The organism is Bifidobacterium longum subsp. longum JCM 1217, assembly GCF_000196555.1.
Classification (GTDB): Bacteria; Actinomycetota; Actinomycetes; order Actinomycetales; family Bifidobacteriaceae; genus Bifidobacterium; species Bifidobacterium longum.
On the sequence record NC_015067.1, the window covers coordinates 1,781,670 to 1,897,012 of the forward strand.

A 115,343-nucleotide genomic window follows, 5' to 3' on the forward strand; every position below is an offset into this window, starting at 1 on the left:
GCAGCGCACGGGCGATGCACAGGCGCTGGCGCTGTCCGCCGGACACATTGGTACCGCCCTGCTCGATGTACGTGTCGTACTTATCGGGGAATTCCTGAACGAATCCATCGGCCTGCGCGAGCTGCGCAGCATGGCGAATCTCTTCATCGGTGGCGTTCGGGTTGCCCCACCTGAGGTTTTCGGCAATAGTGCCGGAGAACAGCACGTTCTTCTGCAACACCATGGCCACCTGATCGCGCAGCGCCTCGAGATCGTAGTCGCGTACATCCACGCCGCCGACCTTCAGCGAACCGGAGCTCACGTCGTACAGTCGCGGCACGAGCTGTACCAGAGACGACTTTGCCGAACCAGTACCGCCGACAATGCCGACGGTCATGCCGGAGCGGATCTTCAGGTTGATGTCGTCAAGCACGGGCTTTTCGGAACTGTCGGAGTAGCGGAAGGTGACATGGTCGAATTCGATGGAGCCGTCGGCCATGTCAGTCACCGGCTGTGCCGGGTTCTGCACCGTGCTTTCCTCCTGCAGCACCTGGCAGATACGCTCGGCAGAAGCCTGAGAAATAATCACCATGACGAAGATCATGGACAGCATCATCATGGCCATAAGGATCTGCATGGCGTAGGTGACCAGTGCGGTCAGGTCGCCGGTGGTCAGGCCCACGGCGGGGTTGTTGCCGGAGGCGACGATCTGCTGCGCGCCCATCCATGCGATGAGGATCATCGAACCGTAGATGCAGATCATCATCAGCGGGCTGTTGAAGCTCATGATGCGCTCAGCCTTGGTGAAGTCCTTGAAGATGCGCTGGGAGATGCGGCCGAACTTGGAGACCTCGAAGGATTCGCGGTTATAGGACTTGACCACGCGGATGCCCTGCAGGTTCTCGTCGACCACGTTGTTCAACGCATCGTAGGTGTGAAACACGCGCTCGAACACCGGATGCACGAGCACGGCCAGACCGCACAGGCCGATGGCCAGAATCGGGATGCAGGCCAGGAACACCATGGAAATCGACGGGGAGATACGGAACGAGAACAGCCAGGATACGACCACCATAATCGGGGCACGCACGCCCAGACGAATGATCATCATGTAGGCGTTCTGCAGGTTCGTCACGTCGGTGGTCAGTCGGGTCACGATCGAACCGGTGGAGAACCGGTCAATATTGGTGAAGCTGAAGCCCTGCACCTTCTCGAACTGGTCCTTGCGCAGGTTCTTGGCGAAGCCCGCGCCGGCCACGGCCGCGTACTTTCCGGACAGGAAGCCGGCACCCAGCGAAACCATCGCGCACACCAGCAGAATCACGCCGAACTTGACGGTGGCCGGCATGCTGCCACCGGTGATACCCTCATCGATCAGCGAAGCCATGATGGTCGGAATCAGGATTTCCAGAATACCTTCGACCGCCACGAACACCGGAGCCAGGATGCTGGCTTTCTTGTATTCACGAATCGAATGGCCCAGCGTGCGCAGTACATGTTTGGGCTTGTCCGGTTCGACGGCTTTGCGCGCCTGCGCGATTGCCTCTGCGGTATCACTCATTCGTTCTCCTCCTTCGTGTTAGCAACCTCCGCTCCGTCTTGATCGGGAGCCATCACCACAGGTGACTGAGGGAGTGTTTGATGTTCAAATTCATGTTGTGCGCGGTCGATGTTCGCGCGCATGCGACTGACGTAGTCACGTAGGGCTGCTTTCTCGCTTTCGGAAAAGCCATCAACCAACAGACGTTCGACGCGTTCGCCGTTCGCTTTGAGATCGGCGACGATGGCGTCCGCCTTATCGGTCAGGACGATACGCTTGCAACGGGCATCATGCGCCACCGATTCGCGGGCAATAAGCCCTTTCTTTTCCATAAGCGCCAGCACGCGCGAAGCGGTGGAGCGGGTGATACAGAACTTCTGTTCGATGGTGTGCTGGTAGATTTCACGATTCCGGTTACGAGCCAGGAACATGATGATATGCGCGTTGCCGCCAGTGGTCTCCTTAGCGGAAAGCGGCATGCTCTCACCGAGATAGCGGTCGACGGCTTTGGTCACCGCTCGCATCTCAATGCTGAGAATATGCTGATCCATTGTCCTCCGTACCATGCGAGGCCATGCGCGTATGCGCCTTCACCCCACATTGTTGCATACGCAACAATTCATGATAAAGAGACCCATATACAACAGTTGCATATACAACAATCGGTGTGTTGCCTAGACAACGAATCCCACATATGCCCTATACACAAACTGGCTCCCTTCTCTGAATCTCAGAAAAGGGAGCTGGCAGTTTGCGTAGTATTACTTGCTCAGCTTGGCGTACTCGTCAACCATGAACTGGGCGATCTTCTTGCCGCCTTCGCCCAACAGGGTGGGCAGCGAGTTGATGGGCATGGAGTTGAGGAACATGCGCATCATCGCATTATCCGGAAGCTTCGGCAGCTCGCCGGCCTCGCCGGCGGCGGCCACGGCGGCCACGATCTTGGCGCCGAACGGATCGGCCTCCCACTCGCCGTAGGTGGACCATTCGGTGAGCGGCTGGGTCTTGCCATCGCCATCGAGGGCCACGGCAACGGTGTCGGCAATGTCGCGGGAGCTCACGCCCACTTCGATGGCATATTCGCCAGACTCCACATGCCAGTCGTTATACTTTTCGGACCAGTAGGCGAACGCGCGCTCGTCGAGGTCGATGGTCACGGTCTTGGACTCACCGGACTTGAGGAACACCTTGGTAAAGCCCTTAAGCTCGTGCTTCGGGCGAGCCACGTCAGCCTTGCCCGGTGCAACGTACACCTGCACGGTTTCGGAGGCATCCACATCGGAGGTGTTGGTCACGGTGGCGGTCACGGTGGCGGTGTTCGCGCCGGTCTTGGCAACGGCGACGTCAGCGATCTCGAACGTGGCATAGCTCAGGCCGTAGCCGAACGGGTAGTCCACAACCTTGCCGTAGGTGTCGTAGTAGCGGTAGCCGACGAACACGCCCTCGCCGTAGTCGACGTGGCCTTCCTCGCCCGGCCAGTTCAGCATGCTCGGGTCATCGTTGATGTCCAGCGGAATCGACTGGGCGAGCTTGCCGGACGGGCTGACCTGGCCGAAGATCACATCGGCGAGCGCCGGGCCACCGGACTGGCCGAGCAACCAGGATTCGAGGATGCCCTTGGCGTTCTTGGCCCACGGGGCCACGGAGACCACGGAGCCGTTGGACAGCACGACCACGACGTTCTGGTTCGCGGCGGCGACCTGTTCGAGCAGGGCGATCTGCTTGGCGGGCATGTCGAGGGTGTCGCGGTCGAAGCCCTCGGATTCCGCGGCTTCCGGCAGGCCCAGGAACATGAGGACAACGTCGGCGTTCTTGGCGGTTTCCACGGCCTCGGATTCGAGGGCCGGGTCGGCCGGTTCCAGATCGAGCGTGAAGCCGGGGGCGAAGTCGGCCTTGATGCCGCGCTCGGCGAGCGTGTCGAGGAAGCTGGTCATCTTGGTGGGGGTGATGTGGGAGGAGCCGCCGCCCTGGTAGCGCGGGGTGCGGGCGAATTCGCCGATAACGGCGATCTTCTGGGGCGTGGCGGACGGATTGGCGACTGGGTCGGCGTTCAGCGGCAGAATCGCATCGTCGTTCTTGAGCATCACAATGGATTCAATAGCGGCCTGATGGGCGACTTCATCGTGGGCGTCCACATCGAAACGGTAATTATCGATGCTCATTGCAGCGCGGGTCTTGTTTACCAAGTCAATCATGCCCTGAGCCATACGATCGAGCTGGGCGGGGATGATTAGGCCGTCGCGGACGGCGTAGACAATCTGGTCGTCGGTGTAGCTCGGCGGCATTTCCAGATTCAGGCCTGCATTCAGGGAGGCCCCACGGTCATGATCGGCGCCCCAGAGGACTCACTCGCTTAGGTGAGATTCTGCGTCCCCTAAGCAAATCCTCATAGAGCTTTCTAGGAGGAAGACGACATCGCTTGGAATCATCCAGATAATAATCCAAGCCACATAGATGAGCGAAATTTCCCGAGTCCCAAACAATGGCAAGAGTCAGATCATCTTCACAGTGATTTTTTATTGAACGGCCTTCAAGTCGCTCATGATACAGGAGAGCCGCAGCATGGGCTTGCGCCAATGCATACTCCTTTGTCTTCGTTATATTCACGGCTCCCCCTTTGCCGAAAAATAAGGGAGGGACATCTGAGCCAGATGTCCCTCCTGAGATGAAAAGCCATGTTTTACAGTCTTCTGCATGACTATCATCCACTACTTTCGAAGTGGAATCGGTAGTGGCTTCGGTTGGCCCAACCGTATCACCCAGCCACTGGGCTAGGCACCCTGCTTTCGCGGTATTCGTCCGCGCGGACGAATCAAGTGCCAGCGGCGGCTGACTTCTCATCTCGAACCCGCAACCCACCCCGCCGCAAAGGATAGGCCGGGTCACGAAGCTCACTCTCTACCTTACACAATTGGCTCGAATCATGCCACCAGAGAGCGATTTCGTTCTCATTACACCATCCAACCGGCGTGCCAGACGTGAGTGAGATCCCAAGGGTCGAGGCGTGACGTGTCGGATTGCGGGTCGATGGTAGGCAAGAAATCACGATTACCACGTAATTGGTAGCTCCAATAGATTTGCCCGGCGGACACGTTCCATGCCTTGCGTTGCATGGCGGCGATCTCGCGGTAAATAGAGCCTCTGATAGATGCACTGTGCATGGCGTTTTCCTTGGAGCGGCCACCATCGCCTGTACGCTTATCGACCACCCGATTTACCAGACCATTAGCCACGCACCACTCCCCTACAATCACCGGCGTATAGCGCGCGGCCCGGCGGATGCGGCGTTCGTTCCAGCGCACGAACAAGCGATACCAGCCCATCAGCCACCGATCCGGGATCAGACGGAACAGCGGGAATTGCTCGGCCATGACCAGATAGACATGCGTATCGAGCATGACGCCCCGCATGCCCTCGCGCACGAACCAGTCCCGCCAACGGCCCAGTCGGAAGCCGTCATGGAACACGATGACTTGATTCCCTGCCAGAATCGGGCGCAACCGGTGGTATGTCTCGCGGTAGAAACGCTTGAGGAACGCCATCGGAATAGGCCCGCTTCCTCGCGCTTCGGACCGGTCTTTCGCCTGCCTGCTCGATGGTGACATGGCATACGTCAGCCAGTCAATCGGCTCATTCAGCACTTCGATACCGAACAGCGCCGCGTGGTCGCGATACCGGCGAGCCAGACGGACCAGCACATCCAGCGCATAGGCGACCGCTCGCGGGCTACGATGCCAGCGCACCACGCCGGTGAGGCCGCCGTTATCGAATCCGTTCTGCGAGCCGGGCACCGTGTGCAGGTCGATAAGAATCTTGAGCCCGGTCCGCTCGGCCCAGTCGAACGCTCTGTCCAGATACTCGGTACAGCCCGGGTGACCGGGCACATCCCCGAACACGAAATACGGCACTGGAATACGCACCAGATTGCAGCCATGTGCGGCAATGTTCCGAAAATCGGCCTCGGTAATATACGTGTCGCGATGCCGCGTCAGCAAAGCCTCCAGCTCAGCCGACTTCGTAGCCCGATGCAGCCAGATCTCGTCCGCCTCGCCGCTGGCGGCAAAAATCCCCGGCTTCATCCACCGCTCCAGCACCAGCCAATTGCCGAGGTTCACCCCATTAATTCGTTCGCCAACACCCAGCGCGCCCGATGCCATACCTGTCACGCTAATCGTTCAATGCTTCACCGTAGCGAGCGACCAACCCCTGATTTGCACGCTCAAACTCGGGGATGTAATCAGCGATGATGGCGTCCACAAGACGCCGAGCTCGTTCTTCATCATAGATATGAGCAGAATCATTGCGATCGCGCAGCATGCGCAGCCACAACGATTCGTCCATGAAATCATAGTATTGAAAAGCGGTTTTGAGCACATCTCGCGGAGAGCCGGAAGCGGAAACAGGGTCTCCCTCATAAGCCAGCAGCGCCTTGAACAGTTTCCAACCAAGCTCGAACTGCAACCCGAACTTGTCAATAATGCCGCTCTGGATGAAATCATTGCCGAGATCCTGTTCGGGAGCCTTGCGCAGCGAATTCAATGCGGAAACGTAATTCTCATACTTTTTCATACAGCACCTTTCCGCTACGCTCAATCTCCGCCCTCAGCGATGAAGAAATCGGCTCATCCAGATTGATGACATCAACTTTAAGCAGTGACCACAGATTGTCCTGAAGGTTCTGCTCCAAGCGATTGAAATCGGGACAACCGGCCACGGCAAGATCGATATCGCTTTTAGGCCGGTTCACGCCCTTTGCGCGAGAACCGAACAGCACGACCTTGCGAGCGCCGGCATCAGCGGCAAACGCGCGAATCTGGTCGTACACGTGCTCGATAGGAACCATGACACCTCCCGCCGCATCCAACAGTCCCGGACCAATCCCGGACCACCCGCGCTTCCATCATACGGCCGCGGCCCACTCACCGCACGGAGCCCGAACCACCCGAACGCGGCGACGTAGTTGCGGGAGGCGGGCTGGCGCTGTAGGGTGTGCGGGAAGTTCCTGACGTCTACTTTTCAGGAGGTGAATCCTCATGTTCACCACGTTTTCTCTGGCCATCATTCTCGACTGCACCGTACGCATTGTGCTCGGCACGGCATTGGGCGCGCTGATAGGGCTCGAACGCCAGTTGCGCGCCCGAAGTGCTCGGCGTGCGCTGGGATGTGGAGCACATCACCACGTCCGACTGACGCTGACCAGCAACATCGCAACAGTACAACAAGCCAACAAGTGGGATGGGGCATCGAGCCTCATCCCACTTTGTTATTATCCGGCGATTGTCAGACTCACTCACGCCACGGTGAACGTGGTGCGCTTCAGGTCCTCACGGCGCGAGGAGTGGCCGATGAGCAGTTCGAATTCGCCGGGCTCGACGATGCGGTTGGCGTCCGGGTCCACGATCGTGCAGTTCGCCACCGGGATCTCGAAGATGACGGTCTTGGTCTCGCCGGGTTCCAGTGCGACGCGCTGGAACGCCTTCAATTCGCGGTCGGTCCAGCTGTAGGAGGTCACGATGTCGCCGATGTAGGCCTGCATGATCTCCACGCCGGCGCGCTCGCCGGTGTTGGTGAGGGTGATTTCGGCACGTACGGTGTCGGTTTCGGCGAATGTGCCGTCGGCGTTGCTTGCGCCGCCCGTAATGGTCGGTTCGCCGTATGCGAACGTCGTGTAGCTCAGGCCTTCGCCGAACGCGAACGCCGGATCCTGGGTGAGGTCGGCGTACCGGTCGCCGTGCTGGCCGCGAATCTGGTTGTAGTAGACCGGCAGCTGGCCCGCGTGGCGCGGGAAGGTGATCGGCAGTCGGCCCGACGGGCTGGTCAGGCCCAGGATTATTTCGGCGATGGCCTGACCGCCGCGCATGCCCGGGTTCGGCGCCCACAGGATGGAGCCGGTGCCGGTTTCAGGGTCGCTGACGCGCTTGGCGAATACACTGGACTCGCCCACGATGGAGGCGGGCAACACCTGCGGCTTGGAGCTGATGAGCACGGTGACCATCGGCTTGCCGGTTTCGCGCGAGACGGCGGCGAGCGCGTCGAGCAGGGCGTTCTGGCCACCGAGCAGTTCGAGCGTGGCGGTGGAGCAGGTTTCGCCGACCAGCTGGACCACGTCGCCGACCACGGCCACGATCAGATCGGACTGGCGGGCGTTGGCCACGGCTTCGTCGATCATTGCTCGATCGACGGCGGCGGAAACGCCGATTTTCGGGCGAGGCTGGCCGTCCGGGTAGAACTCGCCGGCAGGGTCAGGCACGAGGTCGATGACGTTCGCGCCGCGCGAGTAGACCACTTCGCAATCGTCGGAGGCGAGCTGGGTCAGGCCGTCGAGCACGGTGGTAATCATGCCTCGAGGCTGGCCATCCGGCATCCAGGAGACCTGACCGGAGTTGCCGGTCCAGTCGCCGAGCTGGTTCTGGGCGTCGTCGGCAAGCGGGCCTACCACAGCGATGCGCTTGGCCTTGTTTGCGGCGAACGGCAGGGCGCCGTCGTTGCGCAGCAGGGCGACGGATTCGCGGGCGAGTTCCAGGTTGGTCTGCTGGTGTTCGGCGGAGCCGATGACCGCCTTGATGCGTTCGGCATCCGGCAGGCGCGGGTCTTCGAACAGGCCGAGGCGGAATTTCAGGGCCAGGATGCGGGCTACCGCATCGTCAATCAGGGATTCGTCGAGCAGACCGGTTTTTACGGCTTCGATGGCTCCCTCATAGAACTGTGGGGTGGTCATGACCAGGTCGTTGCCGGCCTTGACCGCATCGGCTGCGGCGTGCACGTAATCGGGCTTGACATGCTGTTCCCATACCGAGCGGCCGACGTTGTCCCAGTCGGTGATCAGCGTGCCATTGTATTGCCATGCGCCGCGCAGCTTGTCGGTCAGCAGCCATTTGTTGAACGTGACCGGCACGCCTTCGATGGACTCGTAGCCGAGCATGAACGTGCCGCAGCCTTCCTTGGCCACGCGTTCGAACGGCGGCAGGAACCAGGATTCGAGCTTGCGGTGGGAGAGGTCGGCTTCGGAGGCGTCACGGCCGCCCTGGGTCTCGGAGTATCCGGCGAAGTGCTTGGCGCAGGCGAGGATCGCGTCCTTCGGCAGCGTCTCGCCGGCCTGGGCACCGCCCTGATAGCCCTTGACCATGGCGGAGGCCATCTCACCGATGAGCATGGGGTCCTCGCCGAAGGTCTCGTCCACGCGACCCCAGCGGGTGTCGCGCGCGATGCACAGCACCGGGGAGAACGTCCAGTGCACGCCGGTCGAGGAGACTTCTTCGGCGGTGGCACGGCCGGCCGCTTCGACGGCCTTCGGGTCCCAGCTCAACGCCATGCCGAGCTGGGAGGGGAAGATCGTGGCGCCGGGCCAGAAGGAGTAGCCGTGGATGCAGTCGTCGCCGATGACGAGTGGGATGCCGAGACGGGTCTTGGTGTTCACGGTTTCGACGGCGCGCGGCAGGTCCTCGGGGCTGGTGTGCAGGATGGAGCCGACGTGCTTGTTCACGATGAGCTCGTCGAGGTCGCCACCGCGGGCGTCGAGCTGCATCATCTGGCCGACCTTCTCTTCGAGGGTCATGCGGGAGAGCAGGTCGGCGATGCGCTCGGAGGCGGGCAGGTCGGGGTTCTTGTAGGGCAGCGTTTCGACTGTGGTTTCCGGTGTGGTCGCGGTCATGGTTGTGTTCGCCTTTCTGGGTTCCGTGCGGTCACTCGATGACGAAGGTGTTGAAGGAGCGCGGGGCGAGCGTGGCCTTGAAGCCACGGGAGGCGTCGGCCGGGTCGGCGAACTCGAACGGGCGTTCGTCCTCCAGCGCGTTCTGGGTCACGACCACGATGGTGCCGTCCGGGTTGCGGAAGGCGATGGCCATGGAGTTGAAGTGGCTGGTGGTGCCGAGCACCTTCGCGCCGGGGCGCACGTACTTGGAGAAGTGGCGCATCACGTAGTATTCGGGGTTGTGGCGCACCTCGTGCGTGTCGGCGGTGATGGTGAACAGGGAGTTCTGGCGCGACCCCGGCCAGCCGACCACCGACCGGGGTTTTCGTAATCCTAGACCAAACACACCCGGCACCTGGCAGGCCGCGGCCGGTACGACAAGGGCCAGAACGCCCGCCAGGACGCTCCGGCCCGAATCACGGCCGGCATGGAACCCGGTCAGCGCTGGAACACGTCGGGGTGCTTCGGATCTCCGGGAATATCGTCGAGCAGGCCCTCGAGGCCGAGGAACTCACGCCAGAAGTCGAGCGGCTGGCCATACGGGTTGGATTCGCGGCCGTGCGCCTGGATGTTCGCCTTGGCTTCGAACACGTCTTCCTCGGTGAGCCCGTCGAAGTAGCTTTCGAGACGGATGCGGTTGGACGGCACGTAGTACAGGGACGCGATGATCTCGGTGAGCCGTTCGACGCGTTCGATCGGCAGCGAATCCCAGTGGCGGAACTCGATGAAGTTCTTGAGACGCACGTCGTTGAAATGCGTGGAGATGATGTGGTTGATTTCGTACGCGTTGAGCTCGCGGTCCGGGTAGACCTCGCCAGCGTTCTCACGGAAGGCGGCGCGATGCAGCTCCTTGCGGCTCAGCCCCGATTCCACCGCTTCGGGCGTGTGCGTCAGGTCGGCGAACATCAGCGGCGTGGACAGCACGTCACGCGCGTAGTCCTCCCAGCCGAAACGCTGGTCGAACAGGCCGGGGGTCACGTTGGTGCGCTGGAAGTCGAGGTAGTCCCACATGCGCTGGCGCAGCAGCGGATACGGGTTGAGACGGCCCTCGAAGTAGGGGGTGTTGCGGAAGAACCATGCGAGAATCGGCCCGATGGCGGTGCCGACGCGCATCTTATCGATCGAATCCTTCTCGTCGACATAGTCGATGCTCACCTGGGTGGAGGCGGAGCAGCGCATCATGCACGGACCGAACTGGCCGACGCGGCCAAGGAAGTCGGTCATCGCGTCATAGCGGCCTTTCGGATTGACCGGCACGTCGACGAAACTCGACTTCGGCTGGTATCCGTAGTTGACGAAACGGAAGCCCAGCTCCTCGAGGATCGGGTCCGCCTCACACCGGAAGTCGGCGTACAGGCCGTTGAGGTCGCCCGGCTCATGAAGCACGCCGATGGAAGCCTCCACCTGGCCGCCCGGTTCGAGCGACACCGCAACGCCTTCGCGCGCGAGTCCGACCAGATGGCCGTTCTCCCAGTATTCCTTGCTTTCGTCATAATACGGAGCGAGCCGTTTGAGGAACGCTTCGATGCCGTTCGGCTCGTAGTAGCTTACGGCCGTGTCGTCGGCGTCATGCACCGGCAGATGCTCAATCTCGACACCTAAACCACCGGTGCCGCGCTTGGAGCGCCCCGCCTCGAAGAACTTCAGAAGGCTCTCGACATGCTTCGGGTTCGGCTCGGCGAGCAGGTGCGCATAGCTGATTCTGGGAGTGACCATGAACGGTATCGTAGGCGAGTCGCGCGACGCGCGTCGCCGCGCGCCCGCGAATCGGCTATATCTTTTTCCGATAACCGGCACGTCGCCGGACATCCGCCATATCACGCCGCAACGCCGCACCGCGCCGTCGCACCACACCGCGCCGCCACGCCCCCATCACCGCACGCCACGCCTCCGCAACGCCGCGCCACACCGTACGGCTTTGCCGTTATGCGCGATGTCGGATACACTCATTGATTTGTAAACCTTGTTTACAGAAACGTCCGGCAGAGAGGCCGGACCACACCATCAACCCACCATCAACCCACGGCGAACAGCCGGAATAAAAGAAAAACAACAGAAAACAACAGAACACGGAAAACAGCAACAACCCATACAAAACACCGGCAACCATAAGCACGTCGGAAGCACACCGGAACGCACACCGAAGCGCACCGGCGACCGCTCCGGTTCCACACCGAAACCACGCCGAAGGCCATACCGGAAACGGACCGAGGACATATCGGACACGCCCGGCACCCCACCGGCACGCCGGTGCGCCACAATCGAAAGGAAGGAAAGCGGCATGACATCCCGTCAGGGCAGACAAGCCATAGCCGCGACGGCCGCAATGGGCGTGGCCGTCGCGCTGGCGTTGCCGACCGCTGCGTTCGCGCAGTCAGCAACGCAAGGAAAGGAGACCGCTACGACCACGTCATCAGGCACCACCTACTACGTGTCGTCGGCACACGGCGACGACGCCAACGCGGGCACCAGCGAAAACGCGCCCTGGAAGTCCCTGACCAAGGTCAACGACATCGCCTCGGACCTCGGTCCGGGCGATTCGGTGCTGCTGGAATACGGCTCCGAATTCAACGACCAGTACCTGCACATCAAGGACACCGCCGGCAACGCCGACGCGCCGATCACGATCTCCGCCTACGGCGACGCCGACGAAGGCAAGCCGGTCATCGCGTCGAACGGCGTCAAAGGCAGCCAGTGGGAGCAGGACTACCGTGCCAACGTCGGCAACCACAAGAACAAGGGCACCGTCTCAACCACGCTGCTACTCAAGGACGTGTCGTACATCACCGTCTCCAACCTGGAGATCACCAACGACGACGCGGACGTCTACGATCCGATCGACACGTGGAAGTGGACCGACACCCCTGATTCCGACGGCACAAAACTCGACCGCAGCGCCTCGCGCATGGACCGCACCGGCGTGGCCGGCATCGCCGAGAACGGCGCGACGATGAGCAACGTGACGCTCGACAACCTTTACATCCACGACGTGGACGGCAACATCTACAACAAGCACATGGCCAACGGCGGCATCTACTTCATGGCCCACTACCCCATGGAGAACACGAGCGCCGAAACCGACGTCTGGCTCAGGGAGCACGTCTCACGCTTCGACCACGTCACCATCAGAAACAGCACCGTCAAGGACGTGGATCGTTGGGGCATCGCCGTCGGCTACACCGCCTACCTCAACTACATCGACGCGAACTACGGCGACGGCTCCATCGACGACGCCCTCATCGCGAAGTACGGTTCCACCAACGTGCGCATCGAGAACAACTACGTCAAGGGCGCCGGCGGCGACGCCATCACCCTGATGTACTGCGACCGCCCGGTCATCGAACACAATGTGGGCGACAGCGTCTCGAAGCACATCAACACGCAGGACTACACGCAGCCCGGCTCCTACGGCGGACGCGTGGCGGCCGGCATCTGGCCGTGGCGTTGCAAGGATCCAGTGTTCCAGTACAACGAGATGTACAACAACCTCAACGCCGAGCACGGCAACGGCGACGGCCAGGCGTGGGACGCCGACTACGGCGACGGCACGCTGTACCAGTACAACTACTCGTACGGCAACAGCTTCGCCTCGCTGATGATCTGCAACTGGTACGCGGTTAACACCACGTTCCGATACAATATCTCGCAGAACGACCGTCAGGGCGTGTTCGACCTGCCGTCGAACGGCCCCGGCAACCACATCTACAACAACACCGTCTACGTGGACGCCGACAGCCAGGTGCTGACTAAGCGTTCCAACTCGCAGTCCCTGTTCGAGAACAACATCTTCATCAACGCGACCAACACGAAGAAGACGGAGACCTGGAACCGCGGCAGCCAGAACGGCGGCCAGACGTACGACAACAACATGTACGTCAACTACGCGAACAAGCCCACCTCCGACGCCAACGCCATCGAGGCCGACGACGTGTCCGCAGTGCTTGCGGGCGCCGGTTCGGCTCCGACATCCGCCCTCAAGAGCGGCGCCGAGCATGCGCGCACCGGCGAGAAAGCCGCGTTCGACGGCTACCGTCCGGTCGCGGGCTCGAAGGCGATCAACGCCGGCAAGGTCGTCTCCGACCTCAACGACTACGCGGTGGAGAACGACTTCCTCGGCAACGCAGTCAAGGGCAGGCCCGATCTGGGCGCCGTGGAAAGCGACGTGGTGTCCGTCACGATGGCCTCCTCCAAGTACGAGACCGGAACCGAAACCGATTCCGGGACCGGTGACAAGACCAAGGTCATCCACGTGACCTTCACCGACAAGAACCCGGTGACCGTCAAGGAACTGCTCTCCAACGTGTCCGCCGACAAGGGCGTGGACAAGGCCGTGTACCGAGTCGCCGACGCCAAGTCCGGCAAGTCCGCCGACGCCAGGTCCGCCGAGTCCGAACCGAACATGCTCGACCGCCTGCTCTCCCTGCTCCCAGGCTCCGACCGGAACGCCAAGGACGACGAGACGAAGCTCGCCGACTCCGAACCGGTCCGCGATGGCGACATCCTGCGCTTCTCCGCCGAAGGCACGGACGAGACCGACGAGTACACGATCCGCCAGCGCATCACGTGGGATTGGGTCGCGGACTACGAGCAAGGCGTCGCCGACTTCGACTGGAAGGCGCAGCGCCGCACGTCCGCCGGCGGCGAGTGGACCACCATCTCCGCATACGACGGCTCGTGGCCGAACACCGTGTACGACCAGTACTACGGTGTCGGCGTCAACGGCACCCTCGCCGAACTCTCCGGCGACCGCAAGCAGACGCACGGCCTGCTGATCGACAAGCCCGGCGACGGCCTGCCCACGGCCATGGCGTGGAAGGCGCCGGAGTCCGGCACCGTCATGCTGTCGCTCAAGACGTTCGCCGACAAGATCGCTGAACCGTACCTGCGTCAGAACGCGGACAACGCCGGCAAGAAGGTCACATTGTCGCTGATGCGCAACGACGAGACGCTCTGTTCGGCCGACGACCTGTCCGTCTATCAGAAGTCCTCCGAACAGTTCGCGCAGTGCCTCGCCGAGCACGGTTCGATCGACGTGCAGGAAGGCGACTGGATCCGCATCGTCGCCGACGCCGAGACCGGAGTCAAGGCGCCGTCGCTGCACATCAGCCCGGTCATCACATATGAGGACAAGGCGCCCGCCGCGCCGAAGCAGAACGTGCGCTACGACGTCTCGTACGCCGCGACGGACGCCGTCGTCGGCACGCAGTCGGCCGTCGCCGCCGCGTTCACCGCGGACGGCGGCGAGGCCGACGCGCCGGACGGCGTCGCGTTCGCCTTCAAGGACGGCGGCGATGAGGGCGAGGCCTCGCCCGTCATCGACGCGTCCACCGGCGCCGTCACCTTCACGCCCGCCGCCGGACAGTACGGCGCGACCGTCACCCGCACCGTCGTCGTCACGTACGCGGACGGTTCGAGCGACGAGACGACCGTCACGTTCCGTGTCGCGCAATCGCACGCGCAGCGTCTCAACGTGCTGTACCCGACCGTGCGCGGCGACGCCGGCACGGACCTGAAGCGCACGCCGAAGTTCACGCTGAAGGCGGACGGCGCGGCCGCGTCTGTGCCGGAAGGCACGACGTTCGCGCTCGGCGCGAACGCGCCGGCCGGCGCGAGTGTCGACATGGCGAACGGCACGGTCACGCTGAACAGCGGGGTCGGCGGCACCGTCACCGTGCCCGTCACGGTGACGTTCGCCGACGACGGCGCCAGCGTCTCCTCCACCGCCCGCTTCGAGGTGACCGCGCCCGCCGCGCTCGGCTCGTCCGAGTTGGAGACCGCGACTGTCGACGGTGTGAACGTCGTCTACGCGCCGTTCTCCGCCGACAGTCCGATGACCGTCGCGCAGCTGCTCGCCAAGGTGACGGCCGAACCGTCCGGCGCCGATAAGGGCGTGTACCGTGACGGCGTGCGGTTGGAGGCCGGCGCAGAACTCGCCGAGAACGACGTGCTCCGCTTCTCCGCGAAAGGTTCCACCGTGTCCGACGACTACGTGGTGAAGTCGAAGACCACGTGGGATTGGGTGAACGACTTCCAGGTGCGCGTGCAGGGTCCGATCTGGTACGGGCAGCGTCAGACCGAGGCCGACGGCGTGTGGTCGGATATCGCCGACTTCGACGCGACGTATCCGAACTGGATGTACGAGACCTACTACGGTCCGGGCGTGGACTACGCGAACCACAGCCTGCCCACCGACCGCTCCGCCATCCATGGCCTGATCAGCGATTCGCCCGCGTCCGCTGGTGGCTCCGCCATGGCGTGGAAGGCGCCGAAGGCCGGCACGGTGAAGGTGTCCATCCGCGAGGACGAGCCGTACCTGCGCCAGGACGGCAGCAACGGCAAGGCGTTGACGCTTCGTCTCATGCACGACGACAAGGTGGTGTGCTTCGCCGACCTGACCGTCTCCAAGCAGCGTTCCGAGGAGTTCGCCAACTGCGTCGCCGACAAGGGCGAGATCGCGGTCGAGGCGGGCGATTGGATCCGCGTCACCGCGACGTCCGCGTCCGGCATGAACAAGCCGTCCGCGCACATCTCCCCGGTCATCGCCTACATGGCCGCCTCCACGCCGGGCCCCGAACCCGTTCCGGTGGACAAGTCCACGCTGAAGGCCACGGTCGAGGAGGCTCTGGGATTGGCCGAGTCGGACTACACGGATGAGTCGTGGGCCGCGCTCGTCGCCGCGCGCGACGCCGCGCAGACCGTGCTGGACGACGATGCCGCCACCGCCGAACAGGTCGAGACCGCGCAGAACGCACTGCGTGACGCCATCGACGGATTGGAGAAGAAGCCGGTCGATCCGGACCCGAACCCGAAACCGGATCCGAACCCCGATCCCGATCCGACGCCCGACCCGGACCCCGACCCCGGCCCCGACACCAAGCCGGGTGACGGTTCCGGCAACGGTTCCGGCACGGGCAACGGTTCCGGTTCCGGCAACGGTTCCACCGGTTCCGGCAGCGACGGCGCGACCACCGGCGGCAAGCTGACCGCCACCGGCGCCGACGTGGCCGGCGCGGCCGCGATGGTCGCGCTGACCGCGGCCGCCGGCATCGGACTGGCCGCCGCGGCCCGTCGCCGCAGGTGACCGATGCCACGTAGGCACCGGTTCGCCGCCGCCATCGCCGCAGTCGCGGTGGCGGCGGTCCTGCTCGTCACATTGACCGTCGCCGTCGTCACGCACGGCGACGGCGCCTTCGCGCCCGCAGGCACGCCTGCGGGCGCGGGCGCATCCGCCGGCATCGGCTCCGATACCGGCTCCAATGCAAGCGAGGATTCCGACATGTTCCCCACCATCGTCTTCGGCGACACCGTCATCGAACGCAAGGAGTACGTCGCGGCGCTCAAGGCGCAACACGGCGCGGCGCGGCTGTACTTTCGGCAGACGTACGGCGTCGACCCGGCCGAGGACGGCTGGGATAAGGCGCACGACGGCGAGGTCCCGTGCCGTTGGCTCGCGAGCCGTGCCATCGACGAACTGCGACGTCGGCACGCCGCGTACCTCATCGGCGTGGATCTCGGGCAGGTGGCCGACGACTCCTATGCGAGCATCGTCGCGCGCATGGAGGCCGTGAACAGCGGCAACGCGGAACTGAAATCGGACGGCGGCATCGTCTACGGCCGTACCGGCTTCGACATCGACAGCTACCTGAGCTACGAACTGTCCGCGTTGAAGAACGCCTATACGGGCGACGAGTCGAACCCCGGCATGAGCCTGTCCGACGACGAGGTGCGACGCTACTACGACGAGCACGACTGGACAAAGGACGGCGTCGACGGGAAGACTCCGCTGGACGAGGTGCGCGGCAACGTGAAGGCGCAGATGCGGTCGGAACGTTACGACGAGCTCGTGAGCCAGCGCGCCGAAGCGATCGACGTGACCGACCTGCCATGGGACGCGCTGTACCGGTTCACGGCAGGCAGGCTCGGGTAGGACGGGTGTGACCGGTGCCGGCCGAAAAGCACCAGAACGAATAAGGCGGGTGTCCCGTTCCATACGGAATGGGACACCCGCCTTGTCGTAGGCCGCAGACCGGTTTGCCCGGTCTGCGCCGGTCTGGTGCCGACCGGGCGTCGGTTGGACGTCGGTTTGAGGTCAGTCGGCGGCAGTGAAGCCCTGCGGCTCGTCGCCGTCGGCGAACTTCGCCTTGTGCGCCTTCTTCGCGGCCGCGATCATCAGCTTGATGCGGTTGAGCTGGTTCGCCTCGGAGGCGCCCGGATCGTAGTCGATGGACACGATGTTGGCCTCCGGGTGCAGGCGGCGGATCTTGCCGAACATGCCGCGGCCGGTCACATGGTTCGGCAGGCAGGCGAACGGCTGCGCGCAGATCACGTTCGGGCATCCCTGTTCGATAAGCTCGAGGATCTCGGCGGTGAGCAGCCAGCCTTCGCCGGCCTGCACGCCGATCGACGTGACCTCGGCAGCCTTCTCGACGAGTTCGGGCATCGGATCGTCTTGCTTGAACTTGCCGTGAGAGGTGGCGATGGCCGCCTTGATCGGCGCGTTGTAGCGGTCGAGGCTCCAACGCATGAGCGCGTACAACGTCTTGTTGCCGCCGGTGCCGAGATACTTCTCGTTCCAGTCGGTGATGTACGGGCGCGTGGTCATGAACTCCATGATGCCGGGCACCACGGCCTCGCAATCCTGCGATTCGATGACGTCGACGACATGGTTGTTCGCATCCGGCTGGTATTTGACGAGGATCTCGCCGACCACGCCGACGCGCACCTTGCGCGGCACGTCCTTCAACGGCAGAGCGTCGAAGCTCTTCACGATCTCTCGGGCGAGCACGGGGTACGGCAGGTAGCGGCGCTTGAGCCACGGGGTCTTCGCGGCCGTCTTCGAGAAGCCGTGGTGTTCGAGCGCCTCGCGCACGATCACGTCCCACTGCTCGTACAGGCGGTTCGCCGCGCCCTTCTCCACCTCGTACGGGCGCACGCGGTACAGGCACTTCATGAGCAGGTCGCCGAGGATCAGCGCCTTGACGGTGCGGTGCAGCAGCGCGGGCGTCACCTTGAAGCCCGGATTGTCCTCCAGGCCCTGCGTGGAGATCGCGATGACCGGGATCTGCGGGTAACCCGCGTCGATCAGGGCCTTGCGGATCAGGCCGAAGTAGTTGGTGGCTCGGCACATGCCGCCGGTCTGCGTAATCGCGAGACACACCTTGTCTGGATCGTATTTGCCTTCGAGAATCGCGTCGATGAGCTGTCCGATGACCATGATGGCCGGATAGCAGGCGTCGTTGTTCACGTATTTGAGGCCAGTCTCCACGTCTTCGCGCGAGGCGTGCTTGAGGATGTCGAACTTGTAGCCGCCGGAGCGGATCACCGATTCGACGAGGGAGAAGTGGATCGGGCTCATCTGCGGGGCGACGATCGTGTAGTCCTTCTTCATGTCCTTGACGAACTTCTCACGGTGCGCGTAACGGGACATGGTCGCGTTGTTGTGGCCGGACTTCGACTTCGCGGACTTCGACTTGGCGTTCGCGGCATCGTTCGTGGTGCCGTCGCCGAGCGCGGCGAGACGCACATCGGCGATGTCGCGCTTCGCGGCGCGCTTGGACGCGTCGCGCATCGCCTTGGTGAGCTTCGGGTTCGCGGCCATCGTCGCGTCGAGCAGGACCTGACGGCCCGGCGTGGGCGCCTTGGAGCCGGTCTTGCGGAATCCGGTGGACTTCGGCGCGTTCGCGGGGGCGGCGGCGTCGCTGCCGGCATCGGCCGCGTCCACGGGCCTGTCGGCGGCCTTAACCTTCGCTTCGGCGGCGGCGACGGCGGCCTGCGCTTCGGCGAGCGCGGCCTGCGCGGTGGCGAGATCGGATTCGGCCTGCTCCTGCGCCTTGCGGGCGGCGGCCTGCGCGGCGGCGTGAGCCGCGTTGCGCGGGGCGTCGGACTCGGCGGAACCGGACTCGTCGGACGTGGCGAGCGCGGCCTTGGCCATGCGCGCCTTGTTCGCCTCGCGTTCCTCGACGGCGGCCTTGAGCGAGCGCAGGCGGATCTTCGCCGCGCCGAGGTTGGAGACCTCGTCGATCTTGAGCAGCGTGTACACGTCGGCCTTGTCGGCGAGGATCTCGGCCACCTGGTCGGTGGTGATGGCGTCGAGGCCGCAGCCGAACGAGTTGAGCTGCACGAGTTCGAGGCCCGGATAGGAGGCGACGAAGTGCGCGGCCGCGTAGAGGCGCGAATGGTAGGCCCACTGGTTGGTGACGCGCAACGGCATGCGGTTGACGGTGACCTTGCGGTCGTCGACGTGGCGGAATCCGTTCGCGTTCTTCTTGCGCGGGTCCTCTTCGCCTTCGGACAGGAAGTCGGTCAGGTCGAGCTTCTCCCCCGGCTGCAGTTCGCAGATCGAATCCTCGGAGAGGACGACCATGCCGAGCGCGCAGATGGTTTCGGGGATGCCGTGGTTGATTTCCGGGTCGATGTGGTAGGGGCGTCCGGCAAGCACGATGCCGCGGCAGTCGTGCTCCTTCATGTAGGCGAGGGCTTTGAGGCCTTCCTGCTGGACGTCGTGTTTGAAGACCTTGTCTTCGGCGTAGGCGGCCTTGACAGCAGTTTCGGCCTCTTCGCGGCTGACGCTCGCCCATGCGAACTCCTCGACGATACGGTCGACCATGAGCTCGTGGTTGGCGAGGTTGAAGTACGGGTGCATGTAGCGCACGTCGGGGTCACGCAGTTCGGGCATGTTCGCGCCGACGACGAGCGGATAGTTGGCGACGACCGGGCAGTTGTAGTGGTTGTCCGTGTTGGGCACGAGGTTGTCCTCGTAACTGACGCACGGGTAGAAGATCGTCTTCATGCCCTTGTTGAGAAGCCATTTGATGTGGCCGTGCACGAGCTTGGCCGGGTAGCAGATGTTCTCGGAGGCGATCGATTCGATGCCGGTTTCGAACAGTTCGTGGCTGGAACGGCCGGAGATCATCACCTTGAAGCCCAGCGAGGTGAGCAGCGTGAACCAGAACGGGTAGTTCTCGTACATGTTGAGGGCGCGCGGGATGCCGATTTCGCCTCGGGTGGCGTTCTTGTCGGTGAGGCGGCGGTAGGCGAAGCAACGCTTGTACTTGTAGTCGTACAGGTTCGGACGGTCGGAGCGTTTCTTCTTGGCGTCGCCGCCGCGTTCGCAGCGGTTGCCGGTCACGAAGCGCGAGCCGTCGGAGAACGTGGTGATGGTGAGCTTGCAGTGGTTCTGGCACAGCTTGCACACGTCGCGTTCGGTGGTCATCGACATTTCGTTGAGGGCTTCGCCGGTGAGGATTGACGAGACGGTGTGGCGCACGCCGTCGACGACGATTTCGCCGGCGTGCGCGGCGGCGTTCGGCTCGTCGCCGGCGGCGGACTCCTCAGCCGCCGCCGCGTCGACGGAACGCCCGTCCGCGCCGACGTGCGCGTTGTCGTCGTCCGCGATGTCCTCGTAGTGCATGCGGGCGGTGAGGGCCGCGCCGAACGCGCCCATGAGGCCGGCGATGTTCGGTCGGGTGACTTCGCGTTCGGTGAGCAGTTCGAACGCGCGCAGCACGGCGTCGTTGAGGAACGTACCGCCCTGGACCACCACAGTGTCGCCGAGTTCGCCGGAATCGCGCAGCTTGATGACCTTGTACAGGGCGTTGCGCACCACGGAGTAGCACAGGCCGGCAGCGATGTCCTCGATGGAGGCGCCTTCCTTCTGCGCCTGCTTGACCGAGGAGTTCATGAACACGGTGCAACGCGAACCGAGGTCCACCGGATGGGTGGAAGCCAGAGCCTTTTGCGTGAATTCCTGAATCGTCAGGCCCATGGACATGGCGAAGGTCTGCAGGAACGAACCACAGCCGGACGAGCAGGCCTCGTTGACGGCGATTGAATCGATAACGCCATCGGTGATGGCCAAGTACTTCATATCCTGGCCGCCGATGTCGATGACGGCGGTGACGCCGGGGCTGACCATTTCGGCGCCACGATAGTGGGCCATGGTCTCCACCACGCCCTCGTCCAAGTGCAGGCCGGTGGTGATGAGGCCTTCGCCGTATCCGGTGGCGCAGGAGCGTGCGATCCACGCGCCTTCGGGCAGCTCAGACTGAATCTTCTTGACGATGTTGATGGCGGCGGTCAGCGGGCTGCCTTCGTTGTTGGCGTAGCTGGACCAGACGATTTCACGGTCGTCGTTGACGAGCGTGGCCTTGATGGTGGTGGAACCGGCGTCGATGCCCAGGAAGTGCGGGCCATGCGCGCCTTCGAGGGTGCCGATGTGGATGTGTTCCTTGTGGTGGCGCTTGTTGAAGTCCTCGCGGTCGGCCTCGGTGGGGAACAGCGGCGGCATGGTGGGCGTGTTGGAGGGCAGGTTCTTCAGCTCGTCCAAACGCTTCAGGATTTCGTCGCAGGTGTAGGCCTCGAAATGGTGGCCCTGATCGTCGGAATCCGTGTCGGCCTGCAATGCCGAACCGTAGGCCACATACAGGTGGGCGTCGGTCGGCACGATGAACTCGTCGACCTTGCCCTCAAGCGCGCGCTGGAATGCGGCGCGCAGCTCGGACATGAAGAACAACGGGCCGCCGAGGAAGATGACGGTGCCGTGAATCGGGCGTCCGGAAGCCAGGCCGGCGATGGTCTGCGTGGCCACTGCGGTGAAGATGGAGGCGGCCAAATCGGGCTTGGCGGCACCATCATTGATGAGCGGCTGCAAATCGGTTTTGGCGAACACACCACAACGCGAGGCGATTGGATACAGGTTCTCGTAGCTCTTGGCCATCTCGTTGAGGCCGGCGGCGTCGGTGTCGAGCAGCGTGGACATCTGGTCAATGAACGCGCCGGTACCACCTGCGCACGAACCGTTCATGCGTTGTTCGGGCGTGGGTTTCAGGTAGGTGATTTTGGCGTCCTCGCCGCCGAGCTCGATGATGACATCGGCCTGCGGGTATTCCTTGTCGATTGCCTCGGTTTCGGCGATGACCTCCTGAATGAAAGGCACATGCAGATTGTCAGCAAGCGCCAGACCGCCGGAACCGGTGATAGACAGGCGAATCGGTTCGTCGCCGCGTCCGAGGTCCACAAGCTTCTTGTGGATGTCGACCAACAGGCCGGCCACGGTGGCACGCACGTTGGCGTGGTGGCGTCGGTAATCGGAGAAGAGGGTGTCTCCCAGGGAATCGGACTGATCAAGCACCACGGCCTTGACGGTGGTGGAACCGATGTCCAATCCCACACGCAGGGGCTTCGGGTGTGAAGCGGGCTTTACGCTCGCGTCAGTGGCGATGTCAACCATGTGTTCCTCTTAATTCCGACTTCCGGGAGTGCACGCTTTGAGGCATCATGAACCGTTTCGGGACGGCTGGCAGATACCCTGCGGACGGCTTCGCCCGGCTACTTCTTATGGAATATTAGTCCGACCACCTGCCCAACATGGCACGAGGCGAGGCGATTTCGCTCACGGGAAGGCCTTTTCCCAACAGTTCCAACGATATTGCTGAGTGCGGCATTCCAGAACTGCTACTACGAGGCCTGTTGGCCTTCGCCGGCTTCGCGGTCTTTCAAATAGATTTCGGGGATATCTCGTTCTTGATCGTGGAGCTTGGCCCAGATGACCGGTTCGCCGGCTTCCAGAGACTTGGGCACATCGAGGATGCGCTGGTTTCTGGAGCCGCGGAATTGCAGCAGCGAGTCCTTCTGGTCTCTGAGGTAGCGGCCGTCGACGAGAATGTCGATGAGATGTAGCAATTCAAGCTTGTCTGGGGTTTCTCCGGGGCGCATGAGTTCTTCCCATGTGTAGCCGGTCCACGACCAGATATCTTTGGTATGACCGAATTCCTGGCGGATACGTTGTGCGAGCGGCACCAGCACGGGAGTGTTGAGGAATGGCTCGCCGCCAAGGAACGTAATGCCTTGCACCCATGGGGCTTTCAGATCTTCGATGATTTTGTCTTCAAGTTTTTGCGTGTATTCGTGGCCGGCTTGGAAATCCCAGATGGAGGCGTTGAAGCAGTCGACGCAGTGGAAGGGGCAACCGGAGACGTAAAGGGAGTTGCGCACGCCTTCTCCGTCGGTGACAATGAAGGTTTTGTAGTCGGCGATCATCCGCTTGGACATGCGCCGGCCATCCCATTGACCGGCTTTCGGATCGTTGGCAAGACCGTTGGAGGGTACGGAGGGGCCACGCCCGGTCTCGCCGGCCGCAAAGTCATGGCGCTTGGGTTCGGGCTTGGTCGTATGCAGCTCCGGCATGATTCCCTCCTTACGGAAAGCATTAGCTCCCGCTGGCGGGAGCTGTCCGTCATCAGACGGACTGAGGGTGGTCAACACCATAAAGGATGACCGCCCTCAGTCTCGCTTACGCTCTACAGCTCCCGTCAGCGGGAGCAAGTATAAACCCTACTTGGTCTCTTCGAACCACTCGCGAGTGGTTCCGTCATCCAGCGTCACACGACCGGTTTCGCCGCTCATGTGCTTGACTCGGTGGGCAATTTCCTCGTGACGGCCGTGCACCATCGGGCGCTGGACCGGGCTGCCGAGATAGCCGCAGGTGCGCTTGGTGACGTTGCACTTGTCCGGGTTGGAGTTACCGCACTCCGGGCACTTGAAGCCTTCCTCGGTCGGCTCGAAGTCGCCCTGGAAGCCGCACACGAAGCAGTGGTCGATCGGGGTGTTGGTACCCAGGTAGCCGATGCCGATGTTGTAGGCGTAATCCCACACGGCTTCGAGCGCCTTCGGGTTGTCCTGCAGGCACGGGTACTCGCAGTAGTTGATGAAGCCGCCGGAAGCGTAGTACGGGAAGTCCTTCTCGTAGCTGAGCTTCTCCATCGGAGTGGGCTGCAACCACACCGGGTAGTGGAAGGAGTTGGTGTAGAAGTCGTGATCAGTCACGCCTTCGATACGGCCGAACTTTTCACGGTCCATGCGGTTGAAGCGGTCGGTCAGGGATTCAGCCGGAGTGGAGTACACGGAATAGTGGTAACCCTCCGCTTTGCTCCACTGCTTGCACAGCTCGTTCATGCGCTTGACGATGGACAGCGCGAACTCCTTGCCTTCCGGATCCCAGCCGTGGTCGCGAATCCAGTTCTTGCCATAGAAGACCGCAGTGGTCTCGGCAAGGCCGATGTAGCCGAGCGACACGGTGGCACGCTCGTTCTTGAACAGCTGGTCCACGTTGTCGTTGGCACCAAGACGACCAAACGCACCAAAGCGGAACAGGGTCGGGGCGTTGACCGGGGTGGCTTCCTTGCAGCGCATGATGCGGAACTGGAGGGCCTGATGGGCGACTTCCATACGCTCGTCGAACAGCTTCCAGAAGCGAGCCTTGTCACCGTGGGATTCGATGGCGATACGCGGCACGTTGACGGTGACCACGCCGAGGTTCATACGGCCGTCTTCTTCATCCTTGCCGGTCTCCGGGTTGATCCAACCCTGCAGGAAGGAGCGGCAACCCATCGGAGCCTTGAAGGAGCCTGTGATCTTGACGATGTTCTCGTAGAACACCACATCCGGGTACATGCGCTTGGTGGCGGACTCGAGGGCAAGCTGCTTCAGATCGTAGTTCGGGTCACCCGGGTCGGCGTTCACGCCGTGCTTCACAGTAAAGACGAGCTTCGGGAAGATGGCGGTGTGGTGTTCCTTGCCGAGGCCGCGAATACGGTTCAGCAGGATTGCGCGCTGCACTTCACGAGAGAACCAGTCGGTGCCGAGACCAAAGCCGACAGTCACGAACGGGGTCTGGCCGTTGGACACACGGTTGGAGTTGATCTGGTATTCCATGGTCTGCATGGCATCATAGATGGCCTTGCGGGTACGAATCTTGGCGAGGATTTCACGCTCTTGCTCAAGTTCGTCAACGTCGGTGTGGAACGGGGTGTCCATCGGCAGCGGTTCACGGGAACCGAAATGCAGCTTGGCGGGCTCGTTCTTCTTGGCGCTCTCGACCTGACGACGGGCGAATTCAACCGGCATGCCGTCGGGGATGGTCTCACGAGCTTCCTCAAGGAACTTCTCGTAATCCTTCTTGGCATACTGGGCAAGATGCTCGTCGGCACGGTTGGCGGTCTGGCCACCATACTGGCTGGAGGCCACGTCCTTCATGATCTGGGTAATCTGGGTGGCCGCAATGGCGATGGACTTCGGGGAAGCCATCGGAGCGTTGCCAAGAGTGAAGCCATTGGCCAACATGTCCCAGAAGTTCGGCAAGGAGCAGTTGGACTGGGCAGTGAACGGCGAATAGTCGGCATCGTGGAAGTGAATGTCGCCCTTCATGTGGGCGTTGGACACCGCCGGCGGCAGCATGTTGAACGCGGCGGCCTTGGACACGGCACCGGCCAGCAGATCACGCTGGGTGGAGTAGACGTTGGAATCCTTGTTCGCGTTCTCGTGAATCAGGGTCGGGTCATGATTAATGAAGCGAGCAACGGCCTCGTTGACATCAGTGGCCTTGGCACGCTGAATGTCTTTGTCGAGACGGTAATTGGTGTAGGCGCGAGCCACATCGTACAGGTGGGCGTCAATGAGGGCGTGCTCCACGAGATTCTGGATGTCCTCGATTTTGGCGGGGCCGGTGTAACGCCCCTTGATTTCGCCTTCGACTTGGTTGGCGAAACCACGGATCATGGCATCTTCTTCGGGGCCGACTTCCTTGTTCAGGTCGCCGAAAGCAGACTTGACCGCAGAGATGATGTTGATGGGGTCGAAGTCGACCACACGACCATCACGCTTCTCAACGAGCACGGTGGAGGCCTTGGCGGCCACCTTGGTCTCGTTATCGGTGACGGTTTCCTCCAGCACCTGTGCGCCCATCGGGCACCCCTTTCCTATAAGGCGAACACTCTCCTGAGTTCCGCATTTTGGCCGCACTCGACGTGGGCCACACGAAATTACATTGATATCGTTTTCTTGAACCTCTAGAAGAATACGGCATCCCCACCCCTATATCTAGTGCTCAACAGTGGTGTGTCGAACTATTTATAGGGTTTTTCGGCTATTTTTCGCCAAAACTACAAGTGTGTGATTAGCGTAACTGTTTTCTGCTCGCGTGTCGCACAGCGAGCTCACTGACGACTCTCAATCGTCAGTGCAACGCATATCTCACTCCTCTTCATAGCACCCGTTTCTTCGCCATAATGACTCCTTTCTTCTGATGCACCAGACCATCTCCATCATCGGCTGATACATCGCTTCGTACGGTTCTTGCATTCATCATCACACCGTTTTCAGGCGACGGTAAATTTTTACCGTCATCAACCAACGCACTTATAGTGGAGTGCATGACTACTGCAATGGGCTACTCATCTACCGGCCGTCCACCGACCGCCGCTTCACTGGCCTCGTCTGGCTTTGAGCCGGGTCAAGGCACTTTCGCGCCCGATCGGGGCGCCATCAATCTGCCGAATGAGCCTCGCCCTATCGATCAGCTGCCTGCACGCGCCGCTGAAACCACCGCGCAAAATCCGTGGCCGGTAAGCGTGCTGAGCCAGAAGTTCTACGGTGCCGTGGAACGATGGCCGTCCGCGTGGGTCACCGGCCAGATCACGCAGATCAATACCCGTCGCGCCGGCTCGGCCTACATCACGCTGCGCGACGACTTCGAGGATATCGCCATGGAAGTCAATGGCTTCGGCAGGTTCGCGGCCGCAGCCAGCCAGTTCGTTCAGGGCGACCGCGTGGTGATTCACGGCAAACCGAACCTGTGGATGAAGCGCACTTCGCTGTCGTTGCGCGGGGACACGATTCTCAAGGTCGGAGCCGGTGGCAGCCTCAAGGCCATGATCGACGAATTGCGCAAGCAGCTTAAGGGCGAGGGCCTGTTCGATGCCGATCACAAACTGCCTCTCCCGGAGTTTCCGAAGACTATTGGCCTGATTTGCGCACCTCAGGCACGTGCGGAAGGCGATGTGATCACCAATGTGAACCTTCGTTGGCCTTCCGTAACCTTCAAGGTGGTCCATGTGCATGTTCAGGGCGAGCAATGCCCGGCCGAGGTGGTTCAGGCCATTGCACAACTCGATGCCGACCCGAGCGTGGATGTGATCATCGTGGCCCGTGGCGGCGGCTCGTTTGAGGATCTCATCGGTTTCTCGGATGAGCGTGTGGTTCGTGCGGCGTATGCCTGCACTACACCATTAATCTCCTCCATCGGGCATGAGGATGACTGGACATTGCTGGATCTGGTCGCCGATCTGCGCGCCTCCACCCCTACCGATGCGGCCAAGCGCGTGGTGCCGGATGTGCGTGAGCAGTCGCAGCTCATCGAAGGTGCCATCGACCGTATGCGACTGCGGGTCCGTTCGCGCGTGGAGAACGAGATTCGACTTATCGAGGGATATGCGAACCGCCCGAGCCTGACACAGCCGCACACCATGCTTGAGCCTCATCAGCGCTTAATTGACGACTCGTTGCAACGGCTCGATATCGGGCTGCGACGCATCGTGGACGATGCCCAGCTCACCGTCGAGCGAGCTCACGCCTCACTGACCGCACTCAGCCCGCAATCCACGTTGAACCGAGGCTATGCGGTGGTGCAGTCCGCCGATGGCCACGTACTAGACGATGCTTCGCAGGTAAGCCCTGGGGATGGCATCACCGTCACCTTGAAGAAGGGTGTCATTACCGCAACCACCACATCCGCAACCGCGTGACACGCCATACGCAGCCACGCATATATACCGTATATATAAGGAGAACATCATGACCGAAAACGCCACATCCACCGACATGAACACCCCCGCCACGTCCCTGACGGACAAGGAACGCGAGCTCATCGCCCAGATGCCATATGAGGAGGCGCGCGACAAGCTGATTCAGGCTGTCCAGGCACTGGAAACCGGCGGCCTCAATCTTGACCAGTCGATGCGTCAATGGGAGATCGGCGAGGCCTTGGCTAAGCGCGCCCAGGGTCTGCTCAACGACGTCCGTGCCAAGCTCGACCAAGCACAAGCCGAGCAAGCCGCCAACGAAGCCACCGCAGGCACGCAGTCCAACCTCGACTGAGTTGCCTCCCGGCGCGGCATCCCGCGGCTCGCACCTGAGTCCGGACTGGACTGAGTTCTGCTTCCCGGCATACGATAGTGGTGATTAGGCCACATTGGCAGCAGTTTATAGAAGGGAAATCCCATGTCAACGTTGATTCTTGTATTCCATCCGCATCTTAAGGACGGCTCGCGCGTGAACGCCCGCCTGCTCGCCGAACTCACCGCACAGGGCGAGGACGACATCATCGTGCGCGACGAATACGCCGAATACCCGAACTTCTCCGTCAACGCCGACACAGAGCACGAGCTGCTGGAGGCCGCCGACCGCGTAATCCTCCAGTTCCCGTTCTACTGGTACTCCTCCCCCGCGCTGCTCAAGGAATGGGAAGACGAGGTCATCACCGCAGGCTGGGCCTACGGTGGAGGCCACGCACTCAAGGGCAAGGAGCTCAAGCTGGTGGTCACCACTGGTTCCGACGCCGCCAAGTACCGCAAGGATGGCGAGTACAGCCACACCATGGAGGAGCTGCTGAGCCCGTTTGAGGTCGTGGCGTACAAGATCGGCATGAACTATGCTGAGCCGTTCCTGGTGCAGGGCACCGCCACCATCGGCGATGCGGAGCTGGATCAGGCCGCCGCCGATTATGTTTCGGCGATTTTGGACTGAATAAGCTGAGGCCGGGTGCAAGTCGCACCCGGCCTTGTTGTTTCGCGGGCTAGCCGCGGTCTCTCCCAGTCAGCCTGCGGCTGACAGTTCCCTCGTCAGAGAGAGCTTATTTTTTGGATCAGAGGGAGTTGATAGCTACTTCTTCAACGGCACGTAGATCACGTCGTCAATGAGCTCGCGATAGTGCTCAACGATTTGCGCGCGACGGGTCTTCAGGCTCGGGGTCAGCATGCCGTTGGCCTCGGTGAATTCGTCTGGCAGAATCTCGAACTTACGAATCGACTCGGCGCGGGAAACGCCCTCGTTGGCGGCGTTCACCGCACGCTCCACCTCAGCGTGAACGATGGCGTTCTTGGCCAGCGAGGCCAGATCGGGTTCCGGCTTGGCGCCCTGGGATTCCAGCCATTTGTTGGCATCCGCCAGATCCAGCGTGACCAGAGCGGCCACGAACGGCTTCTTATCGCCAATAACCAAGCACTGGTTGACCACGGGCGAGGTCATTACGGAAGCCTCAAGCAGACCCGGCGACACGTTCTTGCCGCCGGCGGTGATGATGAGGTCTTTCTTACGGCCGGTGATGGAGATGAAGCCGTCTTCGGAGATATCGCCCAGATCGCCGGTGTGCAGCCAGCCATCGGTGATCTGCTGGGTGGTGACTTCGGGGTTGTTGTGGTAGCCCTTGCACACCAGCGGTCCTTTGACCACCAGCTCGCCGTCCTCGGCGATGCCGGCGGTGATACCGCACATCGGCATGCCGATGGTGCCGATGCGGTTGTCCTCTGGCAAGCTCACACACACCGGGCCGCAGGTTTCGGTCATGCCATAGCCCTCAAGCACCGGCATGCCGATGCCGTTGAAGAAGTGGGAAAGCTCAGAGTCCATCGGGGCACCGCCGGTAATGGCGAAGTCGGCGTTCGGACCGAAAATCGTGCGAATCTTCTTGTACACCACCTGCTCATAGAAGGCGTGGGCGATACGTCCGGCAATCGGCAGCTGTTCGCCCTTCTGCTCGGCCTTGGACCATTCGCGCGCGTTTTCGGCGGCGCGCATGAACATCTTGCCAGCGAATCCGGTGCCGGCGCGCTGGGAGGCGGCGTTGTAGACCTTCTCGTACACACGCGGCACGGCGAGCAGCAGCGTGGGACCGAAGGTCTCGAAGTCCTTGACCATCGTCTTCATATTGGAGCTCAGGGCCAGCGAAATCGTGCCGCCGAAGCTGAAGAATTCCATGAATCGGGCGAACACGTGGCTCAACGGCAGGAACAGCAGCAGGCGGCGGTTGGGCCATGCGCCGGCGCGCGGCATGTACTGCAATGCGGAGAGTACCAGGAAAGCGAAGTTGCGGTGGGTCAGTTCCACGCCCTTCGGGGTGCCAGTGGAGCCGGACGTGTAGACGATGGTGGCGCGGTCGTCGCCGTGGGAGGCTTCCTTGTATTCCCAGAATTCGGCATCGGTGACGCTTTCGCCATAGGTCTTGATGGCGTTCAGGCCGCCGGCCTCGATTACGAACACGTTGCGCAGGGTGGGTACCTCGCTGCGCACGGATTCGATCTTGTCGCGCTGTCCGTCATCTTCGGCGATGGCGAGCGTGACTTTGGAATCGTTGAAAATCCAGCTGACCTGGCTGGCGGAGTTGGTCTCATACACCGGCACAGTGAGCGCGCCGATGGACATAATCGCCATATCCAGCGCGGTCCATTCCCAGCGGGTGTGCGAGACGATGGCGACTGAATCGCCCTTATTGACGCCAAGTCCGATCAGGCCCTTGGCCAGATCGATGACCATGTCACGGAATACTTGGGCACTGTACGGGTGCCAAGTGCCATCATCGCCCTTGTATTCGATCATGGCACCTTCGGGATCGCGCTTGGCGCGGTTATCGAGCAGATCGAACAGGTTGATGTCGCTGTCAATCGGCTCCTTGACGGGATTGGTGAACTGCTTGACGATACGAGTATCGTTTATGGCCTTATCAGCGATGTTTTCAGTCATACTCCCCATGTAACTCCACGGATGCTACAAAACACGCGCGAAACAGCGGATTGTCCAGACCAAATGGCCCCGGCAATCCGTTATTTCGGGCAAACCAGGTAAATCTGCCGCACCGTACATTCAGCAGATTACTCGGCGGAGTTATTGGCCTTTTTCAGCTCGTCGCGAATCTCCTGCAGCGTGGCGAGAGTCTGCTCTTCAACGCTAGGCCCCTGTTCTTCAGCGTCAGCCTCATCCTGGATAGCAGTAAGATCACGAAGCTTATTAATCGGCAAAATCACGCAGAAATACACCGCCACGCCAACAAGCAGGAAGTTAATCAGCGCGTTAAGAATCGCACCAAATGAAACGGTCGAGTTGTTGAACGTGATGGTCAGTAGTCCGGAAAGATCCGGTACGCCGCCAATCATGCCGATTAATGGACTGATGAGATTGTCGACGATGGAATTGACCACAGCGGTAACGGCAGAGCCCATCACCACACCTACCGCCATATCAATCATTGATCCGCGCGACAGGAATTTCTTAAAGCCATTCAACGGACCTTTATCAGTCAAAGCAACAACTTTGCGAGCGGTTCCTCCCGTGGCCTTGGCAAAGTCGGTGGCAATATTCATGGGATTGTGGTTACTCATAACGGCACTCCTTACGAAATTCAGACACTTCACTTGTATCCGACTGGTTTTCCCACGACTCCATTATGCCGCTTGTTGGAATATCCCTATACCACTGCGGCGTTCCCGTACATGACTATGTACGAGAACGCCGCCAACCCTGCTTGCAGAGAACCTGTTAGAGCTGTTTAGAACTGGATGTAATCGACTTCCGTATGCTCGCCGGTTTCCAAGTATTTCGCCACATCATCAGGACCGACGAACACCAGTTCGACCGCTTGCGCAATCATCAGATTGACACGATCCATTGGCGTAAGGTTTTCGAAATAGCCGTACACCGGGATTCCCAGCGCATGCGCATATCCGATTTCGAACATCGTGCCCGGGTCCTCGTCCATAAGATTGGCGACCACGGCTTTAGCAGCATTAATGCCATGGATATCGTCCGCAAAGCATCCTTCAGGGCCTACTTCTTCGATCTGGCTGACAAACCGCGGCTTGAACAGTACCTTGCCATGGTCTTCCAATATCTTTTCCAAACGTTCCATACTTGCCGTTTGTTCAGGATCGAAGAACGGACCGGCCACATAGAAGTCATACTGTTTGTCTTCACTCATGGTCTCTAGTCATAGCGCAGCCGCGTCGGACGCCAGCCGTTATTTTCACTGTATGGACAAGGGGTCGTATCGTGAACATTACTACGGGATAACCGTCAATGACTACGTACGTTGCCCCCGATCAGCACACTCCGCCACTTTCGCCCCCTCCCGTATCGTCGAGCACGCGAACCAAGCCGACCAAATGGCCGCCATCCCATGCGCTGATCACCGTATCCGAATGCTGCAATGCCTTGAACAACCGTTCCGGCCACTGCGCCGATTCCCAACCTACCGACTTGAACAGCGCCTCAACCTGCTCAACAGTAAACCGCTTCTCTTCCGTGTATTCGATAGCCATGGACCCTCACGACAACCGTGAAGCCCCACATGTCTTTGCATAGTTTCACACGACGGGATGATGGATAGTGGAACCTATACGTTTACACATGCCTAATGCCCATGGCTCATCACCGATGAATAGAGGCTGAGATACCGTCATGTTTCCGAAGCCAAGTGCCCGAGATCGGATTCGAACCGACGACACCCGCTTTAGGAGAGCGGTGCTCTATCCACTGAGCTACTCGGGCAACGACGTTTCATTGTACACGGCCACACGCCCAGTCGCATCATGTTCGCGTGGCAGCTTGCGCAAGCCATCCGGCAACCTGAGCAAGCCACATGGAGGAACCCGACATCAGGTCATGGCCCGGTCTTTCGTGCCAGTTTGGTGCGAACTGCTCTTGCGCACGGCGAAAAGACACTGAAAGACAAGCCGTACACGGTACAGTGGCAAATCGCACGAAAAGCAAAGTAACAGTAAACAAGCCGGAGGAAAGGGCAGCATGGCAAAGGCACGGAGTACTACCACAGGCGCAAGCGTACGAGCTCGCGCCGCTGCCAAGCCACGCTCTGCCAGAGCCACGGCACGCCCAGTATCCAAGTCTGCCGTGAAGCCACACAAACGGCATCGTCTGCTTGGTTTTCTCGCCACGATGTTCGCGCTTCTTGCCCTTGCCGGCGCTGCCGCCCGCGCGCTGCCTGCCGATTTACAGGAACTGCCATTTGCGCCGATTGTGGTATCGGCAACGCCATGGTTCACGTTGCTTGGCTTGATTGCCCTGCTGTTGGCCATCGTGTCGCGGCGTATCCTTGCCGCACTAATCGCCATCGCCGCAATCGCATGCAATGGCTATTGGCAATATCCGTTCTTCTACTCGACCGATCCACTCCCCCAAGCCGCGCAGAACGCCGTGGCCGCAGCCTCCCCCAACACCAGCGATGCCTACGCGCGCGTCATGACCTTCAATGTGTATAAGGGGCAGGCCGACCCGCAAGCCATCGTCGAGCTGGTTCGCGATCAGCGCGTCGAAGTGCTTGCTTTGCAGGAGACCACCGAGGATTTCGTCAAAAAACTCAATGAGGCTGGTATTGAGCATTATCTGCCGTATGCGCAGGTCTCATCGTCTGACGGCGTATTCGGTAACGGCCTCTGGTCGGCCACGCCACTTGCCGATCCGACCGACGATGACGTGAATTCCAGCGCCTCATTCATGCCCGGCGGCACGGTGGATATGGGTGGCCAGCAGATTCGATTCGTATCCGTGCACACCACCGCTCCCGTACCCGGCTACTGGCGGCAGTGGAAGCGATCGCTGGATGAGTTGGGTCTGATGCGCGAGCATACGGATACACGGTATATTTTCATGGGCGATTTCAACGCCACTTACGATCACACGCCATTCCGTGATTTTCTTGGCGACCGGTTCGTGGATGCCGCACGTGAATCCGGACATGGGTTTACGTTCTCATGGCCCACGAACCGTGCGGCTGTGCCAATGTTCGCCGGTATTGACCACGTGGTGCTTGATCAGGGCATGAAGGCCGGACAATGCAAGGTGGTCAAAGTCGAGGGCTCTGATCATGCGGCATTGTTGGCTACCGTGGCGGTTGGGTGATTCCCCTCAATAGGACTAGAAACCGAGGCGGGTGCGGCCGAATTGGTCGAGCCAGCGCAAAATCGCGCCTTCACGCAGCGCCCACGGGCAGATCTCGACTTCCTGAATATTCAGGGCCTTCATGATCTCGTCGGCCACCACGCCGCCGCCCACAATCTGCATCGTGCGTTCAGGCGTGATGCCGGGCAAAGCCACGCGCTGCTCAGGCGCGATCGCCGCCAAACGAGGAATCCAGTCTTCCAACTGCTCACGAGTCATAATCCATGAATCTTCGCGGCCCGGCGCACGCATCACCGCACCGCACAGGCGAGCCAGCGAGCGGAAGGTCTTGGAGGTGCCAACTGCATGATTCGGGTGCTTGGATTGCGGGAAAACCTTGACCATCGGCTCCAGAATCTTGCGCACGTTCTTACGCACGTCTTCCAACTCGTCGGGCGTGGCCATGCCGGAAGGCAGAAATTCAGTGGTGACGCGGCCCGCGCCAGCCGGGGCGGAAAGCGCTACGGTCGGCTCTTCGTCGGAGCCCATCGCCACTTCGAGCGAACCGCCGCCGATGTCCAGCACCAGCAGTCGGCCGGCATCCCAACCATACCAACGGCGGGCGGCCAGGAAGGTCAGGCGAGCCTCATCCGTGCCAGACAGCACAGTGACGCCCTGACCAATCAGTTCCTCGATCTTGTGAATCACTTTGTTGCCGTTCGGCGCCTCGCGCAGGGCGGAGGTGGCCATAACCAGCAGCTGGGTGATTTCGTATTCCTCGGCCAGCCGCATGCACTGGGACACGGCTTCCAGAATCGCCTCGATGCCGGACTTCTTGATTGAGCCGTCGTCCTTTAAATACTTCATCAGGCGCACTGTGGATTTGGTGCTGGCCTCGGGGTCAGGGCGAGCGCCGGGGGCGGCGTCGACGATAAGCATGTGGATAGTGTTCGAACCGATATCAAGCACACCAAGTCGCGTGGTATGCGAACGCAGATTGACCATGATTCCTATTCCTGACCTTACCTAACCCGTGATGGCCGAACAACGGGCCGACCATCGCAATCAGCCAGCCGTGCGCCACCATGGCGAGTCGTTCGGCCGGCAACCAACACCGTGAGGCCAGCCGAACATCACACAAACTCGACTACTGTACAACAATCACACCGGCTGCCGCGCCGTTCACAGCGATTCGACGAACGTTCCGAGACGTTCCAGCCCCTCGGTCAGGGCCTCACGTGAGGCGGCATAGCTCAGGCGCACATGCGTATCCGCCGTGGCCGCGCCGAAGTCGCGGCCAGGAGTCAGAGCCACATGGGCTTCATCCAGCGCGCGTTCGCAGAACGTCCAGGCATCCAGACCAGTGCGGGAGATGTCGAAGTAGGCGTAGAACGCGCCATTCGGCTCCACCTCAACCGGCAAACCGATGCGCTTGAGCCCGTCAATCACAATGCGGCGACGGGCCAGCAATTCCTGACGACGAGCTTCGCATTCCGCCAAGCTTTCCGGCGTGAAGCAGGCGAGCGCCGCATGTTGCGTGGGCGTGTGGGCGCACAGGTAGTAGTTGGTGGCCAGATCGTCAACCGCTTCCAGCACAGTGGGCTCGTCCGGCAGAATCGCCCAGCCGAGGCGCCAGCCGGTCATGCCGAAGAACTTGGAGAAGCTGTTGCATACGATGGCATCGGGGTCGCAGGCCAGTACGGACTTGACTTCGGTACCGTCCGGCTCCCGGTCAGCCAAATCAAGGTAGGTTTCGTCCACGATGCGCCATGCGCCGCGGCTGGCGGCCAACTTGCACACCTCGTCCAATACGTTGAAGTCGATGGTGGTGCCGGTGGGGTTGGACGGCGACGTGATCATTACGGCCTTGGTCTTGCTCGTCCAGTACTGGCTGCACAGGTCGGCGGTCAGGTGGAAGCGGGTGGCGGCCGAGGTCGGCACATCGATGACCCGGCCTTCAAACGACCGCACAAGTTCGCGGTTGCATGGGTAGGAGGGGTCGGCCACAATCACATCGTCACCGGGGTCCACGGTCAGCGCGGTGGCCAACAGCAGAGCGGCCGAACCGCCGGCGGTCACGCAGATACGCTTGGGGTCGATGTCAAGGTCATGACGCTCGCGGTAGAAGTCGGCGATGGCCTGACGCAGTTCAGGTAGGCCCATGGCGGCGGTGTACGGCAGGGCCCGGCCGTCGTACTGTTCGCGCATGGCGTCGCGTACGGCGGGCGGCGCGCCGAAATCGGGCTCGCCAAGGCTTAATTTGATGACGCTGGTACCTTGGGCGATCATCTTGTCTGCTTGTTCGCCGAATACCATGGCACGGAAGGGATTGGCCTCACGCGCTCGGCGGGACATGACTGGAGACGCGGCCGGAGATTGGGGCTGCTGCGCTGCTTCGTTTTCCATATTTCGGTTCTATCCGCCTCACGGGACAAGGTTTCTTCTTCTATAATCACTGTAGGTCGATTGAGTGCACCAACCCGTATTCAAGGAGAAATAATGAGTCGATTCAATGGCAAACGCGCCGAGTTCGAGGCCAGCGGCGAAAAGATCAACGTCGCGATTCTGGGTGCGGGCCGCATAGCTCACACCATGGCCGACACCCTGACCCAGATGGCTGAAGATTCACTGTATTCCTCATGGATTCACCCGTATGCGGTAGCGGCCCGTGATATTACGCGCGCGCAGGCTTTTGCCGACCAATGGCATTTTGACAAGGCTTATGGATCGTATGAGGAGTTGGTGGCGGACCCGGATGTGGATCTGGTGTATATCGCCACCCCGCACAGTCTGCACGCCGAACAGGCGATCCTGTGTATGAAAGCCGGCAAGAACGTGCTGGTGGAGAAGTCGTTCACCGCGAACGCCGGGCAAGCACGTGAGGCGCTGGCCGTGGCCGAGGAAACCGGCATGCTGTGCACGGAGGCCATCTGGACGCGCTACATGCCCAGCCGCAAGCTCATCAACGAAGTTATCGAGTCCGGCGAGATCGGCGAGGTGAAAGCGGCGAACGCCAACCTGTGCTATCCGGTGTCCGGCAAGGCACGTATGACCGATCCGGCCTGTGCCGGTGGCGCGCTGCTCGATGTGGGCGTGTATCCGCTGAACTTCCTGGATATGGCGGTCGGCGCCGACCATGGCCGTACACTTGATCATTTCGATACGTCGATGGTGCCCGCCGAAACCGGTGTGGATGCGCAGAATTCCACCACGTTGTATTACAGCGACGGCACGATGGCCGTGTCCACCAGTTCGATGCTGGTTTCCTCCGACCGCGGCGGCTATGTGTGGGGCACCGAGGGTTATCTGGTGGTCACCAATATCAACAATCCCGAGTCCATCGACATCTATGACAACGCCCACAAGCCCGTGCGCAGCATTGCGGTGCCGCCGCAGTTGACCGGTTATGAGTATGAGGTGGCCGACGCGGCCAACGCGCTGCTGGACGGCAAGATCGAATGCGAGGCGATGCCGCACGCCGACACCATCCGCATCATGGAGCTGATGGATGCGATTCGTGACCGTTGGGGCCTGAAGTTCCCGTTTGAATCCTGATTTCAGCTCCCCTCCAGAGGGGAGCTGAAATTATTCCGCTGAATCTGCATCTCCTTCAACAATCTGCTCATACAGCCGTACGAGGCGTTCGTCGCGCACGGCTTTCGTTAATTCGCACTCCCATACGGTAATTACACGCCAGCCAGCGGCCTCCAGTTCGGCTCGCTGCGCGATGTCTCGATTGTGATTGCGCAGTAGTTTCGCCTGCCAGAATTCCACGTTCGATTTCGGCATCGAATGTTTGGAACATCCTTCATGCATGTGCCAGAAACAGCCGTTGACAAACACGATGGCGTGGTATTTCGGCAGTACTACATCCGGGTGTCCGGGGTAACGCTTGTCGTTCTTGCGGAATCGCAACCCCTTGCGAAACAGGTAGCTGCGTACCAGTACCTCAATTTTGGTGTCTTTGCCACGAATATGCGACATCGTGTACGAACGGGTACCCCGCTCATACTTCTCCACTGGCTGTTTCTTGCGATTCACGCACTCCAGACTACCGTGACGTTGCGGCGAGAATGAGAGCCTGAACGAACGATCACCCATCTTGCCCGTCCGTGTCTCTTATCGCGGGCAACAATCATCTGCCGGTCGAGACTGCCCGATTAGACTGAGTTCAATGGATGACATGACGATTCGTAGGGCCACGGCGGCCGATATTCCCCAGATCGACGAACTGCTGCGGCAGGTGCTCGAAGTGCATCATGCCGGCCGACCGGATCTGTTCAAAGGCGGTGTCAAGAAATACACGGACGAGGAATTGAAGGCGATTCTGGCCAACGATCAGACCCCTGTGTTCGTGGCGGTTGCGCCATCTGCCAATGACGGCAATGACGCCGAACATAACGCCGACTCCCCCGCCACCGACCAAGTGCTTGGCTACGCATTCTGCGTGTTCCAGCAGCACCTCAACAGCAATATCCTGACCGATATCAAAACCCTGTACATCGATGATCTATGCGTTGACGAGTGGTCCCGCGGCCACCATGTAGGCTCCACCTTGTATCGCTACGTGCTCGACTTCGCCCGTCAATCCGGCTGCCACAACGTAACGCTCAACGTCTGGGCCTGCAACCCCAAAGCCCAAGCCTTCTACGAACGCATGGGACTCACTCCATATTACATCGGCATGGAGCAGGTGCTGTAGCGCCGCCGTTTCAGCAGCACGATGATGGCGATGATCGCAGCGAGGCTGCATAGGGCCACGCCATATACAAAGCCCGGAGTTCCGAAATTCATGAGGCAGATTGTGATGTTACCGGTAGTGGTTACCGAAAACACGACGATAAGCGCGACGATACGAATCATATCCAGCAGTCCAGCTGCTTGAGCCAACAGACGCTCCGGTACCACCAATTTGGCCGCCGTGCACAGCAAAGTCGCCTGAACGGCGAGCAGAATCGCCCATTCCCAGAACATGGACGGTTCTTTAAGCAACGTGGTCTCCGGAAACATAGACACCACCTCATTGATAAACCACGGCGCCACAACAATCTCCACATATGCGAGCCCAATACAACACACGACAAGCACCACGGCAATGGCATAGCGCCAAGCGACGTCTGTTTTGCGAGATTTACGAGAAATGAATGCGATACCAGCGTTCATGGCTATGCTCCTTAATCCAATATCAATATCAATGGATGAACCTGCACTGCACCGTATGCCACCATCATAATATATCGAATATCGATATAAAAATATCGAAAAACACTTTCACCATTCACCTACACATCCGCAAACCCATGAATACACATGTTCTTAATCGGGATGGGGAGTGCACAAAGAAGCTCTGTCACCCCAGCAGATTGAGGAGATCGTCCTTGGTGAGGGTGGCGATGGAGGCGGGGGCTTCGGTGAGGGCGCTGGCGCCGGTGCCGGCTTCGTCGGCAAGCAAGGAAGCGTCGGTGAACTGGCGGGCGAGCTCGCTCTTAGTATGCTGAAGCTCCAAGATACGTTCTTCGATGGTGTCCTTGGCCACCACCTGATACACGTTGACGTCTTCGGTCTGGCCGATACGATGTGCTCGGTCGGTGGCCTGATCCTGTGCGGCGGCGTTCCACCATGGGTCGGCGTGGATGACCACGCTGGCACCGGTCAGGTTCAGTCCGGTGTTGCCGGCCTTCAGGGAAATCAGGAAGGCAGGCGTATCGTCCGCATTGAACTGGTCGACGAGTTCGAGACGCTTCTTCTTGGGCGTGGAGCCGGTGATGGTGTAGTAGCGCAGGCCTTGCGCGTCGAAACGTTCGGCGATCAGATCAAGGAAGCTGGTGAACTGGGAGAAGATCAGCGCCTTCTTGCCTTCGTTCACACAGGTTTCCACCAGTTCGGTGATGGCGGCAAGCTTGGCCGATTGATCCTTGGCATCGGCGTACAGCAGCCTCGGATCGCAGCAGATCTGGCGCAACTTGGTCAACTCGGCGAGGATGCGAATCTTCGACGTGTTGAAATCGGCTTCTTCGCTGTGTTCGAGCTGCATTCTGAGCCGCTGCTCGTGAGCCGCATACAGTTTGCGCTGTTCGCCGGCAAGCCGCACGGTCAGCGTGGTCTCTAGCTTGTCCGGCAAATCGGTCAACACCTGGGACTTCAGCCTGCGCTTGATGAACACGCCCACCAACGACTGCAATTGGCGAGATACCCGAGCGGCCTCAGGATTGACTTGTGCGGCGGCCCGACCTTCAGCCGTGCTGCCATCCGCGGCCCGGGCATTGGAGATGGGCAACTCATAACGCTCATGGAATCGCTTATATGAGCCGAGCAGCCCCGGCATCAGGAAGTCGAAAATGCTCCATAGTTCGGAGAGTCGGTTTTCGATCGGCGTGCCAGTCAAGGCGAAACGATGGTCGGCGGCCACGGCCTTGACCGCTTTGGCTATTTTCGTGGTGTGATTCTTGATGTACTGGGCTTCATCCAATGCCATGACATTGAAACGTTGCTCATTGGCGGTGTAATCATCGACATCTCGGCGCAGCAGGTCGTATGAGGTGATGAGCACGGTGGGTTCATCCGCCCGGAACGCACGGCCGATGGCGGTACGGCGCTCGGCTTTGGTACCGGCCACCACCACGGCATTGAAGCTCGGGGCGAACTTGGTGAATTCGGCACCCCAGTTGTACACCAAGGACGCCGGGCACACGATCAGCGATGGGCCAAGGCTGCCGTCGCCCATCTCGCCGGTATTCCGCTGATATCGAGACAGGAGCAACGCGATAAGCTGCACGGATTTACCCAAGCCCATCTCATCGGCCAGAATGCCGCCAAAACCCTTGTCGCACAACGTGTTCAGCCATTGAAAGCCTTCGACCTGATAAGGGCGCAGAATATGCTTGAGACTATCCGGCACTTCATACGACTTAGGGTCGATGATCTTGAGATCGTCGATGTATTCGGTGAACGAAGCGTCCTTGACTACATCGGAGCCGTCATCCGGCAGCTCACCATCCAGTAGGAATGCTCGACCGCCCGGCAACTCGATCAGTCCGGAGTTGAGCTGCTGCTCGCTCAGATCGAGGTCGCTGGCCAATCGGTCCAACGTGCTGAGATTCGCGCCGCTGAGTTTGACAAGCGTGCCGTCCTTCAACTGATGGAATCGTTGACGCCGACGGTACGAAGATAGCAAGGCACCCACTTCGTCCGGCGGCACTTCATCAGCGAGGGGTGATATCTCCACCAAGTTGCCTTTGATGGACAATCCGACTTTGACGCTTGGTGGCTTGGGCGCGATCAGCCGGTCAAAAGCCGGTGTGGTGAAGACCTCCCCCACTTCCTTTAGTGCCGGCAATCCCTCGTCAAAGAGACGAACGATCTGCGTGGTGTCATCGCGATCGATAGTGGCCGCATCAGACACGAATTTTTTGGTGGCCTTTCGCGCGGCCGGCGTTCGGAACCCATTCACCGTCTGATGAGTGGCGGCCGCAACGCGCTTGCGCTGGTCAGGCATGGTAAAGAATTCACGCACTACATCAATCGCAAGATGCTCAGCGTCGAAATCACGCCCAATCACGCCCCGAGACAAGGGGATGGAACGCTCGCCCTCAGCATGCACCGTCGGGCCATCGGGTAGCAACGGGACAATGGCATCGCCGTAGCGTGCCTTGACCTCGCATTGCACACCATGCTCATCACGATCCAGATAAAACTGGAGGCTGCATTCCGTAGGACTTAATTCAGCCAGCTCGCGAGGAATCTCACTGGCCTCCAACAGTCCGGCACCAACCAGCTGAGGCAATAGCGTGCGTGCGAATAGGGCGATGTCATCGCCGGCAATGACCTGTCCCTCGCCATCGGGTTCAAACAGGTCTCCCAATAGTCCTCGCAACGGAATCAATCGTTTCGGGCAACGGACGAATCGGCATCCTGCTGCGCTTTTACGCTGAGAGCCCGCCACCATGGCGGATACCGCACCGGCCGGATTAGTGGAGGCGAGCAACAGCCATACATTCTTGCCGCCGTCAATCACGGTTTCCACCGCTGGCACTCCGGTAAGCAGGTATCCGGCATCCGGACCATACGTATTGAAATCACGCCGCGCAATGCGCATGAGAAAATCTGGCTCGCCACCATCAACTGGCACCGATGCAGGCTGCCCGGAGAACCATGTGTTCAGCACGAGCTGTACGCCTCTGCCCTCACGTACGGACAGCAACCGGGCCACTTCCGGTGCTGAAAGCGTCAGATGACGGTCGATGGCGATATGCCCGTAATACCTGTCCTGCTGCTCGGCCGCACGACGCACGGCCATCGCATCATCAAGGACGTCCAGCAGGGGGCGCGAATCATCATCGAGCATATCCGGCGTATGAATAAAGGCAAGCTTCTGCCCATAATCCGCATAGTCGCCGTTCGCCATGGCAAGCACAAATTGCGGAATCGATTTCAGCACATAGCTGGACCCATTGGAAGCCGAGCCGATCTTGAACTCCACGCTCCACACGCCGTCGATGAAACTCAATATCGGGACAAGCTGCACCTGCCCCAAGCCCACAGTCTCGCTGTCACCCTGATACCCGCCGCCTCGGGTGCCGGCACGAGAGCCGTATCCGCTTTTTGTACGCCGAGCATTTGCACCGTTTTTCCCTTGCGTGGCATCAAACCGACGCATAACCGCATTGCGACGACGAATTTTGGCTTGAGCGTCTTGCCTATCGGCGTGCTCCATATAGTCAATCAGCGTCCGAGACGGTCGTGCGGCCCCGGCACGGTAGCCTTCAAAACGCTGCGGATCATCGCAGAATATGAAGGCGAGCGCAATCATGTGCTTGCACATGCCATAGCCACGGCCGTAAGCCGGGCATGAGCACTTGCCGCCGACGGCTTCTCCCGTATCGAGGTCGAATTGCACGCTGGTACGATACCTACTCGATGGGCTGGTGGTGCCACGTAGAATACCGTCAAGCTCGGCATACCCGGTTCGATGATTTTCGCTGTATACCGGATTGATAACCATGGTGGCCGCTTTGCGCGCAATGCTACGGGCACGAGCGAGCACGGCATTCGACGATGACGATTCCACATCGTTGCGTAACGCAAGGATAGGGACGGCATGGGCTTCGGCACGCTTCGCAGACCCGGCGAAATGGCCTTCGTCCTCATCGTCGAACCATACGGAACGTCCTTGCCTGAAACGATAGGGCATCACCGCATCGGCGGCGGACAAACTGTCCGTTCCACCAAACGTTACGTCTCTGCTGCCGGCCGCGCCTGAGCTACCAAGTATTCCACCCGTCTCACCAGAAATGCCGCCTACTCCGCCGCTTTTACCGGCATAGATGCCCCTGCCCCCATTAGTGTCATCAGTGTCATCTATGTCATACCGACCGTCGTCGTAATCGGCATCTTCGTCGTCTCCTCTTTTCCAAGGATTGCGACGACGCAACGCATGGCCCCAGGAAACGCCGGAATCATCATCCTCATAAGGCAGGAGGCCATCGTCATCCGCATTATCGGGAACATGGCCAAACACACCATACCCTTTGCTCATGGGCGAGCCTCCTTTCCAGCGAATGTATTTCAACCCAACGTTTCCATCCTAGACGAAGCGCGCGGTAGCCTTAATGTATGGATGCAGACAAGCCGGCGCAACGCAAATCCTATGCAGGGAACACCACCCTCGAAATCTTCGAGGTGCTGTGGCGTCACAGTTACTTTGGGCATGGCCTGACCGTGCGGCAAATACTCGATGAGCTTGCCCGTAAACACCAGCTGGAAGATCCAAGCGAGCTGCCGACCGAGAAGACCATACGAAACCAGCTCAAAAAGCTGACCTCCACGGAATTTCTCGGCAGACATATCGGGCATCTCACCGAAAGCGACCTTGCCGGCATCGAATGCAAGAATCCACAACCCGGCTGGTATCTTGATGCATTCCTGTCCACTGCCGAAATGCGACTGCTACTAGACAGTCTTACCCTATCTCGCATCAGCCTCGACACCATGGACGACCTCATCGGTAAAATCCGCGAGCTCGCAGGCGCCGCCGGGCAGGCAGTAGGCTACCTGGACCATGTGGCCACCTACACGCATATCAACGGTGAGTTCCTATCCACTATCGACCAGCTGAATCAAGCCATCGAAGAAGGCCACGGCGTAACCTTCCAATACCGTGATTACGGACCGGATGGCACCTTGATACCGCATAAAAGCCGTACGGGTGCAGGCCGAATTACCTACACCGCCGACCCTTACCAAATGGTGTACAAGAACGGACGCTATTACCTCATCTGCCACCTGCATGGCGAAGACAACCTCCGCATTTTCGTGGTCAACCGAATCGCCAACGTCAGCGCCAAAGGCAGGAACGGCACAGTGCCACTGGAAAAACCAGCACCAGCTGATTTTGACGCAGTGAACTTCATGCGCCACCGTCCATACCCCGTAGCCGATGCCCCGATTCGCATCCGCATGGCCGTACGAGACGAATCCATGCTCAACAACGTGTTCGAATGGTTCGACGACCCTCAAATCAAACATTCACCGGACGGCACACAGTTCGAAGTCATCGTCGATGCTCCCGAACGCGCTGTGTTCTGGTGGGCATTGCAGTATTCCTGGGATGGCCGCGTAGTGATTCTTGAGCCCGATTCGCTCAAGCGCAAACTCTATGATGCCGGGCGTCGCATGGCCACAGCCTATGCTCCCGAATGATGCAACATCACATCGCACACCTCCTTGTCGAGTTGTTCACCAGCGAATTTCACCGGAGAACCTATCATCCCATCGCCAATCACACTCGGTAATTTTTTACCGGGAAATACGATTTCAAGCCATTTCGCGGGCATCGTCCCTCACCTAGGCGCACATAAGGCTAAGGTGGGAATCATTAATCGCATCGCGCGTCCACAAGCGTGCACTAGCGCGTACAACAATAAGGAGCAACTATGAGCGAAGAGCGTACCGCATGGGGCTGGGGTCTGGCCAGCGTAGACGCCGCCGGCACCACCCTGGACGTCTGGTACCCCGAACTGAATCTCGGTGAGGCACCGGCCGAGTCCGATCGCCCGAACCACAATTTCGGTACTTTGGCTCACGATGAGGCCGACGCCCGTGGCATTCGCCGCGTGCCGGTATTCGTCGTCAGCCAGTTGGACGAGCCGATCAGTAATGCCGCAGACGCTTACCTGAAGCTCCATTTGATGAGCATGCGCATGGCCAAGCCGAACACGCTGAACCTCGACGGCATCTTCGCCCAGCTCGCCAATGTGGTGTGGACCAACTACGGCCCCTTCGCCGTTGAAGACTTCACGCTGCGCAAGGCCGACGTCGAACGCGCCTCCACCGAAGCCGCTCTCGCTTTCGCCTCCCAGGCCGGACTGCCTGCCGCAGCTCCTGCCGCCACTGTCAACGTGTTCGGTGTGGATAAGTTCCCGCGCATGATCGATTACGTAGTGCCCACCGGCGTGCGCCTCGGCGACGCCGACCGCGTGCGCCTCGGCGCTTACTTGTCTTCCGGCACCACCGTGATGCACGCCGGATTCGTGAACTTCAATGCCGGCACGCTCGGCGTTTCCATGGTCGAAGGCCGTGTTTCGCAAGGCGTGGTCGTGGGTGACGGTTCCGACATCGGCGGCGGTGCCTCCATCATGGGCACCTTGTCCGGTGGCGGCAAGCTGCGCAATTCCATCGGCGAGCACTCGCTGCTCGGCGCCAACGCCGGTATCGGCATCTCTCTGGGCGATAACTGCACCGTCGAAGCCGGTCTGTACATCACCGCCGGCACTAAGATCACCATCTGGGACAAGGCCAAGGCCGCCGCTGGCGAACCGCTGGAAGTGGTCAAGGGTGCTGAGCTCTCCGGCAAAGACAACATTCTGTTTATCCGCAACTCGGTGAACGGCCGCATCGAAGCCCGCTACCGCAAGGTGGGAATTAAGCTCAACGCCAAGCTGCACAAGAACTGAAATTGAAATAATGGAGCGTTATCTTCGTTGCCCCTCGGTCGACGTACCTTCGTACGCCTTCCCTCGGTGCGCCTCGATACCGCACACATTATTTCAATTTCAGAACTAGCCCTGCTAGTTCTTATGCAGCCGTCGCAGCATAGCTGGTTTGCGCTGTACATATAGAAAGCGCCTCACTGGAATCTCCAGCGAAGCGCTTTCTCAAACCAACAATCACCGCTCGTCCATCGGCACGAAATCGCGCTCGACCGGACCGGTGTAGACCTGGCGTGGGCGGCCGATCTTGGTATTCGGGTCGGCCAACATCTCACGGTACTGCGCAATCCAACCGGGAATGCGGCCCAGCGCGAACAGCGTGGTGAACATGGCCGGATCGAAGCCGATCGCCCGATAAATCAAGCCCGTGTAGAAGTCGACGTTCGGATACAGGTTGCGCGATACGAAATATTCGTCATTCAGCGCAATATCTTCAAGCTCGGTGGCCACGGCGAACAGCGCGCGCTCGTCAGACGGCAGCTTCTGCGTATCTTCGCGCTCCATGATCTTTTCCAGATACTTCCTGGCAATCGCCGCGCGCGGATCATACGACTTGTATACACGGTGGCCAAGGCCGGAAATCTTCTGGCCATTCTCCTTGGCATCACGCACGAACTCGGCCACAGACTTGCCGGAATCACGAATCGCCTTCAATTGGCGCAGTACGGCCTCATTCGCACCACCATGCAACGGACCAGACAGCGCATTGACGCCAGCGGCCACCGCCGAATACAGGTTGGCGTGGGCGGAACCGGCGATACGCACCACCGAGGTCGAGCAGTTCTGCTCATGGTCGGCATGAATAATCAACAAACGACCCAAAGCATGCACATACAGCGGGTCGGATTCAAACGGCTCGTACGGCACAGCGAAGCACATGCGCAGGAAGTCGTCCACATAGCCGCGCGCGTAATCGGGGTACAGCATCGGCTCATCGCGACGACGGCGGAAGATGTACGACACAATCGTACGGGCCTTGGCCATGATGATCTTGGCGGCCTCATCAAGCTGGTCGTTGTCAGAAATATCGGTGGTGTCCGGGTAGAACGTGGCCAGCGCATTGATGGCGGAGGCAAGCACGCTCATCGGGTGAGCGGAGCGCGGGAACGAACCCATGAAGGTACGGAAGTCTTCGCCAACCATCGTCTTGTGATTGATGTCCGCACAGAACTGCTCATACTCAGCCCTGCTCGGCAGCTCGCCGTGGCGCAGCAGCCACGCCACCTCCAGAAAATCGGAGTTCTCGCACAGTTGCTCGATGGGGTAACCGCAGTAGCGCAAAATCGAATGCTTGCCGTCGATGTAGGTGATTTTCGATTCGCACTGCGCGGTGGTGAGGAATCCGGGATCAAGCGTTACCCAGCCATCGTTGCGCAGTTTGGAAACGACGATGCCATCCGGCCCTGCACTAGCCTTAACCACGGGCAGGTTGAACTTGTTCGAATCGACATCAAGTTGTGCCGTTGCCATTCGCGCACCTTCCTCTTCATGAACCACTTACCCCAAACATTAACGTTCACGCGTTCGCGAACACTAGTGTTCGGTACTCTATGTCTTCTGTGTTACCGCTGGCGAATGCCGGTCGATACACGAAAGCCGAAGTGCGCTCATGCTATCAAAGCAAACGCACTTCGGCTTGTTACGTCTCGAATTCGCGGGAAAACCGCGAACAGACGGACGGCTAATGAGACGCTGATCGCCCATCACAGGCCAATCAGGCACCTACCATACGCCAAACGCCGATCAGAGGTTGGTGCGATCGGTGAAGACGATCGGGCCGTTCTCGGTGATGGCGATGGTGTGCTCGGAGTGGGCGCCGCGCGAGCCGTCGGAGGCACGCAGGGTCCAGCCGTCCTTCGGATCCTGGAAGATCTCGTCGGTGGTCTTGAGGAACCACGGTTCGATGGCGATGACCAGGCCTTCGCGCAGCTTGTAGCCGTGGTGGGCGCGGCCGTCGTTCGGCACGTGCGGGTCGCCGTGCATGATGTGGCCCACGCCGTGACCGCCGAACTCGAGGTTGATCGGGTAGCCGTATTCGCGCGCGACGTCGCCGATGGTGTTGGAGATGTCGCCGAGACGGTTGCCGGGCTTGGCCACGTCGATGGCGGCGGCGAGCGCTTCCTCAGTGCACTTGATGATGCGCAGGTCTTCGGGGTCCGGGTCTTTGCCGACCACGAAGCTGACGGCGGAATCGGCCACCCAGCCGTCCACAGAGATGGCGAGATCGAGGGAGACGAGGTCGCCGTCCTTCAGGCTGTAGTCGTACGGCACGCCGTGCAGCACGGCGTCGTTGACGGAGGTGCAGATGTAGTGGGCGAACGGGCCGGTGCCGAAGTCAGGAGCGTAGTCAACATAGCAGGATTCGGCGCCCTTGCGGTCCACGATCTTCTTGTGGACGAACTCGTCGATTTCGAGCAGGTTGGTACCAACTTTGGTGGTCTCCTGCAGTTCCTTCAGAATGCCGCCGACAAAACGACCAGCCGGCTTCATTTCCTCGATTTCACGAGGGGTTTTCAGTTCGATCATGAGATTCTTTCTACCTTGTTGAGACTTGTTCTCAACTCTAGACCAGCCCGAGGTCAACCGCCAGAAGCCTACCTGAAATCCACTCGCAGCCCATTAATAGCCAAGGCCGAGAAAAAGCGCCCGGCAGCACATAGCCTGCACGGGCGCTTTGGATTGATTGTCTGGGGACTGGTTGCATGAAGCGTGAGATTACTTGCGACGCTTGCCGAAAGTGAACGCGCGAATCACTGAAGTAATCCCCATCACCACCATGGCGCATCCGCCGAAGATAATCATGAATACGGCGGAGCTCAGCGGGCTCATCAGCACCACGAAGCCGGCGATAATCGAGATGATGGCATAGGCGATGGCCCAGCCGGAATGCGGGATACGCCACGATTCAACCAGCGACAGCACGCCTTCCATAATCCATCCGAAACCGACCATCAAAGTAATGAGTAATGCCAGCGTCTGACCGGTCATGCCGTAGTTGCGCACAACCACCACGCCGCCAAAGGTCAGCAGAATGCCGACGAACACGTCCAGCACACGCCAGCCGCCCGGCAGACCCGGCTCCACGAGAGCGCTGACGATGCGCACCACGCCGGAAATCACGAAATACACGCCGAGCAACAATGCGGCCAAAGCCAGCGTCTTGTTCGGCACCAGCAACAGCGCAGCGCCCAAGGCGATGGCGGCCACGCCCACCACGCCGTAAATGATGCGAATCTTGGTCTTGGCTTTTTCCGGCAGCCATTCCTCGATCAGGCGGAATGGACTGAAATTGCCGACATACCAGTTGGTCTGCTGCCAGCCGGGTTGACTTTGATCGCCCCATGGACCATTCGGCTGCCCGTCCGCTTGGCTATTCGATTGGCCGTCCGCCTGATACCGCCGACCGTCCGGCCCCCATGCCGGCTGGCCGTTCGGGTCATAGTTCGGATTGTAGGCGTACGGGCCGTAGTACGGGTTCTGGTTCGGTTCGCCTTGTGGCTGGCCGTTCTGCGCATGCTGATTCTGAGTGTCTTGCGCTCCCGGCGCACCTTGCGGAGGATATTGGCCGCCATGATTGCTGTCATACGCACCATACTGCGGTTGGCCCGGTTGACCCGCCGGATTCGGCTGGTTCGGCTGGCTCTGGTTGGGCTGGCCCGTCTGGCCATTCCACTGGTCCTCGTTCGGATTGCTCATCGTAACTCCTTAGCTCAAGGTCCATGTTCAGATTCCACATACTATGATAGACAAGTTGTCTAATTTGAACCATCACCACAATTAGGCAATCTGTCTAGTTCACTGACAGCGCAATGCCCATAACGCAATATCTGCACCATCAACGCTTCTCCCCCGCCGCGATTAGGCTTAGGGCCATGACCAACGAAACCGAAACGCTGACGTCGGGCATCGACCCGGCATCGTTCTCCTCCGTCATCAAGCCGACCAACGACCTGTTCCGCTACGTGAATGGCCCATGGATCGACACCTACCGATTGCCCGACGATCGTTCGCGCTACGGCTCCTTCGACAAGCTTGCCGAAGACGCCGAAAACCAAGTACGCGACATCCTCGACGCCGACGACTGCCCGGCTGTCAAGTCTGAGGCCCTGTACCGCTCATTCCTCAACACCGACGCCATAGAGGCCGCCGGGCTTGACCCAATCCGCGACGAGCTTGACCTCATCGATTCCGCCATCGACAAGGCCGCACTCACGCGCGTGCTCGGCACGATCAACCCAGCCGGCGGCCCCGATCTGTTCGGCTTGGCCGTTTACGGCGACCCGGGCGACCCGGACCGCAACATCGCCCACCTTGAGCAGGCCGGCCTTTGTCTGCCGGATGAAGCCTACTATCGCGAGGATCACTACGCTCCCGTGCGCGAAGCATACGTGGCGATGGTCGCCACCCAGCTGGTGAACGCCGGATACGCGCCCGCCGCCGAGTCCAACGGTGGCGATGAGCTGCCGTCCAACACCGGCGATGACGAGAGCAACGCTCCCGCCACGGTTCCCAGCGAAGCCGCGCTCGGCATGGCCCGCCACTTCCTTGCCGTGGAAACCAAGATCGCCGCCAACCATTGGGACAATGTGGCCACGCGCGACTCGGTGAAGACCTACAACCCCACCGATTACGCCGATCTGGCCGCCACGCTGAAAAACTTCGATCTCGGTTCTTGGATCGACGCTTGGCAGACCGCTTATGACGCCACCGAAGCCGCCAAGGCTCAGCCGATTGATTTCAAGTCTGTGTTCGCGCGCGTCATTGTGCACGAGCCGAGCTTCCTCACTGGTCTTGATGCGTTCTGGGCCGAGGCCGATCTGGCCGACCTTAAGCTGTGGGCCCGTGTTCACATGATTCTGGGCTTCGCCTCCTCCCTGTCTCGCGACTTCGACACCACCAACTTTGACTTCTACGGCAAGGTGCTCTCCGGTGCCAAGAAGCAGCGCGATCGTTGGAAGCGCGCGGTGAGCCTGGTCAACGGCATTTGTGGTGAAGATGTGGGCCGCGAATACGTGCGCCTGCACTTCCCCGAAAGCTCGAAGCGCCGCATGGAAGAGCTGGTCGCCAATCTGATTGACGCCTACCGCGTGTCCATCACCAATTCCGATTGGCTGGGCGAGGACACCAAGGCCAAGGCTCTGGAGAAGATCTCCAAGTTCACGCCGAAGATCGGCTACACCAACCACTGGCGCGATTATTCGGCGCTGAGTGTTTCCGCGGATGCGCTGCCCGCCGAGAACGCCAAGGCCGCGAACCTGTACGAGACCGGCTATCAGCTGGCCAAGGTCGGCAAGTCGGTCGACAAGGACGAATGGCTGATGAATCCGCAGACGGTGAACGCCTACTACGAGCCGAGCATGAACGTCATCGTGTTCCCGGCCGCGATTCTGCAGCCCCCGTTCTTCGACCCGAAGGCCGAGGATGCGGCGAATTATGGCGGTATCGGCGCAGTGATCGGACACGAGATCGGCCATGGCTTCGACGATCAGGGTTCGCAGTATGACGGCGACGGCAAGCTCAACAACTGGTGGACCGACGAGGATCGCAAGAACTTCGAGGCCCGCACCGGCGCATTGATCGCCCAGTACAACAGCTTTGTGCCGCTGCAGCTGGCAGAGAAGTACGCTGACGAGTCTGATAAGGCGCCGCACGTGAACGGCGCGCTGACCATCGGCGAGAACATCGGCGATTTGGGCGGCGTGAACATCGCGCTCAAGGCGTATGCATTCGCGCTCGGCAAGGCGGCAGGTAAGCCCGACGCCGAAGAAGACGGCTCCCCCGCCGCCATCAAGGCACTGCTCGATACCGCCCCCGAAATGGACGGATTCACCGGCCTGCAGCGCTTCTTCCTGAGCTACGCCTCCATCTGGCGCACCAAGAACCGCGACGAGCTGGCCGAACAGTACCTGCAGATCGACCCGCATTCTCCAGCCGAATTCCGCACCAACGGCATCGCCAGCAACGTGGACCTCTTCTACGATGCCTTTGGCGTGACCGAAGGCGACGCCATGTGGCTCGCGCCCAAGGACCGTGTGAGCATTTGGTAATCCCCGTTATGTAAGAGAAAACCGCTGTGCTTGCCTCGATTACAGGCGAACACAGCGGTTTTTCATGATGTATGGTTGGCACTCAGAATTCGGATTCGCTGGGATCGGAAGATTCGGCGAAACCGTCGACGTAGGTTTGTTGGGCTGCGGACTGTGGCTGATTAGCGCCAGCGTCCGGTTGCGACATGACGGCATCGGCCATGGACGCAGCCGCTGACTCGGTTGATGGCGACGGCGATTGGCCGGAATCGGAGGTGACCCCAAATTCGACGGGGCCAGATTCCGACGAGGTCGCATACGGGTCAATGCCCACACCGGATGCGGCACCGTCCACACTATATTGCGTTGGCCTCATGTGCGGTGACGATGCTCGTTGCCCGTTTCCGCCATCCATGCCTTCGGCGGCACCATTGACATTGCCGTTACCGTTGCCACCATTGCCTCCGTTCCCATTACCGGCACGCTGTGGCTTGATCAGCGACGTGGTGCCGAAGGTCAGGTCATGCCCAATGTTGGTGGCTTCGAGAACGGTTCTACTGCGCGGTTCGCCTTGCTCATTGGTCCACTGCTCGGTGATGAGTGAGCCGACCACAATGATGCGGTCACCGCGGCGAACCGAACTGGCGGCGTTCACGGCCAAAGCACGGAACGCTTTGACGCCCACCCATGCGGTTCCGTAATCCTCCCATTGTCTGGTAGTCGGGTTGAGTCGACTGCGGGTGCTGCCCATACGGAATGTCAGCACGCGGAAACTCTCAGTTCCGCCTAGTGTCGGATCACCGGCCACAAAGCCGGTGACGGTCACTGCTGCTTGTTGATTTGCCATGATCGGTCCTTTCCTCGGCCTGCTGGCCTGTTGTTTGGATGTGGACCGCCGGAGCCTGTCTCCGGCTTCATTGCCGGCTTGCACGCCCCAGCGGTACCTCCACTGTGAGGCATGACGTTTGAAGCGCACAAGGGCAACTGGCAAATGTGGATACTGTGACGCAGTTGAAATTTTAAGAATGTGGATAAGTTTCGGTTATCCACAACAAAGCGCCATTCTGCGACTGGGCAGAATGGCGCTTGATGCGATTAACGCCGAGGCTGAGTAAGTGGGACTCAGCTGAGGGCGGCGAAGCGCTCGGCGAGCGCGTCGGCGGCTTCGGCGGCGGGCACGGCGACCTTGTTTTCGCCGTTGCGGTCGCGCAGTTCGATGGTGCCGTCGTTGACGTAATCGCGGCCGACCACGGCGACCAGCGGCACGCCGATCAGCTCGGCATCCTTGAACTTGACGCCCGGAGACACCTTCTTGCGGTCATCGTAAATAACCTCAAGGCCCTTGGCCTCAAGCTCGGCGACCAGCTTCTCGGCACCTTCAAACGCCACGGCGTCCTTGCCGGTGGCCACCACGTGCACGGCGGCCGGGGCAATCACGGACGGCCAAGCCAAGCCGGCTTCGTCGTGGTGTGTTTCGGCGATGCAGGCCAGCACGCGGGAAACACCGATGCCATAGCAGCCCATCCACACCGGCACGGCCTTGCCGTTCTGGTCGAGCACCTTCAGGTCCAGTGCCTTGGAGTACTTGAGACCCAGCTGGAACACCTGGCCGATTTCCACACCACGCTCGAAGCTCAACGGACCGGAACCATCCGGGCTCATGTCGCCGTGGCGAACCTCAACGGCTTCCACCACGCCGTCGACCTTGAAGTCACGGCCGTACACCAGGTTGTAGTAGTCGACCTCGTTCTCATCGGCACCAGTGAACCAAGCGGAACCCTTGACCACGTGCGCGTCGATCAGGTAGCGAACCGGGTTCTTCACGCCAGCAGCCTCGGCCTGCGGGCCAAGCACCATCGGTCCGATGTAACCGGGCACCAGTTCGGGGTGCTGCTTCAGGTCTTCCTCAGTGGCTTCCTCAAGTTCGGCGGGCGCGAACTGGGCTTCCAGTCGCTTCATATCCACCGTACGGTCGCCGGGCACGCCGACGACAATCACTTCACGCCACGGCTCGTCATGCTCTTCATCCTCAGGGTGCTTGACGGTGATCACCACGTTCTTGAGGATGTCGGAAGCCTGCCATTCACGGCCATCAGTACGCGGGTGGTCGGCGTTGGCACGCTCGATCATGTTATCGATGGTCTTGGCATCCGGGGTGGCTTCCTTGGAAGCGGCGGGAGTGGTGGAAGCATCGATTTCCGGTAGTTCCGGAGTGCTCAGGGCCTCCACATTCCATGCCTTGCCGGAAGGTGCCAGCGCGAAGGTATCTTCGCCGATCGGCATCGGAGCCAGGAACTCCTCGGATGCGGAGCCGCCCATCGGGCCGGACATGGCGAACACAGGTACGTACTTCAGGTCAAGACGCTGGAAGATACGCTCGTAAGCGCCGCGCTCGTCATAGTAGGCCTTGCGCATGCCTTCTTCATCGATGGTGAAGGAGTAGGCGTCCTTCATGACGAATTCACGACCACGGATCAGGCCGGCGCGCGGACGGAACTCGTCGCGGTACTTGGTCTGGATCTGGTACAGGGTGACGGGCAGGTCCTTGTAAGAGGAGTACATGTCCTTGACCAGAAGGGTGAACATCTCCTCGTGGGTGGGGGCCAGCAGGTAATCGGCCTCGTGGCGATCCTTCAAACGGAAGATGTTATCGCCGTACTCCTCCCAGCGATGGGTGGCCTCGTAGGGTTCGCGCGGCAGCAGGGCCGGGAAGTGCACTTCCTGGGCGCCGATGCCGTTGATCTCCTCGCGGATGATGGCCTCGATCTTGTTCAGCACGCGCAGACCGAGCGGCAGCCAGGTCCAGATACCGGGTGCGGCCTTGCGGATATAGCCGGCGCGCTGCAGCAGCTTGGCTGAATCGACATCGGCATCAGCGGGGTCCTCGCGCAGGGTGCGCAGGAACATGGTTGACATACGAAGGGTATTGGAAGTCATGTGTTCCACGATATTCGCGTGAACCGACAAGCCCGCCTGCTATTCGCACTATTCCGACCTTCATCTTGGCATTCGGACTCACTCGTGCAACAATGACGGCTAGAAGGGTAGAAGGGCACGATGACGCAACCGACCGAGCAACAGGGGAATCAGCCGGAATCCTCGGAGCAGCCGGTGTATCAACCGGCCCCAGCATGGGCCCCGCAATTTTCTGCTGCAGCCCCCGCAATTCCCAACGGCAGTTCCACAACAAGCGGTATCGCAACAGCCAATGGCCATGCCACCGTTTGCGCAATCGCCTATGTCGGTCCCGGAACAAGCGGCCTGCCCGTATCAACCGTAACAGCCGGGCCGGGCCTATGCTTCTCCCTGCCCCTACCCGAATCCGGCAATGGCCCAGCCGAACCAACCATCAGTCGCGCAAGAGCGATTCGGGCGTTCGTCGGGACGGCTGACCGCATCACAGGTTATTGAGACATGCGCCACCATTCTTGCCGGCGTAATACTCCTCGGTCTTGCATGGACCAACCCGCAACCGTATGCCCCGGTGGATCTTATCGCCGGCCTGTCCGGAGCGGCCGCGCTGATTGTGGGTGTGCGTTTGCCGCAAGTACGCCCGATGCTGCGTAGCTGGCCGGCATTGTGGCTTGCTTTGGGCGGCATCATTCTGATTGTGGCAGCCGCGCGCTATGAGGCGAGCCTCAAATCGATGAGGACGATTGCCGCGCGTATTGGCGATCTGCGGTGAATCGCGCGGGCGACCTGAGGCAGATTACCAACGTCCGGCGATAGCAGTCCTGCATACGGGGCAGTGCCCATTGCCACCGTATCCGGCAGATAAACGATTGGCAATGATTCGATACCAATCGCGTTCCACGAGCTTGGCCCGGCATTCAGGGTTTGGGCAATACGTGGTATCGCCTTCACGATCATGCACGTTGCCTGTGTACACATAATTGAGTCCCTCTTCGAGGGCGATGTCTCGGGCGCGGGTCAGAGTCTCGTGCGGGGTGGGCGGTACGTCCATCATGCGGTAACTGGGGTGGAATGCGGAGAAGTGCAGCGGCACGTCCGGACCCAAGTGCTCGCGTATCCATGTACATTCAGCATGCAGCTGGGCGTCGTCATCGTTGAATCCAGGGATGAGTAGCGTGGTGAGCTCCACCCACACGTGTTCGCCTTCTGGTGTGCGTGCCTCGTTGACCGCATAGTCGATGGTCTCGAGCACATCGGCCAGATGAGTGCCGGTCACTTTCCAATAGAACTCTTCGGTGAAGCCTTTGAGGTCGATGTTGGCGGCGTCCATGGCCGCGTAGAAGTCGGGCCGGGCTTCGGCGCTCATGTATCCGGCAGTCACGGCGATGGGATGGATGCCGAGCGCTCGGCAGGCTTCGGCCGTGTCGATGGCATATTCGGCGAACACGATCGGATCGTTATAGGTGAACGCCACCGAATCGATGCCCCGGTCGGCCGCGACCTGCGCGATTTTCTCCGGACTGGCTTCCATGCCGAGCCGGTCGAAGCTGCGGGCTTTGGCAATATCCCAGTTTTGGCAGAATCGGCAACCGGAATTGCAGCCAGCCGTGCCGAAACTCAGCACACTGGAACCGGGGTGGAAGTGGTTGAGCGGCTTCTTTTCCACTGGGTCCACGGCGAAGCCGGAGCTGCGGCCGTAGGTGTCGGAGACGATGAGTCCGTCGTGGTTTGAGCGGACGAAGCAAAAGCCGCGTTGGCCGGGCTTGAGGACGCAGCGGCGCGGGCATAGTTCGCAGCGAGCGCGGTTGGTACCGTCGTGGAATTGCGTTTGCCAGCGGGCTATGGCGGGGTTACGAACATCTGTGACTGACGCCGTATGACCGCACGATTCCCGATGACCACCCTCCGGCGCTTCGCGCCACCTCTTGCCAGCGGGAGGAGATATGGTTGCTGCGTTAATGCTCGGCATAGGCGGTCACCTCGTAGCGTTGACAGTCGATTTCGCTATCGGTCCAGTCGTAGGAAGGGCGGATACCGGCTTTGGCGAGCAGGTGAGCGACGAAATCGTGCGGATCGGGCAGCTCATCCCACACTTGTGGCAGGAATGTGGCGCTGCGGCCACGACGGTCGGCGAGAATCAGACCGTCTTTGCCGGGGCGTAATACTTCCTCAAGTTCAGTGCGCGAACGTACCGGGCGTTCGACGTTGCTGCCGTCCCGTTTGACGGCGTCGGTCTGAGGTCCGGATTGCAGCGATGCCAGAGTCGCGGTCTTCGAGCCGGTACCGCGCGAATCGGCGTCACAGGAGTTCACTGTAATCGGCTCGGGCTCACCCAAGACGGATACCTCCACGTTGAGCAGCGGGTATTCCGCGGCGGTGACCGGGGTGAAACGTGGGTCGCGGGTGGCGGCATCCACTGCGTGCTCGGCCACGTCCTTGCCGAGCGAGCGGTGGGCGACCAGCGAACCAATGCACCCGCGTAGCCGGCCACCCTCGGTCAGGGTGACGAAACAGGCACCGGGCTCGTTCAGCCATGGGTTTGCGGCAAGAATGGACGCGGTCGAATCAGCGGCGGTCGGATGCTCGATATGCAGCCGTTCCCGGATAGCGGCACGGGCAAGTTTCAGCAGCACCTCACCGTGGGATGGCGTACCCGATGTGCCTAAGTCATCTGCACCGGCTAGAGCATCTGCTTCCGGCTTGGATTCCCACGCGGCAAACGAGACATATCCCACTACCGGCTCGTCGGCGTCTCGCATTGCGGGGCGAGGTTGGCCGGCGAGCGCCACCACGCCGTCGTCGCCGGAAGTGGAACAGCCGAGCTCGAAGAGCCTCATGTCCTTGCGGCCTTTTAACACATCCAGAAGGCCGTTGATCGGGTATGCGCCACAGGCCCGGCGAGGGTGAATCGGCAGATGCAAAGCCGCAATGTCCGCAATGGTCTGGTCATCCAACGCGCGGGCGACTTCGTGCGGATGATAGTGCGAGAGATCCGAACTAATCACGATGACGGTTTCCGGGCCACCCCACAAAGCACGCAACACATCACCCACCTCTTGTGGCGTGGCATCGCCCGCGTTCAACGGCACGATAGTGAGGTCTGGGCCGAGCACGGTCTGCAGGAACGGAATCTGCACTTCTACCGCATGTTCTTGTGCGTGGGTTGGGGCATTGACGATCATTGCGGGAGCCGGCGCGCCCGGACGGGCATGTGTACCGGAGCGCAATGGCTCATTGACAGACAGGCCCAGAGCCTTACGCTCGGCTGCAATGTCTACCGGCACAGTGCCCAGCGGCGTTTCAAACGCCGCTGCCGTGGAACAGGCGACGCCTCGCACGGCCACGCGGTGAGTCGGCCCTACGATTACCGCGCGAGTCACGCTCCCCCGCCCACGCTCCAAGAGCGCGTAAGCGAGCGCAGCTGCCGTGCCGGAATATATGTATCCGGCGTGCGGCACTATTACCGCCCTCGGCACCCACGCTGGAAGTGTGGGCTCCAACTGTTGCAGAAGCTTTCGGCCGTAATCGAGCTGCTGGTTGATTAGCTGTTTGAGCGCGGTGCGGTCAGCCGGATAAAACGAACCGGCCACCGCTGACGGACGTATTGCGCCAGTGATTTTGCCGCTGCCGTCTGCCGCGCTTGCTGCATCTGACGCACTAGCCACACTGACCGTATCGATTTGCACACCGGCTCGGGCGGCCTCGCGAACCTCATTGTTTCCACGAAATATCTCGGATAGCACCATAACTACCACCTCTTATTCCATGGTAGCTGCTACGGAGCGCTTCTAAAGATCAGAACAACGCGTCCTGGGCGAAGTCATCGTCGGGATTGGCACCGAATTCGTCCGGCTCGGCGGGTTTGAACGCGTTTGCACCTTCATCGGCCAACTGGTCGGAGGCCGCGGCCGAGGCTTCGCGCAGGTCGCCGTCGAGCACCACGGCATCGGGCGAGACGAGGAACATGCGTTCGTTGACGCCGGCCAAATAGAGGCCGCCCAGCGATTCGACTCGGGACAGCGCCACATATCCCATGCCTGGCGCGAAGGTGCGCTTCAGGTCCATGACCGCACGGTCAAGCGTCATGCCTTGCGACTTGTGGATGGTGATGCCCCACGCGCAGCGCAACGGCACCTGGAAGACGGAGGCGAGCACGGTGTCGCCGTCCATCATCTCCCATGTGGCCTGTTTCATGGTGACGATGTTGCCGTTCTCGAATTCCACGATCGGCCAGCCGCCCTTGTTCTCCTGTGCGAAGCCACGCACGGTGCCGAGCGAGCCGTTGACGTACTGGCGATCGGTGTCGTTGCGCAGGGCCATGACAGCCGCGCCTTCCTTGAGTATCAATCGCTCGGGGGCCAACATGTTCTTTTTGAGTCGGTCGACCAGGTTGGCAGGGCCTGCTGTCTCGGCGTGGAACTCGTGTGGATCAAGCATGATCTGGTTCAGGCGCATGTCGTTGAGATTGTCGGCCTGCCGGTTCACCGGGAACAGGTGGACGGCGACCTGGCCGGGCTCGGGCAGTTTGCCCAGACGAGTGACGAGCACGTCACGGTCGGACTGGGTCACGTCGCCTTCGCGAATGTCGGTGAGCACGGTCAGCAGTTCGCCGGTATCCTGACGGTGCTGTTCGGTCAGATAGCAGATCACCGGGTTGAGTTCGGGCCATACCAGCGATTCGGTGATGAAGCCTTCGGGGTTCAAGCCGGCACGGGCATACCGTTCGCGACTGGCGATGAATTCGGGCGTGGGGGCGATGAGGTCGCGGTTGCGCCCGGACACCGAAACCGGCGGCAGCTGGAAGAAGTCGCCGGACAAGACAACCTGGATGCCACCGAACGGGCGTGGATCACGGCGTACTTCGCGGCAGACTTGGTCGACCATGTCGAACAGCCAAGCGTGCAGCATGGAAACCTCGTCAATGACGAGGATGTCCGTGGCCTGAATCTTGCGTTTGCGCCGGGATTTGATGAGTTTGAGCAGGCTGGCGCTCAGGGCGGTGGCCACGCCGACGCCGCTCCACGAATGAATGGTTTGGCCGTTGATATGCGTGGAGGCGATGCCTGTGGACGCGGTGACTGCTACACTGGCGCCGTCGGCCCGAGCCTGGCGGATGAACTCGTTCAAGACATAGGTCTTACCGGCACCGGGCGCACCGGTCAGGAACACGTTCGCGCCGGCGTTCAGAATGGCCAGGGCTTCGGTTTGGCGCATATCAACCTCTCTAGACTCCCCTCAGGGAGGGGAGCCAAGTACGGCGGACTACTTATTGAGGATGCTGGTGGCTACGATGTCGGCGGCGATGGCCTTGGATGCGGCATCGTCCGGGCCGGGGGCGGGAGCCATAAACGCCTTACGGTAGTAGCGCAGCTCGTCCAAGGACTCGATGATGTCTGCGAGAGCACGATGGCCACCGTTCTTTGGCGGGCGGTTCTCGTACACGGCCGGGTACCAGCGGCGGGCGAGCTCCTTGAATGTGCTCACATCCACGCTGCGGTAATGCAGGTGGCTCATGAGGTTCGGCATGTAATGGTCGAGGAACTTCTTATCGGAGCCGATGGTGTTGCCGGCCAGCAGCGGGCGCACGCCTTCCGACGTGAAGCGCAGCACGTATTCGGTGACCTTCTGCTCGGCCTCGGCCAGGCTCAGGCCATTCTCCCACTCGTTGATCAGGCCGGAACGGGTGTGCATCTGGCGCACGAAATCGTTCATATGGTTCACGGCCTTCTCGGACGGCTTGATGACGTAATCCACGCCCTCGTCCAGCACATTCAGGTCAAAGTCAGTGGGCACTACGGACACCTCGACGAGTTCGTCGCCGCCGAAGATATCCAAGCCCGTCATTTCGCAGTCAATCCAAATCAGGCGCGAATCCTTTGCGCTGTAAGTTTCTGCATCATGGCTGTCGACCATGGTAAGCCTCTTTTCGTCATGTCACCCGTTATTACAAGAACAGTTCAGACTATACCCCAGCGCATACAAGCTATCTCGAGCCACATACGCGAAAAGGGCCTGCATAAGCAGACCCTTTTCACAAGGAATCAACCCCTAACTAGCGCAAGCTAGCGGGCATCAACCGATCAGTTGTTGTGGAAGCCGGAGTAGTTCGGGGCTTCGGTGGTCATCACGATATCGTGCGGGTGCGATTCGCGCAGACCGGCGTCGGTGATGCGGATGAACTTGCCACGCTCCGGCATCTCGGCGATGTTGTGGGCGCCGATGTAGAACATGGACTGGTGCAGGCCACCGAGCATCTGGTAGAGCACGGCGTTCAGCGGTCCGCGGTACGGCACTTCGCCTTCCACGCCTTCCGGCACGACCTTGTCGCTGGAGGTCACGTCGGCCTGGAAGTAGCGGTCCTTGGAGTAGGACTTCTTGCCGCGCGGGGCCATGGCACCGAGGGAGCCCATGCCACGGTACAGCTTGTACTGCTTGCCGTGCAGGAGCACCTTCTCGCCCGGGGCTTCCTCACAGCCAGCGAGCGTGCCGCCGAGCATCACGGAGGAAGCGCCAGCCACGAGGGCCTTGGCGATGTCACCGGAGTAGTGGATGCCACCGTCGGCGATGCAGGGCACGCCAGCGGCACGGCAGGCCTGGGCAGCCTCGTACACGGCGGTGAGCTGCGGGACACCGACACCGGCAACGATACGGGTGGTGCAGATAGAGCCGGGGCCAATACCGACCTTGACGGCGTCCGCGCCAGCCTCAATCATGGCCTGAGCACCGGAGCGGGTGCCGACGTTGCCGCCGATGATCTGCACGCCGTCGAAGGCGGAGTCGTGCTTCAGGCGGGAAATCATGTCGAGTGCCAGACGGGCCTCACCGTTGGCGGTGTCGACCACGAGCACGTCCACGCCAGCCTCCATCAGAGCGGAGGCACGCTGCCAGGCGTCGCCGAGGAAGCCGACGCCGGCGGCCACGCGCAGACGACCCTGCTCATCCTTGGTGGCGTCCGGGTACTGCTCGGTCTTGACGAAGTCCTTGACGGTGATCAGGCCGGTCAGGTGGCCTTCCTCGTCAACGAGCGGCAGCTTCTCAACCTTGTGCTGGGCGAGCAGACGGTGAGCGTCGTCCTTGGAAATGTTGGACGGGCCAGTGACCAGGTTCTCCTTGGTCATGACATCCTTAACCTTCAGGGTGTCGTAATCCTCGGAGGCGATGAAGCGCATATCACGGTTGGTGATGATGCCGACGAGCTTGTTTTCCTTGTCCACAACCGGCAGACCGGAGATGTGGAACTTGCCGCACAGCTTGTCGAGGTCGGCCAGAGTGACCTCGGGGTTGACGGTCAGCGGGTCGGTGATCATACCGGACTCGGAACGCTTGACCACATCGACCTGAGCGGCCTGGTCGTCGATGGACAGATTGCGGTGCAGCACACCGATACCACCGTTACGAGCCATGGCGATGGCCATCTCGGACTCGGTCACGGTATCCATGGCAGCGGAGAGGACCGGGGCCTTCATCACGATCTTGCGAGTCAGATGAGTGCTGGTGTCCACTTCGGAGGGAATGACATCCGTCTCGTTCGGCAGCAGCAACACATCATCATAAGCAAGGCCGAGCTTGGCGAAAATCGGAGGAAGGGGAGCATACGCCGATTGGGCGTTCAATTCATCGAGGTTTGTAGCCATACAAACACTATATGAACACGCGCTGACCTTCACGACACACGCTTGTGAGCGCTCACTTATCCGCTGCCGGGTCCTGCACCTCACCCGCCTGCGAGTCCCGCGAATCCGCAGGCGAATCAGTCATCGAATCCGCTGCCTGAGAGCCAATCGAATCCCGGCTCTCCCCTACTGCAGACTGCGACTTAACCGTAGCATGCTGCGCGTTCTTGCGTGCGGATTCGAGCGTCAGGTTCTCGGCTTGGATCTCGGGAATACGATGCCGCAGATAGGGGTACATCGTGGCTATGGTCAGCACCACCACGGCGATGGGCATGCCCACGGCCACATGCTGCGCTTTGAAGAACAGAATCGTCAGCGAACCGAATGCGATCAGCGCGGCCCATCCCCACAGGATCAGCACGGCGCCACGCACCGAATGCCCGATCTTCAGCATGCGATGGTGCAGGTGCATACGGTCCGGATGCATGGGCGACTGGCCTTTGGCCAAACGCCGCACAATCGCCAGACACATGTCGAGCACAGGCAGGAACAACACCAGAATCGGCAGCAGAATTGGCATGAACACCGGCAGATAGATGCTGGCATGAATCGAGGCCGGGTCAAGACGTCCGGTCATCACAATCGAAGCGCAGGTGATGAGATAGCCAAGCAGCATCGAACCGGAATCACCCATAAACAGTTTGGCGGGATGCCAATTATGCAGCAGGAAGCCCACGCAGATACCCACCATCATCACGTCGATCAGCGTGGCCAACGAAGCATAACTCGGGGAAGACCGGGCGATGATATACGAATAGGCGGCGAACGCTATGCCACCAATCGCCACGATACCGGCCGCCAGGCCATCGAGGCCATCAACGAAATTGACCGCGTTAATCGAGGCGACAATCAGGAATGCGGTGATCGCCATGGACAGACTCGGCGAGGCGGTAATCAGCGAACCGCCCAAAGGCAGTGAGATGATCTGCAATCCGCCCCAAGCCACGAATACGGAAATCAGCAGCTGACCGGCAAGTTTCAGCATCCAATCGAGATCCCACAGGTCATCGGCCATGCCCAGCAGACTGATCATGATGCCGCCGGCAAGAATCACCCACATCTGGTAATTGCCGTTGAACAATCCCGAGAGAAAAGGCAGCCGACTGGCGAATACGGTAGCCACGGCAAAACCGATCAGCATGCCAAGGCCACCCATGCGCGGCGTGGGAATGGTGTGCACGTCTCGGGCACGCACCTCGCCAACCGCACCGATTTCGATGGCGACGTGGCGAATCAGCGGAGTCACCAGCCAGGTGACGCCACCGGCGATGGCGGCAATCAGTAGGTAGATTCTCATGCGCCGAGTCCACCGCCGTTGAGGTGGAGGGCCTTGCGAATCACGTTTTGGGCGATGACGCCTTCACGCAGGATCTCGATGCCGTCGCGCGCGTACGGATCGGCTTTGACGACGGTGCTGGAGACATGGCCTTGGGTGGGACCGCCGTCCAGATACAGGTCGACTTCGCTGCCGAACGCGTCAACCGCCTCCTGGACGGTCTGCGCGCTTTCGTCGCCGGAACGGTTGGCGCTGGACGCGGCCAGCGGGCCAGTCGCCTTGAGAATCGCGAGGCACAGCGCCGAATTGGGGATGCGGATGCCTTGCGTGCCGGGGCGACCATCGGCGGTGTCGGCCAAAGTCTCCAACGTGCAGTCGGGCCGGGCTACGGCAATCGGCGAGAACGCGCCAGGCAGAAACGCCGCCGACAAACGATTCAGCGGGGACGGCAGGTCGAGACCGAGCTCATCAAGCTGGTCGGTGGATGCGAGCAGTACCTGCAACGCCTTATAGCGCGGGCGACGCTTGAGCCGGTAGATACGGTCGATAGCGGCCTTATTACGCGGATCGCACGCCACTCCATATACCGTATCCGTTGGAATGACGACCAATCCACCATCCCGGATGACACGCGCCGCCTGTGCCAGCGATTCATCCGTGACTTTCAGCGTTGTTCCGCCTTCCACGCTCACGCCACCTCCGTTCGCTTGTGTATTCACAATCTACCATTGCACCATTGCGCCCCGACTTGCATAGTTCATCATCGCTCGTTTGCCGTACTGCCGTTTTCCGATTCGCCCCACACGCACAGACCGTAGATACAATGAGTCCATCCATGCTCTTTCGCGAAATTACAGGAGTGTTCAATGAGCGAAATCAATGCTGAATCCACCACCATGCCTCCCGTCGAACTGCGTATGCCGCGCGCCAGCGAGCGCGAGGAGATGCTCGCCGGCAAACTGTACAATTCGGTAGACCCTGAATTGAATGCCCTGCGCGAGAAGGCCGGCGACCTGTGCGCGCGCTTCAACGCCGCGTCGCGTACCGATCATGCCGCCCGTGCCGCGATTCTCGATGAGCTGCTGCCCGGCCACGGTGCCGGCCTTGACGTGATGGGGCCGATTTTCTTCGACTATGGCTGCAACATCACCATCGGAGAGCGCGTGTTCGCCAACTTCAACTTCACTGTGCTGGATTGTTGCCCGGTGACGATTGGCGACGACGTGCTGTTCGGCCCGAACGTTTCGCTGCTGCCACCGATGCATCCGTTGCGTTGGCAGGATCGTAACGTGAGGCAGGCACCTGATGGTTCCGCATACGACTGCGAGTATGGCAAGCCGATTGTCATCGGCTCGAACTGCTGGTTTGGCGGCAATGTGACGGTAATCGGCGGCGTGACGATCGGCGAGGGTTGCGTGATCGGTGCCGGCTCGGTGGTGACGCGCGATATTCCGCCGCACACCGTGGCCGTGGGTAATCCGGCCCGTCCGATTCGCGAGATTACGGATAAGGATGCTTCCGCGCTACAGTATTACGCGCAGTGATATATGAATGCTCCCGCTGGCGAGCTGTCAGCGGAGCTGACTGAGGGTGGTTGCCGGAAATCTCCGATAACCACCCTCAGCCTCACTTCGTGAGGTAGCTCCCGCCAGCGGGAGCATAGTAATGTGAGACGTCACGCGCCGAGGTACGCCTTGCGCACCTTCTCGTCGTGCAGCAGGTCGGAGGCCTTGCCCTCCATGGTGATCTTGCCGGTCTCGAGCACGTAGGCGCGATCCGCGATGGACAGGGCCATCTTCGCGTTCTGCTCCACGAGCAGCACGGTGATGCCACGCTTGCGCAGCGTGACGATGATGTCGAAGATCTCCTTGACCAGCAGCGGGGACAGACCCATCGACGGCTCATCCATGAGGATGGTCTTCGGATGGCTCATCAGGGCGCGGCCCATGGCCACCATCTGCTGCTCACCGCCGGAAAGCGTGCCGGCCAGCTGGCGGCGACGTTCCTTCAAACGCGGGAAGTAGTCGAACACCATCTCAAGATCCTTACCCAGACTGGACTGGTCTTTGAGACTGAACGCGCCCATCTCTAGGTTCTCCTGCACGCTCATGCGGGTGAACACGTGGCGGCCTTCCGGCACATGGGCCATGCCCAGCGTGACGATCTTGTTCGCATGCGTTTTGAGCAGATCGTGGCCATCATAGGTAATGCTGCCGGATTTGGCAGGCACCAGACCGGTGATGGTGTGCAGGGTGGTGGTCTTGCCGGCGCCGTTGGCTCCGATCAGGGAGACGATCTCGCCGTCGTTCACCTTGAGGCTAATGCCCTTGACCGCGTCGATCGCGCCATAGGAAACGCATAGATCCTTGATTTCCAGCATCAGCGCGCTCCTTCCGTCAGTGTCTTGGCAATGCTTGGCTCCGGTTCCGCCTTGGTGGTGGAATCGCCGTCCGCGTCATCGTTGTTGTCGCTGCCCAAGTAGGCGGAGATGACCTGCGGGTTGTTGGCGATCTCCTCCGGCGTGCCGGATGCGATGGTGCGGCCATAGTCCAGCACCTGGATGCGCTGGCATACGCTCATCACCAGGCTCATGTCATGTTCGATGAGCAGGATGGCGATACCGAAACGGTCGCGGATCGTGTTGATACAGTGCAGCAGATCCTCGGTTTCGGTGGGGTTCATGCCGGCGGCCGGCTCGTCGAGCAGCAGCAGTTTCATGCCGGTGGCCAGGGCGCGTGCGATCTCGAGCTTGCGCTGCTGGCCGTACGGCAGGTTGGCCGCCTGGGTGGTGGCCAGTCCCTCGAGGTTGAAGATGCGCAGCAAGTCGATGGCCTTCTCGTGCATCTCGTTCTCCTGCTTCCAGAAGCCCGGGGTGCGGAAGATGGCGCTGCCCATGTGGTAGGTGAACGACTCATCGAAGGCGACGAGCACGTTCTCCTCGACGGTGAGCTGCTTGAACAGGCGGATGTTCTGGAAGGTTCGGGCGATGCCGGCACGCACGACCTGATAGGTCTTCTTGCCGTTCATCCGGGTTCCGTCCAGCCAGAACTCGCCTTCGGTGGGCTTGTACACGCCGGTCAGCAGGTTGAACACCGTGGTCTTGCCGGCGCCGTTGGGGCCGATCAGGCCAATGAGTTCGCCCTTGTTGATGGTCATGTTGAAGTTGGACACGGCTTTCAGACCACCGAAGGTGATGCCGAGATGTTCGGCTTTGAGGATGGGCTGGGTTGCGTCGCTCATCGTGAGGCCTCCTTCACGGTCTTGTCGTCGGACTGGTCATGCTGCTTGGCGCTGGCCGCGGGTTTCGCGCCCTTGCCGGCGGCGCCGCGGAACAGCATGCGGTTGACCAGACGCGGCAGTGAGAACTCCCAGGATCCGAAGATGCCCTGCGGGCGGAAGATCATGACGAGCACCAGCACCACCGAGTAGGCGAGCATACGGTAGTCGGCGAAGGCGCGCAGCAGCTCGGGCAGGATGGTCAGGCCGATGGCGGAGACGATCGAGCCGGTGAGCGAACCCATGCCGCCGAACACCACCATGATCACGTAGTTGATGGAGTTGAGCCAACCGGCCATGGTGGGGTTGAGCGAGCCGATGTACTGGGCGAAGATACCGCCGGCGATGCCCGCGAAGAACGCGGAGATCGCGAAGACGAGCACCTTGAGGTACGTGGTGTTGAGTCCGGAGGCGCCGGCGGCGATCTCGTCGTCGCGGATGGCCTTGACCGCACGGCCGTAACGGGAGCGGCCGAACATGAAGAGCACGACCACGGTGACCACCATGATCCAGAACACGACGTACAGGTTGGCGGTGCGTTCGATGCCGATCAGCGCCTGTCCGGCGGCGCCCTTGTCGAGGCCCATGCCGCCGGCTACCTTGAGGTTCTGGATGATCACGCGGATGATCTCACCGAAGCCCAGCGTGATGATGGCCAGGTAGTCGCCGTGCAGTCGCAGGGCAGGAATGCCGATCAGGATGCCGAACACGCAGGCCACCACGCCGCCGATCAGCGTGGTGAGCAGGAAGCGGGCGGTGGGGTCGATGGCAATGCCGGCGGCGACCATGTATTTGGAGGTCAGTGCGGCCACGTAGGCGCCGATGGCCTCGAAACCGCAGCATCCCAGCGTCAGCTGGCCGAGCACGCCGATGGTGAGGTTCAGGGAGGTGGTCATGATGATGGCGATGCACGCGGTCATCATGATGCCCTTGATGTAGGAGTCGGCCAAGCCGGATTCGCACAGCGCCATCACGATGCCGAACGCGGCGAGGATGCCGATGAAGCACACAAGATAGGACTGTTTGGTGGAAAGCATTGTCTTCTTCATCTGATCAGACCTTCTCCCCTTCGTTCTTGCCCATAATGCCGGACGGTTTGACGAGCAGCACGATGATCAGGATGGCGAACACGATGGCGTCGGAGAACGCCGAGGTGATGATGCCCGCCGTGATGGTGCCGATATACGCCTTGGTCAGGCTTTCGATCAGACCGATGGCCAGACCACCGATCATGGCGCCCGGGATGGAACCAATGCCGCCGAGCACGGCGGCGACGAACGCCTTCAGGCCCAGCATGGCGCCCATCATAGGCGAGACCTGCGGGTAGGCGGCGCAGTACATCAGCGAGGCGACCGCGGCCAGACCGGAGCCGATGGCGAATGTCAGGGCGATGGTGGAGTTCACGTTGATACCCATGAGCACGGCGGCCTCCTTGTCTTCGGAGACGGCGCGCATGGCCTTGCCCTGCCTGGTGAATTTGACGAACAGCTGCAGGCCCACCATGATGACCAGGCCGATGACGATGGTCAGCAGGGTGTCTCCCGGCAGCTTGAGCTTGCCGAACGCGATGGACGGCAGGTGGAAGATGGTCGGGACGGTCTGGAAGTCGGCGCCGAAGATGGCCTGTGAGCCGTTCTCCAGCAGCAACGACATGGCGATGGCGGTGATCAGGGCGGTCATGGAGTTGCCCTTTTCACGCACCGGCTTATAGGCGGCCTTTTCGACGATCACGCCGACGGCCACGCATACCAGGATGGCGGGAATGACCGCCACCCAGGCGGGCAGTCCCATGGCCACGATGGCCGGAATGGTGAGCATGAGCACGTAGGCTCCGACCATGATGAAATCGCCGTGGGCAAAGTTGATCAGTCGGATGATGCCGTAGACCATGGTGTAGCCCAATGCCACCAGCGCGTACACGCTGCCGATTTTCAGACCGTTGAACAGCTGGCTGATGAACATGATGATCTGATCGGTCATAGCTCCCCCTTTCTATCAATGTTGTGGTTCTCTACCGCTGCGCGCGTAGAGATATTCGTATGTCTTGCGATTGATGGCGCGATACGCCCGCGCCTGGCGATATCCGCATATCGACGGCTGTCCTTATGCATCCGAGCCCGTGAAAACACGAAAGGGAGAGGACCGGCAAAACCGGTCGCTCTCCTGTTCATGCGGAAGTCATGCTAGGACATCGTGATTATGCGGTGGGAATTCATGGAATTCACTTGGGCTGCACGGTGGTGTTGTACACCGGCTTGCCGTCCTTCATTTCCAGCACGGTCACGGACTTGGTCGGCGAGCCGGACTTGTCCATGGTGAACTTGCCGGTCACACCGTCGAAGGTCATGCCGGCCACGGCGTTGCGCACATCCTCACGGGTGGCGTTCTCGCCAGCCTTCTCGATGGCCTGCTTGATCATGTAGATGGTGTCGTAGCCCAGAGCGGCGAACGTGTTCGGCTCGGCGTTGTTCTTGGACTTGTAGGACTTGATGAAGTCCTGCACCTTGGTGTTGGTGTTGTCGTCGGCGGAGTAGTGGGTGGTGTAGTAGGTCTTGTTGTACTGGGACTTGTCACCGGTGAGCTTGAGGCCATCGTATCCGTCGGGTCCCATCACGTAGCCCTCGAAACCCACGGAGCGGGCCTGCGGGATGATGTACGGGCCAGCCACGGAGTAGTAGTACGGAGCGTAGAGCAGCTCGGCGCCGGAAGCCTGGATCTTCTGCAGCTGGGCGGAGTACTCGGTGTCGTCGGCGGAGGAGGAGCTTTCCTTGTCCACCACTTCGAGGCCGAGCTTTTCGGCGGCCTTGGCGAAGGCCTCTCCCACGCCGGAGGAGTACGGATCGCCGGTGCCGTAGAGCACGGCCACCTTCTTGACCTTCAGGTTCTCGGCGGCGAAGCGTGCAGCCACCTCACCCTGGTAGGAGTCCTTGAAGCAGGTGCGGAACAGGTAATTGCCGGTTTCGATGGAGTCGGAGGTGGCGGCCGGGGCGATGGTGACCAGCTTGGACTGGTCGGCCAGCGGGGCCACGGCTGCGGTGGTGGCGGAAATGGTCGGGCCGGCCACGGCGAGCACGTTGTTGTCGCCGGCGAGCTTGTTGTAGGCGTTGGAGGCTTCGGTGGCGTCGCCCTTGTCGTCCATGGACTCGAGCTTGACCTTCTTGCCGTTGATGCCGCCCTTGGCGTTGATCTCGGAGACCGCCAGCTCGAAGCCCTTGACCTCGGCCTCGCCGTAAGCGGCGGCGGTACCGGAGTTGGTGGTCACGGTGCCGATGGTGATGGAGTCGCCGGAGGCCTTGGCACTGGAGCTGGAGGAATCATCCATGCTGCCGCCGGAGCAGCCCGCGAGGGACAACGCCATAACAGCGGCCGCGCTGGCCGCAACGAACTTAGTGGAGAACTTCACGTTCATCCTCTTCCTTCTTCCTTGGGATATTTCAACATCGTTCATCTGTCAACCAACGCGCGGGATGTGCGCGTGAGACGTTCCACTCACATAATTCGCATACCACAGAACTACATCACACGGCTTGTGACCGTCATTCACGTCTCTCTCATCCGATGTTTGTCGCGGACTGTTATAACCAGACCGGCTTTGAACCCGCAATAAATTGTTCTTATTATGAGACAGCGCAATTACGGAAACGAGAATACAATCCCAAGGAAATGTGGGATTCGTGGGGCTTAGGACACTGCAAACAGGTAGCGGTCGCGACCCGTCCAGTCCTGGCCGGTCGATGCGGCAGCGAATCCGGTGGCACTGGCAAAGGCCACGAGACGATCCCCCTGGGTCACGTCATGTTCCATGACAAGCACGCCCCCAGGCTTGAGAAGACGGCAGGCCCGCTCGATAATGCGCTCGGGAATCAACGTACCGTCCATCGAGCCGCCATACAAAGCCAATTCCGGATCCCAATCACGCACTTCCGGCTGCTCGGGAATATCGGTCTGCGGCACGTAGGGGGGATTGGTGATGACGATATCGACGGTGCCGTCCAATTGGGCCAATGTGGCGAAGGACGTGGCATCCGCGATTTCCAGATGGTAATTCGAGGCAATGGATGGGTACTTTTTCGCGGTTTCCGACAGATTCCTTCGCGTCCATTCGGCGGTGTTCGGCGACAGCTCCACCGCCCACACCTGGCTGCCGGGCACCTCGCTGACAACGGACAGCCCAATCGCGCCGGAGCCGGCGCACAAATCGACCACACAAGGATGGATCATGCCGTTTTTTGTCAGCCAGTCAAGGCCGGCCTGCACCACGGTTTCGGTTTCCGGACGAGGAATGAACACTCCGGGACCGACCTTCAGGTCAAGGTAGCGGAAAGGAGCATGCCCGGTGATGTATTGCAGCGGCTCGCGCTTGGCACGGCGGTCGAGCATGGCACGGAAGACGGCAAGCTGTCCGGTTGTGCCAAGTTCCTCCCCCATAAGCAGAGCCCTGTCGACGTCGCGCAGTTCAACGCCTGCCGCCTCGGCAAGGAGCAACTTGGCATCATGCTCAGGCGTCTCAATACCCGCTTCGCGCAATTGCGAAGAGGCTTGGTTGATGATGTCGGTAATAAGCACTGGCGGTCTCCGTTGATCGGACATTAGGCTCCCCTCAGTCAGCTTCGCTGACAGCTCCCCTCACAGAGGGGAGCCATCCGGCAAAGTCATTTCTGATTGGCCAGACGGTCGGCCTCGTCGGCTTGGATGTCGGAATCGATGACGGCCTGCAGGTCGCCGTCGAGCACGGCGTCAAGGTTGTAAGCCTTGTAATTCGTGCGATGGTCGACGATACGGTTTTCCGGGAAGTTGTATGTGCGGATTCGCTCGGAGCGATCAAGCGAACGTACCTGCGAGTGACGCATGTCGGCGGCCTCGGCGGCCTCCTGCTCATGCTTCATGGCCAGCAGGCGGGACTTCAGTACGCGCAACGCGGCGGCACGGTTCTGAATCTGCGACTTCTCATCCTGCATGTTCACCGTGATTCCGGTTGGCAGGTGGGTCATGCGCACGGCGGAATACGTGGTGTTCACGGACTGGCCGCCGGGGCCGGAGCTCATGAAGATGTCGATTTTCAGGTCTTTCGGATCGATCTCGATCTCGTCGTCATCCTCGTCGGCCTCGGGGAACACGATGACGCCGGCAGCGGAAGTCTGGATACGGCCCTGCGATTCGGTGACGGGGATGCGCTGCACACGGTGTACGCCGCCCTCGTACTTCATCGAAGCCCACACGCCGTCTTCGGGAGCGGGCGTGCCCTTGGCGCGGATGGCGATCTGCACGTCCTTGACGCCGCCGAGCTCGGTGGTGTTCTCGGACTGCACGTTCACGCTCCAGCCACGCTTCTCGGCGTAACGGGTGTACATGCGCAGCAGGTCGCCGGCGAACAGTGCGGCTTCCTCGCCGCCGGTGCCGGCCTTGATCTCCATGATGGTGTCGCGCGCATCATCCGGGTCACGCGGGATCAGCGCGGTGCGCAGCTTCTCCTCGACACCGGGCAGTTCGTCTTCAAGACGCTTGGCTTCCTCGGCGAAGTCGGCGTCCTCGCCGGCCATCTCCTGAGCGGCTGCCAGATCGTCCTTCACCTGCAACCAGGCTTTGTAGGCACCCACGATGGCACCCAGTTCGGCGTGACGACGACCCAGCTTGCGCAGCTTGTCCGGGTTGGACACGACTTCGGGGCTTGCCATCTGTTCTTCGATGGACTGGTACTCCTCAAGCGCGGTTGCCGCCGCCGGGAACTGTTCGTCTGCCATAACACACTTTCTTCTGTATGGTGCTGTTCTGTTCGATTATTCGATTGCGCAGGTCAATGCTGCAACAAAACTTGTCAAAGAATACAAAAAACGCCAGTCCTCGATCGGGTATGCCGGAGCATGCCAAATCGAATCGGACTGGCGTGAAGTATGCTACTTGCTCTTCTTGCCGTAGCGCTTCTCGAAGCGAGCAACGCGGCCACCGGTGTCAAGAATCTTCTGCTTGCCGGTGTAGAACGGGTGGCACTGAGAGCACACGTCAACGAACATGTGATCTTCCTTGCCAGCGGTGCGGGTCACGAAGGTGTTGCCGCACGAGCACGTCACCTCAACGGGGTGATAATCAGGATGGATACCCTGCTGCATTTTACGTCTCCTATGGATTCGGGGGACCCGGGTCGTCATGCCCCTATGGCAAGACGTGAACCGGAACCTAAGGGATTGTACGCGCCTATCTGGACGTGAAGACGCGCTGCGCCGCCGCAGGAGACGACGCAAAAGAGTGGGGCCGCAGGGGCTTGAACCCTGGACCGGGCGATTATGAGTCGCATGCTCTAACCGACTGAGCTACGGCCCCACGTTCGCTGCGTAAAACAGCCAACTTGCCAAAGTGTAGCACGAGCCCGCTAATGCCGGCACGCGCGCCATGCACCCATACCATGCACCCGCCAGCAACAAGCAGCATCTCCCGGCGCTACTTCTCCCCCATGTACCCCAACGGGTTCTCGATGAACCGTCGCAAGCCCATTTCGGCCGCGCCATATAGCGAGGGATGCAGCGCCACCGGCGGCACAAACACGCGAATCTTCACATTCGGGTATCCCAGAATTTCCGAACGCAGCCGGCCTTCAAGCACGGTGGCCAGCTCGTCGCCGAAGTGCGTCCACAGTCCACCCAACAGCACCGTATCGACATCCACCAGATTCACGGCGGAAGCGATGGCGGAAACCAGCGCATCGGCGGCCTGATCGACCACTTTGGCCACATCCGAATCCCCGGCTCGCCAACGCTGGAGGAACATATCGATGGCCTCGCTGCTGGTGGCATCCCCATCCTCGGCAATGCCGGCAGCCTCGACCAAAGCGCGACGGCCCGCAAACGCCTCAAGACACCCGTGACGCCCGCAGCTGCACAACGGCCCATCCATCGCCACGGACAGATGGCCGATCTCGCCGGCGAATCCGTGCGAGCCCATCACCACTTCGCCGTCGCGCACCACCGCGCCGCCGATGCCGATATCGGTAGACAGGTAAATAAAGGAGTCCGTGCGGTCCACCACATTCAGGAAGGGCGCACGTTCGGTGGCATACCCCGGAATCTGAGCGATGGCGGCCATCTTCGCCTCATTGCCGGCCACCACATCCAGCCGGCGCACCACGTTGAACCGGGTGAGGTTGACGTTTTCCCAACCCAGATTGCGGGCCACCAACAGCCACATGTCGTCGGTGACGATGCCCGGCAGCGCAAACCCGGCTCCCACCACCTTGCAGCCGCGTCGTTTGAGCCGGCTTTCCAACGGGAAAGTCATCGCATCGAGCTTGGCGAAGATCTCGTACGGGTCAGTGCCGGTCATATCCTCACTCACCCACTCCCGGCCGAGAGTGTCGCCGTTCAGATCGAGTGCCAGGCAACCGTAACCATCGGTGTTGATCTGCAGGCCGATGCCGGCGATGGATCCGCCGCGAATCTCCAGCGGCGTGCTGGGCCGCCCATATGTGGTGGAAACGACCGGCTCGCCTTCCTGCACCACGCCGCTTTCAATGAGCATCGAGGCCAACAGCGAGAGCGTGGCCTTGGTCAGGCCCGTCTCCTTGGCCAGATCGGCACGACTCATCGGTTTCTGCGCACGCAATAAGGTGTCGAGCGTCACCGACAGGTTATGGTTGCGCAGATCCTCCTGATTGATCCTGCGTAGATTTGCCATTGGCCCCTACCTCCTCGCACCCCTAGTCTCGAGCGCCGCACAGGCGCTCACATCCGTCTATCACACCATGATATTGTGCGTCAAACGATTGAATCGGACCGCACCTTCGCGTGTTTCCGTTTGCAATCGAACGTTGAGATACAGTATAGTTTAATCGTCTAACTTATTGGCTATGGCGCGCCGAAACTTTTGAGCGCGACCCTCATCGAGGAGGAATGCATGACGAGAGTACTGGTTGCCGGCGTAGATACGTCAACCCAATCAACGAAGGTCCGCATCACGGACGCCGCCACCGGCGAACAGGTTCGGTTCGGGCAGGCCAAGCACCCGGATGGCACCTCGGTCAACCCGGAATTCTGGTGGGAGGCCTTCACCAAGGCCGCCGAGCAGGCCGGCGGCCTTGACGATGTCGCGGCCCTCGCGGTTGGCGGCCAGCAGCATGGCATGGTCATTCTCGACAAGCAGGGCAACGTGATTCGCGATGCGATGCTCTGGAATGACACCAGTTCCGCCCCGCAGGCCGCCGCCTTGATCGACAAGCTCGGTGCAGCTCCGGCCGAGGGCGACGAACCGGACGACGTGACCGCCCGCGGCAAGCAACGCTGGGTCAAGGCCGTCGGATCCTCCCCCGTCGCCTCCTACACGCTGACCAAGGTGGCGTGGGTGGCCGAGAACGAGCCTGAGAACGCCAAGAAGATTGCCGCCGTCTGTCTGCCGCACGATTGGCTGAGCTGGCGTATCGCCGGCTATGGCCCGGTGGCCGAGGGCGAGGACGCTCATCTCGAAGCCCTGTTCACCGACCGTTCCGACGCTTCCGGCACCATTTACTACGATGCCGCGCATGACGAGTACCGCCGCGATCTCATCGCCATGGTGCTGGCCCCTGCCGAGGGCGAGGAAGCCGCCAAGGCCCACGCCGACGCCATTGTGCTGCCCACCGTGCTGGGCCCGCGTGAGGCAGCCGCCGTCAAGGCCGACCCCGCCATTGCCGGCAAGGACGTTGAAGGCGGCTGCATCATCGGCCCCGGCGGCGGAGACAATGCCATGGCCTCGCTGGGCCTCGGCATGGCCGTGGGCGATGTGTCCGTATCGCTCGGCACCTCCGGCGTGGCCGCGGCCATCGCTGAAAACCCGGTGTACGACCTGACCGGAGCGATTTCTGGCTTTGCCGACTGCACCGGTCATTATCTGCCGCTTGCCTGCACCATCAACGGTTCGCGCATTCTGGACGCCGGTCGCGCCGCCCTTGGCGTGGACTACGACGAGCTGGCCGAACTGGCCTTTAAGGCCGAGCCGGGTGCCGGCGGCATCACCCTGGTGCCGTACTTCGACGGCGAGCGTACGCCGAACCGTCCGGACGCCACCGCCTCGCTGACTGGCCTGACCCTGCACAACACCACCAAGGAGAATCTGGCTCGTGCGTTCGTCGAAGGCCTGCTGTGTTCCCAGCGCGACTGCCTCGAGCTGATTCGTTCGCTGGGTGCCGAGATCAACCGCATCCTGCTCATTGGCGGTGGCGCGAAGTCCGTGGCCATCCGCACGCTGGCCCCCTCAATCCTCGGCATGGACGTGACCCGTCCGGCCACCGACGAATATGTGGCCATCGGCGCCGCCCGTCAGGCCGCCTGGGTGCTGTCCGGCGAGGCCGAACCGCTGACCTGGCAACTCACCATCGAGGGCGTGGAGACCGGCGAGCCCACCGAAGCCGTGTACGAGGCATACGCCAAGGCGCGCGGCTGATACGCTGCCAGCACAATCCATGAGATAACAACTGAATAACGATTCCTGATGAATGCCGCCATGGCAAGCATCGCGAAGAGCCGCTGTTATACCGCGCTCCTCGCTGAAGCACACATGGCGGCATTTTTCGTTTCCCACGCAATCCACAAATGCGGCTATAATCAAGTCGTTTGAACAAGTCTGGAGATGATCCTATGAACGACCGCTCCCGTATGATGCTGTACGCCCTGACCGCCGTCGCCTGCGTGATGTGGATATGGCAATCCGCCAAAGAAGCAATGGCCGATGGCACGATGATCAGCACCTCAAACATCATCTTTTTGGTATGCATCGGCATTGCCGCCGTCTACTGCGCCGCCAACGCATTGATATTGTGGTGGCGTCAACCCAGCAAGGAGGATGCGGAGAACGATGACGCCGCGGATACGCCTGACGGCACCGATACCGACACCGCAGATGCCGAGGGATCCGAGGACGACACCGATGACGATGTCGAAACCGACGTCGCAACCACGGATGCCGATGCATCACCAACCACTAATCGCCAGTAACCATCGTTATCGTTCGCCCGAATCAAGCGAATCATCCCACTTCAGCAAAGGAACATTATGGAAGTAACAACCGTGTCAACCGTGATCAGCGTGGTGCTGGGCGTCATATGCGCGCCTTGCGGCCTGTTTCTGGGGCTCGTTCCCATGAAGGCCGGCCTGGTGACCGCCAAGCAGTCAAAGGCCTCGCAGATGGTGAGCTTCATCGTTGCCATAGTGTTCATCGGCTTGCTGGTCGCAGGACATGATCTGGAGACCTGGGCCATGGTAATCGGTCTGGTCATCGGCTTCGCCGTTGCCAAGATTCCCGCGCTGCATGCCTGGGCTTTGCACAAGTGGCCGTTCTTCGAGCCCAAGAAAGCGGCTCCCGCTCCCAAGCGCGTCAAGAAAGCCAAGAAGAAGTAAGCTCTGGCCTTACCTATTCGCTGAAAGCGGGATATCGACATCGGTATCCCGTTTTTCATTGGCCGTACATATCCGCTGAGGCACATCGCCGAATCATATTGTCGAAATACACCCCAAGTCAGGGCTGATTTCGCGAAGAACGTACACCGGGATCCATCCATCGCGACAAACGGAAAAGGGACGCTGCGTGCAACAGCGTCCCTTTCGGAGGAGGAATGGAACTCAGGTCCATCCCCGTGGCCACCGGGCGGGCCCGGAGGCCAGGTTTAGCTCAGCCTTTCTTTTTCTTGGAGAGCAGGTCGTAGGCGACGGCGGCGATGACGACGAGGCCCTTGATGGTCTTGACCCAGGCGGCGTCCACGCCCATGATGGACAGGCCCTGGTTGAGCACGCCCATGATCAGGGCGCCGACCATGGCGCCGGGGATGGTGCCGATGCCGCCGGTGACGGCCGTGCCGCCGATGAAGCAGGCCGCGATGGCGTCCATCTCGAACTCATGCCGGGCCTGTCTCGTTAAGTGTGTAACTGGCGTTTTCATTGTTGTGTTCCCTCGCTTGGCCAGCGGTCGGCGAAGGTGATGGCAAAGGCGTTGAGCACGGGCTTCCAGCGCGCGCTCCATCGTATCCGTCCCTTGCCGGTGGGGTCCAGCGAGCGGACGGTCAGGTACATGCACTTGAGCGCGGCCTGCTCGTCGGGGAAGTGGCCGCGGGCGCGGATGGAGCGCTTGAATCTCGCGTTGAGCGATTCGATGGCGTTGGTCGTGCAGATCACGCGCCGGATCTCCACGTCATAGTCCAGGAACGGTATGAACCGTTCCCACGCGTCCATCCACAGCCTGCGGATCGCGGGATATCTCGCCTCCCACTTGTCCAGCATCGCGTCGCGGGCCGCCGCCGCGGCGGCGGCGCTCGGCGCGGTGTAGATGGGTTTGACATCGCGTTTGATGGCGTCCCAGTCCTTCTTCGACGCGTAGCGGAACGTGTTGCGCAGCAGATGCACCACGCAGGTCTGCACGATGGCCAGAGGCCATACCGCGCCCACCGCGTCGGGCAGGCCTTTGAGCCCGTCGCAGATCAGGAAGAACACATCGTCCACGCCCCGGTTCTTCAGCTCGGTGAGCACCGACAGCCAATAGCGTGCGCCCTCCGCGGCGGGCGACGCCCAGATGCCCAGCACGTCGCGGCCGCCCTCCAGATCCACGCCAACGGCCACGTAGAACGCGCGGTTGGCGACCTGCCCGTCGCGCACCTTGACGACGGTCGCGTCGATGAACACGGCCGCGTACACACGATCCAGGGGACGCGAGCACCATTCGTCCTTCTCGGCCACGACCCGCTCGGTGATGCGACTGACGGTCTCCCTGGACACGTCCGCCCCGTAGATCTCCTGGAAGTGGGCGCTGATCTCGCCGGTGGTCAGGCCCCTGGCATACAGGGACAGCACCACCTCGTCCACCCCGGGCAGCCGCCGCTGCCGTTTCCTGACGACGACCGGCTCGAACGAGCCATCGCGGTCTCGCGGCACCTCGATCCCGACCGGACCTACCGAATCGGTGACCACGGTCTTGGCGGTGGTGCCGTTGCGCGTGTTCGCGGCCCTGCCGTCCTTGGATTTCTTGTGCTTGGCGCGGCCCAGGTGCTCGGTCATCTCCTCGTCCAGGGCCGTCTCCAGCACGCTTTTGGTGAACTGTTTGAGCAGTCCGTCGGGCCCTGTCAGGTCCAGTCCTTTTTCCTTGGCCATGCGCACGAATGTGAGCGCCGCCTCCCGCTCGGCGTTGCGTTTTTCCGCGTCCGGCTTCTTCGTCGGTGTCATGTTTCCCCTTGTCCCAGCAGACATCGTCCACCAGCCTTTCCGACCGGCCACACGACCGGCCAGTTAAGGCCAGTTACACACTTCGAGAGACAGTCCCGTTTTCAGCGGAAGGAGAGAAAGGAGAAAGAAGGAATGGAAAGGTGCCATGCGGGCATAACACAACACCGCACATGGCGAAACTATCGAATCAGCCCATCGGGCGCACTGGCATCATAATTGATGTGTACACGCCCGATGGAGCGAATTCAATCGGTCAGACCGATGGTCACTCGACCTCAGCCAGGGCATCAATGATGTAGTTGTTGATGGTGGCCTTGACGGACTCGAGGTGATCGGACTTGGTGGCGGCGATGAGCTCGGACTGCGGCTTGTCGAGGCTGTAGGCTTCGAGGTCGGCCAAGGTGACGTTGCCCTCGTCGATGTCCTTGCCGATGCCGGAGTCGTAGGAGCTGTAGCGCTCGGCCTGAAGATTCTGGATGAAGCCGTCCTGGTTCATCTTGTCGGCAACCAGCAGGCCGGCGGCGTAGGCATCCATGCCGGCGATGTGGGAGCGGAACAGGTCCTCCTCGTAGAAGGAGGTACGGCGCGGCTTGGCGTCGAAGTTCAGACCACCGTGAGGTCCGATGGAGCCGGCCTGCAGGACTTCCCACATGACGGCGACGGTCTCGTACAGATCGGTCGGGAACTCGTCCATATCCCAGCCGATGAGCTTGTCGCCCTGGTTGGCGTCGAGGGAACCGAGGAAGCCGGACTCGCGGGCCACGCGGATCTCGTGCTGGTAGGTGTGGCCGGCCAGGTTGGCGTGGTTGCCTTCCAAGTTCAGCTTGAAGACGTCGGTCAGGTCGTGGTTGCGCAGGAACTCGATGGCGGTGGCGGCATCGAAGTCGTACTGGTGCAGCGTCGGCTCCTTCGGCTTCGGCTCGATCAGGAACTGGGCCTCAAAGCCGATTTCCTTGGCGTAATCTGCGCACATGTGGAAGAACTTGGCGATGTGGTCGGTCTCGCGCTTCATCTCGGTGTTCCACAGGTTCTCGTAGCCTTCGCGGCCACCCCAGAACACGTAGTTCTCGGCGCCCAGGCGCTTGCCGATCTCCAAGCTCTTCTTGAGCTGGCCACCGGCGTAGGCGTAGATGTCGGCGAACGGAGAAGTGGCGGCGCCGGACACGAAGCGCGGGTTGGTGAACAGGGAGGAGGTGTTCCACAGCAGCTTGACACCGGTGGACTTCATATTCTCGTCGATCTTGTCAACGACCTTGTCGAGGTTGGCGTTGGTCTCGCGCAGGGTGTCGCCTTCGGGGGCGATGTCACGATCGTGGAAGCAGAAGTACTCGACGCCCAGCTTCTGGAACAGCTCGAAGGCGTAGTCGACCTTGGCCAGAGCCTGGTCCATCGGATCGGTGTACTTGTAGTACGGGCGGTGCGCGGTGCCGGTGCCGAACGGATCAACCAGTTCCTGGTTGAAGGTGTGCCACCAAGCAACGCCGAAGCGCAGCCAATCCTTCATCTTCTTGCCGGCAACGACCTTGTCGGCATCGTAGTAATGGAAGGCGAAGTCTTCCTTCGGTCCTTTGGCGCGGCCGACGTACTCGATCTTGTCAACATCCCACAGACCCATTTGGGCGCTCCTTTGCAGTAGGCGATATTACGGATTGCAGGACCAATAATAAAACGAACGAACTAAGTTTGTCAAATGATTGAATTAATACGCCGCGTCTCAGCGTGTTGCTAGTCATTGCAATGGTTTTCGAATGCAGTCAAGGCACAGATAGTATGGGCAAGCCAAGAAAGACAACTCAGCCAAGGAAACGAGACTTGATAATTGACGTCACGCAATTCCTCGCCGGCCACCGCTGAGGCCGGCTCCACCACCCCGCCAACCCCAACAGCACCACCCCCGCCAACACCACCGCCATGGTCATCACCCTGATGATCGGCTCGTTTGTGGCCATCCTCAACCAAACGCTGATGATCTCCGCCCTGCCCACGTTGATGCACGAGTTCGACGTGCCCAGCAGCACCGTGCAATGGCTGACCACCGGATTCATGCTTACCAACGGCATCATGATCCCGATCACCGCGTTCCTCATCGAGACCTTCACCACCCGCCAGCTGTTCCTGTACGCGATGGGCATATTTGCAGAATGATCTTGGCGTTAATGCACTGGTGTCCGGTCTGGTGATGATGCCGAGCGGCATCGCCATGGGCATCCTGAACCCGGTGGCAGGCAAGATGTATGACCGTATCGGTGGCCGGCCGCTCGCCTTACTGGGCTTCGCGATCATGACGTCTGCGGCTGTGCTGCTGGTCACCATCATGAACACGCACACCGCGGCGGCCATGCGCACCGGAGTGCCGGAAGCGGCGGCATCGGCCATTGGCGTGCGGGCTTCGTTCCGCACGGTCGCCATTGTGTGCGCGGTCTGTTTGGTTGCGTCACTCTTCATTCGTGATCGCGGCCGCCGACTTGGACAGCAGCGTTAGGCGAATCCTTCACCGATTGCTGGCCTTCTTGATCAGCGCGTCCAAAGTACCGGCTTGGCGCGCGGCTTCCACATCTTCCCAGTCGAGACCGGTGTCTTTGGCCCTCCCGTAGAAAAACCGCACCAGACCGGCAAAGTCCGGTTTATATCCGGTTTCCCGGAATGAACGGGCCAGCGAATCACCGATTTGCGGGTCATCAGGCCTTCGTGCCTCATAGATCGGGATGGAACAGGATCGCCACACGCCTCTCACATGTGCGATGCGATTGACGATCATGCCGCCGTGCGCACCATCGTATTGCGAGGCGGCATGTACGTCCGCCACCTCGTAGACACCACCATGAATGATGTCCTCAACTGTCAGACGACCTTTGACCGCGCTGGCATCGCGAATCCAGAACATCGAAGCGAAATTGGTGTCATCAAGTTCGCGAAAATCACGTATCTCGCGTGTGCCGATACGTTCGTCCTTGTCATACATGAATTCGGCCAAGGCTAGGAATGGCGAGATACCTGCGCCCGGACCGTACTGCAATTCGATACGTAAATCTTCGGATTCATTGCCGGTCAGTCCAATACCGCTGACGGCGCAGTCATAGGCAAACCAATCCCAGAACCACCATTCGATCCTTTGCAGCACCTGCTTCGGATACTTTTTGCATGGGTTCAGATTCACTTCGCGATAATATATGCGTCTCGCTTCGGCATAGACGGCGAGATTGCAGCGTTTGAACATCTCGGCTACGTCTTTGGTGTCCAGCATTGCTGGCAAACCGGCATTTTCGGCAGTAGTAGTGGTTGCGGTGCTCATGGTGTTTCCCCTTCATGTGATGTGGACGGCGGGCTACGTTGCCCGCCGTGAGGCACACTGTATGGCGCTCATGCGGTGGCTCGCAAGCCCACATGGCGAAATGGTGGATAAGTGGAAAACCCAATGATTCCAAGGGGTATGGAATGTGCATAACAGTGGATACCGTCGGTGGATAACCGCACTTTCTTGCAGGTTATCCACTGATCGCGCAGCTGTTATCCACCGTCTCTGGGTTATCCACATCGTCTCTGGCGTGTCGTCCACTGTCAGCAGTCGATTTCTGCTTCGTTTTGGCGTGTATAAGTGCACGGTGAAGTGTATAACTCCGCGCATTAGGCATATTTGCTACTGAGAAAGGTCCCGAAATCGCCTTCGAACGCATAGCTACACTCAGCAGATGTATTCAGCATGGCAATAGACCCACTTAGGCACCAGCGAATGATTTCCCCCCCCGCTTATAGAGTCGGCAAAGGCCCAACACCTGTCCCAACGCCGACGCTACTGCACTGGCAGCGTCGGCAGAGGCCCACGACTTGGCACAGCAACGACGCTAAAACCGCCCAGCATCGTTACACGTCCAAGTTTTGGCCGCTAACGACGCTTAATGAACGCTTAGCGTCGGCAGCAGGTCACGCACTGGTTCTCCACCGACGGTAGCGCTCCTTAGCGAAGCCAGCCCGCCACTCTTTGGCACATCACCGACGCTGAGAGAACCTCCAGCGAAGCCAACCAGCCAACCGCTGGCGACATGACACCACCCACACCCCTCAGCGAAGCCAACCTGCCAGCGCATGGCACCCCAACACCGATGAGAACACCCACCCCACCAGTGCACAAAAGGCTGGTCATAGCGGTTGCGATGTAATCGCATCGTAATCGCGATGACCAGCCTCGGGAGTTGGGCTGCAATGAGCACCGATATGAATCAGATAATGATGCCGTTGCAGTGATCGACTTCATGCTGGATAATCTGCGCAGTCCAACCGGCGAAGGTGGCGTGGCGGGCGCGGAACCGACGGTTCTCGTAGTTGACCTCAATACGTCGATAACGCAGCGTGCGGCGTTCGCCGGTCAGGGACAGGCATCCTTCCTGGGTATCGAAGGCACCGTCCGAAGCGGTAATCACGGGGTTGAGCATCACCGTTATGCGCCCGCCAAGGTCTTCATCCACAAAGACGATGATGCGTTTGCCTACGCCAATCATGTTGGCGGCCATGCCCACGCACCGTGAACGGTTGGCCTCCAGCGTGTCTACGAGGTCTTCGATCACCTGCTCGTCGCCGGGCCCGGCCGCTTCGGACGGCGTGCGCAAAAACGACCGCGAAGTCATAATAGGACGTTGCATGCTGGAATCACGCTTCTTCGTGCCAATGGGGGTTCTGGCCGAAGGTGTGACCTTCGGGGTTGTCCATCGCGGCGATATCGGCCATGTCCTGATCATCGAGCTCAAAAGCGGTCAGGTCAAGGTTCTGGCGCTGGCGTTCCGGGTTCAGGGACTTCGGGATGGCCACGTCGCCGTATTGGAGGTGCCAGCGCAAAATGGCCTGGACCACGGAAATACCGTGCTTGGCGGCGATGCGCTTCAGATCCGGATCGCGCAGCATCTGGTTGGCCCGGCCCAGCGGGCTCCATGCCTCGGTGATGATGCCGTGCGCATTGTCGTAGGACAGCTGTTCGCGCTGCTGGAAGTACGGGTGCAGCTCGACCTGGTTGACGGCCGGCGTCACACCTGTATCGCGAATGAGCAGGTCGATGTGGCCGGGCAGGAAGTTGCTGACGCCAATGTGCTTGACCAAGCCGCGTTCGCGAGCTTCGACCAGCGCTTCCCATGCCTCGACGAACTGGCCTTGGCTTGGGTTCGGCCAGTGAATCAGATAGAGATCGATGTAGTCGAGGCCCATACGGCACACGCTCTCCTCAATGGTGAGCAGAGCCTCGTCGTGAGCATGGTGGCGGCCGGGCAGCTTGGACGTGACGATGATGTCTTCGCGCGGCACGCCGGATTCGCGGATGGCGCGACCCACCACACCTTCGTTCTCATAGTTGAACGCGGAGTCGATGAGGCGGTAACCCTGATGGATGGCGGACTTGATGGCGTCCACACCGGCTAGGCCGTTGACCTTGTACGTACCGAAGCCGGTGGCGGGCAGTTCGAGGCCGTCACTGGCCTTGCGGATCGGAGTGACTGGTGGTTCATCAAGCATGATAGTTCCCCTGCTTCTCCTGTGATGGAATATCGGTTCCATCATAAAGCCAACCAATCCGCTGCGGGCGTACTATTTGACTTCTCTCAATTCCGGCGGTCGGCGAGTGGAGAATCGGAACATGAGCGCGGCGAGAATCACGCCAAGCACGGCCATGCCGGTGAACACCATCATGCTGCGCGGGAACGCGGCCGTATACGAACCGGCCGCGTCCGCCCCATCGTTCGCGGCGATGGCCACCACCCACACATTGCCGGACAGCGCAACGAACACCACATCCATAATCATGGTGCCGGCGAAGCCGCTAAGGATGAACTTGGGCGGGAAGTGGTTCTTCAGCATGCCGCCGAATACCGGGCCGATGGCCGGTGCGGCACAGGTGGCCAGGCCGACTATGCCGAGCATCGCACCACGCTGTTCAAGTGGCGCCTTCTCCAGAATGATGTTGGTGATAAGCGGCAGGGAGATGCCGGTACCGAGCGACATGACCAGTCGGGCGGCGAGCAGCATCGGGAAGTTGACCGCGAGCGCGCCCAGTAATGTGCCGGCGGTGAAAATCACGATGGCCATGATGAACAGTGTTTTGGTGGCGAATTTGCGCACCATGAACGGCGAGCTCGGAATCGACACCGACAGCAAGAGCAGATAACCGGTGACAAGCCACTGCACCACCGAGGCGCCGATGGAGAACTCCTCCATCGGCGTGGAGTAGGCGATGTTCAGTGACGTTTCCGATAGGATGCCGAGGAAGGTCAGGATCGCGAGCGAGACGACCGCGATGACGAGTTTGTTGGAGACCGGTTGCTTGCCGCCGTTAGGCAGCTGTGTTGCGGAATGAGTCACGATCTTGTTCTCTCCTCCATTCATTCAGATATTCTGACTACGACGTTGGAAGTCTTCCTGCATGAGTCGCAGAGCCTCGGTCAAGGTGCGTACCGTGGTTTCGCACTGGTCCGAGGTCAATCCGCCCAGCAGTTGGCTCAAATGCGCGTGATATTCCTCCACATAGATACGGCGGATATCCAAGCCGCGTTCGGTGAGCGTGAGCGTCACCGCACGCCGATCGGCGGCATCGGCGTGTTTGACGACGAGTCCGAGGTCGGCCATTTCGCCGACGAGCTTGGTGATGCTCGGCGTAGTGACGCCGAGGAATGCGCTGACGTCGCCCACGCGCGCGGTGCCGGTATCTTGCCCATTCGGTTCGTTGATATGCCAGACGGCGTCGATCACGTGGACATAGCGCGGTTTCATACCTTTCGGCAATGCCGGCATCAGTTCGGTGATGGTCTTGGCCTTCCAGCAGACATCCAGGAGGCTCCGCACCTCATTCACCGGAAGCAAGCCGGTCTTGGTATCGGTTCGGGAATCGCACATCGCTGGCCCAACCTCCAATTAGTTACCAATAGTCATTACCATAAGTAACTATATGCAGGCTCTAGACAAACCCAACGGCCTGCGCGCCCGTGTCGAGTTCCGTTTCGACATAAAAAAGCCAGGGAATCCCTGGCTTGCAATGCACATATCGCTGCAGATTTGCCGGGACCTATATGTCCCCGGCAACAACAGCCGTATATACGCTACCGATCAGTGCTGCCCTCATCATCCTTGGCACCTGCCGTGGCGGCCTCAGTCTCCTTGGCGTTCCACCCGGCGACGGCATTCCAACCACTCCATCCGATGACCACTAGCAAGCACAGCGAGAAGACAATAGTGGCCCAATTGAACAGCGAGCCATCGTTATTGGCCTCGACCAGTGACTGCCAGAGCCAGATAACGCAGGCCAAGCAGGTCAATGCATACATACGGGAGGTGGAGCGCGCGGTGAGTTTCATGGCGGAAAAAGTCCTTTGATTACAAGAATGACGGCAGATAACAGTGTGGGATCCGCACCAGCGGCACCGGCACGAATCCCACATCGAGGAGGAGAAAGGGGAAGGTCAGCTCTTCTTGCGCTTGGACATGATGTCCACGGCGACGGCCAGCAGGAGCACGAGGCCCTTGATGGTCTTCACCACGGCGGTGTCAACACCCATGATCGACAGACCCTGGTTGATAACACCCATCACGAATGCACCGATCACAGCGCCCGGGATGGTACCAATACCACCGGTAACGGCCGTGCCACCGATGAAGCAGGCGGCGATGGCGTCCATCTCGAACTCCATACCGGCCTGAGCAGTTGCGGAAGCCAGACGGGAGAGCATGCAGACAGCGGCCACTGCGGACAGGAAGCCCATGTGGACGAACAGCAGGAAGTCCACGCGGCGGGTGTTGATACCGGAGAGGATGGCGGCCTTGCGGTTGCCACCAACGGCGTACACGTGGCGACCGAACACGGTCTTGGTCAGGATGAAGTTGTAGATGAAGACCAGCACACCGACGATCACCAGCATGATCGGGGTACCACCCTGATCAGCGTTACCGGAGGAAGCCAGCAGGTAGGTGACGAAGGCGATGACGACCGCGGCAAGCACAATTTTGAGGACGGTCAGGCTCATCGGCTCGGGCACCAGGCCGACCTTGGCCACACGGGCGCGCTTGCGCAGCTGGCTCCAGGCAAAGCCGACGATGCACAGGATGCCGAGCACAATGGTCAGACCATCGAACGGACCCCACCAGCCAAGGATGTTGGGCAGGTAGTTACGGGCAATGCCACGGAATTCGAGGGAGGTAATCGGCACGGATTCGCCGACGATCACGGTGGCGAGACCACGGAAGATCAACATGCCGGCCAGAGTGGTAATGAAGCCCGGGATGCCGATGACGGCGACCCAGAAGCCCTGCCAGACGCCGACGATCAGGCCGACGACCAGAGCGATGACGATGGCGAGCATCCAGTTGACTCCGGCGCGTTCCATCAGCAGTGCACACACACCACCGATGAAGGCTACCAAGGAACCAACCGAAAGGTCGATGTGGGTGGCGATGATGACCATCACCATACCAATGGCCAGGATGATCACGTAAGCGTTCTGCTGAATCAGGGACACGAAGGAGTTCGGCTTCAGCAGTGCGCCGACAATACCGTATTGACGGGCATTGTTGGCAACCGTGGCCAGCAGGCCGGTCTTTTCTTCTTTCTTTGCAGGTGTTGCAGTTGCGGCGCTCATCAGGCTGCCACCTCCCTTTCCTTGGTCATACCCTTCATCAGGTATTCCTGGGTAAATCCATTCTTCTCAACATTGTCGGTGACGACACCGTAGGACACCGTGTAAATGCGGTCACAGATACCGATGAGCTCGGGCAGCTCGGAGGAAATCACGATGACGGCCTTGCCTGCATCGGCAAGCTTATCGATGATTTCGTAGATCTCATACTTGGCGCCGACGTCGATGCCTCGGGTCGGCTCATCGAGGATGAGGATGTCCGGCTGCGAGATAACCCACTTGGCGAGCAGCACTTTCTGCTGGTTACCACCGGAGAGGGTGGAGACATTCACATCGATGTCATGGCACTTGATGTTGAAGTCCTTGCGGTACTGTTCAACTTCCTTGCGCTCAAGGTTGTCGTCCACAACCCCGCCCTTGCTGATCTTGGTCAGGGAGGCCAGGGACGCGTTCTCTCGGATGTTCTGCAGCAGGTTCAGACCGTTGCCCTTACGATCCTCGGTGGCGTAGGCGAGACCTGCGTCAATCGCGGACTGCACGTTGGGCATCTTGACTTCCTTGCCCTTGACGAACACCTTGCCGGAGATGTTGGAACCGTAAGAGTGGCCGAAGATGGACATGGCCATCTCGGTACGACCCGCACCCATCAGACCCGCCAGACCGACGATCTCGCCGGCATGCACGTTGATGTTCGCATGGTCTACGATCACGCGCTCCGCGTCGAGCGGATGATGCACGGTCCAATCCTCGACACGCAGGTATTCCTCGCCCGGGGTATTGGAGGGGTGGTTCGGGTACAGGTTGTGCAGCGGACGACCCACCATCTTGCGGATGAGTTCTTCCTGGTCGAGCGGCGTCTCCGGCGTCACGTACATCACACCGACGGTCGAACCGTCTCGAATGATGGTGACATTGTCGGCGATGGCGGCGACCTCGTTGAGTTTATGAGTGATGATGATGCTGGTCACGCCCTGCTCGTCACGTAGCTGACGAACCAGGTCAAGCAGGTGGGCGGAATCCTCATCGTTCAGTGCAGCGGTCGGCTCATCGAGGATGAGCAGCTTCACGTCCTTGGACAATGCCTTGGCGATTTCGACGAGCTGCTGCTTGCCGACGCCGATGTCCATAACCTTGGTATCCGGGTCTTCGGGAAGTCCCACACGATCGAGCAGCTTCTTCGCCTCGGCACGGGTCTTGTCCCAGTCGATTACGCCACCCTTGGCCTGCTCGTTGCCGATGAAGATGTTCTCCGCAATGGACAGGAACGGGCTCAACGCCAGTTCCTGATGAATGATTACGATGCCGTCGGCCTCGGAATCATTAATAGTATGGTATTTGCATTCCTTGCCATCAAAGGTGATTTTGCCGGAATAGCTACCGTATGGGTACACACCCGAAAGCACGTTCATCAGGGTCGATTTACCTGCACCGTTCTCGCCGCAGATGGCGTGGATCTCGCCGCGATCGACGGAAAGATTCACATCGGTGAGGGCTTTGACCGGACCGAACGTCTTCGTGATGTTTTCCATCGTCAAGATGGTGTCATTTGATGACATGTCACCACTCCTCGTCACAGTTCTGTGTTCATGGACATGCGGCGCATATCGGCTATGCGCCGCATGTCATTGTGTTTGTTTACGGATTGCCTGATGAGGACTACTTAGTCAGCTCGTCGAAGCGATCCTGGGTGATGTAGTTGGCCGTGACCAGATCCTGGAGGTTGTCCTTGGTGATGTTCTGGGGGTCAAGCAGCTTGGACGGGACGTCGATGTTGTTGTTGTTGAACTTGCCGTTCAGGCCGGAGACTTCCTTGCCCTCGGCGATCTCGACGACCATGTCGTACACGGCGTCAGCCAGCTTGTTCACGTCCTTGAACACGGTCTCGCCCTGCTTATCCTTGGCGATGTTGGCAACTGCGATCTCCATGGCGTCCTGACCGGTGATATACGGCCAGGAGTCGGTGCCCGGCTTCATGTCGGGACGCTTGGATTCGATGGCGTTGATCACACCCTGGGCGATGCCGTCGTACGGAGTGAGGACCGCGTCGAGCTTCTCGCCGTGGGCGTAGGTGGAGTCAAGGATGGATTCCATGTCCTTCTGCGCCTGCTCGGTCTTCCAGCTCATCACGGAGATCTTCTGCCAATCCTCAACGGTGAAGTCTTTGGTCACGCCACCCTGACCGTGCTGGGACGGGGAGACGAGCACGCCCTTCTCGAAGTACGGCTGCAGCAGATCCCAAGCGCCCTTGAAGAAGTACTTGGCGTTGTTGTCATCCGGGGAACCGGTGAACAGCTCGATATTGAACGGGCCGGTGGCGCCATCCTTAAGCTTGAGCTGGTCAATGAGCCACGTGGCCTCGAGCACGCCGACCTGCTCCAGCTGGAAGGTGGCGTAGTAGTCGACGGCGTCGGTGTTCATGATCAGTCGATCGTAGGCGATGACCTTGGCGCCTGCATCGCGGGCCTTCTCAACGGCGGGGCCCACTGCGGTGCCATCCTTGGAGGCGACCACGACGATCTTGGCGTCGTTGTTGACCATGTTCTCGATGTCAGCGTTCTGCTGGGCCGGCTTATCGTCGGCGAAAGACAGGATGACCTTGTATCCGGCCTTCTCCAGCTTGGCCTTCAGGTTGTTGCCGTCCTTGTTCCAACGCTCTTCGGACTTGGTCGGCATCGAAATGCCGATAGTGGCACCCTTTTCGATCTTGGCATCACCGCCAGTTGCCTGGCCGCTACGGCTGCCACCACAGGCCGCGAGGCCCGCGCACATGGCAACGCCTGCCACCACGGCGACGATCTTCTTAGTGAACTTCATTTGCTCTCCTTCATCTTCGAGGGGATGGCGAACCCTCCTTGGTCGCCCGAACCTGAGAATAACCTCAGGTTCATCTCATAGAATACCGTATTAAGTTAAGTTGTCAAACTCAAGAAAGCGAATTTCCCGTCGTTTGCGTTCGACCAATGAACGCAATGGCGATTTTTTTCGCGCATCACAAGGCGACACGCCGAAAAATCCACGCTCTGCGCCTCGCTGTGCCTCATGCCGGTAACGACTACACTGGATTCTTATGGCAACAAGGCTTTTCGGTTCGCAGACCTCGCTTCGCGAGGCAAACCGCGCCAACTTGCTGGCCAGCATCCACAAGTTCGGCGCCATGACACAGGTCGAACTCGCAGAGGTGACAGGACTGTCCACTGCGACCGTGTCCACGCTCGTCCATCAGCTCGTCGACGAAGACCAGCTGGAGACCAAAAGCACCGTTCGCAACGGTCGCAGAGCCACTCTGGTGACCCTTGCACGGCATCAGGGCCTCGGCGTCGGGCTTTGGATCGCGCGACGTCATCTTACGCTTTCTATCGTTGACTTCTCGAAGTCAATCATCGCTGAGCACACGCTCCCCCTGCCGTTGGGCCACAAGGCGGACACAACGCTGGAACGCGCCATGCTGCTCATCAATGAGACCCTGAGCAGCATCGACGCCGAAGCCAGCGAGCTGGTCGGCATCGGCGTGGCCGTGGCCGCACCGGTGGCCACCAGCGACCACACCATAGCGATTCCCGGCATTCTGCCCGGATGGGACGGCGTCGATATCACGTCCCCGTTGCGCACGGCGTTCAACGTTCCCGTATACGTCGATAATGACGCGAATTTCGCGGCATACGGCGAATCCCGTATGGGCGTGGCGGCAGGCAAACGCAATTTCGTATATATCTCAGCCAGCGACGGGGTTGGCGCAGGCATCGTCATCAACGGCGAAATCATGCATGGCGTGACCGGCCTGGCCGGTGAAATCGGCCATATCCAGGTCGACCCGCTGGGTGCCATCTGTTCGTGCGGCAACCGCGGCTGCCTTGACACCGTCGTGGCGGAAAACAGGCTGGTGCAGTTGCTCAGCGTCACACACGGCAATATGACGCTGGACGATCTGGTGTCCTTTGCCAACGAAGGCGACCCCGGTTGCCGTCGCATCATCGCCGACGCGGCCGTGCGTATCGGTCAGGTGGCGGCTGATCTGTGCATCAGCGTGGATCCGGAGGTCATTGTGCTCGGCGGCAAGCTGGCCATGACCGGCGACGTATTCATCCAACCGTTCAATGAAGCGTTGCAGCGCATGCTGTTCCCTGATGCCGTGGCACCCATCGATGTACTCGTGTCATCCCACCCGGACGACAATTGCGCGCTAGGCGGCGCATTATGCGCCATCGAGTTCTCGGTTCGCAATGACGTCAGCCAGTGACCGGTACCAGGAGAAGAGTGATAAGAAGGAACACACCATGAGGAATTCGAGCACACCTCCTCTGCTGCGGCTGGAGGACATCTGTGTGAAGTTCGGCTTCGTCGAGGCGTTGAAATCGGTGAATCTGTCCATCCAGCGCCAGGAGGTCATCGCCATCGTGGGCGATAACGGCGCAGGAAAGTCCACTCTGATCAAGGTCATCGCGGGATTTCTGCAGCCGGGATTCGGCCATATTTATCTCAACGGCGAACAGGTGACCATTCCCTCGATCAGGGAGGCGGACCGCATGGGCATCGCATCGGTGTTCCAGGGGCAGGAGTTCTGCGACAACCTGGACGTGGCCTCGAACCTGTTCCTCGGCAAGGAGATCAATCAGATTGGCATACGCGATGACGATTCGATGAACTCGCGTGCCCGTTCCGTGCTGAAGACCCTGAGCTCGGCGATTCGGGTCGGCTCCCCTATCGCATCCTTATCCGTCGGCCAGCGCCAGACCGTGGCCATAGCGCGCACGCTGCTCAATGACCCGCAGCTTATTCTGCTGGACGAACCGACCGCCGCACTGTCGGTGATGCAGTCGGCGGAAGTGCTCGCATATATCAAGCGACTGCGCTCCGAAGGCCGGTCCGTGGTGATGGTCTGCCACGATCTGCCGGATGTGTTCGCGGTATCCGACCGCATTGTCGTGATACGTCAGGGGCACGTCACCGGCGTGCATCGAACCGTCGAAACGTCCTATGAGGAGATTATCGCCGAAATCGCCGGCGTGACCACCGAACACGAGTATGAGGAAATCGCCGAGAACCCGAAATTCGATTCCATGGTCAGGCAGCGGAAACTCATCGACCGCACTATCAGCGCGGCAGTGAGCCATGGCACCGGCCATGACTCACCATTAGACTAACGCCCCGTTGCCGGAGCGGCATCGTCAGCGCAGAGCCAGGTTGGCGGCACCGATGAGGCCGGCGTCTTGGCCGGCGGTGGCGGCGACGATCTTGGCATGGCCGCGGTAGGCGCTGCCTTCCAGGAAACGCTGGTAGTTGTAGCGGGCCGGCTCCAGCAGAATGTCGCCGACGGCCACCACACCGCCGCCGATCACAAACAGGTCCGGATCGAGCACGGCGGAGACTGCGGCCATCGTGCGGCCAAGCCATTCGCCGATCTTGCCGAATGCGTACAGGCCGAGCACGTCGCCTTCCTGGGCGGCCTGGGAGACCATCGGGCCTTCCAGCTTGGAGATGTCGCCGCCACACAGCTCCATGAGACGCTTGGCATCCTGCGGACGACGGCGCACGGCGGACTTGGCGAAGTTCTCCAGCGAAGTGCCCGAGGTGTAGCGCTCGGCGCAGCCGCGCAGGCCGCAGCCGCAGTGGTCGCCGTCCGGGACCATCGGCAGGTGGCCGAGTTCGGCGGCCATGCCGAAGGAGCCGCGGTACAGCTGACCGTTGATCACGATGGCGCCGCCGAGGCCGGTGCCCACGGTCAGGGCGACCATGTTGGAGCTGCCCTGGCCGGCACCGTGCACGTATTCGCCCCAGCCGGCGCAGTTGGCGTCGTTCTCGACAACGACCGGCACGGCATGGTCGATCAGCGCGCCGACGTGCTCGGACAGGTCGTAGTTGATCCAGGCCGGGATGTTGGCGGAGAAGGTGAGCGTCTTGCGGTCGGCGCTCACGTTGCCGGCGGCGGAGATGCCGATGGCCTCGATATCGGTGTGTCCGGCGGCCACAGCCTCGCGGTACACCTCGGCGATGTGCTGGTTGATGGCGTCGGCATCCATCGGCGTGGGGACGCGCCAGCGCTGGATGATGCTATCGTTTTCATCGCAGACGGCGGCGGCGATCTTAGTTCCTCCGATATCAATGGCGAGCGTGGTCATGGCTTACTCCTTGAAGGCTTGTGTGGCGTACGAGACAGCGAAAATAGTAACGAGTTGCCATGACCTCCCATAGCGTATTTTTCATGATTTGTCATATCTCGCGCACGTTCTGCCAATGTGACCCTGCACACGTTTTTCACCATTTATAAGCACTGTTAACGCTAACGTTGTCATTCAATAGCAAACGTTGTCATTCAGACTATCGGCGTGTCGAGCAGAGCCCCAAGGCCAGCACGAAACCTTCGGTATTTCCATGCGATACGGCATCGGCATCGACTGAAACAGCTTCCATGCCAGAGTCGAATGGCCATCAAACGACTAAACACCAGACACACATTTTGGCCTATAACCCCATATTTCGCCCTACACCACGAAATACGGCAAAAGAACAAAAAAGCTCCTGACATTTGTCAGGAGCTTGGTGGCGACCCCGGCCGGACTTGAACCGGTGACCTCCGCCGTGACAGGGCGGCGCTCTAACCAACTGAGCTACGGGGCCATCTGTACCTCAATGAAGCACAAGAGGATATACTACAGCATCACTGGACCACGGCGCGCCGCCCGGCGCGTCGCGCCACGGCAATGTCAGGCCCATCCATTACCCCTCCAAGCCATAGCGACGCCCGCCATTCCAGCCCTTCCGATACCATGGTGGGCGGTGGTTTGGCGTGGATTCGATCGTTATGCGGACAGGGCGGCACAGGCCTGACGCGGCGCACCGCGATCCGTGATTCGGGGGGCGTGCTCCGCGCTGCACACAGCGTATCCATCACAAACTAAAGACTAAAGAAACAGCGGAATTCCAACCCCTTTTTAAGGAGTAACTGCACAACATGGCAGAATTCGTATTTCAGATGATCAAGGCCCGCAAGTCTTACGGCGACCGCGTGATTCTCGATGACGTGACCCTGAGCTTCCTGCCCGGCGCAAAGATCGGCGTCGTGGGCCCGAACGGCATGGGTAAGTCCACCCTGCTCAAGATCATGGCCGGCCTGGAGACCGTGAGCAACGGCGAGGCCAGCCTGACCCCGGGCTTCACGGTCGGCATCCTGCAGCAGGAGCCGCCGCTGGACGACACCAAGACCGTGGGCGAGAACATCAAGATGGCGTTCGGCCCGATTGCCGAGAAGGTCGCCCGATTCAATGAAATCGGTGAGGAGATGGCCAATCCGGACGCCGACTTCGACGCCCTGATGGAAGAGATGGGCAAGCTGCAGACCGAGATCGACGCCGCCGACGGCTGGGACCTCGACTCCCAGCTCGAGCAGGCAATGGACGCCCTGCAGTGCCCGGACCCGGACACCCCGGTCAACGTGTGCTCCGGTGGCGAGCGCCGCCGTGTGGCCCTGTGCAAGCTGCTGCTTGAGGCCCCGGACCTGCTGCTGCTCGACGAGCCCACCAACCACCTGGACGCCGAGTCCATCCTGTGGCTGGAACAGTTCCTGCACCAGTACAAGGGCGCAGTCATCGCCGTCACCCACGATCGTTACTTCATGGACAATGTGGCCGAATGGATTTGCGAGGTCGACCGCGGCCACCTGTACCCGTACAAGGGCAACTACTCCACCTACTTGGAGACCAAGGCCAAGCGTCTGGAGATCCAGGGAGCCAAGGACGCCAAGCTCGCCAAGCGACTGAAGAACGAGCTCGACTGGGTGCGCTCCTCCCCCAAGGCCCGTCAGGCCAAGAACAAGGCCCGTCTGGAGCGTTACGACCAGATGGAAAACGAGGCACGCAACAACAAGAAGCTCGACTTCTCCGAGATTCAGATTCCGGCCGGCCCGCGCCTGGGTTCCACCGTGCTGGAAGCCAACCACATCCACAAGGCCTTCGGCGAGCGTGTGCTCATCGACGACCTGTCCTTCACGCTGCCGCGCAACGGCATCGTCGGCGTAATCGGCCCGAACGGCGTGGGTAAGTCCACGCTGTTCAAGACCATCGTGGGCCTGGAGCCGCTGACCAGCGGCGAGCTGAAGATCGGCGACACCGTCAAAATCAGCTACGTGGACCAGAACCGTGAGGGCCTGGATCCGAACAAGAACCTGTGGGAAGCCGTGTCCGGCGGCCTCGACTTCATCGAGGTGGCCGGTGTGGAGGTGCCGACCCGCGCCTATGTGGCCAGCTTCGGCTTCAAGGGCGCCGATCAGCAGAAGCTGACTGGTGTGCTGTCCGGTGGTGAGCGCAACCGTCTGAACCTGGCCCTGACCCTGAAGCAGGGCGGCAACCTGCTGCTGCTCGACGAGCCCACCAACGATCTGGACGTCGAGACCTTGGAATCCCTCGAAAACGCGCTGCTCGAATTCCCTGGCTGCGCTGTGGTGATTTCCCACGACCGTTGGTTCCTCGACCGTGTCGCCACGCATATCCTCGCGTGGGAAGGCGACGACGACAACCCGGCCAAGTGGTACTGGTTCGAAGGCAACTTCCAGGCCTACCAGGAGAACAAGGTGACACGCCTCGGCGAGGATGCGGCCCGCCCGCACCGCCTGCACAAGAAGCTTGTGCGCGGCTGAGATACGCCGGCATTAGTGCCACAACGCGCTTTATACGTCGAAAGCCGTCCCTCAGGGGCGGCTTTCCCCATAATTGCCCCATGGCTGCCCGCCCCGCATCCCATAAAATCCCACAGTCGCCTACGGCAACACACCGGCAGCGCAGCAGCAACGTAGCGGCAATGCGCCGCATAACCCACCGTTTACCTTCCAAACAGTCTCGTTACATTTCGCTCCCGGAACTCTTAACCCCCACCGGATAGACTGCCAACCATAGGTTGGAATACGATAACCGAATACTGAACACAGCAGAACAAGAATCGAGGAACGCCATGGCTCAGGCAACCACCGTAACTCCATTGGACCATCTGGTGAAGGTGCTGAAGTTGGGCGAGCCTTCCGCTTACCGCAATCACACATATATCAATGGCGAGAGTATGTACTTCCCCACCGGCCGCGTCTACGGTGGCCAGGTCATCGCCCAGTCGGTGATCGCCGCGTCCAAAACAGTGGGCCCTTCACGCCTGCCGCATTCGGTACATGGCTATTTCATTGCCGCCGGCGATATTCGTCAAGACCTGTTGTTTGACGTCGAGAACCTTCGCGACGGCCGCTCGTTCTCCGCTCGTCGGGTCAACGTCACCCAAGCCGAGGGGTCGATTCTCACGGCCATCGCCTCTTTCCAGGAGACCGGCCAAGAGGGTGTGGAATTTGCCGATCCGATGCCGGAAAACCTGCCCGATCCCGAAACGTTGACTTCCGCCAAAGAACTCATGCAGCCGTTCGCCGAGAAGTCGCCGTTCGCCAATTACTATGCCGAGAAATCGCCGTTCGATATCCGCCACGTGACGCCGACCGTGATGCTGCGCGCGGACAAGGATTCCGCCGAGCATGATTCCGGCAAGCAGATGGTGTGGATGAAGGCCGATGGCCACGTCGATGTGCCGCAGGTCATGCATCGTGCGATGCTGGCGCTTGGCTGCGATCAGGTGATGATGGAGCCGGTGCTGCGCCGCGCCGGACTGTCGATTTCCACACCGGGCATTTCCTATGCGTCCATCGACCATTCGATGTGGTGGTATCAGGATATCGATATCAACGAATGGCATTTGTATGTGCAGGATACGCCTATCGCCGCGCACGGACGCGGACTCGGCATTGCCAAAGTGTATGCGCAGAATGGCGACTTGGTGGCGGCCATCGCTCAGGAAGCTATGGTGCGCGTGCCGTAGGAATAGTCACCCCTACCGCTTGTAGGCTTGGGCTATGTCGCTACGGCGCTTGGCTTCCCTGATTTTCGGGTTTTCGGGGCCTTCGTTCGGCGGTAGCTGGCACAACCATTCGCCGATAATGCCGATGATCATGTCGGCGATGCACACCACGGCCGCAATTGCGCACTCGGTGACGGCGTGTGCATAGAAATCCGCCTCGATATGGCTCAAGCTCACCACAATCTGACCGCCATACCAGCCGGCGAGCGTTGCGCCCGCCAATCCCAGTGCCTTTGCCAACACCAGCGTATACACCGCGATAGTGGGATTGATGAAGCTATGCGGACGTTTCTTGGGGTCGGTATTCGCGTATTTATGCACTTGCAGGGCCAAGATCAGCACAATAACGCCCAGTACGGCCAGCAATCCGGGCACAATCCAAGGCGCACCAATCAGCGACAGTCCCGAGCTTTCGCCGTAGGAGGCCAGACCGATACCCGCCAACAGGCCCAACACGGCACCGATCACATACTGCCACCATGGTGTTCGCCGTGTTTTCATGTCCGGCCTCCTTATCGTTGCGTTGCTGTTTGCTGTTTGCGAACGGCCTTCGCGCTTTGGCCGTTCATCTTGATTTGTTTTTTCGTCATTGCCGTGCCTGGCTGCTCGAGGCCGGAGACTGGTCCGTCACCGTCTGGTTTCTAGCCTACCGTTCGTAACTGGTTCCGCCATCAGCTCAACTATTCGACAGTATCCAGTTGTCCGATAGCAATCCGACCTGTCCGGCATCCGGTGCCATGGCCAAAAGGAAGGCCACCGGGTCGCCGCCCAGAGAAGCATTCGGGTCCATATCCAGCCAAGGTGCCAATACCGACGCATGGTTACGGGCCGACGGCCAAGGAATGCTGCAGTTGGGCTCGTCGGAAGTCACGCCTTCCATGTCAACAAGGTCAAGGTCGACTGCTAGGTCATGAACGCTTTCGATGCTGCCCAATACGGCAATCAGGTCGGCGGGCGGCAACTTGGTTTCGATTTGGATGACCGCGCTCATCGCGTCCGGACTGTCGAAATGGCTGACATGGTAGAGCGGCGAGATGCCCTGTACCTGATTGCCAGGAACACTGTCGATGGAAACGATGGTTTCGCGGAACAGCCGTTCGGCATCCTGCGAGGTGGAATCCAGCGAAATAATCGCCTTGCGTGAGACGGGTTCCGACTCCGACGCTGATTCTTGCTTGACTGCATGCCCGCCGAGCATCCAGTCTTCGCTCTCGAGCTGCACGGCGTTACGGTCCGGCGCGGCGGCCAGCAAATCGGCTACAGGCCCCTCATGGGCTCCAGCAAGTTTGGCGTTCGGATTCAGCGCCGCCCAAGGAGCCAGCACAAATGCGCGCTGCCAAGCACGCGGATGGGGCAATGCCAGATCCGGATCCGCGCTGGTGATGCCATCAAAGTCGATAATGTCCAAGTCCAACGGCCTGGAATCCCAATGATTCTCACGAATTCGCCCATGGTTCGCTTCGATGTTTTGCAACGCGGCGAGCAATTCGTGGCTGCCCATTGTGGTTCCAAGCTCCACCACGGCGTTCAGGAAATCCGGCGTACCGTCAGCCATGCCCCACGCGGCCGTGCGGTAAAGCGGCGAAATACCGGTCACCTGTGTGCCAAGCAGCGCGTCAATCTCCCGAACGGCGGCTCGCAAGGTGGATTCCACCTCGCCCACATTGCCCCCCAAGGCCACCACCGCGTTATGGATGGCATGCTTTTCAGCAGTGCGTCCATTATCGGTGGCACGCACGCGCGAGATGGAGACCGATACATCTGCAAAAGCCACGACGATGGGCGCGTGAGGCTTGTGCACGGTGACGTCGATGGAGGCGACGGCCGGCGCATCGGCAAGAATCTTATCCGCGATACGTTGGGCCAGACGCTCGATCAGGTCCACATGAGGGCCTTCGATGACAGCCACGATATCCTTGGCCACGCGGCCGTAATCGATGGTGTCATTGAGATCGTCGGATTGGCCGGCGGCGGCCAGATCAAGGTGCAGGGTGACGTCCACGACGAAGGTTTGTGGCCGTTCGTGTTCAAAGGCGAGCACACCGTGGGTGCCGTTGGCATGTACGCCGGTAAGTGTGATGGTGTCCATTGGTAAGGCTTTCTGTTCAAATGCTCCCCCTCAGTCGCCTTCGGCGCCAGCTCCCCTCGCCCGAGGGGAGCCAAGACCTAGAAGCAACCAAAAACAGGGAGCCAGGGGAATCATGCGTATTCGCGCCAGGTGTTGCCGGCGATGACGGCGGCGCGGCTTTTGGCCACATCGTGTACGCGCACGGCCCATGCGCCGTGCTCGGCGGACAGGGCGGACAAGGCTGCGGTCACGTCATCGCGCTGGGCCATGGTCGGGCCATCAGCACCGGCAGTACCCGCCCCGGTAAGCATCGCCGAAATGAAGCGCTTGCGGGACTGGCCAATCAGCACCGGATATCCAGTGGCGCGGAAGGTCTCGAGCCCGGTCAGCAGCGGTAGGTTATGCTCGATGCCGGGCTTGGAGAAGCCCAGACCAGGATCGATGATAATGCGCTCAGGCTTTACGCCGGCGGCCAGCACGCCGTCGACTTGGCGCATGAGTTCGTCGTGCACGTCGGTCAATACGCCATGCTCGTATACGGAGGTGTCTTGATCGGGGTTCGCGCCCTTGGAGCCGACGAGCCAGCCGCGCCAATGCTGCACGACGTACAGGCAGTCGTGGTCGGCGACCACATGCGGCAGCTCGGCGTCCAGCGTGCCGCCGGAAACATCGTTGATGATCTGTGCGCCCTCGCTCAGCGCGGCGGCGGCCACGGATGCGCGCGTGGTGTCGATGGACAGTACGGCACCGGCCGGAATCAACGTCTTGACGGCACCGGTGATACGGGCCAGTTCGTCGGCCTCGGACACGCGCTTGGCACCGGGGCGCGTGGATTCGGCGCCGATGTCGATGATATCCGCGCCGGCGGCCATCATGTCGCGCCCGTGCTGGGCCGCCTTGGCCGGGTCCAGCCATAGGCCGCCGTCCGAGAACGAGTCCTCGGTGATGTTGAGCACACCCATCACCATGGTGTGCGTGGCGTCATGCAACGCCTGCAAATCAGTCATAGGTCATCTCCCCTTCATTGTTTCCCCTTCGCTCCCCTCAGTCACCTACGGCGACAGCTCCCCTCAGAGAGGGGAGCCTAGGTTGCGTCACTTGTCAAGAATCAGACTCATGGCTTCGGCTCGGGTGGCGGGGTTGCGTAGCAGACCGCGCACCGCAGAGGTCACCGTGCGGGCGGAAGACTTCTTGATGCCGCGCATCGACATGCACAGGTGCTCGCATTCGGTCACCACAATCACACCACGTGCGCCCGCATACTCGACCAGCGCGTCGGCGATCTGCTGGGTCAAACGCTCCTGCACCTGCGGCCGGCGAGCATACACCTCAACCAGTCGGGCGAGCTTGCTCAGCCCCATCACCCCATCCTTGGCGGGAATGTAGCCCACATGGGCCACGCCATGGAAAGGCAGCAGGTGATGCTCGCACACCGAATACAGTTCGATGTCCTTGACCAGCACCAGCTCGTCGGTATCCACGTCGAAGTGCTTCTCCAGCACATCGGCCGGCGAGGCCTGCAGACCGGCGAACAGCTCGCGGCACGCGCGGGCGATACGGTCAGGCGTTTCCACCAGTCCCTCGCGCTCGGGATCCTCGCCAATCGACTTCAGGAACAGACGTACGGCCTCGCGCACGCCTTCCTCGTCGTATGTGCGTTTCTCCCGCTGGCAAGACTCTATATATTCGTTCATCTCATCTCTCCCTTGTCATTGTCCACAACGACGTCGGCCCGGCCTGCGTACGTGAGAAACCACATGAACAGGTCGGGCCGAATCGTCATCGTGTCTACTCTTCCGGCTTCATGCCGACCGAGCGCTTGAGGCTTTCGGGAATCTCCACCGGCGGCTTGTCCGAGTCGGGGCGGCGGTCGTTGGACAGCCACACCGGACGAACCGGAGCCTTCTTGATCGGCGCGAAGATCGCCGCAAGTTCCTTCTCGTTCAGGGTCTCCTTGACCAGCAGCTGGCGGACCAGCTCGTCAAGAATCTCGCGGTTGTCGTTGATGATGGTCCATGCCTCGGTGTGCGCGGTCTCCACCAGCTTCAACACTTCGTCATCGATTACCTCAGCGGTGCGATCGGAGTACTTGCGCGGCTGCAGACCATCCATCACAGTGGTCTGATCGTCGTCGGAACCCCACTTGATGGCGCCGAGCTTATCAGAGAAGCCGTATTCGATCACCATCGTACGGGCGATGCTCGTAGCCTTCTCGATATCGTTCGAAGCACCGGTAGTCGGGTCGTGGAAGACGATTTCCTCGGCGGTGCGGCCACCCATCGCGTAGGCCATCTGGTCGAGCAGCTGGTTGCGCGACTGCGAGTAGCGGTCGGAGGTCGGCATGACGGCGGTGTAGCCGAGGGCGCGGCCTCGCGGCAGAATCGTCACCTTGGTCACCGGATCGGTGTTGTTCAAGGCGGCGGCCACCAGCGCATGGCCACCCTCGTGGTATGCGGTGTTGCGCAGCTCTTCCAGAGCCATGCCCTTGGACTTGCGCTTCGGGCCGGCCTGAACGCGGTCGATGGCCTCGTCGATGGCGCGGTTGTCGATCAACTGGGCACCGGCACGGGCGCACAGCAACGCAGCTTCGTTGAGCACGTTGGCCAAATCGGCACCGGTGAAGCCCGGCGTGCGCACGGCAACCATATGCAGGTCGACGTCCGGTACGAACGGCTTGCCCTTGGCGTGCACCCTCAGAATTGCCTCACGGCCTTCCAGATCAGGCGCGGCCACACCTACCTGACGGTCGAATCGACCCGGACGCAGCAGAGCGGGGTCAAGCACGTCAGGGCGGTTGGTGGCGGCTATGATGATGAGGTTGGTGTCGTTGTCGAAACCGTCCATCTCGACGAGCAGCTGGTTCAGCGTCTGCTCGCGCTCGTCGTGGCCACCGCCCATACCGGAGCCACGCTTGCGACCCACGGCATCGATCTCATCGATGAAGATGATGGCGGGAGCGTTCTTCTTGGCCTCATCGAACAGGTCACGCACACGGGAGGCACCGAGACCGACGAACATCTCGACGAAGTCGGAGCCGGCCATCGAGTAGAACGGCACGCCGGCCTCACCTGCGATGGCTCGGGCCAGCAACGTCTTACCGGTGCCGGGAGGGCCGTACAGCAGCACGCCGCGCGGGATGCGCGCACCCAGCGCCTTGTACTTGGACGGATCCTTGAGGAAGTCCTTGATTTCCTCGACTTCGGCCACGGCCTCGTCTTCACCGGCCACATCGGCGAACTTGGTGGTGGGGGTCTGGCCCTCGAGCAGCTTGCCGCTGTCCTTCTTGCCGCCCATGCCGAGCATGCCGCCGGCACCGCCCATGCGGCTCATCAGCCACCAGAACAAGGCAAAGAAGATGATGAACGGCAAAATCGAGGTGATGAGGTAGCTCATCACACTGGTCTGCTCGATATTCGAGGTCCAGCCCTTTTCGAGATCGCCGTTCTCCACGGCCTTGGCCACCTGCGCGCCCTGGGCGAAGGTGTAGTAGAACTGCACGTTCTTGCCGTAGTTGGTCACCTTGCCGGTGTCGGCGTTCTTCTTGGTGTAGTCATTCTTCAGCTCAAGGCGGACGACCTGCTTGTTGTCCGTGATCTCGGCGTATGTGGCCTTGCCCTGATTGATCAGCGCGAAACCATCTTTAGTATCGATGGTTTTGGTGCCACCGCCGGCGAACATCTGGAACATCAGCACAACCATGACCACGAGCACGGCACCCCACAGCCAGGGGGACTGCCATATCGGGCGGTTCTCTTTGTTGCCTTTGCCATTGTTCCCGTTATTGCCACGGTTGAACGGGTTGGTGAACGGGTTGCCGTTGTTACGGTTGTTGTTCGGGTTCGGGTTATTGCCGTTACCCGGCCCTTGCGGGAAGCTCATGCTTGCACTCCTTGGTAGACGGACGGCTTGAGGACCGCGATCGAATCGAGGTTGCGGTAGCGTTCGTCAAAGTCGAGGCCGAAGCCGACGACAAACTCGTCCGGAATCTCATAGCCGGCGTACTTCACATCAACGTCCACCTCTCGGCGGGAAGGCTTGCTCAGCAAAGCGAAGACTTCCACGGAAGCGGCACCACGACGTTTCAGTTCTGCGACCAGCCACGCGAGCGTGCGTCCTGAATCAACAATATCCTCCACAATCAAAATGTGCCGTCCGCGAACATCGGCGGACAAATCCTGCCTGACTGTGACCTCACCGCTCGACACTGTGCCCGAGCCATAGCTCGACAGGCTCATGAAATCGATCTGTACAGGAATGCTCATGGCCTGGGTGAACGCGACCAGCGTATTCACGGCCCCTTTCAGCACCGCAACGAGCAGCGGATTCTTATCGCGGTAATCCTCGCTCGCGAGAGCAGCCATCTCGTGGATCTTGGCATCAATCTGTTCTTTGCTGACCAGCTCGTGGTCAATATCTTCCTCAACGTCAGCGATTCGCATGCGCTCCATCTTGGCACACGCGAATGACGTGTTTCTTGCGATTGGCTGAATAACCTCTGGGAAGTGAGACGCCGCCTTGCCCATGCCAATCGACGACCAGCCGGTCGATGGCGGCAATCTGGGCAGCACTGGCGTTCACACCGGCTTGGCTCAGCGCGTGAGCGATGACCCGCAACCGAATCGCCTCTGGCTCACGTGCAATACGTTTGACGCTGATCATCAGGCCGATGCCATGGCTCGAATCGTTGGTATCGCCTGCCACACAGGCTCGTGGCGCATCGGTCGATACCGCTGCCGACGATGCCGGCCAATCAACTGCCGCAACCGCCTCCCCCATCACCTCGTCGGATCGCTGATCCAGATACTCCTTATCCATTCTGGCCAACCGTGCGCTTTCGGCGAAATGGCGGGTGACATTGAATCCAGCGAATCGTTCGATGGCCGGCAGCAGGTCGTGACGCACCCGCGAGCGCAACGGATAGTCGTTCGGCAACTCGCCGTCTACCGCATCGCCATTGGTGGGGTCATCCCAATATTCCACACCTAAGTCTTCACAGATACCGGTGGTTTCGGCTCGAGTAAGGGTAAGCAGTGGCCGCGCAAAAGTCGCGCCACTGCGTGTGAAGACCTGCGGCATGCCAGCCAACGCATCCACGCCTCGACTGCGCAGCAGGCCAATCAATACGGTTTCCGCCTGATCGTCCATAGTGTGGGCCAACAGCACGGCAATGGCACCCGATTCATGCGCCGCGGCGCACAGCTCGTCATACCGGGCCTGCCGTGCGGCCGCTTCGAGGCCCTCGCCGCGCGCCTGTACGGTTGCGTTGCGCATGATGACCGGGCCCAGTCCCAACGCGCGGCAACGATCCGCGGCCTCGCTGGCGACCCGTTCGGAGCCTGCCTGCAAGCCGTGATCCACAATCACGGCACCGCAACGCACGCCCATGGACGTGCATACGATATGGCTCACCGCAGCCAGTGCCATCGAATCGCGCCCGCCTGAACAGGCCACGAGCACGAGCGGCGCATCGGCGGCAACGGCATGGTCCCCATGCTGCGCGAATTCGGGAGCCTGCACATCGCATAGTTCCACGGCACTCAGCGTTGCGCGGACCGCGCCTACGGCCTTGCGCAATCGTGCGGAATATGCCATGTACTCACCACCTTTTTTCTGGTTATAGGCACTCGTGCGTTTATGGACGTTTACGGCCTTTGTAGCCCTTGATGGCCCTTGATGCCTCTTTTACAGCCCCGCGAGCTTGGTGATAAACGAGTCGATGGCGCTACGCGCGGCGGCATAATCCTCAGGATTGTTGACCACCACGGCAAACGACAACGCTCCCCCATTGGTGCGGGACACATTGCCGGCCATCGACGTAACCGTGCCGAGGCTGCCGGTTTTGACGCGCAGCAGACCAGCCACGGCATCATCCGTATACCGATCCTGCGCCGTGCCCACCAATCCCGCGATGGATAGACCTTCCGCACCAGCAGCACCGCTCTCGGTGGTCAGATTACGTTGTTGGACGGCCGCCAGCGTGCGTACGGTGAGCCGGGAGCCGGGAGACAGGCCGGAGCAATCGGCCATGGTCAGACCGGATGTGTCGAGACCGAGATCGTTCAGAGTGGATTTGACCGCTTCCGTGCCGCCTTCAGGACTGTTTGTCGCTGATTTCGCCAAGGCGGTGAGTCTGCCGAACTCCTCGGCCAGCGTATTGTCCGAATGCCGCAACGTGTATGCCATGATTTCGGACAGTGTTGCCGAACTCACCGAAGCCAAAGGCGTTTCACCGGATGGAGCGGTGTTTGCCGTCACGTCTCCGGTAACGGCCATGCCGTTCGATTGGAGCAGTTCGGCGAATTTCGCGGCCACGTCGCTGGCGGCGTGCTGGGACAGTTCCGGGTATCCGGCCGAATCATCGGGGTCGGCCGGCGCAGGCGTATCGGCGGTGTATTGGCGGCCTCCATCAATCGCCATTGATGAGACCGGCGTGAAGTAGACGGTGTAGTCGCTTAAGACTGCGCCGCCTTCCGACAGACCTGCCGGAATGCGTGAGTCGCCGAATAGGGTGTCGTCGTACTCGAGATTGACGGAAGTGATGCCTCGCTGGGCGAGCGCGGCCACGGTGGCCTTGGCCAAGGTGTTCAGACCGGCACGTCCGTTGGTATGGTTGGCGTCAGAATCGCCTGCAGACAGCAGCATGTCGCCATTGCCTTTGAGGGTCAACGTATTGGTGCCGTCATCGGATTGGGTGAGGAACACTTGGGTATCCAAGGTGGATGCCATATTCAGGGTGGATGAGGCGGCGAGCGCGGTCAGCGTTTTCAGTGTGGATGCAGGCTCGCGTGGAGTGTTCGACTCATGTTCGGCAGCGACGGTGCCTTGGGCGTCTTCAATGATCACCGACGTATCGTTTCCCACGCCTTGCGCGGACAGCAATTCGTTGACCAGCGCAGAAGCGGCCGTGGAATCAATGGCCTTGTTCGCGTTCAAGGTGCCGGCGACGGTGCCGCCTGATTTGGCGGTGGCTGGATCGGCAAAAACAGGTGCGGCGACGGGCTTCAACGTCAATAATCCGGGGGCCACGTCGGTGATGTCGGCGGCGCAGTACCCCGCGAACAGGGCGATGGTGGTCAGTGCGGAAATGATGACGGTCAGTGTTCGGCGATGCGATCGTTGGGTCCGCCGTTGCGCTTCACGCCGCTGACGGCGTGATACCGCTGTAGATACCATCGTGCTCCTTATGCCAAGGCGATCATTTCTGCAATGAGGCGAACGAGTCGAGTGCTTCCACAATCGAAAGCATTCGCGCATCCATCAGCTTACCGCCCAGCCATGTCCCGAGTGCCAGGATGCCGATGCCGTTGGCCAGTGCGACCGGAATAATCGCCAGCCATATGCCGCCTTCGGCTCCCGTCAGCAGCATGACCAGCGCCACGATGCCGGTGGGCAGCATCAGCAGCAGGCTGCCAAGCACGTAGACGAACGGGAAGAAGCCTTGGGCCATGGCGCGGCCTTGAGGCGCGGAGAACGGCTTGTCCATTGAGGCGACCGGGTACATCAGCACACAGGACGTGACTTCGGCCACGCCCAGGCCGCTCAAGGCGACGCCCATGCCCACGGCGAGGAAGATCAGGCCGGTGACGAGGTCATCGGGCTGCGCCCAGCGGCCGGTCAGTGCGCCGACCAGCACGATGCCGGCGAGATAGAGCAGCACCATGTAGACGACCATGATGCCGACGTAGACGCGCACGCGGCCGATTCTGTCGGTCCGGCCACGCACGCCGGCGATGACTTCCATGGTGAAGCCGCGGCCGTCATATGCGAGCCCGTTGCTTTCCACCACTGACATGAACCAGCCACACCAGATCAGCGACTGCCAGACGACCGCGCTGATGCCGTGCGCCTGGAAGGCGAAGATGATCAGGAACAGGACCGGCATGGCGAAGGTCATGGCTTGGCGGGGGTCTCGTTTGAGATAGGTGATCAGGCGTGCGGACACCGCGCCGGATGCCGAATCGGGCATCCATGCGAATGCGCCGATGCCTTTGGCGGTCTCGGACGGACTGTTTGCGCCGATGGTGAGCCGTTCATGCCTCAGACACCAAGTGCATACGGCGAAGCAGACGATCCATGTGACGGCAAGGATGGCGATGCGGGCGATCAGCACCGCCCAAGCTCCGGTAAGCGCGTCGAACGGCAGTTGGAAGGCCGCACCGAACGGCGTCCATGCGGCGATGGCGGTCGCCGCGCCCCAGGTCTCGGTGTTGAGGCTGAAGGCTATGCCGGAGTTGACCAGAATGTTCGGCAACTGGCAGATGATGACGAAAGTCAGCACGATGAAGATGTAGAACGCGCCTTTGCCGCGTTTGCTGGTCACCAGCGTGGTGGATAGGGCGATGACCAGTTTGGAGATGCTCATCATGGTGATGACGGCCAGCACTGCGGCGAGGAGGGAACTGATGATTACGGCTGGTCCCATATGCCGATAGGCCAGTGTCCAGAGCATCAGTGAGGCCACGCCAGTAAGGGAGGGGATGCCGGACAGGCCGGAAAGCAGCAAGCCGAATTGCAGGTTGCGGTCGGCGATGCCGTAGATCGCGAATTTGCGTGGGTTCATGGTGGAGCCTTCGCCAAGCATCATGAGCTGGATGAAGCCGATGAAGATGGTCATGGTCGCGCCGACCAGCACGACGACTATGTTGACGATGCCTCCGGGACCAAGGATGTTCAGCGGAAAGCCATCCGCGTTCACGGTGAAGGGCGGCAGTATGCCGATGAACCATGCGAGCACGCCGGTGCCGATGATGGTGCCGGCCGCGAGTACAGCGGAAAAGACATAGGCGACGGTCTGCCACGCCGATTTTCGCAGGGTGGCGAGCGTGAGCGTCCAGCGCAGGCGGACCAGGGTGATGGCGGTCTTGATCATTGGCGGGCCTCATCGGTGGGTGTGGCGGGCGTAGGCAGAATCGGCTGAATCGTCTGGGCCGAAGTTGGTGCTTGGGCTTGGGCCTGCCCGCCATCGAGCCACGCGAGATGGGCGGCTTCGTGGCGGCCACCGACTAGTTGCAGGAAGCGGTCTTCGAGTTCTTCGCCAGCAGCGACCTCGTCCACCGTGCCGGCCGCGCATACCAGACCGTCGTTGATTACGGCCACATGCGTACACATCTTTTCGACCAATGCCATCACGTGTGAGGAGATGATCACCGTGCCGCCAGTCTTCGCGTATTCGATGAGAATGTCTTTGAGGTTGGCGCTGGACACCGGGTCCACGGATTCAAACGGCTCATCCAAGACCAGAATGCGCGGGCTGTGAATCATCGCGGAGGCCAGGCAGATCTTCTTGGTCATGCCGGCCGAGTAATCGGTGACCATCGTGTTGGCGGCCCCGGCCAAGTCGAAAGCATTGAGCAGGTCCTGGGCGCGACGCGTGGTCTCCTCGCGGCTCATGCCGCGCAGCATGCCGGAGTAGACGAGCAATTGCAAACCGGTCAGTCGGTCGAAGATCTGGTCGGGCTGGGGCATGACGCCGATCATGCGCTTGGCCGTGTTCACGTCGCTCCACACGTCATGGCCCAGAATCATGGCGGTGCCGGCGTCCGGCACCAATAGACCGGTCACCATATTGAGCGTGGTGGTTTTGCCGGCGCCGTTAGGGCCCACCAGTCCGTAGAACGAGCCGATTGGAATGTCAAGCGCGAGCCCGTTGACGGCGATCTTCCGGTCGAAGTGCTTGAACAGGCCGCGAATGGACACCGCCGTATTCGGGTTCGGCGGCCATGCTTGCGGCTGTGGCTGTTGCGACTGCGAAGACGCGGGAGCGGCGGCTGGCATCATCGGCGGCTGAAATCCGACATTCCTTTGAGTATTGTCTAAGCTCATGCATCTACTCTAGCCCACCAGTCAACCCTCAGCGCAGCACCCCCGGGTTGCTGTTGGATTGCCCCGCTGAGCAGCTCCGGACTAGCGGACTCGGTCAGCCCTTATGTGCGATGGGCTTCCACTGGGCTTTGGCGAAGATGGCCTGGAAGGAAATCGGCACGTAGCTGAGCATGTAAATCGGGAAGCTGAGCACATAGGCGAGCAGCTCCTTGTTCGTGGCACCGATCTGGTCGTGCTCGACAATGATGGTCAATGCAGCCAATGCCATCAGACCCAACACCGATGTGATGATGCCGCTGGACCAACCGGCCAGCGATTGCAGCTGGCTCGACCAACTCACGAAGCCACACGCGGCGAACAGCAAGCCCATCACCGCGCGAATCACGCCCAACACGGTAAACGGACACAGCATCAAGGTGAAGTCGATGCAGGAGAAATCACGTTCGCGAACCGCGCGTTTCAGCAATGCCGAGCCATAATAACGGAATACCTGCAGGAATCCCTTGCTCCAACGCAAACGCTGACGCCAACTTTGCGAGAAGGTAACCGGCTGCTCGTCGTAGAGGATCGCAGTACCGCAATAGCCGATGCGGTCGCCATGCAGAATCGAATCCATAGTGAATTCAAGATCTTCAGTGAGCAGGTGGAACTTCCATCCCTTGTTCCGCTTCATCACCTCGCGGGAGAACATGAATCCCGTACCGCCCACATGGCAAGAGGAACCGAGAATCATACGCGAGTTAGACAGGAATCGCGATTCACGGATGAACCACAGCGCAGAACCAGAAGACACCCAGTTATCCGCCAGATTCACCGAATTACGGTAGCTGGTCAGAATCTTGAATCCGGAGCAGAACGCCTTGTTCATTTCCTCGAAGTAATGCTTGTCCAGCTTGTTATCGGCATCGAACACGAAGTAGGCCTCATAATCATCGGCCACACCGATGTCGAGCATATGCCCCAACAGATACGTCAGCGCATATCCCTTGCCAACCAGTTCAAGATTGTGGCGTTCCACCACATGGCAGCCCAAAGACCGCACCACGTCGGCGGTGTTGTCGGTGCAGTTGTCGGCCACCAGCCAGATGTCGATGAGGTCGGACGGGTAGGTCTGATCGCGAATCGACCCAATAAGGTTGCCGATCACGTTTTCTTCGTTGCGCGCGGAGATCAGTACGGCATACCGGTTGGTCATCGGGGCGTCGGGGAAGCGCACGGGCTTGGCGAACAGGGACATCACGATGCACAGTCCCTGATATATCATGCCGGCACCACCGACGATTACCAGAAGAATATCGAGTACGGAAAGCAGGGTCATCAGCGCCACCCCGCCCTAGGATTGCTGGAGGCAGATTGATCAGACTGCTTGGTTTGCTTGCGTTGCTTGGGCTGCTCAGACTGCTGCGTATCCGCGGCACCACGCTGCGGAATCGCCACGGTGGCGGAATCGTCCAAATCGGATTCTTTCGTCTCGTGTGGCGGAATCGCATAGATCTGTTCCTGCAGCAAACGCAGTTCCTCATTCATCGGCACACGGCTGGTGGACCCCTTGGCCGCACGCGGCATGTGCTCGCCGATCGGCTGCAGCACATGCTCGCCGAACGCTTCGGACGCCTCGACGATCTTGGACTTCTTCTCCGGAGTCGGATCGTTCATCAGTGGTGAGTCAATCAGCTCATAGCGCTTGGTGTACGCACGGAAGATGGCCTGCAGCGATGCGGTGACCGGCAGCGCCAGGAACGCGCCAAACGCGCCGAACAGCGAGCCGAACGCCAGCACCGCGAGGAAGGCGACGGCCGCGTTGATATCCATCGTGCGCTGCGAAATCCTCGGCGAGAGAATCAGGTTCTCGATCTGCTGGTAGACGATGATGAACACCAGCACCGCCACGGCGTACGTCCATCCGCGGTTGCCCCAAGCGAACAGCACCGGCAGCGCGCCGCCGATATAGGTGCCGACCGTGGGGATGAACTGGGATACCACGCCGCAGAACAGGGCCAACGGCAGCCAGTAGGGCACATGCAGAATCTCTAAGAAGATGGCAGTGCAGGTGGCGTTGATCAACGCCAGAATCGAACGGGAGAACAGGAAGGACGAAATCTGGCCTTGGGCCACGGTCCACACCAGCAGGAATCGGCGCTGCGTGTTGGGGGCCAGCCACTGGCAGAAGGAGCGGCGCAGTTTGGGGCCGGCGGCGGAGATGTAATACGTGGTCATGACCACGGTCATGAGGTTCAGCAGGAAGGAGAACAGGCCGCCCACCGTACTCATGGCGGTACCGGCAAAATCGGTGACCCACGAGGTCTGGATATTGTTGAAGATTTCCATGCCGAGATTGCTGATTTCCGGCATCTTGAACGTGGCATACTGGTCCACGAACTCACGAATCTGCTCATACATGGCCGGCAAACCGCGGACCATGGCAATCATCTGCTGTACGAACATGTTGCCAAATAGCGTGAGCAGCACACCCACGACCACGGCCACGCCCACCAAGCTGACGGCGGAAGCCACGCCACGCTTCCAGCCATGAGCCACCAGCGCCACCACCAACGGTTCGACGGCCAGCGCCAGGAACAGCGAGATGATGATGTCGAGCACTAGATAGGAGATGTCGCCCCACGAGCGCCAGCAGAACATGAATACGATGACGGCGAGGGCCACATACAGCAGCGCGCGGCCGAACCATTCCGGTGGCCTACGGGAATCTCCCTTGGCGGGGAACAAAGTACCAAAGTCGATACGATTCTCGTCGTCCGGGTCTGCCCCGGCCTCTGCGGCACCGGTTCTCAACGTGTCGGTGCTGTTTACGTTTCGCACGCGTTCGCTCATGGCTCCCCATTGTAGCGAGGGGTTTGAAGCTCGGATACGCCGGCGGCGTACACCCGCTTTTCTATTGTTGATGTTATGCTCAACGTTTCGATCATCATCCCAGCGTGGAACGAAGCCGAACGCATCCGCGACTGCCTGCTGAACGCCACCCGTCAGACCATCATGCCGCATGAGGTGCTGGTGGTGGACAATCGTTCTACGGACAACACCTGTGCGGTTGTCGAACAGTTCATTGCCGAACATCCTGAGGCCCCGGTCAAACTGTTGCACCAGAACGATGAACAGGGGCTGATTCCCACCCGCAACTTTGGCCTGAACGCCGCGACCGGCGATGTGCTGGGCCGTTTTGACGCCGACTGTATGATCCGGCCTGACTGGGTGGAGGTGGTCTCCGGCATCTTCACCGAAGACCCGGCCGCGATGGGTGCCACTGGTCCGGTGATGTATTACGACATGCCCTCACGCCATTTCGGGTTGAAAGGCGACAATTCCTTACGCAAGCGAATCTACCGTGCCGATGGCGGCCAGCCGCTGCTGTTCGGCTCGAATATGGCCTTGCGCGCTTCGGCCTGGCATCAGATTGTGAATGAGGTCTGCCGGGATAAGGCCGATGTGATGCATGAGGATATCGATATTTCCCTGCATCTGATGGGCAAGGATCTGAAAACCGTGTACTCGCCGCGCATGATCGCCGCGATGAGTGCGCGACGGATGGATACGTCGTTGAGTTCGTTCCTGAGCTACATGCGACGTTTTAAGAATACGTTTGATGCGCATCCGCAACATACGCGCACGCATAAGCCGGAGGTGTTGTTCACCGCCATGTATCCGGCGATGCACATGTTCTACCCGGTGTGGCAGAAAGTGCTGAATTCCGCGGATATCAATCCGGCTGAAGCCGCGTGGATCAACGAGCAGATGGAACTGGCGGAGGCGCAAGGCAAGCAGCTGTACGACGAGACCCCCACCGACGAAGTCTACGACGAAAAGCACGAAAAGTAGCTAGATATACGAGCCCCCTCTGCTTATGCAAGCTCCCTCTGATAAGGGAGCTGTCGAATGAAGTGAGACTGAGGAAGAGACTGCGACGCAGTCGCTAAAACATTGAATCGGACGCAGGCCGATACCTATTATTCAGCGGCTACGCCGCAACTTCTCTCCCTCAGTCAGCTACGCTGACAGCTCCCTCATCAGAGGGAGCTAATGTTTACTGTCATTGACTGATCACATCAGCGACTTGTAAATCGCGAGGATGTCCTCTTCGGTTGCCTGACGCGGGTTGCCGGGGGTGCACACGTCGTTGAAGGCATCGTGAGCCAGCGGCTCAAGGTCGGCCTCGGTGGCGCCCACTTCGGAAATCGTGGTCGGGTTCTTCAGATCCACGGTCAGCTTGTGGACGGCCTGCACGGCCTCTTCGCGCACCTTCTCCAGGTCGCCGGTGTAGGCGTCCTCAACACCGAACGCATCGGCGATGTCGCGGTACTTCTCACCGGTGAAGTCCTTGTTGTATTCCATGACCGGGGCCAGCAGAATACCGTTGGCCACACCGTGGGCCACGCCCAGACGGCCGCCCAGCGGGTGAGCCATGCCGTGCACCAGACCGAGGCCCACGTTGGAGTAGGCCATACCGGTGATGTAGGACGCGTAGGCCATCTGCTCGCCGGCCGGAATGTCGCCGTCGGCGGACTTGGCCAGGTTCTTGGCAATCATGCGGATGGTCTGCATGGACAGGCAGTCGGACAGGCTCCAGGCACCCGGGGTAATGTAACCCTCGATGGCGTGGGTCAGGGCGTCAAGTCCGGTGGCGACCTTCAGGCCGCGCGGCATCGAGTCGGTCAGATCCGGGTCCACGAAAGCGACGATCGGGATGTCGTGCGGGTCGACAGCCACGAACTTGCGCTTGTTGGCCGTGTCGGTGACCACGTAGTTGATGGTCGTCTCCGAGGCGGTGCCGGCGGTGGTCGGCACGCCGAAGATCGGGACGGACGGGTTCTTGGTATCCGCGACGCCTTCCAGAGAAAGCACGTCGGCGAACTCCGGGTTGGCGGTGATGATGCCGATGCCCTTGCAGGTGTCTTGCGGGGAGCCACCGCCCAGGCCGATCAGGAAGTCCGCACCGGACTCGGCGAACTTGGCGACGCCGTCCTTGATGCACTCGACCGGCGGGTTCGGCTTGACGTTGGAGAACACCTCGTACGGCAGGCCGGCCTCATCCAGAACCTTGGTGACCTTCTCGGCGGTGCCGGTCTCCAGCAGCACCGGGTCGGTGACGATAAATGCCTTGGTGAAGCCGTGCTGCTTGGCGACGGCCGGAATCTCCTTGATCGCGCCACGTCCGAAGTATGCAGTCTGGTTGAAAATCATGCGGTACACCATAGGGGCTCTCCTTTTGAGCTAGTGTCTTAACTGGTGGTCCACTCTGTCTTTGAGTGGTCCAACGGTTCCCCAGTCTACTCCGCGCATGAGCATTCACCTGAAAACACGCTGAAAGAACAACACTGAAAATAATGGCAAGAAATGGCGGAATTCCGCACTTGTCGAATTATTGTCCATTGACCAAACCAGTTCCATCGCCCGAAATCTCAACGATAAGACCATTTTCCGGAGTCATCTGACGCTCTCCGAGAAACTCGTCTCTCATCCGCTTACTTCGCGCGTAGCGCAATCAATATGCGAGATGCCTAATTCCATTCGTGCTTCATCAGCCGAACGCGAACTGGTTCACCAGATGGTGTATTCAACGGTTTCAGTCTCCTGAAGAGGACTAAGATACCTCGACAGTTGGGGTGATCATCATAAGAGAATGAGGTAGATAATGGCAAATGGCAAGGCTATGACGGTCGGCGAGATGGCGTCCCTGTTTCTCGACCCCGCCACTCCCGTTCGTATCGA

Annotated in this window: 91 protein-coding genes, 3 tRNA genes and 2 pseudogenes (2 of these 96 cut by a window edge); 24 read left to right on the plus strand and 72 right to left on the minus strand. The window is 60.5% G+C overall.

Going from position 1 to position 115,343, the window contains the following annotated elements:
• The 9 genes from BLLJ_RS07710 to BLLJ_RS07755 form a co-directional block, all read right to left on the minus strand.
• On the minus strand, positions 1-1,540 hold the 5' portion of the coding sequence (locus BLLJ_RS07710) for an ABC transporter ATP-binding protein (RefSeq protein ID WP_013582883.1). 419 nt of this gene lie to the left of the window's left edge; the window shows 1,540 of its 1,959 coding nt (coding positions 1-1,540); it begins with the start codon at positions 1,538-1,540; its stop codon lies beyond the left edge, outside the window.
• Positions 1,537-2,070 carry a MarR family winged helix-turn-helix transcriptional regulator gene (locus BLLJ_RS07715; protein ID WP_003830203.1) on the minus strand — a complete coding sequence of 178 codons (534 nt, stop codon included), beginning with the start codon at positions 2,068-2,070 and terminating at the stop codon, positions 1,537-1,539. The genes BLLJ_RS07710 and BLLJ_RS07715 overlap by 4 nt, the downstream gene beginning before the upstream one ends.
• 210 nt (positions 2,071-2,280) lie before the next feature.
• Entirely contained in the window at positions 2,281-3,804 is a 1,524-nt protein-coding gene (locus BLLJ_RS07720) for a glycoside hydrolase family 3 C-terminal domain-containing protein (RefSeq protein ID WP_013582884.1), read from the minus strand.
• Between the two features lie 666 nt (positions 3,805-4,470).
• Positions 4,471-5,676, minus strand: coding sequence for a glycoside hydrolase family 5 protein (locus tag BLLJ_RS07725; RefSeq protein WP_032740878.1), 1,206 nt, complete (start codon positions 5,674-5,676; stop codon positions 4,471-4,473).
• A gap of 10 nt (positions 5,677-5,686) precedes the next feature.
• Positions 5,687-6,088, minus strand: coding sequence for a nucleotidyltransferase substrate binding protein (locus tag BLLJ_RS07730; RefSeq protein WP_007052491.1), 402 nt, complete (start codon positions 6,086-6,088; stop codon positions 5,687-5,689).
• Positions 6,075-6,362, minus strand: coding sequence for a nucleotidyltransferase family protein (locus BLLJ_RS07735; protein WP_007052490.1), 288 nt, complete (start codon positions 6,360-6,362; stop codon positions 6,075-6,077). Before BLLJ_RS07735 ends, BLLJ_RS07730 begins: the two co-directional genes overlap by 14 nt.
• Positions 6,363-6,809: 447 nt before the next feature.
• Entirely contained in the window at positions 6,810-9,170 is a 2,361-nt protein-coding gene (locus BLLJ_RS07745; RefSeq protein WP_013582886.1) for a glycoside hydrolase family 3 N-terminal domain-containing protein, read from the minus strand.
• Positions 9,171-9,201: 31 nt separating this feature from the next.
• On the minus strand, positions 9,202-9,522 hold the full coding sequence (locus tag BLLJ_RS07750) for a glycoside hydrolase family 30 beta sandwich domain-containing protein (RefSeq protein WP_013410699.1): 321 nt from the start codon (positions 9,520-9,522) through the stop codon (positions 9,202-9,204).
• 125 nt (positions 9,523-9,647) lie between these two features.
• Entirely contained in the window at positions 9,648-10,925 is a 1,278-nt protein-coding gene (locus BLLJ_RS07755) for a glutamate-cysteine ligase family protein (RefSeq protein WP_013410698.1), read from the minus strand.
• 565 nt (positions 10,926-11,490) lie between these two features.
• Here BLLJ_RS07755 and lnbX point away from each other — a divergent pair.
• Together lnbX and lnbY are read left to right on the plus strand one after the other, a co-directional pair.
• Positions 11,491-16,290, plus strand: a complete 4,800-nt coding sequence (lnbX, locus tag BLLJ_RS10055; protein ID WP_013582888.1) for a lacto-N-biosidase — start codon at positions 11,491-11,493, stop codon at positions 16,288-16,290.
• 3 nt (positions 16,291-16,293) lie between these two features.
• Positions 16,294-17,136 (plus strand): lacto-N-biosidase chaperone LnbY, encoded by an 843-nt coding sequence (lnbY, locus tag BLLJ_RS07765; protein WP_013582889.1) that lies wholly within the window; start codon positions 16,294-16,296, stop codon positions 17,134-17,136.
• A gap of 162 nt (positions 17,137-17,298) precedes the next feature.
• Here lnbY and BLLJ_RS07770 read toward each other — a convergent pair whose 3' ends face one another.
• The 4 genes from BLLJ_RS07770 to BLLJ_RS11180 all read right to left on the minus strand — a co-directional run bounded on the left by BLLJ_RS07770 (position 17,299) and on the right by BLLJ_RS11180 (position 26,397).
• On the minus strand, positions 17,299-22,437 hold the full coding sequence (locus BLLJ_RS07770; RefSeq protein WP_013582890.1) for an acyl-CoA dehydratase activase-related protein: 5,139 nt from the start codon (positions 22,435-22,437) through the stop codon (positions 17,299-17,301).
• 227 nt (positions 22,438-22,664) lie between these two features.
• Positions 22,665-23,393 carry an anaerobic ribonucleoside-triphosphate reductase activating protein gene (nrdG, locus tag BLLJ_RS07775; RefSeq protein WP_007052483.1) on the minus strand — a complete coding sequence of 243 codons (729 nt, stop codon included), beginning with the start codon at positions 23,391-23,393 and terminating at the stop codon, positions 22,665-22,667.
• Positions 23,394-23,540: 147 nt separating this feature from the next.
• Entirely contained in the window at positions 23,541-25,949 is a 2,409-nt protein-coding gene (nrdD, locus tag BLLJ_RS07780; RefSeq protein WP_007052482.1) for an anaerobic ribonucleoside-triphosphate reductase, read from the minus strand.
• 298 nt (positions 25,950-26,247) lie between these two features.
• Positions 26,248-26,397 carry a hypothetical protein gene (locus BLLJ_RS11180; RefSeq protein WP_162094058.1) on the minus strand — a complete coding sequence of 50 codons (150 nt, stop codon included), beginning with the start codon at positions 26,395-26,397 and terminating at the stop codon, positions 26,248-26,250.
• Between the two features lie 19 nt (positions 26,398-26,416).
• Between BLLJ_RS11180 and xseA the strand changes: the two genes are divergently transcribed.
• The 3 genes from xseA to BLLJ_RS07795 all read left to right on the plus strand — a co-directional run bounded on the left by xseA (position 26,417) and on the right by BLLJ_RS07795 (position 28,787).
• On the plus strand, positions 26,417-27,787 hold the full coding sequence (gene xseA, locus BLLJ_RS07785) for an exodeoxyribonuclease VII large subunit (RefSeq protein WP_007053905.1): 1,371 nt from the start codon (positions 26,417-26,419) through the stop codon (positions 27,785-27,787).
• Positions 27,788-27,836: 49 nt separating this feature from the next.
• The gene (locus BLLJ_RS07790; RefSeq protein ID WP_007052480.1) at positions 27,837-28,139 is read left to right on the plus strand and encodes an exodeoxyribonuclease VII small subunit; all 303 of its coding nucleotides are present in this window, start codon (positions 27,837-27,839) and stop codon (positions 28,137-28,139) included.
• Positions 28,140-28,262: 123 nt separating this feature from the next.
• Positions 28,263-28,787 (plus strand): NAD(P)H-dependent oxidoreductase, encoded by a 525-nt coding sequence (locus BLLJ_RS07795; protein WP_013582891.1) that lies wholly within the window; start codon positions 28,263-28,265, stop codon positions 28,785-28,787.
• A gap of 135 nt (positions 28,788-28,922) precedes the next feature.
• Here the strand turns inward: BLLJ_RS07795 and BLLJ_RS07800 are convergent, their stop codons facing one another.
• The 5 genes and pseudogenes from BLLJ_RS07800 to BLLJ_RS07820 all read right to left on the minus strand — a co-directional run bounded on the left by BLLJ_RS07800 (position 28,923) and on the right by BLLJ_RS07820 (position 32,579).
• The gene (locus tag BLLJ_RS07800; RefSeq protein ID WP_032740880.1) at positions 28,923-30,779 is read right to left on the minus strand and encodes an AMP-dependent synthetase/ligase; all 1,857 of its coding nucleotides are present in this window, start codon (positions 30,777-30,779) and stop codon (positions 28,923-28,925) included.
• A 128-nt stretch (positions 30,780-30,907) separates the two neighbouring features.
• Positions 30,908-31,414, minus strand: a complete 507-nt coding sequence (mscL, locus tag BLLJ_RS07805) for a large conductance mechanosensitive channel protein MscL (RefSeq protein ID WP_013582893.1) — start codon at positions 31,412-31,414, stop codon at positions 30,908-30,910.
• Positions 31,415-31,581: 167 nt separating this feature from the next.
• Positions 31,582-32,010: a nucleoside 2-deoxyribosyltransferase gene (locus tag BLLJ_RS07810; RefSeq protein WP_007052476.1), complete on the minus strand. Its 429-nt coding sequence runs from the start codon at positions 32,008-32,010 to the stop codon at positions 31,582-31,584.
• Positions 32,011-32,161: 151 nt separating this feature from the next.
• A pseudogene (locus tag BLLJ_RS11185) lies at positions 32,162-32,350 on the minus strand (acetyltransferase); the annotation flags it as partial.
• Between the two features lie 156 nt (positions 32,351-32,506).
• Positions 32,507-32,579 (minus strand) — tRNA-Arg (locus BLLJ_RS07820).
• Between the two features lie 255 nt (positions 32,580-32,834).
• Between BLLJ_RS07820 and BLLJ_RS07825 the strand changes: the two genes are divergently transcribed.
• Positions 32,835-33,947 (plus strand): endonuclease/exonuclease/phosphatase family protein, encoded by a 1,113-nt coding sequence (locus BLLJ_RS07825; protein WP_007052473.1) that lies wholly within the window; start codon positions 32,835-32,837, stop codon positions 33,945-33,947.
• 15 nt (positions 33,948-33,962) lie between these two features.
• Here the strand turns inward: BLLJ_RS07825 and BLLJ_RS07830 are convergent, their stop codons facing one another.
• A complete protein-coding gene (locus BLLJ_RS07830) occupies positions 33,963-34,931 on the minus strand; it encodes a Ppx/GppA phosphatase family protein (RefSeq protein ID WP_007052472.1) in 969 nt (322 codons plus the stop codon).
• A 177-nt stretch (positions 34,932-35,108) separates the two neighbouring features.
• Complete coding sequence (locus tag BLLJ_RS07835) at positions 35,109-36,332, minus strand: aminotransferase class I/II-fold pyridoxal phosphate-dependent enzyme (protein WP_008783085.1); 1,224 nt, start codon at positions 36,330-36,332, stop codon at positions 35,109-35,111.
• A 93-nt stretch (positions 36,333-36,425) separates the two neighbouring features.
• Here BLLJ_RS07835 and BLLJ_RS07840 point away from each other — a divergent pair, with 93 nt between their 5' ends.
• Positions 36,426-37,481: a Gfo/Idh/MocA family protein gene (locus tag BLLJ_RS07840; RefSeq protein ID WP_013582895.1), complete on the plus strand. Its 1,056-nt coding sequence runs from the start codon at positions 36,426-36,428 to the stop codon at positions 37,479-37,481.
• A gap of 30 nt (positions 37,482-37,511) precedes the next feature.
• Here BLLJ_RS07840 and BLLJ_RS07845 read toward each other — a convergent pair whose 3' ends face one another.
• On the minus strand, positions 37,512-37,967 hold the full coding sequence (locus BLLJ_RS07845; protein ID WP_007055942.1) for a very short patch repair endonuclease: 456 nt from the start codon (positions 37,965-37,967) through the stop codon (positions 37,512-37,514).
• 133 nt (positions 37,968-38,100) lie between these two features.
• Here BLLJ_RS07845 and BLLJ_RS07850 point away from each other — a divergent pair, with 133 nt between their 5' ends.
• Complete coding sequence (locus BLLJ_RS07850) at positions 38,101-38,628, plus strand: GNAT family N-acetyltransferase (RefSeq protein ID WP_007053897.1); 528 nt, start codon at positions 38,101-38,103, stop codon at positions 38,626-38,628.
• Here BLLJ_RS07850 and BLLJ_RS07855 read toward each other — a convergent pair.
• Positions 38,601-39,089, minus strand: a complete 489-nt coding sequence (locus tag BLLJ_RS07855; RefSeq protein ID WP_007052466.1) for a hypothetical protein — start codon at positions 39,087-39,089, stop codon at positions 38,601-38,603. The two genes, BLLJ_RS07850 and BLLJ_RS07855, sit on opposite strands and share 28 nt — an antisense overlap.
• Positions 39,090-39,276: 187 nt before the next feature.
• Entirely contained in the window at positions 39,277-43,461 is a 4,185-nt protein-coding gene (locus BLLJ_RS07860) for a DEAD/DEAH box helicase (RefSeq protein WP_007058870.1), read from the minus strand.
• Between the two features lie 77 nt (positions 43,462-43,538).
• On the opposite strand from BLLJ_RS07860, the gene BLLJ_RS07865 reads away from it, so the two are divergent.
• Both BLLJ_RS07865 and dapD read left to right on the plus strand, forming a co-directional pair.
• The gene (locus BLLJ_RS07865; RefSeq protein WP_007052464.1) at positions 43,539-44,624 is read left to right on the plus strand and encodes a WYL domain-containing protein; all 1,086 of its coding nucleotides are present in this window, start codon (positions 43,539-43,541) and stop codon (positions 44,622-44,624) included.
• A gap of 233 nt (positions 44,625-44,857) precedes the next feature.
• Positions 44,858-45,877 (plus strand): 2,3,4,5-tetrahydropyridine-2,6-dicarboxylate N-succinyltransferase, encoded by a 1,020-nt coding sequence (gene dapD, locus BLLJ_RS07870; RefSeq protein WP_013582896.1) that lies wholly within the window; start codon positions 44,858-44,860, stop codon positions 45,875-45,877.
• 213 nt (positions 45,878-46,090) lie between these two features.
• On the opposite strand, the gene BLLJ_RS07875 is transcribed toward dapD, so the two are convergent.
• The 3 genes from BLLJ_RS07875 to BLLJ_RS07885 form a co-directional block, all read right to left on the minus strand.
• Complete coding sequence (locus BLLJ_RS07875) at positions 46,091-47,383, minus strand: citrate synthase (protein ID WP_007053894.1); 1,293 nt, start codon at positions 47,381-47,383, stop codon at positions 46,091-46,093.
• A gap of 273 nt (positions 47,384-47,656) precedes the next feature.
• On the minus strand, positions 47,657-48,439 hold the full coding sequence (map, locus tag BLLJ_RS07880; protein WP_007052460.1) for a type I methionyl aminopeptidase: 783 nt from the start codon (positions 48,437-48,439) through the stop codon (positions 47,657-47,659).
• A 189-nt stretch (positions 48,440-48,628) separates the two neighbouring features.
• The gene (locus BLLJ_RS07885; protein ID WP_013582897.1) at positions 48,629-49,609 is read right to left on the minus strand and encodes an HdeD family acid-resistance protein; all 981 of its coding nucleotides are present in this window, start codon (positions 49,607-49,609) and stop codon (positions 48,629-48,631) included.
• 176 nt (positions 49,610-49,785) lie between these two features.
• On the opposite strand from BLLJ_RS07885, the gene BLLJ_RS07890 reads away from it, so the two are divergent.
• A complete protein-coding gene (locus BLLJ_RS07890; protein ID WP_013582898.1) occupies positions 49,786-51,960 on the plus strand; it encodes a M13 family metallopeptidase in 2,175 nt (724 codons plus the stop codon).
• Positions 51,961-52,042: 82 nt separating this feature from the next.
• Here the strand turns inward: BLLJ_RS07890 and BLLJ_RS07895 are convergent, their stop codons facing one another.
• Together BLLJ_RS07895 and BLLJ_RS07900 are read right to left on the minus strand one after the other, a co-directional pair.
• Entirely contained in the window at positions 52,043-52,786 is a 744-nt protein-coding gene (locus tag BLLJ_RS07895) for a single-stranded DNA-binding protein (protein WP_011068810.1), read from the minus strand.
• 275 nt (positions 52,787-53,061) lie between these two features.
• Positions 53,062-54,876: a proline--tRNA ligase gene (locus BLLJ_RS07900; RefSeq protein ID WP_007055676.1), complete on the minus strand. Its 1,815-nt coding sequence runs from the start codon at positions 54,874-54,876 to the stop codon at positions 53,062-53,064.
• Between the two features lie 391 nt (positions 54,877-55,267).
• Here BLLJ_RS07900 and BLLJ_RS07910 point away from each other — a divergent pair, with 391 nt between their 5' ends.
• Positions 55,268-55,624, plus strand: coding sequence for a hypothetical protein (locus tag BLLJ_RS07910; protein ID WP_007052454.1), 357 nt, complete (start codon positions 55,268-55,270; stop codon positions 55,622-55,624).
• Positions 55,625-55,648: 24 nt separating this feature from the next.
• Here BLLJ_RS07910 and amrS read toward each other — a convergent pair whose 3' ends face one another.
• The 7 genes from amrS to BLLJ_RS07945 all read right to left on the minus strand — a co-directional run bounded on the left by amrS (position 55,649) and on the right by BLLJ_RS07945 (position 64,493).
• Positions 55,649-56,821, minus strand: a complete 1,173-nt coding sequence (gene amrS, locus BLLJ_RS07915; RefSeq protein ID WP_007052453.1) for an AmmeMemoRadiSam system radical SAM enzyme — start codon at positions 56,819-56,821, stop codon at positions 55,649-55,651.
• On the minus strand, positions 56,808-58,598 hold the full coding sequence (gene amrB, locus BLLJ_RS07920) for an AmmeMemoRadiSam system protein B (RefSeq protein ID WP_013582900.1): 1,791 nt from the start codon (positions 58,596-58,598) through the stop codon (positions 56,808-56,810). The genes amrS and amrB overlap by 14 nt, the downstream gene beginning before the upstream one ends.
• Before the next feature lie 49 nt (positions 58,599-58,647).
• The gene (locus BLLJ_RS07925; protein ID WP_007053887.1) at positions 58,648-60,066 is read right to left on the minus strand and encodes a DEAD/DEAH box helicase; all 1,419 of its coding nucleotides are present in this window, start codon (positions 60,064-60,066) and stop codon (positions 58,648-58,650) included.
• Positions 60,067-60,114: 48 nt separating this feature from the next.
• Complete coding sequence (orn, locus tag BLLJ_RS07930; protein ID WP_013582901.1) at positions 60,115-60,765, minus strand: oligoribonuclease; 651 nt, start codon at positions 60,763-60,765, stop codon at positions 60,115-60,117.
• A gap of 167 nt (positions 60,766-60,932) precedes the next feature.
• Complete coding sequence (guaB, locus tag BLLJ_RS07935; protein ID WP_007052449.1) at positions 60,933-62,486, minus strand: IMP dehydrogenase; 1,554 nt, start codon at positions 62,484-62,486, stop codon at positions 60,933-60,935.
• A gap of 52 nt (positions 62,487-62,538) precedes the next feature.
• On the minus strand, positions 62,539-63,822 hold the full coding sequence (locus tag BLLJ_RS07940) for a glycosyltransferase family 4 protein (RefSeq protein WP_007052448.1): 1,284 nt from the start codon (positions 63,820-63,822) through the stop codon (positions 62,539-62,541).
• Complete coding sequence (locus BLLJ_RS07945) at positions 63,819-64,493, minus strand: L-threonylcarbamoyladenylate synthase (RefSeq protein ID WP_007053883.1); 675 nt, start codon at positions 64,491-64,493, stop codon at positions 63,819-63,821. Before BLLJ_RS07945 ends, BLLJ_RS07940 begins: the two co-directional genes overlap by 4 nt.
• Before the next feature lie 174 nt (positions 64,494-64,667).
• Between BLLJ_RS07945 and BLLJ_RS07950 the strand changes: the two genes are divergently transcribed.
• Positions 64,668-65,345: a sugar O-acetyltransferase gene (locus BLLJ_RS07950; RefSeq protein WP_007052445.1), complete on the plus strand. Its 678-nt coding sequence runs from the start codon at positions 64,668-64,670 to the stop codon at positions 65,343-65,345.
• A 131-nt stretch (positions 65,346-65,476) separates the two neighbouring features.
• Here the strand turns inward: BLLJ_RS07950 and BLLJ_RS07955 are convergent, their stop codons facing one another.
• The 10 genes from BLLJ_RS07955 to BLLJ_RS08000 all read right to left on the minus strand — a co-directional run bounded on the left by BLLJ_RS07955 (position 65,477) and on the right by BLLJ_RS08000 (position 74,742).
• Positions 65,477-66,181 (minus strand): ABC transporter ATP-binding protein, encoded by a 705-nt coding sequence (locus BLLJ_RS07955; protein ID WP_007052444.1) that lies wholly within the window; start codon positions 66,179-66,181, stop codon positions 65,477-65,479.
• A complete protein-coding gene (locus BLLJ_RS07960; RefSeq protein ID WP_007052443.1) occupies positions 66,181-67,041 on the minus strand; it encodes an ABC transporter ATP-binding protein in 861 nt (286 codons plus the stop codon). Before BLLJ_RS07960 ends, BLLJ_RS07955 begins: the two co-directional genes overlap by 1 nt.
• The gene (locus BLLJ_RS07965; protein ID WP_007053882.1) at positions 67,038-68,126 is read right to left on the minus strand and encodes a branched-chain amino acid ABC transporter permease; all 1,089 of its coding nucleotides are present in this window, start codon (positions 68,124-68,126) and stop codon (positions 67,038-67,040) included. Before BLLJ_RS07965 ends, BLLJ_RS07960 begins: the two co-directional genes overlap by 4 nt.
• Before the next feature lie 4 nt (positions 68,127-68,130).
• Complete coding sequence (locus tag BLLJ_RS07970) at positions 68,131-69,057, minus strand: branched-chain amino acid ABC transporter permease (RefSeq protein WP_007052441.1); 927 nt, start codon at positions 69,055-69,057, stop codon at positions 68,131-68,133.
• Between the two features lie 241 nt (positions 69,058-69,298).
• Positions 69,299-70,486 (minus strand): ABC transporter substrate-binding protein, encoded by a 1,188-nt coding sequence (locus tag BLLJ_RS07975; protein ID WP_007055677.1) that lies wholly within the window; start codon positions 70,484-70,486, stop codon positions 69,299-69,301.
• A gap of 272 nt (positions 70,487-70,758) precedes the next feature.
• Positions 70,759-71,667, minus strand: a complete 909-nt coding sequence (prmC, locus tag BLLJ_RS07980; RefSeq protein ID WP_049137238.1) for a peptide chain release factor N(5)-glutamine methyltransferase — start codon at positions 71,665-71,667, stop codon at positions 70,759-70,761.
• A 62-nt stretch (positions 71,668-71,729) separates the two neighbouring features.
• Complete coding sequence (gene prfA / locus BLLJ_RS07985; protein ID WP_007052437.1) at positions 71,730-72,818, minus strand: peptide chain release factor 1; 1,089 nt, start codon at positions 72,816-72,818, stop codon at positions 71,730-71,732.
• A gap of 153 nt (positions 72,819-72,971) precedes the next feature.
• On the minus strand, positions 72,972-73,184 hold the full coding sequence (gene rpmE / locus BLLJ_RS07990) for a 50S ribosomal protein L31 (protein ID WP_003830110.1): 213 nt from the start codon (positions 73,182-73,184) through the stop codon (positions 72,972-72,974).
• Positions 73,185-73,321: 137 nt separating this feature from the next.
• Positions 73,322-73,395, minus strand: a tRNA-Ile gene (locus tag BLLJ_RS07995).
• A 117-nt stretch (positions 73,396-73,512) separates the two neighbouring features.
• Entirely contained in the window at positions 73,513-74,742 is a 1,230-nt protein-coding gene (locus BLLJ_RS08000; RefSeq protein ID WP_007052436.1) for an ROK family transcriptional regulator, read from the minus strand.
• Between the two features lie 219 nt (positions 74,743-74,961).
• Between BLLJ_RS08000 and BLLJ_RS08005 the strand changes: the two genes are divergently transcribed.
• The 3 genes from BLLJ_RS08005 to BLLJ_RS11190 all read left to right on the plus strand — a co-directional run bounded on the left by BLLJ_RS08005 (position 74,962) and on the right by BLLJ_RS11190 (position 77,435).
• Positions 74,962-76,482, plus strand: coding sequence for a xylulokinase (locus BLLJ_RS08005; RefSeq protein ID WP_007052435.1), 1,521 nt, complete (start codon positions 74,962-74,964; stop codon positions 76,480-76,482).
• Positions 76,483-76,676: 194 nt separating this feature from the next.
• Positions 76,677-77,033, plus strand: coding sequence for a hypothetical protein (locus tag BLLJ_RS08010; protein ID WP_007056791.1), 357 nt, complete (start codon positions 76,677-76,679; stop codon positions 77,031-77,033).
• Between the two features lie 57 nt (positions 77,034-77,090).
• Complete coding sequence (locus BLLJ_RS11190; protein WP_007056793.1) at positions 77,091-77,435, plus strand: hypothetical protein; 345 nt, start codon at positions 77,091-77,093, stop codon at positions 77,433-77,435.
• 271 nt (positions 77,436-77,706) lie between these two features.
• On the opposite strand, the pseudogene BLLJ_RS08020 reads toward BLLJ_RS11190, so the two are convergent.
• The 3 genes and pseudogenes from BLLJ_RS08020 to xylA all read right to left on the minus strand — a co-directional run.
• Positions 77,707-77,949, minus strand: a pseudogene (locus BLLJ_RS08020) (ABC transporter permease subunit); the annotation flags it as partial.
• A gap of 20 nt (positions 77,950-77,969) precedes the next feature.
• On the minus strand, positions 77,970-79,247 hold the full coding sequence (locus BLLJ_RS08025; protein WP_013582902.1) for an IS256-like element ISBlo8 family transposase: 1,278 nt from the start codon (positions 79,245-79,247) through the stop codon (positions 77,970-77,972).
• A 265-nt stretch (positions 79,248-79,512) separates the two neighbouring features.
• Positions 79,513-80,862 (minus strand): xylose isomerase, encoded by a 1,350-nt coding sequence (gene xylA, locus BLLJ_RS08030; RefSeq protein ID WP_007055684.1) that lies wholly within the window; start codon positions 80,860-80,862, stop codon positions 79,513-79,515.
• Positions 80,863-81,158: 296 nt separating this feature from the next.
• Between xylA and BLLJ_RS08035 the strand changes: the two genes are divergently transcribed.
• On the plus strand, positions 81,159-81,392 hold the full coding sequence (locus tag BLLJ_RS08035) for an MFS transporter (protein WP_007052419.1): 234 nt from the start codon (positions 81,159-81,161) through the stop codon (positions 81,390-81,392).
• A 19-nt stretch (positions 81,393-81,411) separates the two neighbouring features.
• Positions 81,412-81,729, plus strand: coding sequence for a permease (locus BLLJ_RS08040; protein WP_007053872.1), 318 nt, complete (start codon positions 81,412-81,414; stop codon positions 81,727-81,729).
• Between the two features lie 9 nt (positions 81,730-81,738).
• On the opposite strand, the gene BLLJ_RS08045 is transcribed toward BLLJ_RS08040, so the two are convergent.
• The 9 genes from BLLJ_RS08045 to BLLJ_RS08085 form a co-directional block, all read right to left on the minus strand.
• Positions 81,739-82,539 (minus strand): hypothetical protein, encoded by an 801-nt coding sequence (locus BLLJ_RS08045; RefSeq protein ID WP_007052417.1) that lies wholly within the window; start codon positions 82,537-82,539, stop codon positions 81,739-81,741.
• 925 nt (positions 82,540-83,464) lie between these two features.
• Positions 83,465-83,884, minus strand: coding sequence for a peptide deformylase (locus BLLJ_RS08050; RefSeq protein ID WP_007056959.1), 420 nt, complete (start codon positions 83,882-83,884; stop codon positions 83,465-83,467).
• A gap of 7 nt (positions 83,885-83,891) precedes the next feature.
• The gene (locus BLLJ_RS08055; protein WP_013582903.1) at positions 83,892-84,743 is read right to left on the minus strand and encodes an aldo/keto reductase; all 852 of its coding nucleotides are present in this window, start codon (positions 84,741-84,743) and stop codon (positions 83,892-83,894) included.
• 72 nt (positions 84,744-84,815) lie between these two features.
• The gene (locus tag BLLJ_RS08060; protein ID WP_013141230.1) at positions 84,816-85,610 is read right to left on the minus strand and encodes an MFS transporter; all 795 of its coding nucleotides are present in this window, start codon (positions 85,608-85,610) and stop codon (positions 84,816-84,818) included.
• Positions 85,611-86,117 carry a MarR family winged helix-turn-helix transcriptional regulator gene (locus BLLJ_RS08065; RefSeq protein ID WP_007052411.1) on the minus strand — a complete coding sequence of 169 codons (507 nt, stop codon included), beginning with the start codon at positions 86,115-86,117 and terminating at the stop codon, positions 85,611-85,613.
• Between the two features lie 203 nt (positions 86,118-86,320).
• Complete coding sequence (locus tag BLLJ_RS11195; protein WP_007053867.1) at positions 86,321-86,575, minus strand: hypothetical protein; 255 nt, start codon at positions 86,573-86,575, stop codon at positions 86,321-86,323.
• A gap of 105 nt (positions 86,576-86,680) precedes the next feature.
• Complete coding sequence (locus BLLJ_RS08075; protein ID WP_013582904.1) at positions 86,681-87,853, minus strand: ABC transporter permease subunit; 1,173 nt, start codon at positions 87,851-87,853, stop codon at positions 86,681-86,683.
• Positions 87,853-89,406, minus strand: coding sequence for a sugar ABC transporter ATP-binding protein (locus BLLJ_RS08080; RefSeq protein WP_007053866.1), 1,554 nt, complete (start codon positions 89,404-89,406; stop codon positions 87,853-87,855). The genes BLLJ_RS08075 and BLLJ_RS08080 overlap by 1 nt, the downstream gene beginning before the upstream one ends.
• A 100-nt stretch (positions 89,407-89,506) precedes the next feature.
• Positions 89,507-90,664, minus strand: a complete 1,158-nt coding sequence (locus BLLJ_RS08085) for a substrate-binding domain-containing protein (RefSeq protein ID WP_007052407.1) — start codon at positions 90,662-90,664, stop codon at positions 89,507-89,509.
• 253 nt (positions 90,665-90,917) lie between these two features.
• On the opposite strand from BLLJ_RS08085, the gene BLLJ_RS08090 reads away from it, so the two are divergent.
• Both BLLJ_RS08090 and BLLJ_RS08095 read left to right on the plus strand, forming a co-directional pair.
• The gene (locus BLLJ_RS08090) at positions 90,918-92,087 is read left to right on the plus strand and encodes an ROK family transcriptional regulator (RefSeq protein WP_007052406.1); all 1,170 of its coding nucleotides are present in this window, start codon (positions 90,918-90,920) and stop codon (positions 92,085-92,087) included.
• Positions 92,088-92,124: 37 nt separating this feature from the next.
• Positions 92,125-92,991 (plus strand): ATP-binding cassette domain-containing protein, encoded by an 867-nt coding sequence (locus BLLJ_RS08095; protein ID WP_012472194.1) that lies wholly within the window; start codon positions 92,125-92,127, stop codon positions 92,989-92,991.
• 24 nt (positions 92,992-93,015) lie between these two features.
• On the opposite strand, the gene BLLJ_RS08100 is transcribed toward BLLJ_RS08095, so the two are convergent.
• Together BLLJ_RS08100 and BLLJ_RS08105 are read right to left on the minus strand one after the other, a co-directional pair.
• On the minus strand, positions 93,016-93,966 hold the full coding sequence (locus BLLJ_RS08100; protein WP_007052404.1) for an ROK family glucokinase: 951 nt from the start codon (positions 93,964-93,966) through the stop codon (positions 93,016-93,018).
• Positions 93,967-94,388: 422 nt separating this feature from the next.
• Positions 94,389-94,465, minus strand: a tRNA-Asp gene (locus tag BLLJ_RS08105).
• A 334-nt stretch (positions 94,466-94,799) separates the two neighbouring features.
• Between BLLJ_RS08105 and ettA the strand changes: the two genes are divergently transcribed.
• Positions 94,800-96,479, plus strand: a complete 1,680-nt coding sequence (ettA, locus tag BLLJ_RS08110; RefSeq protein WP_007053864.1) for an energy-dependent translational throttle protein EttA — start codon at positions 94,800-94,802, stop codon at positions 96,477-96,479.
• Between the two features lie 311 nt (positions 96,480-96,790).
• Positions 96,791-97,690, plus strand: a complete 900-nt coding sequence (locus BLLJ_RS08115; protein WP_007052384.1) for an acyl-CoA thioesterase — start codon at positions 96,791-96,793, stop codon at positions 97,688-97,690.
• Between the two features lie 12 nt (positions 97,691-97,702).
• Here BLLJ_RS08115 and BLLJ_RS08120 read toward each other — a convergent pair whose 3' ends face one another.
• From BLLJ_RS08120 to BLLJ_RS08175, 12 genes are all read right to left on the minus strand, one after another.
• Complete coding sequence (locus BLLJ_RS08120; RefSeq protein WP_007052383.1) at positions 97,703-98,230, minus strand: DUF3180 domain-containing protein; 528 nt, start codon at positions 98,228-98,230, stop codon at positions 97,703-97,705.
• Positions 98,231-98,405: 175 nt separating this feature from the next.
• Positions 98,406-99,818: a 2-amino-4-hydroxy-6-hydroxymethyldihydropteridine diphosphokinase gene (folK, locus tag BLLJ_RS08125; RefSeq protein WP_013582905.1), complete on the minus strand. Its 1,413-nt coding sequence runs from the start codon at positions 99,816-99,818 to the stop codon at positions 98,406-98,408.
• Between the two features lie 110 nt (positions 99,819-99,928).
• The gene (folP, locus tag BLLJ_RS08130; protein WP_007053863.1) at positions 99,929-100,804 is read right to left on the minus strand and encodes a dihydropteroate synthase; all 876 of its coding nucleotides are present in this window, start codon (positions 100,802-100,804) and stop codon (positions 99,929-99,931) included.
• Between the two features lie 87 nt (positions 100,805-100,891).
• Entirely contained in the window at positions 100,892-101,491 is a 600-nt protein-coding gene (gene folE, locus BLLJ_RS08135) for a GTP cyclohydrolase I FolE (RefSeq protein WP_007053862.1), read from the minus strand.
• A 94-nt stretch (positions 101,492-101,585) separates the two neighbouring features.
• Entirely contained in the window at positions 101,586-103,676 is a 2,091-nt protein-coding gene (gene ftsH, locus BLLJ_RS08140; protein WP_013582906.1) for an ATP-dependent zinc metalloprotease FtsH, read from the minus strand.
• Entirely contained in the window at positions 103,673-104,236 is a 564-nt protein-coding gene (hpt, locus tag BLLJ_RS08145; RefSeq protein ID WP_007055325.1) for a hypoxanthine phosphoribosyltransferase, read from the minus strand. The genes ftsH and hpt overlap by 4 nt, the downstream gene beginning before the upstream one ends.
• Entirely contained in the window at positions 104,223-105,389 is a 1,167-nt protein-coding gene (tilS, locus tag BLLJ_RS08150; protein WP_013582907.1) for a tRNA lysidine(34) synthetase TilS, read from the minus strand. The genes hpt and tilS overlap by 14 nt, the downstream gene beginning before the upstream one ends.
• A gap of 90 nt (positions 105,390-105,479) precedes the next feature.
• Complete coding sequence (dacB, locus tag BLLJ_RS08155) at positions 105,480-106,970, minus strand: D-alanyl-D-alanine carboxypeptidase/D-alanyl-D-alanine endopeptidase (protein ID WP_013582908.1); 1,491 nt, start codon at positions 106,968-106,970, stop codon at positions 105,480-105,482.
• Positions 106,971-106,992: 22 nt separating this feature from the next.
• Positions 106,993-108,666, minus strand: a complete 1,674-nt coding sequence (locus BLLJ_RS08160; RefSeq protein ID WP_013582909.1) for a hypothetical protein — start codon at positions 108,664-108,666, stop codon at positions 106,993-106,995.
• Complete coding sequence (locus BLLJ_RS08165; RefSeq protein WP_074709602.1) at positions 108,663-109,619, minus strand: ABC transporter ATP-binding protein; 957 nt, start codon at positions 109,617-109,619, stop codon at positions 108,663-108,665. Before BLLJ_RS08165 ends, BLLJ_RS08160 begins: the two co-directional genes overlap by 4 nt.
• Positions 109,620-109,713: 94 nt before the next feature.
• Entirely contained in the window at positions 109,714-110,937 is a 1,224-nt protein-coding gene (locus BLLJ_RS08170) for a glycosyltransferase family 2 protein (protein ID WP_007053855.1), read from the minus strand.
• Complete coding sequence (locus BLLJ_RS08175) at positions 110,937-112,451, minus strand: AI-2E family transporter (protein ID WP_007052370.1); 1,515 nt, start codon at positions 112,449-112,451, stop codon at positions 110,937-110,939. The genes BLLJ_RS08170 and BLLJ_RS08175 overlap by 1 nt, the downstream gene beginning before the upstream one ends.
• Positions 112,452-112,526: 75 nt before the next feature.
• Between BLLJ_RS08175 and BLLJ_RS08180 the strand changes: the two genes are divergently transcribed.
• Entirely contained in the window at positions 112,527-113,453 is a 927-nt protein-coding gene (locus BLLJ_RS08180) for a glycosyltransferase (RefSeq protein WP_007057751.1), read from the plus strand.
• Between the two features lie 222 nt (positions 113,454-113,675).
• Here the strand turns inward: BLLJ_RS08180 and fucO are convergent, their stop codons facing one another.
• Positions 113,676-114,827: a lactaldehyde reductase gene (fucO, locus tag BLLJ_RS08185; RefSeq protein WP_007052368.1), complete on the minus strand. Its 1,152-nt coding sequence runs from the start codon at positions 114,825-114,827 to the stop codon at positions 113,676-113,678.
• A gap of 439 nt (positions 114,828-115,266) precedes the next feature.
• Between fucO and BLLJ_RS08190 the strand changes: the two genes are divergently transcribed.
• Positions 115,267-115,343: the 5' portion of a class I SAM-dependent methyltransferase gene (locus BLLJ_RS08190; protein ID WP_007055349.1), read on the plus strand. 1,228 nt of this gene lie beyond the right edge of the window; 77 of the gene's 1,305 nt are visible here — the first part of the coding sequence; it begins with the start codon at positions 115,267-115,269; the stop codon falls past the right edge of the window.

Bases quoted from the DNA above. Each gene is read 5' to 3' on its own strand.
- folE (WP_007053862.1), bottom strand. From the start codon at position 101,491: ATGAACGAATATATAGAGTCTTGCCAGCGGGAGAAACGCACATACGAC.
- guaB (WP_007052449.1), bottom strand. From the start codon at position 62,486: ATGGCTACAAACCTCGATGAATTGAACGCCCAATCGGCGTATGCTCCC.
- BLLJ_RS08115 (WP_007052384.1), top strand. From the start codon at position 96,791: ATGGCTCAGGCAACCACCGTAACTCCATTGGACCATCTGGTGAAGGTG.
- BLLJ_RS07835 (WP_008783085.1), bottom strand. From the start codon at position 36,332: ATGGAAAACGAAGCAGCGCAGCAGCCCCAATCTCCGGCCGCGTCTCCA.
- ettA (WP_007053864.1), top strand. From the start codon at position 94,800: ATGGCAGAATTCGTATTTCAGATGATCAAGGCCCGCAAGTCTTACGGC.
- BLLJ_RS07860 (WP_007058870.1), bottom strand. From the start codon at position 43,461: ATGAGCAAAGGGTATGGTGTGTTTGGCCATGTTCCCGATAATGCGGAT.
- BLLJ_RS07855 (WP_007052466.1), bottom strand. From the start codon at position 39,089: ATGAACGCTGGTATCGCATTCATTTCTCGTAAATCTCGCAAAACAGAC.
- nrdG (WP_007052483.1), bottom strand. From the start codon at position 23,393: ATGCCGGAGCTGCATACGACCAAGCCCGAACCCAAGCGCCATGACTTT.
- dacB (WP_013582908.1), bottom strand. From the start codon at position 106,970: ATGGTATCTACAGCGGTATCACGCCGTCAGCGGCGTGAAGCGCAACGG.
- rpmE (WP_003830110.1), bottom strand. From the start codon at position 73,184: ATGCAGCAGGGTATCCATCCTGATTATCACCCCGTTGAGGTGACGTGC.
- BLLJ_RS08170 (WP_007053855.1), bottom strand. From the start codon at position 110,937: ATGACCCTGCTTTCCGTACTCGATATTCTTCTGGTAATCGTCGGTGGT.
- BLLJ_RS07810 (WP_007052476.1), bottom strand. From the start codon at position 32,010: ATGAGTGAAGACAAACAGTATGACTTCTATGTGGCCGGTCCGTTCTTC.
- fucO (WP_007052368.1), bottom strand. From the start codon at position 114,827: ATGGTGTACCGCATGATTTTCAACCAGACTGCATACTTCGGACGTGGC.
- folK (WP_013582905.1), bottom strand. From the start codon at position 99,818: ATGGACACCATCACACTTACCGGCGTACATGCCAACGGCACCCACGGT.
- BLLJ_RS08045 (WP_007052417.1), bottom strand. From the start codon at position 82,539: ATGAGCACCGCAACCACTACTACTGCCGAAAATGCCGGTTTGCCAGCA.
- BLLJ_RS07960 (WP_007052443.1), bottom strand. From the start codon at position 67,041: ATGAGCGACGCAACCCAGCCCATCCTCAAAGCCGAACATCTCGGCATC.
- BLLJ_RS08005 (WP_007052435.1), top strand. From the start codon at position 74,962: ATGACGAGAGTACTGGTTGCCGGCGTAGATACGTCAACCCAATCAACG.
- nrdD (WP_007052482.1), bottom strand. From the start codon at position 25,949: ATGGGCGCACAGGTGCTGGAGGAAACCGTCACCGATAACGAGACCAAG.
- BLLJ_RS07715 (WP_003830203.1), bottom strand. From the start codon at position 2,070: ATGGATCAGCATATTCTCAGCATTGAGATGCGAGCGGTGACCAAAGCC.
- BLLJ_RS08165 (WP_074709602.1), bottom strand. From the start codon at position 109,619: ATGAGCTTAGACAATACTCAAAGGAATGTCGGATTTCAGCCGCCGATG.
- ftsH (WP_013582906.1), bottom strand. From the start codon at position 103,676: ATGAGCTTCCCGCAAGGGCCGGGTAACGGCAATAACCCGAACCCGAAC.
- amrS (WP_007052453.1), bottom strand. From the start codon at position 56,821: ATGCCGAGCATTAACGCAGCAACCATATCTCCTCCCGCTGGCAAGAGG.
- BLLJ_RS07970 (WP_007052441.1), bottom strand. From the start codon at position 69,057: ATGACCGATCAGATCATCATGTTCATCAGCCAGCTGTTCAACGGTCTG.
- xylA (WP_007055684.1), bottom strand. From the start codon at position 80,862: ATGGGTCTGTGGGATGTTGACAAGATCGAGTACGTCGGCCGCGCCAAA.
- BLLJ_RS07885 (WP_013582897.1), bottom strand. From the start codon at position 49,609: ATGAGCAATCCGAACGAGGACCAGTGGAATGGCCAGACGGGCCAGCCC.
- BLLJ_RS07965 (WP_007053882.1), bottom strand. From the start codon at position 68,126: ATGAAGAAGACAATGCTTTCCACCAAACAGTCCTATCTTGTGTGCTTC.
- BLLJ_RS07725 (WP_032740878.1), bottom strand. From the start codon at position 5,676: ATGGCATCGGGCGCGCTGGGTGTTGGCGAACGAATTAATGGGGTGAAC.
- dapD (WP_013582896.1), top strand. From the start codon at position 44,858: ATGAGCGAAGAGCGTACCGCATGGGGCTGGGGTCTGGCCAGCGTAGAC.
- BLLJ_RS08085 (WP_007052407.1), bottom strand. From the start codon at position 90,664: ATGAAGTTCACTAAGAAGATCGTCGCCGTGGTGGCAGGCGTTGCCATG.
- BLLJ_RS07900 (WP_007055676.1), bottom strand. From the start codon at position 54,876: ATGACTTCCAATACCCTTCGTATGTCAACCATGTTCCTGCGCACCCTG.
- BLLJ_RS07825 (WP_007052473.1), top strand. From the start codon at position 32,835: ATGGCAAAGGCACGGAGTACTACCACAGGCGCAAGCGTACGAGCTCGC.
- BLLJ_RS08010 (WP_007056791.1), top strand. From the start codon at position 76,677: ATGAACGACCGCTCCCGTATGATGCTGTACGCCCTGACCGCCGTCGCC.
- BLLJ_RS07800 (WP_032740880.1), bottom strand. From the start codon at position 30,779: ATGACTGAAAACATCGCTGATAAGGCCATAAACGATACTCGTATCGTC.
- BLLJ_RS08090 (WP_007052406.1), top strand. From the start codon at position 90,918: ATGGCAACAAGGCTTTTCGGTTCGCAGACCTCGCTTCGCGAGGCAAAC.
- BLLJ_RS07720 (WP_013582884.1), bottom strand. From the start codon at position 3,804: ATGCCGCCGAGCTACACCGACGACCAGATTGTCTACGCCGTCCGCGAC.
- BLLJ_RS08035 (WP_007052419.1), top strand. From the start codon at position 81,159: ATGGTCATCACCCTGATGATCGGCTCGTTTGTGGCCATCCTCAACCAA.
- BLLJ_RS08095 (WP_012472194.1), top strand. From the start codon at position 92,125: ATGAGGAATTCGAGCACACCTCCTCTGCTGCGGCTGGAGGACATCTGT.
- BLLJ_RS07975 (WP_007055677.1), bottom strand. From the start codon at position 70,486: ATGAACGTGAAGTTCTCCACTAAGTTCGTTGCGGCCAGCGCGGCCGCT.
- BLLJ_RS08120 (WP_007052383.1), bottom strand. From the start codon at position 98,230: ATGAAAACACGGCGAACACCATGGTGGCAGTATGTGATCGGTGCCGTG.
- BLLJ_RS08175 (WP_007052370.1), bottom strand. From the start codon at position 112,451: ATGAGCGAACGCGTGCGAAACGTAAACAGCACCGACACGTTGAGAACC.
- BLLJ_RS08160 (WP_013582909.1), bottom strand. From the start codon at position 108,666: ATGATCAAGACCGCCATCACCCTGGTCCGCCTGCGCTGGACGCTCACG.
- BLLJ_RS07790 (WP_007052480.1), top strand. From the start codon at position 27,837: ATGACCGAAAACGCCACATCCACCGACATGAACACCCCCGCCACGTCC.
- BLLJ_RS08000 (WP_007052436.1), bottom strand. From the start codon at position 74,742: ATGGCAAATCTACGCAGGATCAATCAGGAGGATCTGCGCAACCATAAC.
- BLLJ_RS07950 (WP_007052445.1), top strand. From the start codon at position 64,668: ATGAGCGAAATCAATGCTGAATCCACCACCATGCCTCCCGTCGAACTG.
- BLLJ_RS08075 (WP_013582904.1), bottom strand. From the start codon at position 87,853: ATGAGCGCCGCAACTGCAACACCTGCAAAGAAAGAAGAAAAGACCGGC.
- BLLJ_RS07925 (WP_007053887.1), bottom strand. From the start codon at position 60,066: ATGCGCCAAACCGAAGCCCTGGCCATTCTGAACGCCGGCGCGAACGTG.
- BLLJ_RS08180 (WP_007057751.1), top strand. From the start codon at position 112,527: ATGCTCAACGTTTCGATCATCATCCCAGCGTGGAACGAAGCCGAACGC.
- folP (WP_007053863.1), bottom strand. From the start codon at position 100,804: ATGACTGATTTGCAGGCGTTGCATGACGCCACGCACACCATGGTGATG.
- BLLJ_RS07895 (WP_011068810.1), bottom strand. From the start codon at position 52,786: ATGGCAAATCAACAAGCAGCAGTGACCGTCACCGGCTTTGTGGCCGGT.
- hpt (WP_007055325.1), bottom strand. From the start codon at position 104,236: ATGCGAATCGCTGACGTTGAGGAAGATATTGACCACGAGCTGGTCAGC.
- BLLJ_RS08055 (WP_013582903.1), bottom strand. From the start codon at position 84,743: ATGCTTGATGAACCACCAGTCACTCCGATCCGCAAGGCCAGTGACGGC.
- BLLJ_RS07830 (WP_007052472.1), bottom strand. From the start codon at position 34,931: ATGGTCAATCTGCGTTCGCATACCACGCGACTTGGTGTGCTTGATATC.
- mscL (WP_013582893.1), bottom strand. From the start codon at position 31,414: ATGAGTAACCACAATCCCATGAATATTGCCACCGACTTTGCCAAGGCC.
- BLLJ_RS07745 (WP_013582886.1), bottom strand. From the start codon at position 9,170: ATGACCGCGACCACACCGGAAACCACAGTCGAAACGCTGCCCTACAAG.
- lnbY (WP_013582889.1), top strand. From the start codon at position 16,294: ATGCCACGTAGGCACCGGTTCGCCGCCGCCATCGCCGCAGTCGCGGTG.
- prfA (WP_007052437.1), bottom strand. From the start codon at position 72,818: ATGGCAGACGAACAGTTCCCGGCGGCGGCAACCGCGCTTGAGGAGTAC.
- BLLJ_RS07735 (WP_007052490.1), bottom strand. From the start codon at position 6,362: ATGGTTCCTATCGAGCACGTGTACGACCAGATTCGCGCGTTTGCCGCT.
- BLLJ_RS08100 (WP_007052404.1), bottom strand. From the start codon at position 93,966: ATGACCACGCTCGCCATTGATATCGGAGGAACTAAGATCGCCGCCGCC.
- orn (WP_013582901.1), bottom strand. From the start codon at position 60,765: ATGGTCGACAGCCATGATGCAGAAACTTACAGCGCAAAGGATTCGCGC.
- prmC (WP_049137238.1), bottom strand. From the start codon at position 71,667: ATGTCCGATCAACGGAGACCGCCAGTGCTTATTACCGACATCATCAAC.
- BLLJ_RS07940 (WP_007052448.1), bottom strand. From the start codon at position 63,822: ATGAGAATCTACCTACTGATTGCCGCCATCGCCGGTGGCGTCACCTGG.
- tilS (WP_013582907.1), bottom strand. From the start codon at position 105,389: ATGGCATATTCCGCACGATTGCGCAAGGCCGTAGGCGCGGTCCGCGCA.
- BLLJ_RS07955 (WP_007052444.1), bottom strand. From the start codon at position 66,181: ATGCTGGAAATCAAGGATCTATGCGTTTCCTATGGCGCGATCGACGCG.
- xseA (WP_007053905.1), top strand. From the start codon at position 26,417: ATGACTACTGCAATGGGCTACTCATCTACCGGCCGTCCACCGACCGCC.
- BLLJ_RS11190 (WP_007056793.1), top strand. From the start codon at position 77,091: ATGGAAGTAACAACCGTGTCAACCGTGATCAGCGTGGTGCTGGGCGTC.
- BLLJ_RS07770 (WP_013582890.1), bottom strand. From the start codon at position 22,437: ATGGTTGACATCGCCACTGACGCGAGCGTAAAGCCCGCTTCACACCCG.
- BLLJ_RS11195 (WP_007053867.1), bottom strand. From the start codon at position 86,575: ATGAAACTCACCGCGCGCTCCACCTCCCGTATGTATGCATTGACCTGC.
- lnbX (WP_013582888.1), top strand. From the start codon at position 11,491: ATGACATCCCGTCAGGGCAGACAAGCCATAGCCGCGACGGCCGCAATG.
- BLLJ_RS07730 (WP_007052491.1), bottom strand. From the start codon at position 6,088: ATGAAAAAGTATGAGAATTACGTTTCCGCATTGAATTCGCTGCGCAAG.
- BLLJ_RS07850 (WP_007053897.1), top strand. From the start codon at position 38,101: ATGGATGACATGACGATTCGTAGGGCCACGGCGGCCGATATTCCCCAG.
- BLLJ_RS08050 (WP_007056959.1), bottom strand. From the start codon at position 83,884: ATGCAACGTCCTATTATGACTTCGCGGTCGTTTTTGCGCACGCCGTCC.
- BLLJ_RS07865 (WP_007052464.1), top strand. From the start codon at position 43,539: ATGGATGCAGACAAGCCGGCGCAACGCAAATCCTATGCAGGGAACACC.
- BLLJ_RS07910 (WP_007052454.1), top strand. From the start codon at position 55,268: ATGGCCCAGCCGAACCAACCATCAGTCGCGCAAGAGCGATTCGGGCGT.
- BLLJ_RS08060 (WP_013141230.1), bottom strand. From the start codon at position 85,610: ATGAATGGAGGAGAGAACAAGATCGTGACTCATTCCGCAACACAGCTG.
- BLLJ_RS07875 (WP_007053894.1), bottom strand. From the start codon at position 47,383: ATGGCAACGGCACAACTTGATGTCGATTCGAACAAGTTCAACCTGCCC.
- map (WP_007052460.1), bottom strand. From the start codon at position 48,439: ATGATCGAACTGAAAACCCCTCGTGAAATCGAGGAAATGAAGCCGGCT.
- BLLJ_RS08065 (WP_007052411.1), bottom strand. From the start codon at position 86,117: ATGTGCGATTCCCGAACCGATACCAAGACCGGCTTGCTTCCGGTGAAT.
- amrB (WP_013582900.1), bottom strand. From the start codon at position 58,598: ATGGTGCTATCCGAGATATTTCGTGGAAACAATGAGGTTCGCGAGGCC.
- BLLJ_RS07795 (WP_013582891.1), top strand. From the start codon at position 28,263: ATGTCAACGTTGATTCTTGTATTCCATCCGCATCTTAAGGACGGCTCG.
- BLLJ_RS08025 (WP_013582902.1), bottom strand. From the start codon at position 79,247: ATGACACCGACGAAGAAGCCGGACGCGGAAAAACGCAACGCCGAGCGG.
- BLLJ_RS07890 (WP_013582898.1), top strand. From the start codon at position 49,786: ATGACCAACGAAACCGAAACGCTGACGTCGGGCATCGACCCGGCATCG.
- BLLJ_RS07755 (WP_013410698.1), bottom strand. From the start codon at position 10,925: ATGGTCACTCCCAGAATCAGCTATGCGCACCTGCTCGCCGAGCCGAAC.
- BLLJ_RS08080 (WP_007053866.1), bottom strand. From the start codon at position 89,406: ATGTCATCAAATGACACCATCTTGACGATGGAAAACATCACGAAGACG.
- BLLJ_RS07840 (WP_013582895.1), top strand. From the start codon at position 36,426: ATGAGTCGATTCAATGGCAAACGCGCCGAGTTCGAGGCCAGCGGCGAA.